The sequence below is a fragment of the Helicobacter apodemus genome, assembly GCF_000765745.2.
Lineage (GTDB): Bacteria > Campylobacterota > Campylobacteria > Campylobacterales > Helicobacteraceae > Helicobacter_D > Helicobacter_D apodemus.
Map to the genome: position 1 here is coordinate 1 of NZ_JRPC02000005.1, position 88716 is coordinate 88716.

Sequence of the window (88716 nt, forward strand, 5' to 3'; positions counted from 1 at the left end):
GATAGATTATGGGCATAGTCTCTATATAGGAGGAGATCTCTCTATTATCTTAAGCCCTAAAATCACTTTAGATTTAGGAGCAGAACAGAGATTCCAAACCAAACAAAAGATTAATGGGAATCAAACCTCTAATATTCGTTCCATCCCTACCTTTTCTGTTGGTTCTACTTATAGCCTAAATGCTACAACAGCCATTTCTGTTAATGCTAACTTTGGTGGAAGCTCTGCTGCTCCTGATGCAATATTTGGATTAACCTTATGGAAGAAATTTTAAAAATCACCACAAAAAACAATCATGCGACAAAGTTTAAGCATTAATATCTAATGCTCCCTCTAAAGTAGTATATCTCCTATCTACATTTTGTGCTATTTCTTGCACGATAGCAATAATATCATCTTCAAAGTTTGGATTATTAGCAAGATTATGGGATAGTGTTTGTTTATCTAATTTAGTAAGCTTTGCCATTGCTTCAAAAGCAGAGTCATTATCTTTTTGTTCTAAATTCTGTGTTGCATTCTCTAATGTATTAGAATTAAGACCACTCTCTTGTTTTTCTTTTTCTAATTGCTCCTTGATAATAGTGAGTGCTTCAACACCATTTTCTTGCTCCATAATCTTTTTAAGCACTTCTTGTAGGGGGGGGGCTGTGAGGTCGATAGAATCAGATTCCATAGTTTGTTTTAAATGTTTTTTAAGCTGCTCTTCTAGCATTTTTTTTAAGTCCTTCATTGTTTGTGTGAGAAAAGAGAAAAAACTAGCAATAGAAGGAGGGCTATATCCCCCCTTATTATCATCGCTATTATCGCTACCCATAATGTCCCTAAAATAACTAACAATATTAGCTGTTGAAGCTATATTACCAAAATAAATTTTTCCATCCATATCTCTATCGTCTTCTAAGGTTCTGTTTAATTCTTCTTCAATGGAGTTTAAAACAATCGAATTTGCTCCAGCTGCATCGTTTGAATTTGCAAAATCTGTTGCTTTAGCATAATTTTGATAGTTCGCAGCCAAGACATTATTTCCCACTTGTGATGCACCACTGCCAAAAAATGCTGTTGTGTTGTATTTCTCTTCAAGACTTAAGGTCCCATCATTATTTGAATCCGCCTTAACATAACCCCTTTTATAGGCAATATCATTAAACCAAGAGCTAACAAATTCCTCTGCTTTGCCTCTTAAGACTATATTACCATCGTTGTTTCTCTTGACAGCTTTATCCCCAAAGACTTCCCTTAATTTGTGCAAATTCTCATCACTTAAACCTACATTGACATACTCGCCCTTTAGACCTTCTCTAAAATAGACATTGTTTGCATAACTAGATTTTTCAGTATTTCTCACCTTAATATCACTAAGATTTTGAATATCCTCCACACCGACTATATTTGGTAAATCTGTCTTGTATGCGGAATATACGAGATTTTTAGCGATAGAATTTATATCATAATGTAAATTATTACTCAACATATTTCATCTTTTTCTAAAATATACAGGAAATCTTGGCGGCTTATAGGTTTGCATAAACGCATTAGACATATGGCTATTGCTTTGATTGTTTATGTTTGCATTATAGTTATTTGTAAGTGGCATTTGAATAAATGTATAAGAATACCAACTTGCACTAAAGGGTCTATACCCTCCTACAATTTCCTTTTTTTCATCAAGGGTTAGCACCTTAACTCCTGCAGAATTTTCATTCACTTTGCCTTTAGTAACAAGTGCTAATACATCAACCTCACTAGCATTAGTTACACCCATAAGCCCTAAAGCCAACACTGCAGTTAAAAACACCTTTTTCATTGAAAAACTCCTTTTTGATTTAATTTTGTATAGGATTTAATCTTAACAAATATTCTTTTAAAAACAAAATGTATTTTAGGATTTCTTCATAATTTTTTATTTTTGTTACAATTTGGAAAACAAAAAAGGAAGTTTATGCTAAGAGTTTTAGCTTTGTTAATGATGTTAGCTTTTCTTTTACAAGCTGAGTTTGTAGTGAAATCCTATCAAGAGATTAAAAACCAAAGAGTGGTAAGACAAAACTATGAAGAGAGCTGTGGAGCTGCCTCTCTTGCTACAATGATTAATCTTATTGACAACCAAAAGCTTAGTGAATTAGATGTATTAAAAGTAATGAGTGAAAAAGAACTTACTACTGATATGGTAAGTTTTTTAGATTTAGAAGAAGCTATTAAAAAACTAGATTTTAAAAGTGATTCTTTTCGTATTAATGAGCAAGTCTTAAATAAACTTATTAATATTCCCTTACTTGTTAAAATAGAAGATGACCCAAGATTTCCTCATTTTGTCATTATCATTAACCATAAAGGCGATTATTTACAAGTTCTTGATCCAAGCCATGGAGAATACATTAGCTCTAAAAGAGAATTTTATAGTATATGGGATAAAGAGAATAAAGGCGGATATGCTTTGGTAGTTCTTCCAAAGCAAGAGTTTAAAAGACTTGATTTTAATTTCCCTAATAAGCTTAATTTTGAAAAAAGGGTGTTTGGGAGGTTTTAGACTCATTAATCTACATAAGCAAGTATAAGTTAATGCTTAACAAGCAAGCTTCTACTAAGCAATCCTCTTGATACACCAAAGCTTTTTATTTACCAAGATATGCTACAATCTCGCCGACCCTTTCATCTAGTGGCCAAGGATAATGCCCTTTCACGGCAGTAACGGAAGTTCGAATCTTCCAAGGGTCGCCAATTTATAAGCAATCTGTTATCTCCTCATCTAAAAAGTAAATTTCTGAATATCCCTCCCGCACCAGCTCACTGCCTAACAAAGAAACCGTATGCCCAGAATAACAATTTAACAACACCTTTTTATGCTCTTGGAGTATCGCTTCTAATCCCTCTTTTGTTGTAATGTTTTTAGCACCTTTTAAATGACCTTTTTTAAAATCATCGGGCATTCTAATATCTATACACACCCACTCATCACTCTTTAAAATATCCTCTAAGTCTTCTTTAAAAATAGCCTTTGCCAAACTCTTATGTTTTCTACCATAATATTCCATAATCTTAACCTATCCTTATAAATATAAATTCTGATAATAGCTTAAAGCACTCTTGCCAAACTTCTTTGTTTTATGGAGTGTGAAATTCCCTATTTTCTGTGGAATTTCTAAACTTGAAATATGCTCTAAAATAACATTGCTAAAGATTTGATAATCCAAATCTTCAATCAAATCAAAGCATCGCTTATAAATCCCTTGCATATTTTCTCTAATATCAAAGGGGGGGTCTAAATACCCAATAGTCTCACTTTTAAGTGATTTTAAAGAATCTTTATAAGTTTTAAAAGTATCCCCAAAAATGGTTTTATAAGCACAATCTTGACAAATACTCCCTAAATTTTCCTCTAACACCTTATAAGATTCTTTATGGTTTTCAAAGAAAAATGCGTATTTAGCCCCTCTACTTAAAGCCTCTATACCAATACTCCCACTCCCTGCAAAAAACTCTATGAAATTTGTCCCTATAATGGTATTGCCTAAAGTGTTAAAAAAAGATTCTTTTAAAATATTCTTAGATGAGCGCGTAATCTCTAAAGGAGCCATTTTAAGCTTCCTGCCTTTAAAAGCTCCACCTATCACCCTTAAGCTATTATGCTTGAATGAGGTTTTAGGCATTTTTTCCCTTAAGGTATTCCATACTAAGGCTAACAATTTCTTGAGTATATCGCTCTAAAACCTCTTGTATTTTCTGTTGTAATTCAATATCACTTTCTTTAATGACTAATCTTTGTTCTTTAACATCATTGAATAAATAGTCGGCATTCTTAGTATTATCTAATGAGTTCTCTTGCTGCAAATCTTCTTGATGATTAATTCGCCAATAAAAAGATTCTAACTTTTCTAAGAGTATTTCCTTAGTAAAAGGCTTATTAAGATTAGTCTCCGAAAAATCCCCAATCAAAAATACTGGCTTATTTGCTTCCATAGGTTCGGTTGCTACAATAAAATCGCACATCTTATAGCTTGTCAAATAATCACGCAAATATATTTCTAAACTCTTAGTAAGCAATAAAGAATTACTAATTAATGCAATTTTCATAAGAAACTCCAAAAACTTTTAAACATTATACCTTGTTTCAATAGCCCCCACAACATAAGCAATAAAACTTTATTAAAATTGTCTTTTATAAATAGGTCAAATCCTATGCTTAAAATCCTTTTATCCTCTATCCCTAAGGCTCATTATAAAGATTTTAACTTTATTGACAAAGCCTCTTTGTGCTTAAACTTAGAATCAATGAAAAATAGATTTACACATATTAAAAGTATTCTATAGCACGCTTTTATTTTAATAATTCCTAGCTTCTATGCTTTGGGCGATAAATTGTTAATCTCCTTTAAAACTCCACCATTTCCCTTTGTCGCTGCGTGAAAGTTGCACATTTACTAAACCCAATCTCTTTAGCTAAATTTTCAAGAGCCTCCCTTTTAAATCCTATCTGCTCTATTGCGTGTGCATCACTACCGAAGGTAATAGGAATCTCTAATTCTAAACACATCTCTAAAATTTGCCTACTAGGGTATTGTTCTCCAACTTCTTTACGAAACCCTGCTGCATTAATCTCAACGACCATATTTGATTTTTTAATAGCCTTTAGGGCTGATTCTAAAGATTTTCTTAAATCTTTACTTGGATAAAATTTAAAAATCTTTAACAAATCCATATGCCCAACAATATCAAATAATCCACTCTTTGCCATCTCTTCAATGGCTGCATAATAATCTTCCCAAATTTTATTAATATCCCTTTTAGCATACTCTCCGATAAATTCTGGATTATCAAATCCCCAAGAGCCTAGAAAATGCACAGAACCTATACGATAATCTAAGGGTAAATCAAACAATCTATCCTCTAAGTATCGCGGAAGATAATCAATCTCTAAAGCACTTTTAATAAGAATCTTAGAATGATATTTTTCTTTTAACTCTTCAATCTTATCAAGATATAAAGATAATTCATCAAAACTCATACGATATTTTTCATCAAAACCCATAGGGTTATGACAAGAAAAACCAAAAATATCAATTTTCTCTTCAATAGCCTTTTGGATATACTCCTCCATACTCCCTGTTGCGTGATTACAAAAAGGTGTGTGATTATGTAAATCTACTTTCATCATTACTCCTACTTTAAGTAACCTATCCCTTTTTTTTATCCATTTCTTTTGCAATATGTAAGCTTAAAACATGTTTTTCAAAAACAGCTATATAAAACATCGCATCAAAGATTTTAATGTCTAAAACAAAACCTTCTACTTTTACTTCCCTTTTCTTTGTATCTTCTTGTAGAGTTTGAGCCTTAAAAATTACTTCATTTCCAACTTCAAGAGGAGCTAGAAACTTCACTTCTGCACCAATGACTATGGCATTAGGATTATTAACAGATAATAAAGCAGCATAAGCAGCACTTGAATAAAGATTTCCAGAGTGAATAAGCCCGCTTTTATCCAATGCCATTTTTCTGCTTGTTTCAAGAAAGACAATAGCACTACCTTGCTTTAGTTCTTTTATAGATCCATTATTAACATCTATTTCTTGACAAACCTTTTGAACAACAGTATCATAATCTAGCTTGTTTAAAAAATCTTCATCTTCCTTAGAAAATTCGTCTTCCATATCCTTAATCCCTTAAAATATGCTTAATGTTTAACATTATAGCATATTTTGTTTTACTCTACTTTTGTTACTTAATACGCTAACACCCCAAAAACTCTAAACCATACTCTATTTAGTAAAAACCTTAATTTTTAACCTTGTTATTTTTAAGCAATAATTAATGCCCATTTTCATAAAGCATGTATTGGAATCTATCAGCGATCATCCTTGCCCTATGCAAAATATTATTCGCCACATTATCCTCAAAAACCTGCCCTAAACTCTCCTCAAAAAGTCCCAACCAAGTGCTAAAAAGTTCTCTAGGAAAAGGTGGTAATTCTAAATGTGCTTTCATAGGTTGCCCAGAATAATCTCCACTGCCTAGCAACATTCCCTGCCAAAAATTTGCAATTTTAGCTTTATGCCCTCTCCACTCTTCCTCACCTTCTCCTATTTTATTATTGAAAATCTTCCCAAGCCCACTCTTATCTTTACGTATCTTGTCATAAAAAATATCCATTAACTTCATAATTCCTTCAACACAAATTTCTTGATATTTCATATTTTCTCCTTTACTAAAAATAAAATGCCATTTTTGCTAAAATCACAATCAACACACCAAGCACTAATGCAAGGGGTCATTAAATATATAATCAGAAAATGAGGATAAAAAACTTTCATAACAAGCCTCAGAAATTTTGAAAAATCATAGCATAAAGCTTTCAAAATAAAATTGATTTATGTTAATTTTTTTGATACTCTTAGAAAAATAGATAAGATTCAAATCATTAAGCAATGGAAGACTATATTAAGATACTTTACAATATTAGCTACAAACATTCTTATAATAAACAAGAAATTCTTTTTTATGAGGGGGAAACACCAAAAAAACTTTTTGTTTTGTTAGAAGGGATAGTTCGTCTTTATAAAAACACAGAAAATAATCAAGAAACAACTATTCACCAAATTTCTCATACAAGCTTCATTGCAGAAATGCCAACTTTTCTAAACATTCCCTATCCAGCAAGTGCAGTATGTGTAGAAAAATGTGAAGTGCTAGAAGTTAGCATTAATACCTTTAAAAAACTCTGCCAAGAAGATTCTAATTTTTGTCTCTCTTTTATAGCCTCGCTTTGCAATAAAATCAAAATCTTAGAAAACCATATTAGTCAAAACTCTAAAACTATCGAAGAAAAACTCAAAGACTTTTTTCTACAAAATCAAGAATTATTAATCACTCTTACACAAAAACAGATTGCCAAAAGCCTCAATATCAGCCCAGAATCACTATCAAGAGTTTTAAAAAACCTTAAAGAAAAAAATCTTATAAAAACACAAAGTGGAAAAATCATTTTTGTTGATACAAAATTTTATAAACAACCTACAATCTCAATGTAGAATCTTTTGCAATGCTTAATTTATTGGAATAAAATACTCAAAGCATCAAAAGCTTTCAAAAACTCCCTCTTAAAATGAATTATTACCGCAGGAATAATAACCACTAAAATACTAAAGGCAATACTAATCTTAACAGGAAACCCTATAGCTAAAAGGTTAAATTGTGGATGTGCTTTCATAATCATTCCAAAAATAATATCAGAGAGCAAAATAAGTGCGATAATAGGAAAAGACATTGTAAGTCCTATCAAAAATAGATGCGAAAAAGATTGAATAATGTATTGGATATAATTATGCGAATAAATAAAACTCCCTAAAGGAATTTCTTTAATGCTTTCACTTACAAAATACAAAAAAAGATGATGATAATCAAGCCCCAACATAATAAGCAATGCAAGTAATGTTAGGAGCTGCCCAACAATTGGTTTTTGAGCACCTGTTACAGGATCATAAGCATTTGCAATGGTTAATCCCATAGCAAAAGAAATAATCTCTCCACCAAAAGAAATCATACCAAAGACAATCTGTAACGCCATAGAAGCCAAGAATCCCAACATAATCTCGGATAATCCCGCCACAATAAATTCTACAATAGTCATATTAGCAGGAGGAATAATCCCAACTAATGGGATAAACAAGATGGTTAGCCAAAAGATGAAAACACCTTTAATAAAATTTGTAATTAGTTGATTTTCAAAAAAAGGAAAAAAGGCTATAATCCCCGCAAAACGCAAAAGTAATAATAAAAAATTAGCAACATTCCCCTCTGTAAGATAAGCTAAAAATTCCATTAATGTAAGGGTTTCAAGGTAGCATTCTCTAATTGATAAGAGCGGGTAGCCTTTTGTGCCAAAAGAGGGTCGTGGGTTACATAAATTAACAGAGTAGAAGTTTGATGAATATATTCAAAAAGCAGTCCCATAACTTTAAAAGCATTTTCTCTGTCTAAGTTCCCTGTGGGTTCATCCGCAAAGATAATATGAGGCTTTTTTGTTAAAATCCTGGCGATAGATAAACGTTGTTGCTGTCCTCCACTTAGGGCACTAACATTTTTAGGTAAATTTTCAAAAATCCCAAAAAACTCCAACAAGGAATCATCGATTCTTTCCTCTGAAAGCAAAGAAGCAACTTCTAAGTTTTCTCTTGCACTAAACCCCAAAAACAAATAATGCGATTGGAAGATAATCCCTATCTCTTTGCGTCTAAGAGCTAAAATCTCTGCATAGGGGATAGCGTAAATATCTTTGTTAAAAATATTCACACTTCCCTTTTGTGGCTTTAAAAATGAGGATAGAATATGTAAAAGCGTGCTTTTCCCACTCCCACTAACACCCATAATAGAAATGCTCTCTCCTCCATTTGCAGAAAAAGAAAGATTTTCTATAATCGGCTTCTCATAACTAAAAGAAATGCCTTTAACCTCTAATAAAGACATCGCTAATAACTATCCAAGCTGTGCGGCAACTTCATCAGCAAAACTACTTGTCTGCTTTTCAATCCCTTCACCAAGTTCAAAACGAATATATTCCACAACTTCAATACAATCATTACATTCTTGACTCTTTTGTTCTAAAACTTGAGCAATACTTTTCTTATCATCCATTACAAAAAACTGCCCTAGAAGCGTTAATCGCTGGTCTAAAAGTGTAGAATCTGCCTTAAATCTCTCTAATTGACCAGGCAAGATCTTATCCCAAATTTTCTCTGGCTTACCCTGGGCTTTAAGCTCCTCTTTAAAAATGGCTTCTTGTTTGCGTAAAATTTCATCGTTTAATTCCAATTGACTAATGTATTGGGGGATTTTATGCAAAGGTTTTCCCAATCTTTTAAGCTCTTCATTTTCTTTTTCTAATTCTGCGACAATCGCAACTTTCTCCCTTTCTACAAAGTCTTTATCAAAAGAATGATAACTAATTACTTGGGGTTTCATAGCTGCTGCGTGCATACAAAGATTCTTAGTAAAATCTGCTAGTTTAGCTGCATTTTCTTGCTTTTGGCATTTAAGGGCGATAATTACACCAACGCGTCCATTAGAATGCACATAGGCATTAACAACGCCACTACCCCCTGCTTGAACTTTTGCAATTCTCCTAACGACGATATTCTCACCAATCTTTGCAATTTGTGTTTTCAAATATTCTTCAAATTTGACCCCATCAAGACTTAGGGTGTTTAATTCCTCTGTATTTTGAATAGTGGAATCTTGCACCAACGCAATGGCTTTTGAACTCAACTCTTTAAAACCATCATTTTTTGCAACGAAATCTGTTTCTGAATTAATCTCTACCATACTAGCTTTCTTAAAATCTGATGAGACTTCAACACTAATCGCACCCTCTGCTGCTACTCTATCAGCTTTTTTAGCGGCTTTACTTAAGCCCTTTTCCCTCAAATATTCTACCGCTTTTTGTATATCGCCATTTGTCTCTACTAAAGCCTTTTTGCAATCCATCATTCCTGCATCAGTCATTTCTCGGAGCTGTTTTACAAGCTGTGCATTAATCTCTGCCATATTTTATCCTTACAAAATTATTCTTGGGTTTGCATAAAATCTTCTTCACGCATTGCTTCTTCTAAGACTTCTTGCTTTTCTTGCTCACTTGCAGCAGCAATCTCTTCATTCTCAATAGAGGCTTCACCTCCAGCAATAGCACGTCCTTCTGTAATAGCTTCTGTCATCTCTTTACAAAAAAGCTGGATAGAACGAATCGCATCATCGTTTCCAGGAATTGGATAATCCACTACATCAGGATCGCAATTAGTATCTAATGGTGCAACAATAGGTATCCCAAGCTTTCTAGCTTCAGCTACCGCTATTTTCTCTTTTGCCGCATCAATAACAAAAATCATATCCGGCACTTTCTTAAGATGCCTTACACCACCTAGATATTGTGTTAATTTATCTTTTTTTCTTTGAATCATTAATTTTTCTTTTTTGGTTAAAAGATCAATTTGACCGCTAGATTCCATTTCTTCGATGATTTCTAGCTTACGGATAGATTTTTTAATAGTAGAAAAGTTTGTTAGCATTCCCCCAAGCCAACGATAATTCACATAAGGAATATTAACACTTTGTGCGTATTGCTTCAAAGTTTCACTAGCTTGTTTTTTCGTCCCAACAAACATAATAACTTTTCCTTCGGCTGCTGCATCTCTGACAATATTATAAGTATAGCGGAAATATCGTAGAGTTTTTTGCAAATCTATAATATGAATATTTTTTCGCACACCAAAAATATATTTTTTCATTTTTGGATTCCAACGTCTTGTTTGATGCCCAAAATGAACACCACATTCTAAAAGGTCTTTCATTGTTACCATATTTTCTCCTTAATGTTTGGTTTTTCCTCCACGCTCTTAAACAGAATATAACCTGCAACCTAAACTAGGATTAGCGTGTGTGATATTTTCAAAAATAAAAAGGGTGTCATTCTATTAAAATTTTCTTTAATTCTAGCTTTTATTGAGGTTATCCTTGTATAGGCTTTTAAGTTTTAATATTTAGAAATGGATAAGCACAACTCTTATAAAAAGGTTATTAATTAAGATTTAGGATTGTTGCTTTATTTAAACCCTAAAACTTCTTCTTATTAACATCTTCTAATATCTCTAGCAATAGCATTAACATTTTGTGTAACACCCTCTAATTGATTAATAGCTTCATTAATTTGTGAAATACCCTCTGTTTGTTCTTTAATAGATTCACTCATATCATTAATACCTTGCACTAAGACATTAACATTAGCTTCAATCTCATTTAAAGACTTTCCTGTTCTCTCTGCTAATTTTCTAACTTCATCTGCAACAACTGCAAAGCCTCTTCCATGTTCTCCTGCTCTTGCTGCTTCAATAGCTGCATTTAATGCTAAGAGATTAGTTTGATCGGCAATATCTTTAATCACACTTACGATATTTTTAATATCTGATGAATACTATTTTTGACAAAATAAAACTAATAACACCTAAAAACAATAGTGAAGTGGTAAGCAAAATAATCGCACTTAAAGCAATCTTTATTTTTAAACTTTTTTTAAGCATTAGCCACTTCATCCAATTTAATGAAATCAAAAAATTTTTACATAAAATTCTAAATTTTTTAACTTTGCATTATACTAAAATATAAGCACCTATATTATCTAAAATTAAAACCATAGATTATCTAATAATCGAACCTCCTCTACTTTTGCAACGACTAAGATTAAAGTTGAATCTTTTTGGATAGTTAAAATAGACTCTAACTCTCTATTAACAATGGCAAAATATTCTACCTCTAACCCCTCTAACACCCTTAATGCCTCATTCTTTATTTTTAAACTCTCTCTCTCTCCTTGCATAATAACTTGCATAGCGACTTTTAAAGATTGAGAGATTTTTAGTGCTTTTCTCTTGCCCTCTAAGCTCAAATATACATTCCTTGAACTAAGCGCTAATCCTTCCTCGCTTCTAACTATCTCACAAGGGATAATTTCAATAGGAAAAAATAAATCCTCTACCATTTTTTGAACGATTAAAAGCTGTTGAGCATCCTTTTTACCAAAAAATGCTTTATGGGGCTGTATTAAATGAAATAATTTATTAATAATTTGTAAAACCCCATTAAAATGTCCGCTTCTTGCCTCCCCCTCTAATACACTTGCCATAGATAGGGGGGCATTAAAAGTAGTTTGCAAAGAGGATTTTAGAGGATACATTTCTTCTATTTCTGGCATAAAAACAATATCAACCTCTACACTTTGGCATATCTTTAAATCCGCCTCTATTTTGCGTGGGTATTTACTAAAATCCTCATTAACCCCAAACTGCGTAGGATTAACAAAAATAGAAACAATAGTTAAATCACAAGTTGTTTTAGAGGCTTTAATTAAGGATAAATGCCCCTTATGTAAAGCACCCATAGTAGGGACTAAACCTATTACTTCTTTAGGATTTTGTCTTTTATAGGTCTGAATAAAGATTTGCAACTCTTTAACACTCTTAATAACCTTCACACTTATCCCTCTAATTGCTTAAAATACATAGATGCAATTATGCGTTTATCAAACTTAAAAAAATAATAAATTCTCTAAAATATGTTAGAATCCAAACTCTAAATTAATTTTGGGAAATCTTATGGAAGAAAACAAATTCTTAAAAACACCCACACAAATTTCAGAAAACAATCTCTCAGAACTAATGGAAAACATTATCCTTAAAATCACAAAAGAAGATGGCAAAGCTTTAATTTATCATCTAAATAACCTTAATTTTGCCTTTGCTTTAGCAACTAATGAACGCAAAAGTTTTATCCTTGATAATAATCCGCTAACTAAAATTCAGATGCAATGCCAATTCTCCTACCCTAGTTCTACAGGATTAAAAAATCGATTAAAAGAAATCAAAACGAACTATTTTGAAATGCCTACTGATATGTCTAAATATTTCACTCCCAAAATCTATAATGAACTCCTTTCTTTTAAAGAATTTTTAAAACACTCCCCTAATGATTCTATTAATTTATGGATCAAATACCTTATCAATATTTTTTTAACGCCAACTAATACACAAATACCTCAAGATATGGAATTAAAAGAATTTATTCTCAATAAATACAAGCATATTTATCAAAATGTCAGCCCTGTAAAACTATTAATCTTAAACCCTTATATACCAAATTTTGTTAAAGATACTACAAACGCAGAATCTATCTTTTCACAAAAAACACACTTGATTTGCTACTCACCCCCATCTTTTGAAGGGGATAAATTTTGCAAACAAAACCTTTTAAGAATGTGGTTTTTTGATATTAAAGAGCAAGATATTTTAAATATTGGTCAAATCAACTTAGATCAGCAATTAAACCAAAATTTTATCTTTATTAACAAAATACTAGAAACAGGAGGCATACTCTACATAGAAACCCAAAATATCCAAAAAATGGAAAAGTTTTTCAAAATATCCTCATTTTATGGCTATAAAAATATTCAACATTACACAAATAGCAACGCTAAAAACATTTTATTATTGAGAAAATCCTTTTAAGAAAGAATTAAATATTTTACAATATAATTCTAGCTTTCTAAAAATTTGTTTAAATGGCTCGATAGCTCAGTCGGTAGAGCAGGAGACTGAAAATCTCCGTGTCGGTGGTTCGATTCCGCCTCGAGCCACCATTTAAAAGCATAAGCTAAAATAGAACCCTATAACGCTCCTTTCTTTCTTATCATCACGCAAAAGGACTTTTTTAAGCTATATTTTGATAGCATACAGGCTATTGCCCAATAATTCTAAAATATTCAAGGAAAAAATGGAAATTCTCTATGCACCAACTTTTCGAGAACAAAGAGATACGATACACGCCAATTGTCAATGTGGCTATGATATACAAATCCTAGAAACACTTTGCAATATCCAAAACAGCTTAAAAGCAACAAAAACCCATAAAATTCTCTACTTACCTCATCCAAAAACACCCAAAAACTATCACGCTATTATCTTAAATGCATTAAAATCCCCCCCGGGATAACCATATAAAACCATAAATTCCCTAGCACAAGCCAAAAACAGCACGCTTTTGGTTACAGATGCTGCCAACACTGCCTTATCTTTTAGCCTCTTTTACCAACAACCAAGCATTATCCATCTTCCAGCCTTTAGTAATATAGAACTAGGAGGAGATAAACTTTATTCACTATTTTCTTTTACCACATCTTTTAAAGAGCTACAAACAGAAATAACGCAAATTTTAGAAAATCCAACCCCCCCCCCAAAAAAAGAAAAAATTGCCAACTTTTTACAAGAGGATTTATTATGAATGCCAAAGAACAAATTAAAACCTTTATTAATATTACTACAAAAGATATTAAATCTCATCTTAGCACTACACAAAAAAACATCCTTTTTATTTCTTTTTATCCAACTTACCGCTCTCAATATGGGGATCTTATCCAGCAACTCTCTAAGCACTACAATGTAATTACTATTGTCGATAGAATCTTAAATGATGACTTTGAAAAAAGTGGGCATCATAATGTGCTTTTTCCTTGGAGAATTATAGAAAATAGCGAAGTTTTCTACCTTAACACACATATAGAGGGAATAGATATTATCATCACAGCTGATCAAATAGCCTACCAAGATGGAAAAATAGATAGAGAATTTCTAAGCAAAAGTGCAAAACGTATCTATCTCCCTCATAGACTAACCTATGCTTGTGGGGAGAGTTCAAGAAGTTTTGATTATATTATTGTTCCCTCTAAAAGTGCTATGAAAAGCTTTAAAAAAGCATTCAAAGATTCCAAAATTAAACTTCTACCTTGTGGCTATCCCCAGCTAGATAAAGCTATCAAAGAATACCAATACCAACCCGCCAACACAATAACTTATGGTCCTACATTAAGGGATATTGACCCTACTCGCAATGCCAACCAAAACCTTTATGCGGGATTTGATAGCAATATCATAGAATGGATAACCCAAAATACCTCCTATAATATCACTTACCGCGCCCACCCCTTTAACTCCTCTAGCAATCATTACTTTTATTAACTACTAAAAGCTAAATGGATGCAAAATCCACGAGTAATTTTTGATGAATTCCAAAATTATAACTATTTTAATACTTCAGATTTTCTGCTCACCGATTGGTCAAGCACTGCCTTTTTATTCTCCTACATAACGCTTCGTCCTTGTATTTTTTATATGCCTCACCCTTTAGATAGCACACAATATACCATTAAAAATAAAACCGCCAAAAACTTCGCACAACTCCAAGCAATCCTTGAAAATATAGATTTTAAACAAGAAAAAAATTTTTATAAACATTTAAGAGAAAGCAATATCTATCATCTTAAAAATCTAGTGAAGCTATTTTAGAATCTCTTGAAGATATTTTAAAAGGAAAATTATGAGAGCCATCATTCTAGCTGCAGGGGAGGGAAAGAGACTCCAACCCTTAACCCTCAACAAACCAAAACCTCTCCTAGAAATTCGTGGGCAAAGCATTTTAGAAAACTATGATTAACTATCTCAAAAAATCAGGTATAGAGGATATTATAGTAGTAACTGGATACAAATATCAGCTTTTTTATAAGCTCCAAAAAAAAATTAAATTTTCAACAAATTATCTTTAAGTATTATCAAGGGGCTAATAGTGCAGAGACCTTAAAATTTGTCGCTAAATACATCACAAAGGGAACTTTTATTTTAAATGGCGATTTATAATCACACAGCCCTTTATGCATTATATCAAAAAGGGGTATTCCCAAATTTTAGCACAGAAGATTCTACACACAACTCCATCTTGGGGTTATATCACCGATGAAAACCAAAAACTCCTCGATATTGATACCAATGCCATAGAAGGTTATGGTGATGGTATTACCTTTTTTGATAATGCTAAAGAAATAGAGTTATTAAAAAATGCTCTTTTAAAATGCCACAAAGAATATTATTGGGAAAAGTGCATTTTACACTCCCTTGCAAATATTGATTTTTATATCTTTTTGCAAATCCTATTATATAGAAATTGATTCTTTAAAAGATGCCCTAAAAGCCAATCTTATTACCCCTCAAGAAATAGCCCTACAATGTTCTGATGATGAAAAGTCAGAAAAGCTCTTTAGTATAACTAATACCAATTACAAAATCAATTTTCTTAAAGAATGCAAAGTTTTAAGAATCCCCTCCCAAGGGAGAGAAAAGATTATTAACACCAATGAAGAAGAAAAAATCCTTGCACTCTTACCTAAAAATATCACCCCAAAGAGTGAATTTTTTGCCAATGAATTTAAAATGACAACTTTTTTAGAGGGTTATAAACCCCTCTCTTTTGAAGATTTAAAAGATGATAAAATACTCCTTTTACTAATACAAACCCTTAAAAAACTTCATATTTATAAACACAAAGACTATCCAAATTTTCAAAAAATCCCTATGGTTGATGAAATCTACAAATACGAAAAAATAGCTAATATCAAGCTTACTACCCCCATAGAACACAAACTCCTCTTAGAGATAGCAAAAAGCTTAGATAAAGGAGTTTATTCTATGCCACAGAGATTTACAACTCCCCAATATCTTATACAATGGAAAAACCCTTAAACTTATAGATTTTGAATATGCTGGTTTTAGCTCTATTTTATGGGAATTAGGAAATCTTAGTGCAGAATTAGAACTCTCTAAAGAGCAAATTCATAAAATCGCTTCAATGTATGGGAATATATCATATAAGGATATTCTAAAAGGACAATTAATGGCTAATTATATCTGGTCACTTTGGAGCTGGTTTTATCACAAGATTGATTTAGGCAGGAGCTATCTCTTAAGATTTCATAAGAATTTACAAGAACTTTCTCATTTATGAAATATCACTTATTAGGGCATTTCTTAGCATTCCTAAGTGTCTTTTTATGGTCAGCCCTTTATGTATCTGTGAAAATCTTATTAGAATCTTTTGGTGCCTTAGAGCTTTTATTTTTACAATTTATTGTAGGGTATATATTTTTAATCCTCTTAAAGCCCAAATTCCTAAAAACAACCCTAAAACAAGAACTATCTTTAGCACTTGCAGGACTTTGTGGGATTAGTATTTATAACCTTTTTTTAAATTTAGCAATGCTGCACTCCTCAGCTTTAATGTCAGTGTTATCATCACTTTAACACCCCTTTTTGTTGCCCTCCTAACAAATCTTTTAAAAATTGAAAAACCCCAAAATATTTTTTACTAGGCTTTCTTTTAAGCCTGTGTGGAATTATGCTTTTAAACCTTAAAGATTTTAAATTAAACTTTGGCATAGGGGATATTTTTTCTCTGCTATCTACATTAGGATGGGCTTGTTATTGTATTATCATTACAAATATTTTTAAACCCCAACAAGAATCTCTAATCCTTACTAGAAAAATGGTATTTTATGGGATTATATTCATAACACCTACTCTGTTTTTTGAAAACATCTCTTTTAATCTTGCTCCCCTTTTAGAGCCTAAAATATTTTTAAATCTACTTTTTGTAGCATTTTTTGCTTCTGCTTTTTGCTTCATTCTTTGGAACAAAGCTATTATACTTATTGGGAGCATTAGGACAAATATCTATGTTTATTTAACACCTGTTATTACTCTATTTGCTTCTGTTATATTCTTAGATGAATCTATACAATCTCTTGCAATAGCAGGAATGATTCTAGTCTTAAGCGGGGTTTTTGTCGCTACAAGACAATAAAAAAATTACTCCACTTAAAAACTCTAAAATTTAAGCCATAAAAGGATAGAATAACAAAAAAAGTAAGGGTTGTATGATGAAACTTAGACTTCCACACGCACCTTATATTGCAAATAAAATAGCAATAGATTTAGCAAATTGTGATTTTGTGAATGTTTTATATGGATTGGATGGAGTTTGTAAAATTGCTCAAAACTTCTTAGAAAAAAATATTCAAGAAGAATTAAAGATTGAAGAACAAGCGAGGGATATTGTTGAAGAAAACATTGAAGAAATAGAGTTTATGCAAGCAGATGAACACCAATTATTTTGGAAAGTTAAAAAACATTTAGCCGAACAAATAGGATTTGAATTAGCTTGGGAAGATAGGTATAATAGCCTCTCACATAAGATTCTTAATGCCCTTTTGCAAGAGGATTTAATTGATTTTTCTGTATCAGAAACAAGGGTAAAAAACATTATTTTCAAGGCTATTGATAGCTACGCAAAAGCTTATGATGAAATTGAAGATATTATCACAGAAAAAATTAATCATTATAAAAGAAAAATTGTCTTTGGTAGTGAAGAATATGATTTAATTTTTGATAAGCTCTACCAAGAAGAGCTAAGAAAAAGAGGGTTTTTATAATGTCAGACTTCAAGAAAGCTTGGGTTTATTTAGAAAATGGAATGTTTTTTGAAGCTAGAAGCTTTGGAGCGAACAAAACCGCTATTGGAGAGATTGTTTTTAACACTTCCCTAACAGGCTATCAAGAAATACTAACCGATCCTAGCTATGCTGGACAATTTATCTGTTTTAGTATGCCTGAAATTGGGATTGTAGGGACAAATCCTCAAGATATAGAAAGCTCTAGCATATTTGCCAAAGGCATTCTTGTCCGACATTATAATGAAAAATATTCTAATTTTCGCTCAAATAAAAGCCTACAAGAATTCTTAATCTCCCACGACACTATGGGGATTTTTGGGCTTGATACACGACTTTTAACCAAAACTTTACGCACACAAGGGGCTATGATGATGATAGCTTCCACAGAATACTCCACCAAAGAAAAGCTTAAAGAACTCCTAAGCCAATCTCCAAGAATCGAAGAAATTGATTATGTTAAAGTAGTTAGCACCAAAGAAACTTACTCCCACAAAGAAGGAAGATTTAGCTTTAAAACTATGGACTATACCCTACCTCAAACAAAGAAAAAGATTCTAGCTATTGACTTTGGTATTAAAAAAAGCATATTAAGGGAATTAGTCAATGCCGGTTTTAGTGTCGAGGTTATACCTCACAACTTTAACGCACAAGCCATTATTACAGCTTATCAAGCAAAAGCATTTGATGGGATTTTTTTATCTAATGGTCCAGGCGACCCCAAAGTTTTAAAAACGCAAATCATAGAATTGCAAAAACTTATCTCCCATAATATCCCCATCTTTGCGATTTGCTTAGGGCATCAGCTCCTAGCTTTAGCACAAGGCTATGAAACCTATAAACTCAAATTTGGGCATCACGGAGGCAATCATCCTATCCAAAATCTCCACACCAAAAAGATAGAAATAACCGCACAAAACCATATTTATTCTGTCCCAGAAGATATTGCAAAAATAGCAACTATCACACATAGGAATCTCTTTGATGGAACGATTGAAGGGCTGCTTTATAAAAATACTCCTATCTGCTCTTTCCAACACCATCCAGAAGCAGGTCCAGGTCCCTTAGAATCTTCTGCACTCTTTAATGAGTTTTCAAAACTCCTCCAAAAAACTAAATAAGAGTCAATGCAGCAAATTCTCAATCTTTTGACTTCTCTCAACAATCAAGCCAATTATCGCACACTTACCCCACAACAACATAAGAATCTAGAAATTTCCTACAACCAAAAATGGCTTTTAAATCTTGCGAGCAATGATTACTTAAATCTTGCGAGCAATGAAAATCTTAAGGAATCATTTTTAGATTCAGAAATTTTTAGAAAAAACTGCTTTTTTAGTGCCTCCTCTTCACGAAGCTTGAGTGGAAACTTTGAAATTTATGCTATTTTTGAAGAGTTCTTAGAAAGCCTTTTTGACAAGAAAGCCCTTTTATTTAATAGTGGGTATCACGCTAATATAGGAATTATTTCCAGTCTTAATCATTTAAAGAATGTTTTATTCTTAGTCGATAAGTCTATCCACGCTAGCCATATTGATGGTTTAAAGTCCTTTAAAAAACTAAATTTTAAACGATTTTTACATAATGATATGCAATCTCTAACGAATCTCTTAGAAAAATATCATAATCACTATGAAGCAATTTTCATCCTTAGCGAGGGCATTTTTAGCATAGAGGGGGATTTTGCAAAACTCCAGAATCTAATTGGTTTAAAACATCGTTTTAAGAATGTTTATTTATACCTTGATGAAGCTCATAGTATAGGAAGTTTTGGGGATAATGGATTAGGATTAGCCCACAGCCTTGACTACTTAAAAGATATTGATTTTTTAATCCTTACTTTTGGGAAAGCTATTGGGAGTGTAGGAGCTTGTGTATTATGCAATCAAACCTTTAAAGAATATTTTATTAATACCGCTAGAAGCTTAATTTACTCTACAGCCCTACCGCCTCTTAATGTAGCGATGAGTTATTTCATATTTTCTAGGCTTCATAGTTTTAAAAAGCAACGCAAAGCACTCAAAACTTTAAGTCTAAATTTCAAATCCTCTTTAGAAAGCCTAGAACTCTTTGAAGTCTTAGGGGATTATAATATTTTAAGCATTGTTTTAAAAGAAAACCAAAAAACTATTTTCTTTCAACAAAAGCTCCAAGAATGCGGATTCTTCCTCCCAGCAATCAAACCTCCTACTACTGCAAAAAATAGAGCCTGTTTGCGTATTTCACTTTGTGCAAATATCCCACAAGAAAGACTAGAAATACTTATAAAAAGTCTGCTTAAAATTAATAATGAATATTTATCAAGATATAAAAAATAATAATAAAATATATTTAATATTTGGAGGTTTTGGCTCACAGCCTCATCATTTTACGCCTTTTTTTCCCGATAATCTTATTATTATCTATCATTACCAACATCTAAATTTCACTCCTTTAGAAAACCTCTTAACATCGCTAACATCAGAACAGACAGAGGTAGAGATTTATGCTTTTTCAATGGGAGTTTGGGTAGCAAATTTATTTTTGCAAAACTATAACCCACTAATCTTCACCAAAAAGACCGCTATAAATGGCACAGAATTTGGTATTGATAATACCTATGGGATTCCCCTCAAGGCTTTTAAGCTCACACAAAAAATATTTAATTTAGAGCATTTTAAAACTAATCTTTTGGGACAACACTCCTACAAAGCACAACACTTAAGCTTTCTTGATGAAGAATCCCTTAAAAAAGAATTAGGATTCTTTATTTCTAATCACAAAGCCTTTCAACAAGGTTCTACTTGGGATAAAGTGATTATTTCTAAAGCAGATTTGATTTTCTCCACAAGTGCTCAAAAATCCTTTTGGATAGACTTCAAAGGCTACCAAAAGCAAATTTTATGGCTAGATTCTCCACATTTTGTGTTTTTTGATTGGAAGTTTTTATGAAAGAAAGACTCCTAAAAACCTTTAAAAATTCTCACAAAACCTACGCTCAAAATGCCTTTATCCAACAAAAAATGCAAGATACACTCCTTGAAAAGCTCAAATATTACACTAATATTTCCTATTTTCCAGAGATTTTAGAACTTGGTTGTGGCATAGGATTATTTTCGCACAAAATTACCCAGCATTTTAGTTTCAAGCATTTTATAGCCTTAGACATTGTAGATTTTAGTGAATATTTTAACCAAACTCTTTTAGAGTTTCATTTGGTAGATATAGAAGATTTTACAAAGATAAAAAATTTTTATCAAGATACTAAAAATGATTTAATAATCTCTAATGCGACTTTACAATGGATTAATCAAGAATCTTTTTTGCAACAACTCCCGAGCATAGCTAATAAAAATTGTTATCTACTCATCGGGGTTTTTGGGGAAAAAAATTTTTTAGAATTTCAAGAGCTTTTTGGTATAGGCTTAAATTATCTTAATCCTCAAAAATACCAAAAAATCCTAGAAAAAGATTGGAATATCTTAGAAATAAGCCAATCCTTAGAAACTTTGACTTTCAAGAATCCTCTTGATGTTTTTAGGCATATAAAAAACACAGGAACAAATGCCCTTAATTCTATTCAAATCACCAAACAATGCCTAAGAGATTATACGCTTAAATTTGACAATAAACTTACCTATGCTCCGCTCTACATTTTAGCACAAAAAAAGTAGATTCTTATTAAAACAATGCTAATATTTTAAATCTAGCAAGGTTTAATGAAGGCTTAAGTAATGTTTGAAACCCCCACAAAAAATCCTATAGCAATAAAAAGCATTTTCTTACAATCAAAAAATGATTTTTTTAGTGCTTATATTTTACGATTAATCTTTTTACCCCTTGTTTTGGTATTAGTGTTTTGGGGCATTATTTTTTATTTTTTTATTGGGGATACTTTTAGCTCTCTTTACTCCCTTATACGCCCAGATTTATCTATTTCTAGTAATTGGTTCTCTTGGATTCAAAACCTTTTAGATTCTCTACTTAAGATAACACTTTTTTTGTTTTTAAGTATTATGTTTTTAGCTTTAACCTTACTTAGCAATCTTATCCTATGCTCCTTTTTAACCCCCTTTATTATAGGCTTTATCCACAATAAGCACTATCCAACTAAAACTATTAATAGCAACTCTTCACTCTTACAAACCTCTTTAACATTACTAAAAATATATTTCCTCTATCTCTTAATGCTATGCCTGCTTATCCCTTTGTATTTTGTTCCTTTTATAGGCTCTTTAGTGATTTTAATCCCTAATTATTGGCTTTTCTCAAAAACATTAGTCTTAGATGCAGGGGAGAGCATTTTGGATAAAAATACTCTTAAAGAGATTCAAAAAACCCATAAACAAGAAATTAGGAGTATTGTTATTCCGCTTTTTACTTTAAGCCTACTACCTTTGTTAAACTTCTTTACACCTTTTTTTGCACTTATTGCACTAGCACATTTATTATTTATACTTAAATCATAAGGAAATTTTATGCAAATACAAATCCAAAGAGCTGTTTTATCCTCTATCCTTTTTGACCCTGCTCAATTAGATGATATTCAAGCACAATTAATCCCTGAAGATTTTTCTTACAAACCCCATCAAGATATTTTTGGTGCAATGTTAGAGTTAAAAAGGCTTGATCTACCCATTGATGAAGAATTTATTTTAAAAAAATCCACCCCCTCCCACCCTATCCCTCAAGAGGAAATCCTTAATATACTAAGCACAAGCCCTATTGGGGATATTCAAGCTTATGTTGATGAAATTAAAGATTCCGCTACTAAACGCAAATTACACACTCTAGCGATGAAGATTAATGAAGCTAGCAACCAAACTGATAATGCAGCAAAAGAAATTATTGACTACCTCCAAAGTGAGCTTTATAAAATTACCAACATACAAGATAATAAGAGCTTTAGGGATTCTAAAGAAATTACAACCTCAACTTTAAAATATATCGAAGAAATGAAGCAAAAAGGCAATTCTATTCTTATTGGCATTGACACAGGTTTTCATTCCTTAAATGAGAAAACAACTGGTTTTGGCAAAGGGGATTTAATCATCGTAGCCGCACGTCCCTCTATGGGAAAAACCACGCTTGTCTTAAATATGGCACAAAAAGCCTTAGATACAGGGAGAGGTGTGGCATTTTTTAGTCTTGAAATGCCTGCTGAACAACTAATGTTAAGAATGCTATCGGCTAAAACCTCTATTGCTTTGCAACACCTAAGGGTTGGAAATTTACAAGATGAAGAGTGGGAACAATTAAGTAATGCTAGTGAAATTATGGCAAATGCTCCTTTATTTATTGATGATAGCAGCCTCCTAACCATTCACCAATTAAGGAGTAAGCTTAGAAAACTCAAATCCCAACATCCCGAAATTGGACTAGCCATTATTGATTATTTACAGCTTATGAGTAGTGCAAACAATAAAGATAGGCACCAAGAAGTGAGTGAGATAAGTAGAGGGTTAAAAATGATAGCAAGGGAATTAGAAATTCCTATTATTGCCCTCTCACAACTTAATCGTGGGCTTGAATCTAGAAGTGATAGACGCCCTATGCTCTCTGATTTAAGGGAATCTGGATCCATAGAGCAAGATGCAGATATTATTCTCTTTGTCTATCGTGATGCAGTTTATAAACAAAAAGATGAGAAAGAAAAAGAAGAAGCTGCCAAAAAAGAAGGGAGAGAATATAAAACCGCCTTTATCCCCAAAAATGAAGAGGAAGCAGAGATTATAATAGGTAAGCAAAGGAATGGTCCAACAGGCACTATTAAGCTTGTTTTTCATAAGCATTGCACCCGCTTTGTAGATATTGCCAATAATGCTTTAGAAATTATCTATGAAGATACTGCAAACACTACACAAACAGAGTTTATACCACCTAATACACATATTGAAATGCCAACAAATATTTAAGGTAATGCTTTAGCAACTGCAACATTATTTCACGACTTACAAAAAGTAAAAGGATTCTTATCTAAAAATTATTTTAAACTATGCAATTCTTTGTTATACTCCAATAAATTATATTACGAAAAGGAAATACTATGAATATTACTTACACTCTAACTGATGAATCCCCAGCATTAGCTACTTATTCTTTTCTACCCATTGCAAAAGCTTTTCTAAAAACAGCGGGTATTACCATTACCACCTCTGATATTTCACTCTCTGCAAGAGTTATCGCACAATTTAAAGAAAATCTACAACCAAACCAACACATAGAAGACGAATTAGCCCTATTAGGGGAGTTAGTGAATAAACCTGATGCAAATCTTATCAAAACTCCTAACATTTCAGCTTCTATCCCTCAACTTAAAGCGACTATTAAAGAGCTACAAGCTAAGGGCTATGCTATCCCAAACTTCCCCGATGAACCCAAAAACGCAGAAGAAAAGGCTATTAAAGAAAAATACCAAAAAGTCTTAGGCTCTGCCGTCAATCCCGTGCTGCGTCAAGGAAATTCGGATAGGAGATGCACAAAAGCTGTGAAAGAATATGCGAAAAAAAATCCCTACAAAGTAACCCCTTTTAGCAAAGATTCTAAAACAAGGGTTTCTTATATGCAAGATGGCGACTTTTTTTCTAATGAAAAAGCCATCCTAATCCCTAATCCCACAACTGCTAAAATAGAATTTATCGGTAGCAATGGTGTAGAACTTCTAAAAGAAAATATCAAATTAGAATCTAATGAAATTTTAGACGCTACTTTCATAAGCGCAAGAGCTTTGGAGGAATTTTATGCTGAACAAATCGCTATTTCTAAGAAAGAAGGCTTACTTCTATCTCTGCATTTAAAAGCTACGATGATGAAAGTAAGCGATCCTGTGATTTTTGGTTATGCGGTGAAAGTCTATTTCAAAGAACTCTTTGAAAACTTCAAAGACGAATTTGAAAAGTTAGGGATTAACCCAAACAATGGAATATCAGAACTCTTAAGCAAAGCAGAATCCTCTCCCTTAAAAGATAAAATTCTACAAAAATACCAAGAGATTCTTAGCAAAAGTGCTTCACTTTCTATGGTAAATTCTAATAAGGGCATTACCAATTTACATATTCCTAGTGATGTTATCGTTGATGCTTCAATGCCTGCGATGTTAAAAAATGGAGCGAAACTTTGGAATAAAGAGGGCAAAGAACAAGACACTAATGCACTCATACCCGATAAAACCTATGCAACCATTTATGAAGCGGTATTAGAGGATTTACACCAAAATGGCACCTTAAACCCTAGAACACTAGGTAGTGTTTCCAATGTGGGCTTAATGGCTAAAAAAGCACAAGAATATGGCTCTCATGATAAAACCTTTATCGCAAAAGAATCGGGCATTTTTAGAATCTCCGATGAAAAAGGCAATACCTTATTAGAACATAAAGTCGAAAAAGGGGATATTTATAGGGCTAATCAAGCTAAATATGAAGCAGTGCTAAATTGGATTGATTTAGGGATACAAAGGGCTGATATTACAGGCAATAAAGCAATATTTTGGTTAGATTCTAAACGTCCTAGCAATAAAATTATGAGTGATTTAGTGCAATCTCGTCTCAAAGAAAAGGGCAAAAATATTGATATTTTAGCCCCTAAAGAAGCTTGTTTAAAATCCTTAGAGCTTATTAGAGCGGGTAAAGATTGTATTTCTATTACAGGAAATGTTTTACGCGATTATTTAACCGATTTATTCCCTATTTTAGAGCTTGGGACAAGTGCAAAGATGCTCTCAATCGTGCCTATGCTAAAGGGTGGAGCTATGTTTGAAACAGGAGCTGGAGGAAGTGCGCCCAAACAAGTTGAACAGCTAGTAGAGGAAAACCATTTGCGTTGGGATAGTCTAGGAGAGTTTTTAGCACTTCAAGCAAGTTTAGAGTTTTACGCACAAAAGAATAATAATAACCAAGCAAAGGTATTAGCACAATCTCTTGATTGTGCCATTGGTGAATGGCTTAATAATAACAAAGCCCCTTCAAGAAAAGCTAGGGAGGATGATAACCGCACAAGCCATTTCTACCTTGCAATGTATTTTGCCAAAGCCCTCTCACTCCAAAATGAAGATTCTACACTCAAAACACATTTTACAAATATTGCTCAAGAATTTAAGGAAAATGAAGAAAAAATCCATCAAGAATACCTCAAAACACAGGGTGTTAAAGTAGATTTAGGCGGATATTATAAGTTTGATGATGAAAAATGCCATAAGATTATGTGTCCTAGTGCCACCTTTAATGCCATTATCGATAAAATCTCAAGGGGATAACCCTCTCCTTACCCTATACCCCCATTATAAGGGTTTTTAAGAGCATATTTTCTCTCTTATCTCAATGTATCTTTTTTGCATTATGAAATAAATGCTTTTAACCTAAAAAGCTTCTCTCAAGGCTCTGTCTTGTTCTTTAATGAATACCTTTAAAACAAGAGATATGTAAATTTTATTTTAGGTAAATTAGTATATAGTTTAATCTCATTTAAACTACTAAAAAGGATAAATAATGCAATTGCGACACACAGACATCAAACAAAAGTCCCTACTTGCTACTAATATTAAAGTAGAGCAGCTTTTAGCGGATAATTTACCCCCCCCCCCGCAGAATATAGATAATAACTTCCAAATACTAGATTTAGGTGCTGGCAAAGGATTCTTTACCAAAATAATTTATACCATTCTTGAGCAAAAGGGTTTTACACCTCAAAAACATCTTAAAGCTTGTGATTGCAATTTGAAAGAATATGCTTTCAATGAATTCATTCCGTGCGAATTTGGAGATTTTAATCAGGGTTTAAAATACGAAGATGATAGCTTTTATTGCGTTATTTCTATGGAAGTTATTGAACATCTAGAAGATCCCTTTAAATACCTTAGAGAAACTGCGAGAATAATTAGCAAAGGAGGCTTCCTGCTCCTTACAACACCCAATATCTTGAATCTTGCCTCAAGAGTTCGTTATTTTTTTAATGGCACCTATCAACTTTTTGGATTTTTACCCCAAGATCCTTTGTTATTTAGAGGTTGTTATCAACATATTAACCCACTCTCCCTTGTGTATCTAAGCTTTATCTTAAAAAAGAATAATTTTAGATTAGAGGTTACGACAGATAGATTCAAAAAATCCTCATTATTCCTCTATTACATTACAAAGCCCTTTTTCTTATTGGCTAAATTCCAAACCATCAAAAGACTTCAAAATAAAGAAAAACAACTTTATGAAGAAAATAAAGATATTATCCCATTAATGTATTCTAAAACTATTCTTTGTGGCAGAACGCTCATTATTAAAGCCATAAAGCACTAATAACTATATCCCAATAAGGCTATTATTTGCCTAGAATCTACTAGAGATTATTTAAAAGCCTAATTAAGGATTTATTGTATAGCCAAGATGTATTTAAAGATTTAAAAACAAAAAACCGCAGAGATTATCTTTTACAAACCCTAAACAATCTACCCAACAAAATAAAATAGATTTTTAGGATGTTAAATGAAGTTTTATTAAAGTTTTATTAGAGTTTTTAAAGCTTTAAGAGATTTTATCAGGGTTTAAAGCAAATAACTTATTGCTACTTTTTGCAGAGATATTTCTTGGTTTATTTTCAAGAAAATCACTCTTAAGTCGCAAATTATGTTGATACAATACTATTCATTAAAGGTGTTATTGTTATGTATGCAGATTCTGCCTTAAGTTTAATTGTGCCTCTTTGCGTGATTGCACTTGTTTTTATCACAAAAAGAGTAGTCTTGTCTTTATTTATTAGTATAGTCTTAGCTGGGGTTATGATAAGCTATCATAAGACTATCACAAATGGAACTACTTTTGATATTGGTAGCCTAGTAGAAGTAATTTCATCACTTACTCCTTACAACAACGACGCAACATTTATCATTATCCAAAACCGCAAGAATTTATGGAAATTGATAGATTTGCTCTATTTGCGTTATTTTCTAAGCTAACTCCAGATAATTTAAAGGTTAAGATTTTATACAAAAAGGGTGAGCTTTTAGCCCCACAGAGAAATAAACTTCATCGCCTACTGCGTCAAGACTTAGGTATTGCAAATGAGATTATAAACAAAAAAATCTTTTTTAAATCAAGGCATTTATTCAATCTAAGCTATGAATGGGAGATGTTTAAACCCTCATCAGATTATTTAAGGCACGAATTAACAGAATTAGCACACGAATTTTACCCAGCACCAAAAGAAATGATAATCGCAATTAATAATGTATGCAACCTACAATGTGTGATGTGCGACCTTCATAATCCAAAATTACAAAAAACCATAAAAATGATTTTTTTAAAAAACGCAAATATTTGGAGACAGAAAAAGTCTATGAAGCCCTTGATTATGCAGGTCACAATGGTGTGCATATGGTTAATCTAAGTGCATATGGCTAGGCATTGCTTGATGAGAGATTGCCAGATTTCATAAAACGAGCAAAAGAGGCTAAAATCCCCTATGTGTTTTTGACAACCAATGGCACACTGCTTGACAAACTAGGCTGCGAACTACTTGAATGCAGCTTAGATTCTATGAATATTAGCACTGATGGCCACTCATCAGAAATGTATGAAAAAATCCGCGGCTTCCCCCTTGAGAAAGTAGAGGAGGGTGTAATAAAATGTGCTAAATACGCACGAGAGTTAAACACAAAAGAACACAACATAAGCTTTAATATAAACTGCGTCTTAGTATATAATGAAATGCGAAATGATGAATTTAAAGCTACTTTTGCACATAAGTGGCGTAAATGGCGAGATATTATCACGCATATAAATTTTATTAGTTGTATCAACAAAAACAACAAAGGAGAATCCATTCTACCCTTAATAAATCCCACCAATAGTGTATGTAGATTGCCCTTTACACGAATGATGATAAACTCATATGGTGCGGTTGAATTTTGCTGCACGATGCTAGGGACACAACATTATTATCCCGTGAAACTACCTAACATCCACGATGATAGTTTAGAAAATATTTGGACAAAAGAGTTTGCCACACACTTACGCAATGAAGTGCTAAGTGATAATTATACGCGTTTTAATATATGCAAAACTTGCTTTGAACGTGAAAGTAGTGTGCTAGAACTCAATGGAGAGTCAAAACAAAATAATGTAGATATTTACTAAGACTTCTCTGCTCTCTTTACTAAAATCCTTAGTAAAGAGAAATTTAATAAGTTATAGCATACTAGAAGTTTTAAAGCTTCAATGTTAAGCAAAATTAAATGTAGCAATAATCCCAAAACCCCTTATAAGTTAGGGAATAACATAACCTACACACAAAATTAAGCAAAGACTCTTATATAAGAGTAGCTTTGTATAACCCCTATAAATTTAGATTGAAATACTAACAACGATTCTTTTAAGATAATTTATACAACTCTTTTAAAAAGGTTTCACACCCAAAAACATTTCAATATATTTATTCCCTACCAATTTGGTTTTAACCCAAGCTAAATATAGCCTTTATTGTATTATTTCTAGGAGACTATTAAGCCTCTTTATCTTAAAAAGTTTATTGAAAAATTCTTTTTGTTTATAACTAATTTCTAACATCAATTACAATGAAAATCTTGAATGATTTTTTTTGCTCCCTCTAGCATAAAAATTGCATCGGAGCCTAGTGTTAAAAAATTAAAACCTAATTTTTCCATTTTTTTAGCGTATGCTGCACTTCCATTATGGATTCCACAAAATTTTTGATATTTTTTGGTTTTTTGTAAAATTAATTTGATAGCTTGAAAAACAACTTCATCTTCTTGATCAAATTTTGGGGTAACACCTAAAGAACAAGATAAATCAGCAGGTCCAATATAGACTCCATCAATACCCTCAACACTTAAAATTTCCTCTAAATTTTCAAATGCTTCTTTAGTTTCAATCATAGCAAACACAAAAGTCTCTTCTTTAGCCACTTCAAAATAATTTTGCTTATATAAAAACTTTGCCCTAATAGGACCAAAGCTCCTCTCACCATAGGGGGGATAATAACAAGACTTCACTAATCTTTGCGCATCTTTTTTAGAGTTAATCATAGGACAAATAATTCCATTTACCCCGGCATCAAGACTCTTCATAATACTTGATTCTTCAAGCCAAGGAACCCTTACAAAAGTTGGTATAGGCTTTATAGCCTGCAACATAGGGATAAGGCTAGAATAATCACTTACTCCGTGTTGCATATCAATAGTTAAGGTATCAAATCCCGCATAAGCCATAACTTCAGCCCCAAAGGCATTATTAAGACTTATCCAACCATTAAGTGTGGATTGTTGATCCTTCCATAAATCAAGGATTCTTTTCATATTCATAACTTATATTGTTGGGTAATGATTTTAGAATTTAGATACTCAAACATCCCCTCTTCCCCACTCTCTCTGCCAAAGCCGCTTGCCTTAATGCCACCAAATGGAATTTCAGCCGCCGCTAGAGCAAAACTATTAATACCCACCATTCCCGCACTAATTTTTTGCGAACTTAAATTTGCTTTTTCTAGCGAATTGGTAAATACATAAGAAGCTAAACCATATTCTGTATTATTTGCTTTGCTAAAAACCCCATCAATATCAGAAAAGCTTTGAATAAGCGCAATAGGACCAAAGATTTCATTGCAAAGCAAATAAGAATCATCGGGTAAATCACGAATAACTGTTGGTTCAAAGAAATAACCTTTTTTAAAAGATTCTGCTCTTTTTCCTCCACAAAGGATTTTACCCCCTGTTTGCCTCACTCTTTGTATAAAACCCTCTATTTCATTAAGCCTTTTTTGTGTAACTAAAGGACCCATATCCACACCCTCTTCTAATCCATTCCCAAGCTTAAGTTTTTTAGTTTCCTCCACAAAAGCTAAACAAAAATCCTCCATAATGTTTTTATGCACATAAAATCGAGTAGGGGATACACAGACTTGTCCAGCATTAGCAAACTTGACTTTAACGCTTAATTGGGCTATTGCTTTGGGATTAGCATCTTCATAAACAATAACGGGTGCATGTCCGCCAAGCTCCATAGTAACTTTTTTAAGCGTTTGGCTAGAATCACGAATAAGTTGTTGCCCTACTGCTGTTGAACCTGTTAGAGACACTTTCCTTACACGAGGATCTTGCATAAGAATTTCTGAAATCTTTAGAGCCTTGCCACATAAAAGAGAAACCATTCCTTTAGGAAAATTTGCTTTATGGATGGCATCTAGGAGTTTCATACTCACTAAAGGAGCAATATCGGTGCTACGAATGATAATCGGACAACCAGCGGCTAACGCAGGAGCTATCTTTCTTGCCGTTAATAACATAGGAAAATTCCATGATGAAAAAGCAGCCACTATCCCTATAGGCTCATATTTAACATACACTTCTGTAGAAGGGTTTCTGCTTTGAAGAACCTGCCCTTTGATTCTTTTAGTTTGCTCTCCAAACCAAATAAATTGATCAATAGCTAAATTCATCTCTCGCATACTTTGTGCTAGAGGTTTTCCTGTTTCTAAAGAAATGATTTTTGCTATCTCATCAAGATCACTTTTTAAAAGATCTGCAATTTTTTGTAACTTTTCCGCCCTCTCCCAAGCATTGAGTTTTTTGTATTCTTCTAATGCAATACTTGCGGCATCAATAGCATTCCTTACTTGATTACTTGAAGCTGAAGCAACAGTTCCTAAAACCTCTTCATTAAAAGGATTAATAACCTCAAAACTATCCTCCTCACCTTTTACAAACTCTCCATTAATATATAAACCATAATCATTGTAACTTTTCACATTTTTCCTTTATAATGCATATTTTGCTTTAATGCTAGCAATTTCAATCATTTGTTTTTGTTGATGAGATTGCAAAGCCGCTAAGGCTAGAATAGTCGCTTCAATACTCTCATCTATTCCTACACTTGGGGGATTATTATTTTGAACATTAAAAATAAAATCCTCTAGTTCATTTTTATAAGAATCCCTATAACGTTCCAAAAAGAAATCAAGAGGATTTTCTCTGCTCTCATTTTCTTTATTACAAAGAATTACAGAATTGTCATATTTATTATCACAAAAAATGCGTCCATCTTTTCCTAAAACTTCAATTCTTTGATCATACCCATAAACAGCACTTCTGCAGTTTTCAATACTGGCTAAAGATCCATCCATTAAAGTAAAAAGCAAAAATGCTGTATCAACATCAATATCGCCATAATCAGTTACTAAATTCGTAGCATTGACAAATATACTTTGAACTTCCTTTTTGGTGATAAACCTTAACATATCAAAATCATGGATACTCATATCCAAAAACATACCTCCTGAAGCTTCCACATAATTTCTTGGTGGAGGAGAAAAATCCCTAGAAGTAATGCGGGTTTGCACTAATTTCCCAACCGCACCTTCTTGAATTTCTTTGGCAATTTTCCTAAAATTCGAATCAAATCGGCGATTAAAGCCTACTTGTAAAAAAACATTCTCTTTTTCAACCAATTGCTTAATTTCAAGAATCCTCTTTAAGTCTAAATCAATGGGTTTTTCACAAAAAATTATTTTATGAGCAAGAATGGACTTTTTAATTAAATCATAATGTGTATCACTTGGCGTGCAAATAAAAACTGTATCAATTTGGGGATTTTCAAAAATATCTTTTTCATCTTTACTAAAAGAGACGCCAAGTGCTTTTATAAAATCCTCATCAATAAAAGGATCAACCACCATTTTTAAATCCACTTTTGGATGATTAATTAAATTTTTAATATGAATTTTTCCAATTCTTCCTGTGCCAAAAATACCAACTTTTATCATTTACATACCCTTTATATTTAAAATATTCGAGGTTCTCCCTCTCTTGGACTATCTTTTACTAAAAAATCAAAATCACAACCCTCATGAGCCTGTGTTACATGGTCTGTATAGAGCTTTACATATCCACTTGTATAATCTCTCCTTGGGGGTTGAAATTCCTTACGTCTTTGTTCTAATTCTTCCTCAGAGAGACAAACTTCTAAAAGACGTTTTTCAACATCTAAAGAAATCCAATCTCCCGTTTTTACTAAGGCTAAATTACCCCCTATATAGGACTCTGGACTCACATGTAAAACACAAGCCCCATAGCTTGTTCCACTCATTCTTGCATCAGAAATACGCAAAATATCTTTTACGCCTCGTTTTAAAAGCTTTTTAGGAATAGGAAGTTGTCCCCATTCAGGCATTCCAGGAGCTCCTAATGGTCCTGCATTTTTAAGGATTAAAACGGTATTCTCATCAACATCTAAATCCTCTTTATCAATCTCCTCTTTTAGGGTTTGAATATCGTCATAAACTAAAGCTCTGCCTTTATGTTTTAAGAGTCTTTTTTCACAAGCTGATTGCTTTAAAATTGCTCCATTTAAACAGAGGTTGCCTCTCAAAACCGCCAAAGAAGGATTGCTATTAAAAGGCTTTTGCAAAGTAGCGATTACTTCTTGATTAAATACTTTTGCCTCTTCGATATTTTCATACAAAGAAGCAAGATTAACCGTTTTAATATTATGTAATTTTGGTTGTAATACCTTTTGTAACGCTAAGATTCCTCCAGCATAATAAAAATCTTCCATAACATATTTTCCAGAGGGTTTTAGATTTAAGAGCAAGGGGACATCTCTACCTATCTTTTCAAAATCATCAAGCTCTAAGGGGATCTTTGCTCTTTTTGCTAATGCGACTAAATGGATAATAGCATTAGTAGAACCCCCTATGGCGTTTAAAGTAACAATAGCGTTTTCAAAAGATTCTCTGCTTAGAATATCACTAGGTTTAATATCTTTATGAACTAGCTCAACAATTTTAACGCCACATTCTCTAGCCATTCTTTTATGGTTTGAATCTACCGCAGGAATAGAAGAAGCTCCAGGCAAAGACATTCCTAAGGCTTCTGCCATAGTCATCATAGTTGCAGCCGTCCCCATAGTCATACAAGTCCCTGCACTTCTAGCAATACCCATCTCAAGCTTTCTCCACTCACAATCACCAAAACAACCTGCTTGCCTTAAGTCCCAATACTTCCAAACATCTGTCCCACTTCCTAAAGATTCCCCTTCAAAATTACCTTTTAACATTGCTCCTGCTGGCATATAAATAGTGGGAATATTAAAAGAAAAAGCCCCCATTAATACTCCTGGGGTAGTTTTATCACATCCTCCCATAACTACCGCTCCATCTACAGGGAATGCCCTAAGAATTTCTTCAACCTCCATAGCCAAAAAATTCCTAAACATCATTGAAGTGGGTTTAATAAGCTGCTCTCCTACGCTCATAACAGGTATCTCCATAGGAAATCCACCCGCTTGAAAAACCCCTCTTTTAATATCTTCTACTCTTTCTTTAAAATGAGTATGGCAAGTATTAAAGTCATTCCAAGTATTAATAATGCCAATAATAGGTTTTCCAATATATTCTTGTGGGGAATATCCCATTTGATTGACTCTAGAGCGATGTCCAAAGCTTCTTAAATCATCTTTTTCAAACCATCTTAAACTTCTTAATTTTTTCATTAACACCCCCTAAACCTTTTCTTCTTTTTTGCTTTCAGAAGAGGCAATGATGGCATTAATAACTTTAGCAACCTTTGCAGCAGCCTCAAAATTTGCAAAATTTGCAAAATTTGGGTTATGAATTTTCTCTAAAAAATTGGCTATTTCTATAACTTTTAATTCATCATATCCAATACTAGAGCCATTAGAGGGATTGAAATAATGATGGTAGGGGTGTATTGGAGAAGAATAGATTTTTCTATACCCCATAGCAGATTCATCTTCCTCTCTTAAAAACAAATGCAAAGTATTCATTTCTTCAAAATTCCATTTAATACTTCCTTTAGAGCCATAAATTTCAAAGGAATGCTCAGATGTAGGACCAAAAAAGATTCTTGAAGCATCAATAAATCCCTCGCAACCATTTTGAAAACTAATCCTTGCTGCAACATAGTCATCATTAGTTACTTCCTTAAGGACTGCATTTTTATCTGCCTTTGCATAATGACTAGCTCCCCCCTTAGCAACAGGTCTTTGAGATATGAATGTCTTTAAAGTGCCATTAACACTTTTTATATCTCCAACCAAATAAAGTGCCATATCTATGGCGTGAGTCATAATATCTGTTATTGCTCCTAAGCCATTTTCTTTTTCAAAACGCCAAGAATAACAACTTCTTTCATCCGCTGCATAACACGAAAAAAATCTACCCCGATAGCTGTAGATTTTCCCGATTTTTCCCTCATCAATAAGTTTTTTTGTGTATTGCACTAAGGGTGCCCAACGATAATTAAAGCCTACGCAAGTCTGCTTAGAATAATTTTTAGTTAGCTCATAGGCTTCTAGAGTTTCTTTTGGGAATGCACCAATTGGCTTCTCACAATTAATATGCTTACCCTTTTGGATACAATATTTAATGATTTCTAAATGTAGAGCATTGGGAGTTGTAATATCTACAACTTCCACTTTAGGGTGATCAACAACAGCTTGCCAAGAGGTGGTATATTCTTCAAAACCAAATTTATCTTTAGCCGTTTTTGCTCTCTCTTTGAGAATTTCACTACAAATAATAAGTTTAGGGGAAATATTTTTATTGGCAAATTTGAGTTTATAATTAATATAAGCACTACTATGCACTTCTCCCATCCACCCCATTCCAATCACTCCAACACCTATTTCTTTCATGGCTTATCCTGTTATTTTTTTAATAAATCACTAATTGTATTAAACGCCATTTTTGAGTAAGTATAAGGATCTGCTCTTTTGGGATCTTGTTCTGCTTCTATAACAATCCATCCTTCATATTGTGTTGCTTTTAAAAAATTAATGATTTCTGTAAAATTAATCACTCCATCACCAGGAACGGTATAAACACCTGCTAAAACAGCTTCTAAAAAACTTTTGTCTTGTTTTATCATCTCTTTTTTAACTGCATCTCTCACATCCTTTAAATGGATATGGTAAATTCTATCTCTATGCTTTTTAAGCTCCCTAAAAGGCTCTTCACCTGCAAAGTAATAATGCCCTGTATCAAAAGTGATTCCAATATCTTTAGAACCATATTGTAAAAATAAATCCACTTCCTTGGCGGTTTGAAAAATAGTTCCTATATGATGATGATAAGCAAGGATTACACCCTTATTTTTAGCAAATTCGTGCAAGAGAGAATATTTTTCAGCGTATTGCTTGATTTCATCTTCTTTTAAAATGGGTTTATGGCTAAGCCCTAAAGGCTTCCCTTGAATAGTATTAGAGCATTCAGCATAGACAATATTATGGCTATTGCAATAAACCCTCCTTTCTATTTCTTGCAGTAATACCCTTTTTTCCTCCGCAAGAGAGTTTGTAAGCAAATTCCCGCTAAACCAACCCCCCACTAACTCAAGCTCATAATCATTCAGGATTTTCTTTAATGCCTTTTTATCTTTTGGGAATTTATTACCCAGCTCTACTCCATCAAATCCAATCTCTTTAGCGTCCCTAAGAAAAGTCGTTAATGGTGTTTCTCCCCCAAGTTCTGGCAAATCATCATTACTCCACGCAATAGGTGCAATGCCTAATTTTACATTAATAGCATATTCCATAGCATTAAACCCCTTTACGTTGTCTTTGGAAATTTTCTTCAAATTTGATTCTTGCTTTTTGTATGGATTCTTTATGGCTTACTTCTGGCACTCCAACTTGCCACCATACATTAGAATACTCTGACCAATCATATTTAGAAACTTTAATATGAATAAGAAAGCTCACTTTGCTCTCCCTTGCTTGCTTAAAAGCTTCCTTAAATGCCTCAATAGAATCCACAAATACACCCTCTGCCCCCATACTTTTAGCATTCATAACAAAATCTGTCATAAAGGGCTTATTAGCCATTTTACAATCTTCTATAAGGTTATTAAAAGGCTCTCCTCCTTGATTAATCTGTAAGCGATTAATAACGGCATATCCTTGATTATCACACACAATAATAATCATCTTATCCCCACTTAGCACCGAAGAGTAAATTTCAGCATTTAACATCATATAAGAACCATCCCCTACAAGCACAATCGTATCACCCTCTTTATGGGCAATAGCAGAACCATATCCTCCTGATATTTCATAGCCCATACAAGAAAAACCATATTCGTGATCAATAGAATTAAAACCGAGATTTCTCCATAATGTATTAAACTCCCCGGGTAACCCACCCGCTGCCAAAATAATTCTATCTTTTGGAGTAGCTAAAGCATTGATTGCCCCTATTACATTTGCATAAGTGGTTATTTCTTTTTTCTCTTGAGTTTTTTCTTCAATATATTGATTATATTTATTTTTATTTTCAAAAGCTGTTTTTAAGAAAATCTCTTCAATTTTTATTAAGGCACAAAGTTCTTTAAGGTCAATTAGTGCTTCTTTAGCGTCAGCACAAATTGCAATAAAAGAATGTTTAACACAATCTGCGGCATTGGCATTAATAGAGATAATTTTAGCACTCTCTTTAAAATTACTCCAAGAAGCGGTTGTAAAATCTTGCAACCTTGTTCCAATGGCAAGAATCAAAGTAGCACTTTTAACAAGCTCATTAGCAGAACAAGAACCCAAAACTCCAATGGGTCCAATATTATAGGATTCATTATGGGGTACTAAAGATTTCGCACTAACTGTTGTTACATAGGGTATTCCTAAAGAATGCACAAAATCCAAAAATTCTTTTTGGGCTTCAGAATAAATCAATCCAGCCCCCGCAATAATGGCTATTTTGTTATGTTTTTGCATTTCTATCACAGCTTGTCTTAAAATCTCTTTATCAGCTCTTTGTCTAGGAATAATATGCAATCTCTTATAAAAAAAAGCCTCAGGAAAATCATAAGCTTGTGCTTGAATATCTTGGCATAAGCCTATAAAAACTGGACCACAAGTGGCGGGATTAAGCATAGTTTCAATAGCCATTGGCAGACTTTGCATAATCTGCTCTGCTTGGGTGATTCTATCCCAATACTTTACAATCGGCTTAAAGCAATCATTAGCAGAAAGAGTTGGGTCATAGCTTTGTTCGATTTGTTGCAAAACAGGAGAGGGCAGGCGGCTATTAAAATAATCTCCTGCTAGAATCAATAAAGGTAGAGAATTCGTATAAGCAACCCCACAAGCGGTAATCATATTTGTAGCCCCTGGTCCAACAGAGGAAGTGGCAAACATAATCCTTTTGCGATTTTTTGCTTTGGTATATCCAATAGCTGCTAATGCCATCGATTGTTCATTTTGTCCCCTATATGTAGGAAACTCACCTTTGACATCATATAAAGCCTCCGCAAAGCAAGTAACATTCCCATGCCCAAAGATTCCAAACCCTCCATAAAAAAGCCTTTCTTCTTTGTTATTAATTTCAATGTATTGATTCATAAGATACTTAACGATAGCCTGCCCTACTGTCAATTTAATTGTTTTCATAAATTTTCTCCATTATAGGTTTTTTGTCGCTTCGCCAAGTTCAGCCGTTAGATCTTGTATAGTTTTATCTCCAGCCATTTTGTTTTGCAATTCCTCCGTTGTAATTTCATCTTTTTTAAAAGTGCCTAAAGTTTTTCCACGATTAAGAATAGTAAATCTATCCCCTACCGCATAGGCGTGAAAAACATTATGCGTAATAAAAATAACACCTAGATTCCTTTTTCTAGCTTGTAAAATATATTTTAAAACCATTGAAGATTGTGCGACCCCTAAAGCAGAAGTAGGCTCATCAAGTATTAAAACTTTTGCCCCAAAATGCACCGCTTTTGCAATAGCTAAACATTGTCTCTCCCCTCCACTTAATGTGCCAATAGGTTGAGAGGGTTCTCGCACATTTATACCTATCTCCTGCATAGCTTCAATAGTGATTTTATTCGCCTTTTTAAAATCCAAAATGTTTAAAAAGGGAATCTTTTTTAAAATCTCATCTTCTCTACCTAAAAAGAAATTTCTTGTAAGTGACATTAGAGGAATCGTAGATAAATCTTGATAAACTGTCGCTACACCTTCATCTAAAATCTTTTGGGGAGTAGGATGAATAACATCTTTACCATTGATTTTATAAATACCTGAAGTTTTTTCATGCACACCTGCTAAAGTTTTTATAAGGGTAGATTTTCCTGCTCCATTATCCCCCAATAAACACATTACTTCACCCGGATATAAATCCATACTAATTCCATTTAAAGCAATAATATTCCCAAAATGTTTCGTAATATTTTCAATATGAATAATTGGCGCACTCATTGTCTCATCACCTTTTTCCTCACAGAATTGCTAAAAATCACCGCTACTAAAAGCATACAACCTAAAAAAACCCTAAAGTAATCATTATCAATTCCTGTATAGCTAATACCAATATTGACAATACCAAAAATCAAAGCCCCCAAAGAAGCACCAATCACTGTTCCATAACCTCCAGTAAGCAATGCTCCGCCCATAACAACAGCAATAATGGCTTCAAATTCTTTTAAAATACCCCTTTGGGCATCTGCTGAACCATAATCAAAAACTTGGCAAGTAGCAAAAATGGTTGCAGATACTGCAGTAAAGATAAAAAGGCAAATTTTAACTTTATCGGTAGAAACTCCCATATTTTTAGAGGCTTGTTCATCTCCTCCTATAGCGTAGATCCAATTTCCATATTTGGTTAAACGCAACAAAATAACACCAAAAATTGTTAAACCAATCCACCATATTACAACCATTTTAATACCTGTAACAACAGGAGTCCCATCATCATAAGTAGCGATAATACCACTTTGGGCAAGAAATGTAAAAAGGCTTGTAAAAGTTTCGCCACCAAAAAAGGCAGCCAAAATACTATCTGCTGTGTATTGATTAACCCCAGAAACAAGAGTTTGGTTAGTAAAAAGCCTTGATAAAGCAACAGTTAGCCCCCTTAAAATAAATAAAGTTCCCAATGTTACGATAAAAGAGGGCAATCTTGTTTTAACAACCAAATAACCATTCAAAAAACCAATAAAGATTGAAAAAATAAAGGTTAGCACAATAGCTACTGCTGGATTTATTTTAAATTCAACAACAAAAATAGCTATCATCATTCCAGCAAACCCTATCATAGAACCAACTGATAAATCAAACTCACCAGCAATCATCAATAAACAAACGCTTACCGCTAAAATCCCAATTAAAGCAGCCTGTTCTGTCCATGACAGGACGCCCTCAAGAGAAAACATATCCCCACTTGCCAAAAAAGAAAAAATTACAAAAATTAGAACTACACCTAAAACAGGCGGGAATTCGGGTCTTTTTAAGACTTTTAAAAAAACACTTTCTTCTTTCAGACGCTCATCTGCCATAAAAACTCCTTTTATATTGATTTTTATCTATATTTACCCGCATATTCTTCAACAAATTTGACATTATCTTTTGTTATAAATGCTGGTCCAGTAAGAATCTCATCTTGACTAGGCAACATTCCATAACGGACATATTTATTTAAGAAAATAACAGGCAAGTAACCCTGTAAATAAGGTTGTTGGTCAATGGTAAAAGCAATCATATCGTTTTTAATAGCATTGACAGTTTCCTTACTTAAATCAAAAGCTACAAAATAAGGTTTATTATTTAACTTTTTATTTTTAAATAAATTAATCACAGGTTCAGTGCTTTGAGGTCCTGTTGTAAGAACTGCATCCACTTTTGTTAAAAAAGGTTCTATTCTTTTTTGAATCTCTGTAGGATCTTGTCCCACATCAACCATATCATTTTTAATACCTAAACCATCAGCAAAACCTTGACATCTTTGCTCTTGCAAAAAGTTTGTAATATCGTGATTTGCACACACAAAGCTTTTGATGGAATCTCCTCTCTCCTCTTTAGCTTTTTGTCCTGCTAACAAACCCGCACGGTATTCATTCATCCCAATAAACATTAAGATTCCTAATTCTTTTGTATATTCTTGTCCAGAATTAACATTAATTACAGGGATTTTTAAATCAATAGCTCTTTTTATCTCTTTACTCAAAGAATTTCTATCCCTAATAGTAACGACAATTCCATCGGGTCTTTTTGAAATTGCTGATTGCATTAATCTTGCTAACTCCGTTAAATCTCCTGTTGGGGAATTGCGATAATCTGTTTTGATATTTAGTTCTTTACCCGCATCTTGAAAACCATTTTTCACAACATTCCAAAAAGGATCAGTATCCTTCCCACCACTAATAAATACAATATTGACATCCTTTGCTAAAGCCATACTAAAAAGTATGCTAACCATTAAAAACTTTTTTAACATTATTACACTCCTTTCACATATTTTAAAATGATAATGTATTGTTATTATGAATTAGAATTTCATAAAAAGAAAAGTATTTTGAAAATTTGTAACAAACTTAATTTGTAGTGGTGTATTTTTGTAACATATATTTTTGATAATATTTAAGATTTCTTTTATATATATTGTCAATTTTTTAGCATTTAAGCATGGATTTAAAACACAAATACTTAAAAAGGCTGCTATAAATGCGATATATTCTTTATTGAAATTTGCCAAATAAAAATAGTTTGACATACTTTATTTGGTATTCATTGAAATGCTTTATGTATCACCAAAAATGGATATTCCTAAAATTAAAAATATATTCGGTAATAAAAAACACAATGAATAATTTTTATAGGAAGTTAAGTGAAGTTTTATTAAAGTTTTCTAAAATTTAAAAAATTTTGTAAGTTTATAACTGAAATTTTATTTTAAGACAATTTCAATATAGAAGCGTTTTTACAATGCTTTGATTTAAGGATATGATTTATGGAAACTATTAAAGCGTTAATCAATGGAAATTTTATTGAGAGCCAAACAAAGCAATTTGTTGAAGTGCTATCTCCACTCACTCAAGAATGCATAGCCAAAGTTCCTTGTATGCTAGAAGAGGAGATTAATGAAGCGGTTAAGTCCGCTAATGAGGCTTATTTACAATGGAAAAATACGCCTATTATGGCACGAACAAGAGTTATGTTAAAATACCAAGCATTAATAAAAGACAATTTAGAAGAGCTTGCTACAATTCTTTCAATGGAACAGGGCAAGACTTTTGATGATGCTAAAGGCGATTTGACACGTGGCTATGAAGTTGTAGAATTTGCTTGTTCTGCACCCACTTTAATGATGGGAGAAACCGTTGAAAATGTCGCAAAAGAAATGAATACCTTTTCTTATAAACAACCTTTAGGCGTATGTGCAGGAATTACACCTTTTAATTTTCCGGGTATGATTCCTTTATGGATGTTTCCTTTAGCGATTGTTGCCGGTAATGCTTTTATATTAAAACCCTCTGAAATGGTCCCAAAAACTGCTATGAGATTAGCTGAATTATTTTTAGAAAGTGGAGTACCCAAAGGACTATTACAAGTTGTTCATGGGCAAAAAGAACAAGTCGATATACTTTTAGAACATCCTCTAATAAAAGCTTACTCCTTTGTGGGATCTCCAAAAGTCGGAGCCTATATTTATTCAAAAGCTACTCATAATCTTAAAAGAGCTCAAGCTTTAGTTGGGGCGAAAAATCATATGGTAATTATGCCTGATATTAATGAAACACAAGTAATTAACGCTCTAATTGGTGCTTCAATGGGTGCAGCTGGACAAAGATGTATGGCTATATCCGTTGCCATTTTTGTTGGTGATTCTAAAAAATATATTCCACGCCTAATAGAAAAACTAAAAGCTATTAAACCTGGTGCTTGGAATGATCCTAATGCAGCTTATGGTCCGCTTATTACTAGAGCATCTCTTAAGCGTGTAAAAGACCTAATTGAAACAGGCATTAAAGAAGGAGCAAACCTAATATTAGATGGTCGAAATATTCAAGTTGAAGGTTATCCAGATGGAAACTGGCTAGGTCCTTGTGTTTTCACTCAAGTAAAAACACATATGGAGATTTACAAAAGAGAGATTTTTGCTCCTGTCTTATGTATCATAGAAGTCAATAATATCTATGAAGCTTTAGAAATTATTAATCAAAATGAGTTTGGTAATGGCACTTCCATCTTTACTAATTCACTCTCCTGTGCAAATTACTTTATAAAAGAAGTAACTGTAGGGCAAGTCGGGGTTAATGTGCCTATTCCTGTTCCACTGCCTTTCTTTTCATTTACAGGCTGGAAAGGTTCATTTTATGGAGATTTACACGCTTATGGAAAACAAGCGATTAATTTTTACACTGAAACAAAAACTGTTACACAAAAGTATTTCTTGGAAGCAAACAAGGAAGGTATTGTTTTCAATTTTCAGGAAAATCACTCTAAGTAACAAATTATATTTTAAATGTATTTATTAAAGGTTTAAGGTTATTTTTATGTATGCGGATTCTGCTTTAAGTTTGATTGTTCCTCTTTGTGTGATTGCACTTGTATTTATCACCAAAAGAGTAGTTTTGTCTTTATTTATTGGTATAGCTATAGCCGGTGTTATGGTAACTTATCATAACGCTACCGCAAATGGGAATTCTTTTAATATTGGTAGTCTATGGGATGTGCTTGTTTATATTTATAAAAGCATTTCTAGTGTTTTTTATAGTTTTAATGAAACTGGTAATATTCAATGGGAAAGTTCTAATCTCTATGTATTTGGCTTCTTAATCATCCTAGGAATCATCACACAAATGATAGCCTACTCTGGAGGAATAGCCGCTTTTGTGCAATGGGCAAAAAATAAAGTCAATACCGCAAAGGGTTCAGAATTTTTAGCTTTTATTGCTGGCATTGTAATTTTCATTGATGATTATTTTAATGCTTTAACTGTCGGACAGCTTACGAAATCCTTAAATGATGCTAATCACTCTACACGTGAGAGACTTGCTTATATTATTGATTCAACCTCAGCCCCTGTATGTATTTTAATGCCTATTTCAAGCTGGGGAGCCTATATCTTAGGAATAATGGCAACATTAGGTGAAGGGCAAGATTTTTTTGTTTTGCTCTCAAGTATTTGGGGAAATTATTATGCTTGGTTTGCTCTTTTTGCAGTTTTTTTGACCATTTATTGGCAAATAAATCTCCCTGCTATGAAAAAATACAAAAATAGAGGAGTTCGTGACTTTCTCTCTACCACCCAAAAAGAAGGTAGTCATATAGGATTATTAATTATCCCCATTTTTGCTTTAATTGGTTTTATTACACTTTTGATTTTATGGACAGGCTATAAAGAAAGTGGTAAGCTTGATTTATTGGAAATGTTAGCAAATACTCAAACAGGATTCTCTCTCTTTTGGGGCGGACTTGCAGCTTTAGTCCTTAATCTTTTAATTTCGTGGAAATATTTAGAAAAAAGAGCCTTCTTCCCTATTTTTAAAATAGGCACTTATTCGATGATTCCGGCAAGCTTTATTTTGGTGCTTGCTTGGAGTATTGGTCCAGTTATCAAAGAAGATATGCAAACAGGAATCTACTTAGCCAATCTTACAAAAGTTTGGCTAGAGGGCGGGGTAGGCTATTCTTCTGTAGCTATTCCTTTAGCAACTTTTATTATCTCTGCATTTATTGCATTTTGCACGGGCACAAGCTGGGGAACTTTTGCGATTATGCTACCTATTGGTTTAAATTTAGCAACCACTAATAATGTAGAATTTGCATTTGTAATGTCTGCTGTGCTTTCTGGTGCTGTTTATGGAGACCACGCTTCACCTATTTCAGATACTACAATATTATCAGCAACAGGTGCAGGTTGTTCGGTAGAAAGCCATTTTATTACACAACTACCTTATGTAAGCACAACCGCTTTAGTAGCTTTTGTTAGCTTTGCTATAGCAAGTTATTTTAATTCCATTCTATTAGGCTATGGAGTGGGTGTTTTACTATTATTGGGAATTTTTGGATTGTATAAGAAAGCCTACGCTTAATTAAACAAGCAAATTGGTTGTGCCTTTCAACCAATAGCGTAAATTTATAATAACAAAAAATTTTTCACGCTAAAGCTATAAGGTGTATCCTCTAATGTGCTTTTAAGATTCTCTAACACAAAATCCTTGAAACTCTCGCTTGTGAGCATTGGTAGTCCTTTAGGTATTTAGGTTTCTTTTGCAAATAAAAGTTGTTGATTGTATGTAAGCATAAAATTTTATTTTTGTTAGACCACTAACTTGGTAATATATATTCTTAAGCATTTATTCCAAGTAAATTTTGATTATACCTTATTAATCTCTGCTGTAATTCTACCTTGTATTTAATGTTGTCTGTATATTTCAACAAGATTTCATCGCCTATTAAATTATCAAGCACAGCGTCCAAGTCTCTAAAATTTAATCTTATCGCCTTTTTAGCACTTTTATCAAGGCTGAAAATCTTGTGAGAATTTGCGTCAATATAAATTAAATTTTGCCAATTATCAATGGCTTTTAGTGCATCAATATCTTTTGCATAATAAAAAGGCACGATATGGTGAAGCTCAAAGCGGACATCTTTTTGCACCTCGTGTTGCTTAAAATATTCTGCCTTAATTAAACTGCTGCGTTTGAATGTGATTTTTTCACCATTGATATTAGCTTTAAGCAATAGTCTTTGCCTTTCTGTATCGTATTCAAACAAAGACATCAAGTCAAAGCTATTAAACATACTTTGCGTTTCGTTTCTCCAATTATGGAAGTCTCGCTTGTCTGTTTTATTGCCTTCAAAATTTGAAGGACTGCAAAATTCACTTACGACATCTTCTACAACTTTGGCTCTTGCCTTTAAACTTCTAAATTCGTTGATAAATTCTACAATTTTATCTTTTGTTAATATGTTACCCTGATACTCCTTGCCAAGATAGGTTATAAAAAACATCATTTCACTAACGCTTATATATTGCGGTTTAAGTGCGTTTAAAATATCTAAAACATCTTGCACCACACCATCAAAAACAAAAATCCAAAGCAATACCTAAATGTCTTTGTTCATCAAAAATATCTCTTGAATGGATAAAATCCAAGCCTCTTTGTGTGATTTTTACATATCTATATTGATATTTTCTGTTTATATCACATAATTCTTTCTTTTTGCTAAATCTATCAATAAACCCCATTCTTTGCAAATTCACAAAAATAATCTTACGCATACCCATATCTGTAATACTTGCATTAAGACTTAACAAATCCTTATTAACCTTATTATTCGTTTTAGCCGCTTATTAAATTCTTTTATGGTAAAATGTATTTGTTATCGTCTTTCCTGTTATTCTAGTTTTAGCCGCTTATTAAATTCTTTTATGGTAAAATATATCCACTTATAACCCAATATAAAATCCCGTTTTAGCCGCTTATTAAATTCTTTTATGGTAAAATGGAATGTTCTCTAAGCTCTTATGCCCGATAGTTTTAGCCGCTTATTAAATTCTTTTATGGTAAAATTTAGATTTTAAAGATTTTAACTTTATCTTAGTTTTAGCCGCTTATTAAATTCTTTTATGGTAAAATGATATTAGGTTCAATATTTATCAGTGGTCTGTTTTAGCCGCTTATTAAATTCTTTTATGGTAAAATTGAGTGCTAGAGAGGGAATGTTTGTTTTAAGTTTTAGCCGCTTATTAAATTCTTTTATGGTAAAATCCTCACTTAATTTTTAGAATCTGTGAGGATGTTTTAGCCGCTTATTAAATTCTTTTATGGTAAAATGGAGGATTTACTCTCTAAATGGGCTTATGAGTTTTAGCCGCTTATTAAATTCTTTTATGGTAAAATTCTTTTAAAGCAGTATAATCACTGCTTTTGGTTTTAGCCGCTTATTAAATTCTTTTATGGTAAAATTTAGCCTATAATATTTTGCACAATTATGATGTTTTAGCCGCTTATTAAATTCTTTTATGGTAAAATACACTTTCTCAATTATCGTATTTTGCGGTATTTGAAAGGCTTTAAGGGTGTAAAATATCCTAAATGAGTGATTTTTAAGAAAATCTAAGATATAATCCCACTAAAGAATTTAACAAGCGGCTAAAATAAGGAGTTTTCGGTCTCCGCAGGGTTACAATCCCTTAAAACCGAATCTACTTTAAATCTTTTTACCAATAAGTATTTTCAAACATTTTAGCGATTAAATCTTTAGAAACTTTGTCCTTATAACTTGACAATAGACTAAAAAAGCGTAAGCTGTCTTGGCGCATTAGCTTTTTCATTCTCACTTCTACTGCCTAGCAATAATCGCATATTGTCAAATTGCTTTTCAGTAAGGATTAATGCCCTAATATGCCCTTTGGGAGGCACAATCAAACCCACCTTGTCCAAATAATTATTGGCACTTGCCACGCCTTTGCAGATTCTCATATATACGCTGTATTGCAACATCATAAAGCCATCTTTGATAAGATACTTACGAAATCTCGCATAATCTTTACGCTCTTTTTTACTGCAAGTTGGCATATCAAACATCACTAACACTCTCATAAATTTCTCTTCCATTACTCTTTTCCTCGCAAAATAGCGGCAGTTTAAGCTTAAGATTTTCTCTCTCTAAACATTTCACTACACTTTGCGCACTCACAACGCCTGCACGAGTAAGTGGATAAAGCTTATTTTCTACGATAACCGCACTCTGCAAAATACTTACCAGCTTCACGCGATTTTGCAAACTTAAGCTCTCCTCTAATTCCCCAACTTCAACCATCTGCACGACAACAGAATCTGCAAAGATTCTATAAGGTTCCATCAAATCATCTGCCAAATTAAAGGCATTAAACTGATTTTTATGATTTATCCCAAGTGCAGGATTTAGTCCGCTCACACAAAGACTTCTTGTAATCACTCCTCGTATAATTGCATAAGCATAATTGAGTGCAGCATTTATCGTTCCCATTTTACTCTCTTCAAAAATTTGCACTTTGCGGGAGAAGTTTTTACCAAAAAGAGCTTTGAAATAAATTGCTGCGGCTTTAGCTTCGTTATTGCTTGAATCTCCTAAATTCACACTTTTAGCTAAAGTTTCTAATTCCTCACTTTCTTTTTTATGCAGCATTTTTAGTAAAAGGGCTTGGTTGTGAATTTTTGCCTTGATGATTTGCTGCCACAGAATCGCCTTTCTTTGTTTGCTTAAGTTAATTTGGCATTGCAACACGCTAAAACTTCTAAAATGCCCTAAAAATGGCATAAATAGCCCACTTGGTAGGTGGGATTCATCGCAGGTAAAAACAACAATTTTATGCAGAGCAAACGCATTTAAGAGTGCATTTGTAAGCATGATTTGATGAGATTCTAACATCACGCACAAAATATCTACAAGTGGAATCTTTACACTTTCTTTGTCTTTTTGTGCTATACAAAGATGCTTATCTTCTAAGTTTAATCTCGCGGGTGTGCTTAAAAATAAGGTGCGAAAGGCTGAATCAAACATTCCTTGCCCTCCTTATAGAATCCTAGTCTTTTCCTTTAGGGCTACTTTTGAGCTTAATCTCTTGGCGATCTTCAAACTCTGCCTTTTGCACTTCGCCCAAAGGTGAGACTTGGTGTTTTTCAAAGGTTTCAAGATTTTGGATTCCTGTTCTGCCGCCTATTATTTTATATTCTGTTTCTATGCGTTCTTGATTGTCTTCTTCATCATTTAAGGTTTTCTGCTTTTTCTTTTTTTCCTTAAGTGTAAATAGCTTACATTCATTTTCTGTCATTGTTTGGTAATCATTGTTGTGTTTTGCAACAATAATACGAGAACCATCTGTATCAAAACCTACAAAATAGCACAACTCCGCCTCTTTCATTTTCTTTTTCCGCACCTTAATTAAATCGTCTTTAAAAAGACTAAAGCAAAATTCATATTTAGTCTTATCCATTTCTATCCAATCCTTAATCACTCCGTCTTCATCTTCACCTGTGGCTACCGCTTTATTTGGCAGGATTCCAAGTGCAAAATCCATTGTATAAATGGGCACAGCATAGAATTTGCCTTTTTTGTCTTTAAAAATATCCACACGCACCATTGTTTCGTTTTTTACAATTTTATCACCAATAGCAATATCTTTTTGAGTATTATTAATCCTACGAATCTTGCCTAACTTTAGAGCCTTTCTAATGTTTTCCTCTCCCTTAAATTCATCTTTGTATTTTGCCTTTGTGGCTTTTTCTTTGGTGATGTCCTCTTGTTCTTTTTTGGATTTTATTTTAAATCTTGCCACCCAATTATTGTTACCATCTAAACAAATAGAACCAAATGTCTCCTTGTGCAAAGCTCCTCTCGCTCTTTTTCTAGGAGGCTTAGAGACAAATATTTTATTAATTTTTTCTTCAACTCTTTGCCTAAAATTCGCACAAGGCTCAAAAGGATTCCTTTGCCTTTTATATTCTTGCTCTGAAATTTGCTTAGCATAGAATTTTGCCCTATTTTGCTCTTGATTCTTTTTAAAATCTGCAAATGCCTTAATTGTCTTTGCATTAGTATAAGCAATAATCACTGCATCTACTGCGTGGTGGAGGTGATTGTTTCTATCTTTATCACCCAAGCCCCAATAATGCCTAAGCATTGATGTGAGCTGTCCGCTTATCACCTCTAGATGATTCTTGCTGCCCTTTTCTCCTGCAATCGTTACTTCATTTTCACGCAAATCTTCAAACTTTAGGCAATTATTCGTCCATTGACTTGCTAACCTTGCAATATAGCCTGTATCATTGATGTTGCGTGCAATAAAGCCAAGTTCTTTATCTTTAAAGTCCTTATTGCTGATTCTACGTTGCTTTTGTTTAGGGAGTTTTGCACTAAGGCTAAGAATCCTATCCCATTTCTCTTTATCGCTCCCAAAGGCTTCAAAAGGCGTTTTATTAAGCTTATTTTGATTTTCTTTAGCAAACACAAGCACCTTATTCATATAGCTATCATCAAAACTGCGTGAGTAGGGGTAAATATGATCCACTTGCAAGGCATTAGAATCAAAAAAATGCTTACTTGTGATTTTCTCTCCACTATAAACGCAACATTCCCCTTGCTCTATCCAAAGCTTCATCTTAAGAATATTTGCGCCATTAATGGGTAATCCTAGAATCTCACGTTGTTTTATCGCTTTTTGGTTTGCCTCAAAATGCTCTCTTTGCTCTTTTTCAATTTTCTTGCGTTCATCATAGTTTTTGCCTGCCTCACGCGTAAATTCTAAATGAATCTTATGCACATTTCCATATTTTCTTAAAAGTGCGTTGAGCACCTTGCGATACTCGCTTAATGCTCTTGCAACGACTGGATTTGCCAAATAGGGTTCATACTCTTTTAGCGGGATTAAAAACTCGCCCTTTTGCTTATACTTTCTATGCTCTTGCAATCCTACCTTTTTCACCACCTCATCATAGCTCAACCCCTCACGCATAAAGGGTAGAATCTTATCAAGTGCTTTAAGGCTTAAATCAATATGCTTTGCAAAATTCAAATTGCTTAAGGCTTCTACTTGCTCCTTGCTTAATGCGGAATAGTTTTGCAATTTTTTAGCTAAATTTTCTTTGCTTTTAATGAGGACAATATCGGTAGCGATTTTATCTAGCTCCTCACGAGGAAACTTGCTAAAGTCTCCACCCATTGCTTTTTTGAAAGCTTTAAGATTTTTTAGCTCAATAAACTTTGCCTTTTCAGCTTCTTGCATTCCTTTGGTATAATCAAGCTTAGAATCTTTAGCAAATAAAATTGACTCATTAAGTTTAAGGATTTTTCGCAATTCTTTATAACTCATCTCGCCTTTATCAAGCACAATTTTTAGAATCTCTTGAATCTTATCTTTTCCATAGGTTTCACCAATGCCAAGATTCTTACTTTTTTTCTCAAGGTTTTTTAGGGTGTTGATAATGCGTGTGAGAGCAACAAACTCCATAGCACTTAAGGAATCTTTGGGTGCGCGATTTTCATTTTCATAAAACACACATTTGCCGACTTTATCTTCAAAACTTTTTAAATCCCTTTGGTAAAAGGCTGTTTCCAAAATTTGGGATTCAAAATTTTCGCTAAAAGTTGCCCCAAAGTCTTTTTGCTTTTTAAAAATAAACTCTAGCTCATCTTTTAACCATTCTTGTCGCATTGTGTGCTGATAATTGTTGGTTGTATTACGGATTCTTTGCCCTTTGTCCTGAAACTCTTTATAGAGGTATTTACCAACCAAAAAGATAGTTTTATTATTAGTTTCATCATTGGTTTTATTATTGGTTTGATAATTGGTTTGATATTTTTTAAGTAATGTTTCATTTTGATACAACGCCTTTAGCACTTTCTCTTGCTCTTTTTTAGAATCTCCATTTGTTGTAGTAGATTCTTTTTCTTGTGGGGCTTTTTCTGCTGCCTTTTTTGCTTTCTCCTCTGCTTCTAAATCGCGTTTTGCGTGTTTGTTCCCATAGCCACGATGCTTGGCAATGTGTAAAATCACTCTTGCTAACTCTTTAGGCTCTAACTTTTGCTCCAAAGCAAGAGAGCGCAATTCATAGGGGCTTTTGGTATCTTTGGTTGTCTCATATGCCTTTGGTAATTCCCCATCATTTGCAAAATAATCGCTTAAATTTAGCCCAAACTCTTTACAAAGCAATCTTTTAATCACATTAAGCCTAACTTTTCTCCGTGCTAATCTCCGTCTAACCCCTCGTGCTTCTCTGCGTGGTGCGGCAAGCGAATCACCATTTTGTGGATTCTCCGCTTTGGTAAAGATTCTCACCCCACAATCTTTTAGCTCCTCTCCCTCTACATAAGCCCAACCAATGCTCGTAATGCCTATATCAAAACCAAGAATCCTCATCTACAAACCTCCTTTTAAACTAAATTCATCAATAATACAATAAATACCATTAATAATAACTCTTCATTTTCCTATTAAACCTACTCTAACCCTAAATATCAACAACCCTTACAAAAATCAATAAAAGTGAATTTATTCCCTTGCTTTGCCCGCTATTATAAACCGCAAAGCATTAAGCTTTATAAACCCTGCCGCATCCTTTTGGTTATAGACAGAATCCTCTTCAAAAGTGCTATAAGCCGTATTAAAAAGTGATTGCTTAGATTTCCTGCCAAGAATAGTTACATTCCCCTTATAAAGCTCTAATCGCACTTCCCCCTCTACCTTTTGTTGTGTTTTATCAATCAAGGCTTGCAGAGCTTCCCTCTCGGGACTAAACCAATATCCATTATAAATCAGACTCGCATATTTTGGCATTATTTCATCTTTCAAATGCGCTTCTTCTCTATCAAGACAAAGGGATTCCATAGCACGATGTGCTTTAAGGTAAATAGTCCCCCCCGGCGTCTCATAACAACCTCTAGACTTCATACCTACATAGCGATTTTCGACTAAATCTAACCTCCCTATACCATTATTGCCTCCTAATTCATTAAGTTTAGCCCAAAAATTTGCTGGACTTAAAGCCTCTCCATCAATAGCCACTCCATCTCCATTTTTAAAGCTAATAGTAATAATAGTTGGGGTATCGGGTGCATCTTTTGGTGAAACACTCCAACGCCACATATCTTCATTAGGTGCGACATTAGGATCTTCTAAGATTTGCCCCTCATAACTAATATGCAATAAATTTGCGTCCATTGAATATGGGGATTGATTTTGTTTCTTTTCTATAGGAATCCCTGCAGATTCCGCATAAGCAAGTAATTTCTCACGACTATTTAAATCCCATTCTCTCCAAGGAGCGATAATCTTAATATCTGGCTTCAAAGCATAAGCCCCAACCTCAAAACGCACTTGATCATTTCCCTTGCCTGTCGCTCCGTGTGCAATAGCATCCGCTCCTACTTTTGTAGCGATTTCTACCAATCTCTTAGCTATCAATGGACGCGCAATGCTTGTCCCTAAGAGATATTCACCCTCATAAATAGTATTTGCTCGAAACATAGGGAATACAAAATCCCTAATAAACTCTTCTCTCAAATCCTCAATAAAGATATTTTCGCTCTTGATTCCTAGCTTCTCTGCCTTTGCTCTTGCGGGTTCTACTTCTTCACCTTGTCCAATATCAGCAGTAAAGGTTACCACCTCACAATGATAATTATCCCCAAGCCATTTTAAAATCACACTCGTATCAAGTCCGCCACTATAAGCAAGAACTACTTTATTAACCGATTGCTTCATTTTCACTCCTTAAAAGTTTTCATAATTATATCACGAACGATAAATTAATATTCTTTTGGCTACAATTATACAAAAACAAGGAGATAGATGCGGATTGACAAATTCCTCAATGCGGTAAATATAACAAAACGACGCACCATTGCTCAAGATATGATAGACAATAAAGTTATAAAAATAGCTGGAATCCCTGTTAAAGCAAGTCGCAATGTGAAAGTTGGAGATATTATTGAAATTGCCTATCTAGAAAAATCAAGATTTTTTGAAGTGTTGCAAATCCCCTCCCAAAAAACTATTAAAAAAGAAGAATCTTCTCTTTATTATAAAGAGATTCAAAAACCAAATTAAGGAAAAATTATGTTTTATTGTGCGGGAGATATAGAGACTTTCTCATTTGCAAAACCCATTGGCATAGGATTAATACAAAGTAGCATTCAGCTAACTTATTCTATTTATAAGGATAAACCTAATGAAATTATTTTTATTGGAACTTGTGGTTGTTATGATGATTCTAAAAGCCTTTTAGAGGTTTTTGAATCTAAAAGTGCTAGTAACATCGAACTATCCTTTTTGCAACAACAATCTTATACGCCTTTAGACAACTGCATTACCCTAGAAAGTGTTTCACATGAAACACTATCACAATCAACCCCCCATAAAATCATCAACTCTAGCAACTACATTAGCACAGATAATCAGCTAACAAAAAATCTACTAAAATTTGGAATTGCTTATGAAAATATGGAGTTTTTTAGTATCTTACAGGTAGCAAAGTATTTTAATTTACCCGCTCTTGGAATATTTTGCTCTACTAATCACATTCATAAAGAATCGCATCAAGAATTTCTGGCTAATCATAAAATAGCCGTGAAAAAAATAGAATCCTATGTTAAAGACAGACAAAATGGATAAACTCTATATTTTTAACTACACTTTAGAAGAACTTGCAAAATCCCTCAAAGAGCATTTTCCCGCATTTAGAGCCAAACAAATTTACCACTGGCTCTATGTGCATTATGAAAGCCACTTTGAAAATATGGTTAATCTACCCAAAGACTTAAGAGAGTTTCTAGCACAAAACTATACAAGCACATCTACAGCCTTATTAAAAAAGGAAGAAAGTAAAGATGGGAGCATCAAATACCTCTTTAAAACCTATGATAATCATAGCTATGAATCGGTGCTAATAAGAATGAAAGAGGATAAATTTACGCTTTGTCTTTCCTCACAAATTGGTTGCAAAGTGGGCTGTAGCTTTTGTCTCACTGCTAAAGGAGGATTTGTCCGTAACCTAGAAGCAGGAGAAATGGTTTATCAAGTTTTTGCTATCAAAAAAGACCAAAACATTCCACCCAACAAGGCTATTAATATTGTTTATATGGGTATGGGGGAACCTTTAGATAATTTAGAAAATACTGCAAAATGTATCCGAATATTATCCGAGCTTGATGGCTTAAATATCTCACCGCGTCGTCAAACTCTCTCTACTAGCGGAATCGCACCAAAAATCAAAAAATTAGGGACTCTCAATCTAGGAATCCAACTTGCAATTTCTTTACACGCTGTTGATGATGATTTACGCACAGAGCTTATGCCTATCAATAAAGCCTATAATATCCAATCTATCATTCAAGAAATCTCAAACTTCCCTCTTGATAGCAGAAAACGCATAATGTTTGAATACCTCATAATTGATAGTCTCAATGATGATTTAAAAAGTGCGAAAAAACTCGTAGCCTTGCTTAATAAAATCAAGGCTAAGGTCAATCTCATTTATTTCAATCCTCATCAAGGAAGCCCCTATAAAAGACCCAGCAAAGAAAAAGTAGAAGCCTTTAGAGAATATCTCCTCCAAAAGGGACTTTTATGCACCATTAGAGAATCCAAAGGCTTAGATATAAGTGCTGCTTGTGGGCAACTTAGAGAAAAAGTGCAAGAGCAAATAGAAGTCAAGGTATAGACAAAATGAGTAGCTTAGATATTATTTTGGTGATTTTTCTAACTTTTGTCTTTATCGTAGGAATGGGAACCTTTTTGTATTATGCTTATAAAAAATAAGCCCTTATAATTATTAAAGAAGCCAATGCATAAACAATAAGCTATCTAACACTTCATACCGCTTAAATACTAATCTAATTAAATACTAATCTAATCCTAATTTTTGGGCTTCCACCTATGTTAAAAAAGGCACAAGACGAATTTAGGCTACTTAAAATAATTGCATTGCTCAATTTATAGAATATATTTAGCATCAAGCCTATTACTTTTTATCTATTTCTACGCTATGACAAACAATTGCTTAGATTCCCTGCACAATATTATTTTCATATTACAACAAGCCTTATGATAAACCCTTATAAATTCTAAAAATCCCCATACAAATAAGAAAAAACTATAAAGAGCATAAAAGCTATCACCACTAATACAAACAAACACAAATAATCTTTATTTTTGCATAGCATAAAGGATTCTATAAGGCTACCAATAAGGCTTTCTAACATTACCAACGCCAACCGTGTATTCCAACTCCACTATTAATTGGATGTCTTTCATTAAAAGCACCCAATAGTATATCTAATCCCCCACATTACACCTTACTTTATCCCCCAAGCTACAATAGGTGCGATTCTATCTTGTTGCATTCTTTCCACAGCTTCATTAACATTGGCTACACCAATAAATCCTAAAGCAAAAACTGCAGTTAAAAACACTTTTTTCATTGAATCTTCTTTAAAAATATTTTGTTAGGCTTCAAACTCTAATATGCACTAACTTAAAAAGTATTAAAATAAAAATTTTTCTTAAAAGCCTTAAGATTCTTCTTATAGGCTTGTTTATTTTTTGTTACAAGAAAATAAATGGAACACCCTTTGCTTATAATTTCTACAATACTTCAAAGGGGCGATAATGAAAAAGATCTTTCTTATACTTTTAGCAATATCTAGCTATCTTTTGGCAAGTGATGAATTAAACATTGATAATCTTTTCAAAAAACAATTAGGATTAAGGAGCATTACAAACTTTTCTTTGCTTAGCACAGGCAATGCAAATTCCTATGCCCTCTATCCCACCCTTTCAATCCAAGGAGATACAACGATATGGAAAGATACTAAGCAAATCTCCCTCAATCAAACCTTTATTTACACCTTGACACCAAAATTTGATGTTTTAATATCTGGTGGAGGAAGTTACGCAAGGAAAGAATACACAAATGCTTTCAATAGCAATTTTTCAAACGAAAATAATTTAAGCTTTGATTCCCTATGGCTTGGATTAATTTATACTTTTGATAGTGTTGCAGATTTTGTGCCACAAGTTAAATTTCAAAGTGCAGTAATACAGAGAGAAACAGCCATAGAACACACAAAAAATTTCTATTTAAAATCCCAAAATTTAGAGATGGCTCTAAGAGGATATAGCGACCCTGTAGTGTATTCTGCCTATGCAGGAGTTGGATACAATCAAGGTAGAAAGTTTAAAATGGGCAAGATTGATTATGGGAATAGCATTTATATCGGTGGGAATCTCTCTATTATCTTAAGCCCAAAAATCACTTTAGATTTAGGAGTAGAACAAAGATTCCAAACAGAGAGGAAGATTAATGAAAATCAAAGTTCGGAATTGCGTTCTATCCCTACCCTTTCTTTAGGTTCCACCTATAGCCTAAATGCTACAACAGCGATTTCTGTTAGTGGTAGCTTTGGGGGAAGTTCTGCTGCACCTGATGCGATTTTTGGCTTCAGCCTATGGAAAAAATTTTAAAAATAACCCTTAACAAAAGGTAACGACATAAAGACTTTTAACATAATAAACTCAAAGAAAAGAGCTTTTTAGATTGGTTCCATTATAGTGAGATTCAATCTTAATAATTTCAAAGGAGATTCAAAATGAAAAAACTTTTCAATGTAATGGCTATTCTAAGCTTCCTTTCTATAGTTGCTTTTGCAGAGGATTTTTTAGCAAAAGTTACTAAGGGAGCGTTAAGTGATTCTGATAAAGGGGTGAGACTTTTAAGTATAGAAGAGGAAGGAAAAGTTGTTGGAGGGTATAGATTTATTAGGTATTCAAAATATGATCATTATGGATATGGTAGATCGTATGCATTTGTTGTAACAAGTGGTTCAAATACTTATGAAAGTGCATACGATGTATCTAGAGAATTTGGATTCAATGGCTTTATTGTCGCCAAATATAGATATATGAGTGGGCAAAAACAATATTATTTAACTTATGCTACTCCTGATGGTAAAACACATGAGTTTTGGCAACATTATGGTAATGCACAAGAAGTGTTAAGACAATTTAAAGCTATATATTAATCATTTAAGGATAAAGGAGGAAAAAATGAAAGTTTCAAATTCTAATTTCAATTCTAATGCTATATATAAGATTCCTAATACAGAATCTAAGACTCCTAAACAAAATATTAATACCCAAGAAGTTTTAGATTCTTCATATCCCATAGATACCAAGAATCTTGCTATAAAGCATTCCATATCCGACTTTATCCAATATATACCTAACAATCTAACTACTATAGAACATAAAAAGACAGATATAGTAGCAGAGTTATTAAAAGATGAATTACTCATAAGAAATGCTAAGACAAACAAATCCCAAATACAAGAGGTAAGGATACAAAATGAGTTTTATGGTTATAGTGTAGATAAGCAAGGTTATCTAGGAGAGGATTTTAATGCTGCCGCTGGACTTCCAAGTGGATTTAAATTGCATAAAAGCACCTTAGAAGAAATTATAAAAATTGGGCAATGGAATTATGGAAAATGGCATAATATATTCAATGAAGCACCCATATCCAATGAAGAAGTATTCAAACACATAGATATAGCTAACACCCTTAACCAATACTATAATGTCTTTACACAAATTATGCCAGAAATCAAAGAATCTTATTCTGCAGGGGAAATTGAAAAACTACCCAAGGGTTTTAGTGATAAAAGATATATGGCAAATGAATCTATGTTAGAAGATACTGAAATGATGAAAGCATTTAGCATTATGGAAAGTTTAGAGGACTTTAAAGTTACTAATCTTTATAATAAAGAGACTTTTAGGGAAGCTAAAGTTTTAAGCTCACAATTACAAAGCATTGATCTTAATCTAAGAGTATATGAACTTAATTTCTCTGTAGAAGAGATGAAAAATTTAAACTTCTATCCACAAAAAGATACAAATTTCTCTCAAGAAGCCTTGTTTGTAAGCTTTTTAAACTCACAAGACGCTAGGGTTTTAGGTGGAGGTAAAACACAACTTAGGGAGAAGATAGAAAATCGCTTAAATGAGATACTTAGTGAAGAAGTTAGCAACAGGAGCAAAAAATTATCTTTAGAAGAGATTAACTTAAGAAAACAAGCCTTACAAAGCCCAGAGAAACTAAAAGAACTCATCAAGTTTAAATTACAAGATTCTATGGAACTTTTGGGAAAATCTAAGATTTTTGCACCTAATGAGATTGCTGCAAACTTTGGAGGTGTTACAATGGATATTTATGCCTTTACACAGCTTGGGCATTATCGCTCTAGCTTAGATTCTATGGCAACAGGCATTGATTTAACGATGAAATTTACAAAAGCGGTGCATAATAATTGGACTATTAGCCAACAAGATATTCATAACTATACCCAAGATTTATACAAAAGGGCACAAAATTTCTTGCATCAAACCAATGCATAGTGGAAATAAAATTCAACCCCAATAACAGAGATTAACGATGAAAAAACTTTTACAGGGAATCACTATCGTGGCTTTTCTTTTTACTGCAACCTTTACAAATGCAGAATTTATCGTGCAATCCTATCAAACAATAAAAAACAAAAGGGTAGTTAGGCAAAACTATGAAGAATCTTGTGGTGCTTCCTCTCTTGCTACATTGCTAAATATCTTAGACAATAGAAACTTAACCGAGGTAGAAGTTTTAAGGGTAATGAACGAAAAAATAAATACCGATATGGTAAGCTTCACAGAGCTAAAAATAGCCCTCCAAAAGCTAGGCTTTGTAGCTAATTCCTATGCTTTAAATAGAGAGACTTTAGATAAGCTTACCAATATTCCTCTGCTTGTCAAAATTGAGGATGATCCAAGATTCCCTCATTTTGTCGTTATTATTAATCACAAAGGTAATTATCTACAAATCCTTGATCCAAGCTATGGGGAATATATCAGCTCTAAGAAAGAATTTTATAGTATATGGGATAGAGATAAAAAGAGTGGATATGCTTTAATCGTAGCACCCAAGAAGTTTTTAAATGCTTTTGATTTAAAATTTCCCCATTCACTCAATTTTACTTTTTCGCCTTTTAGTTTGCATTAAATTCAATCTCAATCTTTTCTATTGCCTTAAACACTTCTTTAAAGCTTCCGCTAAAGAGTAAAGCCAAAAATCGCATCAGGTGCGGCAGAACTACCGCCTAAAGAAGCACTAAGGGATATGGCTGTATAGGAATTAATGCTATAAGTAGAACCTTAGTGTAGGAATAGAACGCAATTGTGAATTTTGCTATCCATTAATCTTTTGTTTAGAGTCTCTGTCCTACCCCTAAGTCTAATGTGATTTTTGGAGACGATAGAAAATACACCACAGGGTCGCTATATCCCCTTAAGTTTTGAGATGTTAAGTAAAAGCTTTTATACTCATTGACTGCGATTTCTCTTTGCACTACTGCACTTTGAAATTTAATGTTAGCATTCCCTGTGCTTAGTAGCTGTAAGCTTGTAATGCTTCTTAAGTCCAATTTGTTTTTTGAAAAGATTATCAATATTAATTCATCTGACGCTAAAAGCGGCAACAACTAGACAAAAACTCCCAATGATATTTTTTAAACATTGAATCCTCCAAATCAAAATTACATATAGTAACTTTTATTCCAGTTTCAAAACAAATATTTGATAAGAATCTTTGGTTTTGCTTAGAATAAACGATATTTAATTAAGAATATAACAATGTTTAAAAAGCTTTTTAGTGTTGCAATAATAAGGGGATAAGGACAATCTAATCAGGGAGCAAAAAAGGGCTAAAAAGAAGATTTTAAAATCCTTTTAAGACTTTACCCTAAAGAATGCTTGTATTTTATTTTCCCTTTAAACTTAAGCTTGTAAAAAGTTCCCTTTTAGGATTTAATGCTTATAATACCAACAAAAAAGGCTTATAAATGTCAAAAATTCCTTATGATTTTAGCCAACAAAGCACGACTTTAGTCCATATTTGTTGCAGCGTAGATAGTCATCACTTCCTTACCCAACTTAAAGAAAAATACCCCCAAAAAGCATTTTGCGGATATTTCTATAACCCCAATATCCACCCTTATGAAGAATACCTTATGCGTTTAAAAGATGTGCAAAGAAGCTGTGAAATGCTAGGAATCCCACTTATTGAGGGAGAATATGATTTACAAGAGTGGTTAAAGGGTGCTAGAGGATTAGAAGATGAGCCAGAAAAGGGGGAACGATGTAGTTATTGCTTTGATTATCGTTTAGAAAAAAGTGCGAAAATAGCCCAACAAACCCATTGCATAGAATTCACCACAACCTTACTCGCAAGCCCTATGAAATCCCAAAATGAGCTATTCTCACAAGGTGAAGCCATAGCACAAAAATACCAATTAGGATTCCTCCCCATTGATGTTAGGAGCAATGGAGGCACACAAATACAAAACCAACTTGCTAAAGAAGCAAACCTCTATCGCCAAAACTATTGTGGTTGTATCTTTGCTCTCCAAAAGCAAAGAGAAGCAGCAAATAAAATATCCCTAGAGCTACTCTCTAGTCTTAATACCCCAAAGTCTTCAAGCAATCTCCCCGCATTGCGTTTAAAAATATTCCAAACTCGAGAGGAGTTAGAAAAATCCAATAAACCCTACCAAAGCATTAAAAGAAAAATCTTGCATTACCAACTTATTCAAGGCTTATTAACGCAAGAGGGCAAAGCTATCCCTAGCTTTATCTGTAATTATTCCATACTCCCTAAAAAAACAAAAGCAAAAATAGAATTTTGGGATAATGGGATTGGTTATGCTAATAAAGAGGGGATTATGTTTTTAGAATTTGAACCTTTAAGGGAATACCTCGTCAAAGATAGCTTTGAGCAACTTCTAAAAGAAGGATTAGCTACACACAAACAAAGTGATTTGCGGCATAAACTCTATCCTTATGGATTCTTCACCTCCCCCATTATTATCCTACAAGAAGCTTTCATAGGAAATTTTACGCTAGAGATACAATCTCATCTGCAAGAAGAGTTTTTAGAAGACTTCATCCCCTCTAACGCCAAGAATCCTCTTATCTTTAAATAATATTTACAAAAAATATATTACAATTTCTCATTTTATGAAAGGATTAACATTGAAAAAAACCATTACCCTATTAACCCTCATTCTAACACTAGCAAATGCTGATTTTGAGACTAATTTTAAAAAGAGCATTAAAGAGCTAACCGATATTGATGTGCAAGTTCAATTTAAAAAAGAACTAGTCAGCTTCCCCTCATCGTTTTTTGTAATTGGCAAAACAAAAGGAGGTGATATTTTCCCTGTGATTGTCAATAAAGAAGGAAATTACTTCATTGGCTTAAGCAATGTCTTAAATCTAAGCCAAGCTGATTCTACTATGATTAAAGAAGAAATTACTAAGGCTACTTTAGTTAAAGAAGAGCAAGATACTCTAGCCCTAAACAAACTCTTTAAAAGCTTCAAAAAGACAGATTTTGTTTATCTCGCAGGGAATGGCGAAAACTTGCCAACGAAATTTGTTATAACAGACCCTGATTGTCCCTATTGTAGAGAACATTTAAAAAATATAGAAAAAGACCTAGAAGAGTCTAATCTGAAACTAATTTTTGCTCCAGTACATGACAAAAAAGCTTTTATCAAAGCTCAACTCATAATGCAAGAAATTGCAAAACTTCCTAAGGCTAATACCCAAACAAAAATTAATATTTTAAGAAAATATTATCAAGACTTTGAGCTAAATAACCAACAATTGAAAACGGATTATTCACAAATTACCGCCAATACAAAAAAAATCTTTGATAGTGGAATAGTTCGTGGAGTTCCTTTTATCTTTGAAGAAAGATAAATGCCTATCTTAGCTTCTTTAGATGTCCTTATAGAAGAGAATATCACCCTAACATTAGGGGGAAACTGGAATTATAAAATCCCCAAATCTCTCCTCTGCAAACTTAATAAAATCCCAACCAATAAGCCCATAATAATCCTTTTGCAAAAGGATTTTGATTTAGATTTTTGTGGAGGAGAGATTCTAAATATTTGGCTACAAAACCCTCAATTAAAAATTATTAAAAATGAGCTTTTAGACAGCCCAAAAAGCAAAAAAATCCTTACCATCTTACAAAATAATCAACTCACAAACAACACTTCACCTAAAAAATCCTCTAACAAGATTACGATACTGCAAAGTCTATTGCACAATACGCTCTTTATTGTAGGTTTCATAGGAGAAATTCTTTATACGCTAGGCTTCATAAGCTTTAAAAATATCCGCCTAAAAGCGATTTTATACCATATACAAGAATCTTTAATTAAAGCTATTGGCATTGTGAGTTTAGCTTGTTTTTTAATTGGCATTGTTATAGCCTATCAAGGCTCTATCCAATTAGAACAATTTGGTGCTAATATTTTAATCGTAGAGATGAGCTCCATACTTACCTTACGTGAAATGGCACCTATTATTACCGCAATTATCATTGCTGGACGCAGTGCTTCTGCCTTTAGTGCAGAACTTGGCATGATGCGCGCTACTCAAGAAATTGATGCGATGAAAACGATGGGCTTTAATCCCATAACCTTTTTAGTTTTACCCCGAATCCTAGCACTTTGTATAGCTTTTCCTTTAGTTGTTTTTATTGCTGATATATTTGGGCTTTTGGGGGCTATGTTTATTAGTCAATTACAGCTTAATATCGGCTATGGACAATTTATAGAAAGATTCTTAGAAAGTGTTAATATCAAACATTTTTGGGTTGGAATTTTAAAAGCACCTTTTTTTGGCTTCATCATATCATTAATTGGTTGTTATCACGGATTTATTGTAGCTAAAGACACAAGAAGCATTGGAGTGCATACAACCAAAAGCGTAGTAGAAGCGATTTTTTGTGTGATTGCTTTTGATGCCATCTGTGCAATGATTCTAACAGGGATTTTCTAAATGGAAGCGATTATAGAAGTAAAAAATCTCACGACAAAATTTGGAGAGAGAATTATTCACGATAACATTAGCTTTAAGATTTTTAAAAAAGATATTTTCGCACTTTTAGGAGGGAGTGGAAGTGGCAAAAGCACCCTTTTAAACACAATGATTGCTTTAAATCGACCCGTTAGTGGCGTAGTAAAAATTTTAGGCAAAAATATCTTAGAGCTAGACCCTCAAGAAATGCTAAGTATGCAGCTAAATTTTGGAGTATTGTTTCAATTTGGTGCACTCTTTAGCTCACTAAATATCCTAGATAACCTCACATTGTCTTTAAGAGAATATACAATACTCCCACCAAAAGCCATAAAAGATATAGCAATGATGTGGCTTAACAAAGTAGGCTTAAAGCAAGAAGTTGCAAACCTCTATCCCAATGAATTAAGTGGGGGAATGATAAAAAGAGTAGGACTTGCTAGAGCCTTAAGCTTGAGCCCTAAAATTTTATTTTTAGATGAACCAACAAGTGGATTAGATCCAAAAGGTGCTAGAGAATTTGATAATCTCATTAAAGAATTAAGAGACTTACTAGAATTAAATATTATAATGATAACACACGATATGGATAGCGTGAAAGGAATAGTGGATAGAATGATTATCCTAAAAGATAAAAAAATATTTTTTGAAGGCTCTTTAAAAGAATTAAGCCAACAAAGCGATTCTATAGATTTGTTTTTATACCAAATTTAGGAGGAATAATGGAATCACGATTAAACTATGTTTTAATAGGCATATTTTTCTTCTTCTCACTCATAGCGTTAGCGGGTTTTATTTTTTGGTTTGGTAAATATGATAGAAGCATTGATGAATACAACCCCTATTATTTGTATGCTAAAGAACTCCCAAAAAATATAAGAATAGAAACCCCCGTTAGGTATCTAGGGATACCTGTAGGATTTGTAAAGTCGTATAGGATTATGGATAATAGCGTAGAAATTATTTTATGGATTAAAAAAGACATCATAGTCCATAAAGACTCGAAAGTAATGGTAGAAACACAAGGATTAACCGGCGGGAACTTCTTTGCACTCTCTCAAGGAGATGGTGCTCCCTTTAGGGCTAATGAAAAAGCAGTTTTAAACCTTGAAGCAAATTGGATAGAAAAAATCAGCGATAAAACCCAAATTGCTATGGAGCAATTAGGCATTAGTCTGTATAAATTTAATAATCTCTTAAATGATGAAAATATAGAGAATTTTCATACAATCCTTAAAAATCTTGCCATTGCTTCAAACAACCTCAACACAACCCTAAGCACGATAGAATATGAACTCAAAGATTTTGGCAAAACAAGAGAGCGATTTGAACAAACCCTGCTTAGAGGGGATTACAATTTTAGAGCTTTACTCACCCCCTTGCTAGTTAGCATTGAGCAAAACTCTAAAACACTCCAACAATTACTTTTAGAGAGCAAGGAAACTTTGCAGTCTTTAGAAAAATCTCCCACTGATTTTTTATTAGGTATTAGAAAAGAGAAATTAGGACCAAAGGAATAGGTAGTTTAAATACAGCATTAAAACAAAATAAACACAAAAATATAAAAATGTTACAATCTAGCCTTAAATAAATCCTAATATATGAGAGAATTATGCATACTTTAACAACCTATCTTACACAACTTCAAAACATTAATCCACAAGACAAAGAACACACGCACCGCACATATTTACATAACTTTTTAGAATCTTTCATAGCAGACTTAGCAACTCACGATAAAACTTTACAATCCCTCCATATCAAACACGAGCCAAACAACGACAAAGAGGGCAGAGGCGCACCTGATTTTTTGATACAAAATCAAGGCTTGATAATTGGCTATATTGAAAACAAACGCGTGAATGCAGATTTAGATTCTGTGGCACAAAGCCCACAGATTGAAAAATATCTGCGACTTAGCGATAATCTAATGCTTACTGATTATTTGCGATTCTGTCTTGTGCGTAAAAATGACAAAGGCAAGGCACAAATCGTGCAAGAATGTAGAATCTGCGAATTAAGCCAACTTAAAGCCACGCTCAAAAACAAGACACTTTTAGAATCTAAGCAAAAAGAACTAACCGAGCTTTTCAAACTCTTTTTCACTCACAGCCCAAAGCCTATTGTTGCTGCTAAAGAGTTTGCTAACGCTCTTGCTCAACGCACACAGATTCTAAAAAATTCTTTAATAGAGGCGCAAGAAAACACGCATATTACAAGCCTTTATGAAACTTTTAAAGAGCAGCTTTACAAAGAGTTAAATTTCACAGAGTTTGCCGATAGCCTCGCACAAACGCTCACTTATAGCCTTTTTCTTGCGAGGCTAAATAATACGAGTGGCAAGGAGATTGATTTGTATAATGCCAAAGCCTTTATCCCTAAGTCTTTTCCGCTTATTCGTGCGATGAGTGGATTTTTAGACAATTTAGAGGATTTAAATTCTATCAAATGGCTTATAGAGGAGATTTTGTATATTATCAATCATATTGATATTATAAGCATTATAAAAGAGCTAAACAAAGTAAGCGAAAAAGACTTGTTAGAGCATTACACCACGCAATTTACACATAAAGACCCTTATTTGCACTTTTATGAGACTTTTCTTTCTCAATATGACCCGAGATTGCGTGAGATTCGCGGTGTGTATTACACTCCTGCAAGTGTTGTGAGCTTTATTGTTAATGCCATAGATTCTACACTTAAAAAAGATTTTGACTTAAAAAATGGCTTAGGTGCGAGTTTGGAGAATGATAATATCACGCTTTTAGATTTTGCCACAGGGACAGGGACATTTTTGCTTGAAGCTTTCCGCAAAACCTTAGAATCCACACCTAAAGATAGCGCAAGATATGAGCCTAAAAAGCTATTAAAGCAATTCTTTGGCTTTGAGTTTCTCATTGCTCCTTATACAATTGCACATTTAAAGCTTTCCCAAAGTTTCAAAGAGGAGTTTAACGCACCTTTGAAAGAAAATGAATCACTCAATATCCGCCTAACAAACACACTTTATTCCAACAAAGAAAAAGATGAGGCAAATAAGCAAAGCAATCTTTTCGCAGGAATGATAGAGTTAGCACAAGAGTTTAAAGAAGCGCAAAAGATTAAAGAAAATGCGATTTTGATTATCACAGGCAACCCGCCTTATAGTGGGGCAAGTGCCAACAAAGGCTTATTTGAAGATAATGTGCGTATCACTTATGGTTTAGAGCCAAGCGAGGCGCATTTAACCGAAAAAGAGAGTGAAGCAATCAACTTTTATCTGCAAAATCCCAAAAAAGATGCAAATCAAAAATCTACCTTTAAAACCATTCTGCAAAAGAAAAAACTCAAAAACGAGAAAAATCCCAAATGGCTACTTGATGATTATGTAAAGTTTATCTGCTTTGCAGAATCCAAGATTAAAGAACAGCCAAGCGGTATCTTTGCCTTTATCTCCAACAACAGCTTTTTAGATAATCCCACCTTTCGCGGTATGCGCTATCACTTGCTAAAAACCTTTGATACAATCTATATTTTAGATTTGCACGGCAATGCGAGAAAAAAGGAAGCCACACCCGATGGAAGCAAAGATGAAAATGTCTTTGATATTATGCAAGGCGTAAGCATTAATATCTTTGTGAAAAATAGAAATTCGTCTCTTACGCAATCTTTAAATGATTGCGGCGGCTCGACTCGGTCATTTATGCCTGATAAACTCCCATCGCCTCACCTTGCAAAACATTCAAATCTTACGCAAGATACTAGAATTTCTCGTTCTCAACACAGCGAAGATTCCAATGAAAAACCTCAAAAACTCGCTCAAATTCACCACTATGATTTATATGGCAAAAGAAGCGATAAAACAAACTTTTTGTATGAAAATACCTTAGATTCTATTGCTTGGGCTACATTAGAGCCCAAAGAGCCTTTTTATCTTTTTATCCCACAAAATGAGGATTTAAGGGCAGAGTATGATAAGGGCTGGAGCGTCAAGGATATTTTTAAGGTTTCAAGCGTGGGGGTAGTAACAGGTAAAGATTCTGTATTGATTGCCTCTAATGAAAAACAATTAGAACAACAAGTAAAAGACTTTTATAATGAATTTGATTTAAAATTTGTCAAAAATATAGCTTATCGCCCTTTTGATTTAATGAAAGTTTATTATGATACTTCCAAAGTTACACGCCCTAGATTTGAAATAATGCAGCATTTTTTGCAAAATGATAATGTAGGGCTTATTTATAAAAGAGGTTTTCCAAACACACAAAGCGGACAAGGTTTTGCAACAGATTCAATAATTGATTTTAGAAGTTGGTCTTGTTCGGGTATGCAAGGAGGAGATTACATCTCACCTCTTTACCTTAAAAATACAGAATCTAGTAAAGATAAAAGCCCCAAAAAGAACAAAAAAGATTCACAAGAAAATGCAGATTCTAAGCAAGGACAATGGGTAGAAAATTTCACTCCTGAATTTAGAAACTTCATTGATACCAAATACAACGAACATTTCGCGCCAGAGCAGATTTTAGGCTATATCTATGCGGTGCTATTCCATAAAGATTATAGAGAAAAATATATTGATTTTCTTAAAATTGACTTCCCAAAGATTCCCTTTGTGGAATCTAAAGAAAAATTTTTAACCTTAAGTGCGTTAGGACAAGAGCTTATGCTTACGCATTTAATGCAAGATTCGCAACAAGAGAGAGAGAGAGAGAGAGCAGAAAATGATGAGAATGACTTGCAATATTGGGCTAAATGTGGCAAGACAATACAAGATGAGCGGTTCTTGGCAATGTGTGATAGTAACGAATACTCTAGTAGATTTATCGCTAATGGGTGGTGGCAACACAGGTGCAGGAACAATCTTTCCTCTCTATCTCTACCAAAAGGCTTAAATATGAATATAGGCTTAGTCTGTGATAGAGGGTGCAAGTTGCAAGAGATTAATAATATTTTCATCACACAAAACATTATTGATTTGCATTTGGTGGGTAGTGGGAGCTATGTTTTTCCGCTTTATATAAATGAAAGGGTAAGAAATGAGTGAGCAAATCGGCGAAGCCAAATACAAAGACTCAAAAAATAAAAATCTCAAAATTGAAAAAATCATTTATGAGCCAAAGGAGCAAAAGCTTTTTGTGAATGATTCTTTGCACTTTTGCGGAGTGAGCGAGGCGGTTTGGGAATATAAAATCGGTGGCTACCAAGTCTTAGATAAATATCTCAAATCCCACAAAGGCGAAGAGATAGACTATAAATATTTTGAAAAAGTCATTCAAAGCTTACATAAAAGCTTGAAAATACAAGCACAAATCGCTAAAATCACATTATTAAAGGAATAAAAATGCTAAAACAAATTTTTACCGCCTTACTAATACTCCTTTTTAGTGGTTGCTTAAATCGAGAATTACCCCCCATAAACCATTATGAACTATTCGTTAAAGAATCCTCTAACACTTGTAAAAGCTACCGAAATTATCAATGGCTAGGGATTGAAGTAGCTAATAAAATTAATAGCAAAAATATAGCCTATAAAGAAAGTCCTAATAAAATAGAATATTTTTCTAAAAATCAATGGATTACTAATCTCTCCGATATGCTAAATACCCTCATTCCCCAAATAGCAAAGAATCATTGTATTGCTCTTTTGCAAGCCCCAAATATTCCCAAATCCTTAAAAATTTCAGTTTTTGATTTACATTTTGAAGACTCTCAGGTTTTCTTTAACGCACAAGGCATCACACTTAAAAATAATGCAACCTATTCTTTACCCATAAGGACAACTATTAATGTCAAAGAAGGAGGATTTGAAACCATTATTGAAGCGATGAATAAAGCTATTGTAAATGGCCTTAATGATTTTTTTAAAAGCATTCAATGATGTATTATGAAATCTCCTTAGAAAACCTGTGCTTTGAAACCATTATAGGAATTTTACCCTATGAGAGAACAAATAAACAAAAAATCCAAATAGATTCTCACTTCACTTATGGCACAAATTCAAAAAATGACTTTTTAGATTATTGTCTATTAAAAAACTTCTTACAAGATTCTTTTAAACAAAATTTCAATCTACTAGAAGATGCTTTAAGGTATTTTGTGGAAGAAATTCCCAAAAGATTCCCACAAATTACCTATTTTTGCATTAAAATTACAAAATTAGAAATTTTTAATAATTGTAAAGTTTCTATGCAAATCCAATACCCAAAGGAACAAAATGGAATTAAGAATCAATCAAGAAGCTCCACTTTTCACACTACCCAATCAAGATAATGCAGAAATTTCCCTTAAAGACTTTAGAGGTTCTTATGTTATTGTCTATTTCTACCCCAAAGACAAAACACCCGGTTGCACCACAGAAGCTTGTGATTTTAGGGATAATTTAAAAGACTTTCAAAACCTCAACGCCATTGTGCTTGGTATCAGTCCTGATAGCGTCAAATCCCATCAAGGATTCATAGAAAAAGAGGATTTAAACTTCACACTCCTAAGCGATACACATAAAGAAACCTTAAAGCTCTATAACGCGTGGGGGGCTAAAAAGCTCTATGGCAAGGAATATGAGGGAGTGATACGTTCAACATTCATCATCAACCCAGAGGGAAAAATAGTTGCGATATGGAAAAATGTCAAAGTTAAAGGACATATTAATGAAGTTAAAGAGAAACTAGAAGCCTTACAAAAATCACCAAGTTAAGACTTCTTTTTTAATTTTATTTAGGCTATCAATTGCCTCCTTAAGCTTTGAAACTTCATTATCAATTTGTTGAAGATTCCAAGCACCTAAGCCCTCTGGTACATCTTGTGAGCCTCTTTTTATCATCACATAATCCACAAAAGAAATCTTTGCTAACCCTAAAAGCAAAGTAATCTCCGCTTGTGCCTCTTCAATTTCTCGCAAAATGCCATCAATGCGTTCAAACATCTATATTCCTTTGTTATTAACTCTCACAACCTACCAAAAGTATTAAAATATAAATCTCACAAGAATCTGTTGCTTAAACATATTGCACGATTTTCTCTAAGCTTTGTCTAGTCTTTGGACGATTAGCGTTTTTATCATCATCCCTATAACCAAAGCCAACCATAACACAGACACCAAAATGTGTAGTATCTATAACATCATTTAAAACCTTATTAGCACCCTCTTCATTAAAGCCCTCAATGGCACAAGAATCAATGCCTAAAGCCGCTGCAGTTGTTAGCATATTAGCCAATGCTATATAACACTGCTTTCCAGCCCAATCAAAAATCTTTCTATCATCCTTTAATAATGCAAATTCCTCTGCTAAAAACCGATGAAAAAACTCTTTTTTAATCTTTTGAATCTCACTAGGAAGCTTCTGCACCTCTTCTACCATATACTGAATATAGCACTATCTGCGACTAAATCTACCTTTTTTCTAGCAAGAATAACAACAAACTCACTAGCATTGTCTAAAGCATTTTCTCCACCCCAACATACAGATTTTAAAGTATTTTTTAATGCCTTATCCTTAAGGACAAGAAATTTCCAAGGTTCAAACCCAAAAGAAGAGGGGCTAAGTCTAGCAGATTCTAAAATAACACCAAAATCTTCTTGTGGAATTTCTTTAGTAGGGTTAAAGCTTTTACACGCATAACGAAAATTAAAAATTTCTAACATTTTATCCTTTTGTATCATCTTATATATCCTTTCAATTAATATAAAGAGCAATCATATCTAAAGCTTTCTTAATATCAACAAAGCCGCCCCCGCCCCTAGATTATCCCAACTACCCACAAAATGCTTCTTCAATTAAATCACAAATAATATGTGCCATAAGCAAATGCATCTCTTGAATCCTTGCAGTATCATCACTAGGGGAGATAAGCAAAATATCGCATAGCTCTTTCATTACTCCACCATCTCTACCGCTAAACCCTAAAGTTTTGCACCCCATTTCTTTAGCAAGTTTTAAAGCATTGACTACATTAGCACTCTTCCCACTAGTAGAAATACCCCATAACAAATCTCCCTCCTTTGCTAAGGCTTCCAATTGTCGAGAAAATACGAACTCATAACCATAATCGTTGCCAATGGCACTTAATGCACTTGTATCTGTTGTTAGGGCAATAGCGGCTAAACCTTTTCGCTCCCTTTTATATCTGCCTGTAAGCTCTGCTGCAATATGTTGAGAATCCGCGGCACTACCACCATTTCCACAGATGAGAATCTTCCCACCATTTTTTAAGGTTTGTATAGCACTATTAGCAGCTATCTCTATAGAGGGGACTAAATTTGTCATAGCATTTGCTACCTTAATATGAGCGTTTATTTCATCTAAAATATGGCTTGTCATAATATTTCCTTTATCAACTAAATGCCTTTATTGGTTGGTATCATAGCGAAATTTATGAAAATTTGGGTAATTTTTATACAGCAAAAAGAGACAATCTTAAAAAGATTGTCCCCCATAATAAAAACTTAAGAAGCCTGTTTAATTTCTTATTTAAGTTTGTAGTATTTGTTATTGTAATTTCTTATTGATGTTATCTCTTAAAACTTATATTTAAGTCCTGTATTTATGCTTAAATAAGTTTCATTAACGGAATTAGATTTACTAGCTTAAATTTACCCGTAAGGATTTGCATTATACCTAATAGAAACTATGGTTAATACCTTTGTTTATGGGCTAACGCTTATGCAAGTTAGTCCCTATAAAATCTCTATTTAGAGATTTACAACATTCAAATACACTAAAGCTCCCACTTGCAGGGTCTAGCACTAAATCTCCCTCCTTAGTGCAAGATTCTATCAACGCCTTTTGTAAGCCTTTTGGTTTGCTATGCGGGTGTAGCTTTAGCTCCTCACTTGGTATCTTTTCGCTCCATATATCGCGTATGCTATGATTTTTCCAAGTGTCTTTAGCTTTAATCGGGGCTTTTTGTAAGATAAGCAAATATTCACATTGTTTGCGTGTGCGATACCCCATACCCATTTTTCCCTTATCCCAAGTGATTAAATCTACAATGTGTAAGTTTGTCCCTTTAAGCCAACCCTTAATGCCCTCGCATAAGTGAAACTTATCAATCCAAAGCATTAAATAGCAACTATTCTTTAACACTCGATCAATCTCTGTGATAAATTCTATAATTGTCTCATTACTCATTTGGTGGAGTGTTGCTCTGCCTTTTTGTCTCTCTCCCTCATTGCCATACTTCATTTTATCTAGCACACCTCTATACTGCGGGTCAAAAAAGCATAAACCCACGCTTTGAGATTCTAGGCTTTGCATAAGGGTTAGTCCATCGATTGTGAGTTTAGTATTTTTTTTGATACGCATAGCATCGTCCTTATCTAATGAGTAAGCTTTTGATGTATTTTGCGAGATACGACCGATATATGCAATAACTCATCAATTACAAAATCAATATTTTTTTCGCAGGCTAAACTCCTTTGTTTATCAATATCCGCCTTATTAATACTCAAAAGACGACAAAATTCTTCTCCACTCATTGCCTCTGTTTCTGTAATACAAGATTTGAATCCACTCACAATTTTTGTTTTATCATTTTGATTAAACATACAAACTTTAATTTGTATTTTCCAAGGGTAAGGAACTTTATTTGCAAGTGCCTTAGAATAGGTTTTAAGATTTTGCACCTCACCTTTAGATTTTTTCGTATCAAAATTATCACCATCTTTAAGTTCTATAACATACAAAAAGTGTTGAATGCAATCTACGATAATATAATCTGGCTCTATAACACTTTCCATATTTAAATAAATAGTAATGTATTGCTTAATAATTTTTTTATTGATAAGAAAAATACCTTCCTTAAGGGAATTATCAAATATTTTCGGTATATCATTTGGTGGCAAACTAGGTGCAACAGAAACTATATAGTTTTCTAAAAATGTGCCAGCACTAATAGAAGTAGCATGTATTCTACTTATTAATGCTCCAAGCTCTTCATCACCAAGTAATCTTGAATATGCTCCGTCTTTTCGTCCCTCTCTAGTTTTTTCTACAAGAATCTTGTCGATTAGTTGCTTCATCTCCCCTCCCCAAAAACCCGCTTAAAAATTGCATCAACATTTTTTGTATAATAACCATACCCAAAGCATTCCTTGATAACTTCCTCGCCAATAATCTCCACTAATTCAGAATCTGCAAGCAAATACTGTAAATATAATGATTCTCCTCTTTCATTCACCGCTGCCTTGCCTTCTTGTAAATCCTGCCACACTTTCATCGCGTTGCGTTGCACGATTTTATACGCATCTTCACGCGATACGCCCTTTTTAGGCAATTCTAATAGAATCCTTTGTGAAAACACAAGCCCACCGGTTAAATTAAGGTTTTTCATCATATTTTTAGGATAAACAACAAGCTTTTCAATAAGCCCCTTAAGACGCATAAGCATAAAATCCGTAGTGATAAAGCTATCAGGCAAGATAAATCGCTCTACGCTACTATGGCTAATATCACGCTCGTGCCAAAGGGCGACATTCTCCATAGCAGGAAGCACAAAAGAGCGTATCATTCGACAAAGTCCGGTGATATTCTCACTTAACACAGGATTGCGTTTGTGGGGCATTGCACTACTGCCTTTTTGCCCTTTTTCAAAATATTCCTCGGCTTCATAGACTTCTGTGCGTTGCAAATGCCGCACCTCAACAGCAATTTTTTCACAACTACTAGCCAAAAGGGCTAAATCACTCATTAATCTTGCGTATCTATCCCGCTGAATAACTTGGTTACTAGCAGGTGCAGCTTTCAATCCTAAATCTTCACAAACAATCTCCTCTAGTTCCATAGGTGTATGGGCAAGATTCCCCATCGCTCCGCTTAACTGCCCAACAGAAATGACTTCTAAAGTAGATTCTAAAGCCTTTAAATGTCGCCCTAGCTCATCATACCAAATCGCTAAAACGAGTCCAAAGGTAATTGGCTCGCCGTGAATTCCGTGAGAGCGACCTACCATAAGTGTTTGCTTATGCTCTATTGCGCGTTTTTTAATCACCTCTCTTAACTCCTCTACATCACACAAGATAATCTTTAATGAATCTCGCATTTGCAATGCCACAGCAGTATCAATGCAATCACTTGAAGTTATCCCATAATGCACCCAACGCGACTCCTCACCCAAACTCTCCGCTACACTCGTGGTAAAGGCGATTAAATCGTGCTTTGTAACCTTTTCTATCTCATCAATTCTTGCAATATCAAACTTCGCATTCTTGCATATTTTTTCACAATCGCTATCTGGAACAAGTCCTAGCTTATTCCACCCACGAACAAGTGCCTTTTCCACTTCTAGCCAAGCGGAATATTTCGCATTTAAATCCCAAAGCTTTTTCATCTCCTCTCGCGCATATCGTTCTACCATAGAATCTCCTTTATCTTGATTTTACTTTTATAATTTAACCTCATCTCTTGCAATATTTGCACTTTGCTTTTTAGATTCCATTCTTGCGTAGTTTCATCAAAAGTTGCTAGTTTTGGAAGTGTTTTGGTTATGCTATTGCCCTCGCCTATATCTACGAGATTCCTTAGTAAAAACTCTACAATTTCTTTTTCACTAGTCAAACAAGCTCCCTTGTGTGCCTTTTTGTCTTTTAATCGCCATTCGCCTATTTCATAATTTGGAGTGGCAATATCCTCCAAAACCTCTTTAATAAGTTCATCGCTAGGGCTTACGCCATTTTTAAGCAAAGGGATAATCTCTAAGCAAGTATCATCAAAATAAGCCTTTTTGCCTTGTCTTTCCACACCGCACAAATAAGAAACTAAGAAATATCTTGCTCTTTTCTCAAGTGGGATTTTATGACTTTTAAATTTTTCACCCTTTTTGATATGATACTTGCCACTTGTTTTATCAAGATCAAAATGCTGATTAAGCAAAACAGCTAAATCTGTGCATTCATCGCCTAACTCGTGCAAAAATCCAAGCTCCATCCCCTTAATAGTAATTTCTGCGTGATTTAACACAAAGGCTATAACATCATCGCTAAAATCCTCTTTTATTCTAGCCTTTGGATTATCCACCTTTTTAAAATACATTATAAGTTGTCCGCTAAGGACTGAAAATTTATCTTGTATTTTCTTAAAAGTTGTTTGTCCATTGTTTTGCCTTACGCTACCAACATATTCAAAACCGATATTTTGTGCCTCATCTATTAGTGTTTGGAATAATGGATAATCTTGGTGCTGAAACACAAAGGCTAACCAACGATTCCACTTCAACACACGATACATTTCTTTAAGGCTTACTATCATTAGTACGTGGTATTCCTCTCTACTCTTTTCTAAACTCCCCTTTTCTATGCACTCTTTTTCTTTTAAGGCGTTATCCACAGGCAAATCTAGCCAGACATTCCACATCGTGCTTAAATCCAAATAAGGAATCTTTGCCCCATAAGGCGAGTCGGTGTAAATGAAATCTATACTTTGGGATTTTACCTCTTTTAAGTCTGTGGCGTCTGCTTGAAAGATTTTTTCTCCATTGGTTCTATCAAGGATAGAATCTTGTTTTTCTATATTTTTCCTTTGGTTTATCATCGCACCGCTAAAGTCCTTAATTATGCCCTTTAATGGATAAAAATAGCTTTGGTAAAACATATATTCTAATTCTCTTTTTCCTTTAATGACACGCTTAATTTTCTGTCTATAAATTACTACAGTATCTAAAAAATGAGGAATTTTTGCAAGTCTATAACGACCATAAAATGCAAAATAGTTACCTGCGCTCCCTTTGCGTGATTTAGTTTCGTGATAAGTCAAATTTATTAAGCTCAATGTATTATAAAACGCCAACATCAAAGCATAGCGCAGATTCCTTTTGTGGATTCTATTTTCTTTACTCCCACTTGGTGTCGTGTGCTTGAAAATAAGCTTTCTTAAAAGTGCAAGCTCGGCAAGTTGAGTTTTGCTAAAAAGCCCTAATACAGAATTTACATCGCTTCCCTTTGGCAAAATCTCATCTTGGGGAATCCAAAGTATGCTATCTTGCTCTTTTAGAGTAACTGTTTCCCCAAGCTCGCTATCTAGTGCATTAGGATAATATTTCGCATCTTTTAGAATCTGCCTTGCCTCTTTTTCATTTTTAGGCTTAAGATTCTCAAACTCTTTTAAAATCTCTTCACTTAAGTCTAGCAACACACTTAAATCCACTTTCACACTTAATGCCTTTATCATAAAAATGCTTAGAGGGTTTAAATCGGTGTGAATTCCGATTCTGCCTTGCATCATCGCTTCAATCGCAGTTACGCCACTTCCCCCAAAAGAATCTAGCACGACATCACCCTCATCGGTGAAGTTTTTGATATTTTGGGTTACAATATCCCAACTTTGACGCGTGAAATAGGCGGTGGAGCCAAAATAATGCGCCTTTGCCTGTTTTTTGGGATTTGTAATTGCCCTTGGTAGTTCCCTGCTTAAATACCAACTATCAGGCTTTTTGGGCGTTTTAGAATCTCGGGCTAGAGTTTGCTTGAGCGATTCTGTGGGAGCAGTAAGGTATTGCTTCAAAAATGCAAAACTATTGTTATATTGAGGCAAAGCCGAAATATCTTTTTTAGATTCTTCGGCTAACCCCTCAGAATGACAATTCAAAGAATTAAACAACTCCTCGCAAGAAAATTCTTTTAAGAGATTCTGCCCATTAGTCTCAAAAAGCGTGAAGCTTCTGCCATTACAAAGTGCGTAAAATGGAGCTTTCAACTCGGGGTTGATTGCATAATAAAACGCTTGTCTCTCTGCCTTACTTTGAGAATCAATCTTTACTTTTGGGACTTTTGCATCTAGCACACAATGGGGTTTAGAATCCACATATAGCGCATAATCAGGGAAGAGCGTAAAAGTGATTTTTTCATTACTGCCTGTTATTGTGGGGCTTGTAAGCTTTAGCGATAAAGCCATTTCTAGCTTAGAGTTTTTTTGCGATTGCTTAGAATCTTTTAGCACAAAGCCTAATTCTTGCAAAAATGGTGCGATAATAAACTCCCGCACAGAATCCTCTTTAAAGTCCTCATTCTCTAAAGTGGTAAAATCAAAAGTATTCATTTGCTATCTCCATTCAAATCTACACAAAGATAACAAATCAAAGCATTTTCTACTTCTTGCTCTATCATAGAATCTCCTCTTCCATACATGAAGTAAATTCTAACAAAACTTATCTAAAGGGATTTGTAAATCCTAAGGGCTTTTTATAAATATTAAATGACTTTTAAGCATCTTAAAGAATTTGCTTTTTAGAGCTTTTTGCTTATAATACTCTCTTTATAACCCCGCTAAAAAGTTGCCAAATGCCCTTTATAAGACAAAGATTCTCTATCCAAACACCTATAAAAGCCTATCAATTTTTAATCCACAATCTAGGGCTTAGTATGGCTAAAGCCCAATCACACATTAATAAAGGAAAGGTTATTTATAAAGGTAAGCCCCTTAATAACAATGAAAAAAATAAAATTCTTGAAGATTATGTAGAGATTATTCTTTTCAAACCTCTATCCCAAGGTTTAAAACCATTTTTTGAAAATGAAGATTTTGCACTCTTTAACAAACCCGCCCAAATGCTAATCCACCCAAAAGGGAATTTTCATCATTACAGTCTTATTGATGAGATAAAGTTCCATTGCGGCAAAGAAGCTACACTTATTCATAGAATCGACAAAGAAACTAGCGGATTAGTTCTTGTTGGAAAACACCAAAATGCTATTAAAGCCTTAGGAGAATTGTTTGCTAAAAGAAAAATTGTAAAAGAATATTTAGCCCTGACAAAAGGACAAATTCCCTATGAAGCCTTTTGTATAAACTGCCCCATAAGCACACAAAAAAGGGGCGAGGATTTAAGTATCCGCTCCCTTTATCTAGGACAGATTCCACACAAAGAAAACTTATCTTTTAAAACAGCGAAGACTACCTTTGAAACCCTAGGGCATTATGGAGATTCTACCTTACTTAAAGCTATCCCTATTACAGGACGAACACACCAAATAAGAATCCATCTCTTAAGTGCGGGATACCCTGTATTAGGAGACCCTCTTTATGGTTGTGAAGATAAATATGCAAGAGAATATTTAACCCGTGAATTTATTAGCAAGATTGAATCAATCCCTTTAAGCCCAAAAAAAAGATTACAATATTTTCATAGCACACGATTAATGCTCCACGCTTATAGCTTAAGCTTTACTTATAAAAGCCAATCTTACCATTTCAAAAGTCTCCAAAACTTTGAAATAAAAAGCGAATATTCTTAGAATATTCCTACAATTTGTGTAGCAATCTTATCCTCTAAGACTTGCACGACTTCATCAAATTTCAAATTTAGCTTTGTAGCCTCTGCTAACATTGAAGTCCGTTTTTGGGAAAAATCCGATTTAAAAACTTGCTTATCATAGTTTATTTGGTCATCATTAAGCTTACCACCACCTTGCGTAGGAGCTACATCTCCAGCAAAACTATTAAAAAACCCGTGTCTTCTACCATCTTTAACTTCTGCTTGTTGATTAGCAGTTGCGTTAATGCGAGTCGTTCCACCTTCAATCTTTTGTTGGATATTAATATCCACCTGCATTTGAATGATTGTATCCTCCATAAGCTTTCCTGCTAATGCTCCAACAGCAGCTCCTAATAACCCGCCAACAACAGTTCCTGTAGCAGAGCCATGGTTATATGCTCCAACTCCAGCACCCGCAACTCCTCCAACTGCTCCAGCAGGTGCTGCATTATTTTCTTTTTTCACATCAACATAAAGCACATTGACTTGCAAAATATAAGTAGCCTTTTGGGGATCATCAGAGATGCTATAACCCTTCGCTAATAATTCCTTAATAATCTTATTCTCTAAATCTACTTTCTGTCCGCTCGTATTATGGGTAGAAACAAAAATATTCTTTTTATCCTTAGAAACTGGGTCGATAAAAACACTTTGACTCATTGTTACTTTGCTTTGTGTTTGCGTTGTTAAACAACCACTTAATAATACAAGAGCCACTAAACCTAAAATTATTCTAATCATAAAATTCTCCTTAATAAATTTGCAATTTCTTTAGCGTGATAAGTAATAACAATATCCGCCCCCGCCCTCTTAAAACTTACCATTGTTTCAAGCAAAACGCGTTCATAATCAATAATGCCTGCTTTTTGTGCGAATTTTAGCATGGCATATTCACCACTAACATTATAAACCGCTAGAGGCAATAAAGTTCGCTCTCTAATATCCCGCACAATGTCTAAATACGCTAAAGCAGGCTTTACCATTAAAATATCCGCCCCTTGCTTCTCATCCTCTAAACTCTCCAAAATAGCCTCTCGCCTATTGGCTGGATTTTGCTGATAGCTTCTCCTATCTCCAAAAGCTGGTGTGCTTTGGGCAATATCCCTAAAAGGTCCATAATACCCACTTGCAAACTTCGTAGAATAACTCATAAGCGGTATATGACTAAAACCCTTAGAATCTAAAACCTCTCGCAAACTCTCAATCATTCCATCCATCATTCCACTAGGTGCAATCAAATCTGCCCCGCTTTGGGCTAAGATTAAAGCCTGCTGATTAAGTATCTCTAGGGTTAAATCATTATCCACACTTTGCAATTTAGGGTTTAAAATCCCACAATGCCCGTGATCTGTATATTCACAAAAACATAAATCAACACATATGAGTAAATGAGGAAATTTTGACTTTATACTACGCACAGCTTGAGGAATAATACCCTCTTCACTCAAAGCTTCACTCCCTATACTATCTTTAATCCTTGGAATCCCAAATAACATAATAGCGTTTATCCCTAAAGCTTCTAAGGTTTCGCATTCCCTTAAGATATTATCAAGACTTAGTTGAAAAACATCAGGCATACTCTCAATAGTATTTTTAATATTTTCTCCATAGGTAACAAATAAGGGATAAATCAAATCTTGCGTATGGATATTATTCTCACTTACAAGAGTGCGTATATTAGGATTAAACCTTACTCTCCTTAATCGCCTAAACATAGAACTTCATTTCCTTTTTGAAACTATCTCCTGCAAGATTACATTTTTTATAATAAAATTATTCTTATTATTCCAATGAAAATACTCTAAAACTAATCCTTGTGTATCTAAGATACTTTGAATGATATAAATCCCAAGCCCTAAACCACCCCTTTGGTCAGATTTTTTATTTTTAAAAAATGGTTTAGAAAGATCTTGCAAACTATAAGGCAGTGGGGGAGCATAGTTTTTAATGATTAAGTCCTTCTCTTTAACTTTTACTTCCACTTTACCTTTACTTTTATATTTCAAAGCATTATCCATAAGATTTTTTATCGCTAAAGCAATCATTTCTAAATCCACATGCAAAATAAAATCCTCTTTAGGTAAAACAAATAATTCTTCGACCTGCTCTTTATCTAACAAAAGCATAGTAAAAACTTGATTTAAAATATTACTTAATTGATAATCTTGCTTATCTAAAGAATAATTATGGGAGCTTAATTCTTCAATTTTAGCAAACTCATTAATAAGTAAATTTAAACGTTCAAACACAGAACAAAGTCGCTCTTTATGCATTGGATTATCAATCATCTCTGCAGTAATTCTACCCTTAGTAATAGGAGTTTTTAGCTCGTGCATAATAGTACGCAAAAAAAGATGCCTAGATTGGTTAAGGGCATTAATCTTTTGCACCGCATTATCAAATTCCCTAGCTAATTCCCCTATTTCATCATTTTGATAAACTTTACACGAAATACCCATCTCCCCATTAGCAAACTTTTTAATTTCTTTGCGTAAAGTCTTTAACGGAAGAATACTTTTAATAACCAATACAAACAAAAAAATTACAATAAAGAAAGCAACAATAATAATGATATAGTAATTAAAAAGCCTATTCATATGAAAATCTCCATAGAGTTTCCACTCTCTAGGAGTTTGCAAAAGCAAATAAACATTATTTTTCTTTTTAATAATCTTAGCAAGCACTTCATGATTCAAATAAGGCATCAAATACATTTGAAAACCCTCCAAGACTTTAGGGTCTTCAATAAGCTCTAAATCAAGATCATTAAGATATTTTTCAATCAACTCTATATCTCCTCTAAAACGGACAAGTTGATGAATAGTGGCTAAAAATTGTGTATATTTTAATTGATTCATTTGCATTTCTTTTTCAATTTCTTTATTTACAAAATAATAAGAAAATGCACCAAGTCCAAGAATAGCAATGACAAATAGGATAATAATTTTTACAAAAATGGAATTAATCATTATCTTTTAATTGCAACTTATAACCAATTCCACGCACAGATACAATATACTTCTTTTCATTTTTTTCTATTTTAGAACGCAATCTCCCAACAATAACATCAATACTCTTATTACCAGAATCAGGACTAATAGAATCAGAATGAGAGGCTATAGATTCTCTTGTTAGAGCTTGATTTTTATTTTCTAACATAAAACTCAAAATTTCATATTCTGCTTTGGTTAAATCTAATAATTCATCATAAAAATAGATTTCTCTACTTCCCTTATTCAAAACAAAAGGATAAGTAGAAAGCCCTAATTCATCGCTTTTTTTAACTAGATTATAACGACGAAGCACACTATGGATTCTAGCTACCATTTCTTTGGGATCATAAGGTTTTGAGAGATAATCATCAGCACCATATTCTAATCCTAAAACTTTATCATTAATATCATACCGTGCAGAAGTTATTATTATGGGGATATTCTTTTCTTTTGCGACCCTCTTGCAAACTTCAAGACCATCTAAATTTGGGAGTGTTAAATCTAAAAGGAGGATGTCAAAATGTTGAGTATTAATTGCACTCATACCCGTATATGGTTCATCATAATTGGTAACATTAATATTATGAGCCTTTAAATATTCGCTAAGAATGGTCGCTAATTCTAAATCATCTTCTATCATCAGTACTTCTAGCATAACGTTTTCCCTACAAAAAGGAGGATTGGGTATTTAGGGGGGTTCATTAAAAATTTAGGAAAACGCCCGCTAGAACTGATAATACTTTCAAAGAACTTACTCACACTAAGTGTCCTTAAACAAAGGAGGAGTGGATGAAAAAATCTTATTTCTAAGAAAAAAACAAACTTTCGTTTGTATCTCAATTCATCCAATTGAGATGGTGAAATTATAAACAAAGAAAGTAAATCAAGAGTAAATAAAAAAAATTTTTTCATTTTGCATTCTTTTTTTCATCAATAATAGCTAAAGTAAATTCTAAAAAATTCAAAATCATATCCACTTTGTTTTCAATATTTCTATTATTTGGAGACTGCAGCCCCTCAAATAAAACTAAAATTCTCTCTTGAAGTGCATTAAGAAATTTTTCCTCATCTAAATAATGTTTTTTAAGAATCTCCTTTAAAGCTTCAACATCTTTAAAATTAAGCTTTTCTATTTTTCTTTGATAAGGTTTCAATACTTCTACCTCCTTTAAAGGTTCCTCTTGTGTTGGCAAAACATCAAGTAATTCATCTCTTTCTAACTTCATTTCTTTTAAAGGCTTCTTTAAATTTGTATCCATCTCTGCTAAAGTTTGTAAAATTGCTTCTTTTAACTCCATACTTGTAATAACCACCTTTCAAACTCATTAAACTCTACTTCACTATCCATTTGCACAAATAAATTTAACATTGCTACATCCGCCTTTCCATAACTTTTACGATCACTCATTAATCGCCTTAAAGCAATTTTTGCTTCTACATTATTAGGATCTCCTTGTAAAATGGTTTTATAAATTTCTGTGGCTTCGTGCTTATATCCTTGAATCTCATAAATACTTGCAAGTGTTAATGTTTTCATAATCTTTTGTCCCTTTATGCAGAAATTGTAGCAAATTTAAACGATAATTTCCATCTAAATTTTTCTTAATTTTGCTATTTCATCACGCAACCTAGCGGCCTCTTCAAACTCTAAAGCTTTTGCGGCTTGTTGCATCTTTTTAGTCAGCTCTTTAACCATTTTCTCCCTTTCAGCCTTTGGCATTTTCTCTTTATTTTTAGTTCTTTCATAAAGCATTCCTAAATCCTGCATTTTCAAATCCTCATCAAGTTTTCTTGAAACACTTTGAGGCACAATATTATGCTCTTTGTTAAAAGCCTCTTGCTTACTCCTCCTATAATCTGTTACCTCCATTGCTTTTTTCATAGAATCAGTGATTTTGTTAGCAAAGAGCAAAACTCTCCCATTGACATTCCTAGCAGCTCTCCCCATTGTTTGGATAAGGCTTGTCTCACTCCTTAAAAACCCCTCTTTATCAGCGTCTAAAATAGCAACTAAAGAAACCTCTGGCAAATCTAACCCCTCACGCAAAAGATTAATACCCACTAAAATATCAAACTCTCCAAGCCTTAAAGCCCTAATAATTTGGTTACGCTCAATAGCATCAATATCAGAATGCATATAACGCACTTTTAATCCTAAATCCACATAATATTTAGTTAGTTCCTCTGCCATTTTCTTTGTCAAAGCCGTTACAAGCACGCGTTCCCCCTTTGCAACAACCTTTTTAGCTTCATCATAAAGAATCTCCACTTGATTATCACATTCTAAAACCTCATAAAGAGGATCTAACAATCCTGTTGGGCGAATAAGCTGCTCGGCAATATGATTTTTACTTAATTCTAGCTCCCTTGAAGCGGGAGTAGCAGAGACGAAAAGAAAATGCGGGGCTTTTTGTATAAACTCTTCATACTTAAGCGGACGATTATCCAAAGCACTAGGCAGTCTAAAGCCATATTCTACAAGTACTTCTTTACGACTCCTATCTCCAGCATACATACCCCCAAACTGCGGTAAGCTTACATGGGATTCATCGACAATGAGTAAATAAGGTTTATTTTTTTGCTCGAAATAATCCAAAAGAGAATAAGGAGTTTCACCGGGCTTTTTACCCGTTAGATGCCTAGCATAATTTTCTATTCCTTTACAAATCCCTGTGGCTTGTATCATCTCTAAATCAAACTCTGTGCGACTTTTTAGCCTCTCATATTCAACCATCCTACCCTCTTTTTTAAAAAAGCTCAAACGTTTATGTAATTCCTCCTCAATCCCCTTTAGAGCAATACTCAATCTATCCGCACCCACAATAAAAGGATTTGCCGCATAAAGCACAAAAGATTCTACTTTTTTTAAGGGCTTTTTATCGATACTATCCAAAAAAGTAATAGATTCTAATTCATCGCCAAAAAACTCTAAACGCACAACCTCATCTTCACTATAAGCAGGATAAATATCAATAACCTCCCCATTGACACGAAAATCTCCCCTATCAAAAAAATTATCATTGCGTTTATACCCCATATCCACAAGCCGCAAAAGTAAAGATTTTTGAATATAGCTACTCCCAACCTCAAATTTTTCTATCATTTCTAAATATTCTTTAGGATTCCCCAAACCATAATTTGCCGAAACAGAGGCTACAACGATGCTATCATCATACGCCAAAAGCGAAGTGGTAGCAGAAAGCCTTAATCGCTCTAATTCCTCATTGATACTTGAATCCTTTTCAATAAATAAATCTTGACGCGGTATATAAGCCTCTGGTTGGTAATAATCAAAATGAGAGATAAAATACTCCACATGATTTTTAGGAAAAAACCCTTTAAACTCGCTAAAAAGCTGTGCTGCTAGGGTTTTATTATGTGTCATAATAAGCGTTGGCATTTGAATCTTTTGAATAATCTGTGCCATAGTAAAAGTCTTGCCACTTCCTGTAACGCCAATAAGCGTTTGATACATACTTCCGGATTTTATAAAACCACTTAAAGTTTCTATAGCTTGGGGTTGGTCTCCTGCTGGGGAATAAGAAGAATTAAGAATAAATTTTTGCATCCCATACTTTTCTAAAAATAATTTCATCAAATTATAGATTTTAATGCTTATTTCTCACTTACAAAACCACCAAAGATAAATTTTTAATACCCTAAATGATAATCTAAACTATTCTTAACCAAATAATGCTAAAATGCAATATTTATTTTGAAGGGTGCAAAATGGAAGAGACACAAAACATTTCTAACAAATTACTACAAAGTATTGATGATTTACTCAATGAGCTAAAAAAAGTCCGCGAGGAAAATCAACAATTACGCAAACAAATCGTGCTACTAAAAGCAGAAAATGAAGCAAAAAATTCAGAAATTAGTTCGCTTTATGATGAAATTAGCGCTAAAGAAAGAGAGCTAGAATCGGTATTAAGCAAAATCCAAAATGTCCTTGGTCAATAATGGATAATACCTTTCGTGTTTGCATTACGGGTCGCTATTATGAGATACCCACTAGTGATATTTCAGCCACTACCCTAGAAGCACTCCATAAACTAACAGACGAAAATGGTTCTATCAATCCTCGCGATTTACTAAAGGCTTTTTTAGAGGCTTCTGAAATTTCTAATACCCTACAAAATGCAATAACACAAGCCCACACAAAAATACAAACCATAAAAAACACGGATAATATTTCTTAACATTGTTTTATTATCTCATTGCACTGCTTAAACAAAAATCTCCACTTTTAGCTTATGAGAGCATGACCCCTTTAAACATTGGTGAGGTCGTAGAAGCTCCCTTGCTTAAAAGAAGCCTTAGAGGCGTTATCCTAAAAGAGATTCCAAAGCCTAACTTTGAATGTAAGCCCCTAAAACCCCTAAAAGAATATTTTTCACCCTCACAATTCCAACTTGCAGAATTTATCGCAAATTATTATTGTAGCAGTTATGCTTCAAGCTTTGGGGTTTTCATACCCTTTAGGCAAGACTTCATACAAGACTTCCCCTTCCTTAGTTTTGAAGTCAAACCCCTAAATGAAAACCAAAGTAAAGCACTAAACTTTATTAACTCCAACCAAAGCACCCTTTTATTTGGTGATACAGGAAGTGGCAAAACAGAAATTTATATCCACTTACTCAACCAAACCCTACAAAAGGGTAAAAATGCTATTTTTCTTATGCCCGAAATTGCTTTAACCCCACAAATGGAAAAACGTCTTAAAGCCATCTTTGGCGAATACATAGCCTTTTGGCATTCTAAAGTTAGCACGAAAAAAAAGCAAGGAATTCTCCAAAGGCTCAAAGAGGGCGAACTTAGAATCCTAGCTGGCTCTCGCTCAAGCTTCTTTTTACCCCTTAGCAAACTTGGGCTAATCATCGTAGATGAAGAACACGATGACGCCTATAAATCTGCCTCCTCCCCGCGTTTAAATGTGCGTGATACCGCCCTATTCCTCGCACAACAAAACCATATAAAAATCCTTTTAGGAAGTGCCACCCCCTCACTAAATACCTATTACAAAGCCCTACAAAAGCAAAACATCTTCCGCCTCAAAGGCTCTTTTTATAACTCCCAAAAGGAATTTATCTTTTGTGAAAGCCACGATTATTTTCACCCCCTCATTATAGAAAATCTCACAAAAAATCTAGAATCCAACAAACAAGCTATCGTTTTCTTACCCACAAGGGCGAACTTCAAGCATTTGCTTTGTAGCCATTGTGGAGAAACGATACAATGCCCATATTGCAGTGTTTCTATGAGTTTGCACAAAAAAGATTCTAGCCTTAAATGCCATTACTGCCATTATGTTAGCCCACTCATATCCATTTGCCCTTCTTGTGGTTACGAACTAAAAAGCCTAAGGATTGGCACACAAGAGTTTGCTAAAGAGCTCTCTACCTACTTACCCAATGCTAAAATCGCTTGTTTTGATAGGGATTCCATTACGACCCAAAAACAACTTACCCAAACTCTAGAATCCTTTAATCGGCACGAAATTGATATTTTAGTAGGCACACAAATGCTCTCCAAAGGGCATGATTACCATAAGGTTGCTTTAAGCGTTGCTTTAGGCTTAGACTATCTCCTAAAGGGGGGTGATTATAGGGCAAGAGAAAAAACCCTCGCTTTAATGTATCAATTAGCAGGGAGAAGCGGCAGGAAAGAAGACGGCAAAGTCATCATCCAAACTTTACAAAAGGACTTTTTTCAACGATACCTACAAGATTATGAAAACTTTCTACAAGAAGAACTACAAATGCGGCAAAATCTCTATCCCCCCTTTGTGCGTCTAGCCCTTATTAAAATATCCCATAAAAACAAAGAAAAAGCCCATTTACTTATGCAAAAAGCACTATCCACCCTCCCTCCGCACAAAAAAGTAGAAATTGTAGGCTATGGTGATGCCCCCATTGAAAAGATTGCGAACAAATGGAGATGCGTTATCTTATTGCGAAGTATAGAATCTAAAGCCTTGCATAGTATCTTAAGAAGCTTAAGCGATTTCCCTTGTGAAATAGACATTGACCCCCTAGATTTCACTTAAGCACATAGGCTTTAAACCGCTCACCCCTTTGTTTATAGGAACTAAATTGGTCTAAACTAGCAGCAGCAGGAGAAAGCATAGCAACGCTTTGTAAATTATGATTTTGTTTAATAGCATTAACCGCATTTTCTAAAGTATGGCAAAGAACACAAGGTTTTTGATACCTTTTTGCTAAAGAAGCGATTTTCTCCGCATTAGAGCCAATAGCATAAAGGCTAACCTCCAAATCCTCCATAGCCACAAAAAGTGGGGTTAAATCCGCACCTTTATCATCTCCCCCTAAGATAAGATAAAGAGGCTTATCCTCATAACATTTAATCGCCTCTAAAGTCGCTTCCACATTCGTCCCCTTGCTATCATCCACCCATAAACGATGCGAACTATCATAAAACTCTTCGATTTTATGTGCCCCGATTTTAAAGGTATTTAACAAATCATAATCCAAAATATCAAAGAGTATCTTAGTAGCACTTAAGGCAAGCAGACTATCTAGCAAAAAAGGCTCTTTAAAAACGATGCGTTGCGTATCTATCCCAAAAGTCTCCGCAAGACTTTGAGAATCTTCATAAAAAATAAGTGTAGCAAGAGAGTTTTTAGCATAAGAGTGGTTTTCAAACATTTTAGGCAAAATAGCAATCTCCTTATCCCTTAAACACAAAAGAGGCTTAAGCTTATCCTTAATATAATCCTCATAGCTACTATGCCAACTAATATGATCCTCTGAAATAGGCAAAAGCAAATACAAATTAGGTTTAGCCCTATGGGTGTAATGCAAGGTAAAAGAACTAGTCTCTAAAACCCAAATGGACGCATTAAGGGGCAAATCCGCTAGAGGTTTGCCTATATTACCACCACTAATAGCCCCTTTATAGGCTAAAAGAAAGGTTAGCATTTCTGTAGTCGTGCTTTTTCCATTGGTTCCACTAATCCACACACTAAAGGGCATACAATGGCTAAAAAAATCATATTCACTCATAGGATGACTAGCAGTAATAAGGGGATTATTAGGCGGGATACCCGGACTTGTAACAACTTTAACATTGGGGTATTTTTCTAATACTTCTAAAAGCCTACAAGGAGGGAGCAAAGTATTACCAAAGCAATCTTGACTTTCTTCTTTAAAATTATCATCAAAGATAAAACAAGGGCTAAACTTCCTAGCAATAGCTTGATTAGTTAATCCAAATCCTAGCAAAATCAACATAAGCACTCTTTAAAAATAAAGTATTATACCCTAATTAACTCACCCCACCCTGCTCCTTTAAAGCTAAATTTAAGAATTAAACTAAAAATTAAAAGTTAATTAAAAAATAATCCTCTTTACTTAAATCAAAGTTTAAATTTTATGCTATACTAGGAATGTTAAAAATAGTTTATGACAAATACATAATAAAAATGCCTAAATCTCCTAATATAATAATATATTAGGG

At 33.7% G+C, this 88716-nt stretch carries 93 protein-coding genes, 2 tRNA genes, 4 pseudogenes and 1 CRISPR repeat array; of the genes and pseudogenes, 51 read left to right on the forward strand and 48 right to left on the reverse strand.

What is annotated here, in order from left to right; genetic code table 11:
• Positions 1 to 274, forward strand: a pseudogene (locus tag LS72_RS02455) (hypothetical protein); the annotation flags it as partial.
• Between the two features lie 33 nt (positions 275 to 307).
• Here LS72_RS02455 and LS72_RS02460 read toward each other — a convergent pair.
• On the reverse strand, positions 308 to 1471 hold the full coding sequence (locus LS72_RS02460; protein WP_034555302.1) for a hypothetical protein: 1164 nt from the start codon (positions 1469 to 1471) through the stop codon (positions 308 to 310).
• A gap of 3 nt (positions 1472 to 1474) precedes the next feature.
• Positions 1475 to 1804, reverse strand: a complete 330-nt coding sequence (locus LS72_RS02465) for a hypothetical protein (RefSeq protein WP_052087384.1) — start codon at positions 1802 to 1804, stop codon at positions 1475 to 1477.
• A 135-nt stretch (positions 1805 to 1939) separates the two neighbouring features.
• Between LS72_RS02465 and LS72_RS02470 the strand changes: the two genes are divergently transcribed.
• Positions 1940 to 2527 carry a C39 family peptidase gene (locus LS72_RS02470; RefSeq protein WP_138154961.1) on the forward strand — a complete coding sequence of 196 codons (588 nt, stop codon included), beginning with the start codon at positions 1940 to 1942 and terminating at the stop codon, positions 2525 to 2527.
• A 115-nt stretch (positions 2528 to 2642) separates the two neighbouring features.
• Positions 2643 to 2718: transfer RNA gene (locus LS72_RS02475), tRNA-Glu, on the forward strand.
• A 2-nt stretch (positions 2719 to 2720) separates the two neighbouring features.
• Here the strand turns inward: LS72_RS02475 and LS72_RS02480 are convergent.
• The 6 genes from LS72_RS02480 to LS72_RS02505 form a co-directional block, all read right to left on the reverse strand.
• Positions 2721 to 3032: a rhodanese-like domain-containing protein gene (locus tag LS72_RS02480; RefSeq protein WP_034554564.1), complete on the reverse strand. Its 312-nt coding sequence runs from the start codon at positions 3030 to 3032 to the stop codon at positions 2721 to 2723.
• 15 nt (positions 3033 to 3047) lie between these two features.
• Complete coding sequence (rsmD, locus tag LS72_RS02485; protein WP_034554565.1) at positions 3048 to 3647, reverse strand: 16S rRNA (guanine(966)-N(2))-methyltransferase RsmD; 600 nt, start codon at positions 3645 to 3647, stop codon at positions 3048 to 3050.
• Positions 3640 to 4071, reverse strand: a complete 432-nt coding sequence (locus tag LS72_RS02490; protein WP_034554566.1) for a hypothetical protein — start codon at positions 4069 to 4071, stop codon at positions 3640 to 3642. The genes rsmD and LS72_RS02490 overlap by 8 nt, the downstream gene beginning before the upstream one ends.
• A gap of 298 nt (positions 4072 to 4369) precedes the next feature.
• Positions 4370 to 5149, reverse strand: coding sequence for a histidinol-phosphatase HisJ (locus LS72_RS02495; protein WP_034554567.1), 780 nt, complete (start codon positions 5147 to 5149; stop codon positions 4370 to 4372).
• A gap of 22 nt (positions 5150 to 5171) precedes the next feature.
• Positions 5172 to 5648: a hypothetical protein gene (locus tag LS72_RS02500; protein WP_034554568.1), complete on the reverse strand. Its 477-nt coding sequence runs from the start codon at positions 5646 to 5648 to the stop codon at positions 5172 to 5174.
• Positions 5649 to 5805: 157 nt separating this feature from the next.
• Entirely contained in the window at positions 5806 to 6189 is a 384-nt protein-coding gene (locus LS72_RS02505; protein WP_034554569.1) for a group III truncated hemoglobin, read from the reverse strand.
• 233 nt (positions 6190 to 6422) lie between these two features.
• On the opposite strand from LS72_RS02505, the gene LS72_RS02510 reads away from it, so the two are divergent.
• On the forward strand, positions 6423 to 7025 hold the full coding sequence (locus tag LS72_RS02510) for a Crp/Fnr family transcriptional regulator (protein ID WP_034554571.1): 603 nt from the start codon (positions 6423 to 6425) through the stop codon (positions 7023 to 7025).
• A gap of 20 nt (positions 7026 to 7045) precedes the next feature.
• On the opposite strand, the gene fliR is transcribed toward LS72_RS02510, so the two are convergent.
• The 6 genes and pseudogenes from fliR to panC all read right to left on the reverse strand — a co-directional run bounded on the left by fliR (position 7046) and on the right by panC (position 12013).
• Positions 7046 to 7816: a flagellar biosynthetic protein FliR gene (fliR, locus tag LS72_RS02515; RefSeq protein ID WP_034554572.1), complete on the reverse strand. Its 771-nt coding sequence runs from the start codon at positions 7814 to 7816 to the stop codon at positions 7046 to 7048.
• Positions 7816 to 8460, reverse strand: a complete 645-nt coding sequence (locus LS72_RS02520) for an ATP-binding cassette domain-containing protein (RefSeq protein WP_034554573.1) — start codon at positions 8458 to 8460, stop codon at positions 7816 to 7818. Before LS72_RS02520 ends, fliR begins: the two co-directional genes overlap by 1 nt.
• 9 nt (positions 8461 to 8469) lie before the next feature.
• Complete coding sequence (tsf, locus tag LS72_RS02525; protein ID WP_034554575.1) at positions 8470 to 9537, reverse strand: translation elongation factor Ts; 1068 nt, start codon at positions 9535 to 9537, stop codon at positions 8470 to 8472.
• Positions 9538 to 9554: 17 nt separating this feature from the next.
• Positions 9555 to 10346 (reverse strand): 30S ribosomal protein S2, encoded by a 792-nt coding sequence (gene rpsB, locus LS72_RS02530; protein ID WP_034554576.1) that lies wholly within the window; start codon positions 10344 to 10346, stop codon positions 9555 to 9557.
• 308 nt (positions 10347 to 10654) lie between these two features.
• Positions 10655 to 10930: pseudogene (locus LS72_RS02535) on the reverse strand (methyl-accepting chemotaxis protein); the annotation flags it as partial.
• 237 nt (positions 10931 to 11167) lie between these two features.
• Positions 11168 to 12013, reverse strand: coding sequence for a pantoate--beta-alanine ligase (panC, locus tag LS72_RS02540; RefSeq protein ID WP_034554013.1), 846 nt, complete (start codon positions 12011 to 12013; stop codon positions 11168 to 11170).
• A 121-nt stretch (positions 12014 to 12134) separates the two neighbouring features.
• Between panC and LS72_RS02545 the strand changes: the two genes are divergently transcribed.
• The 24 genes and pseudogenes from LS72_RS02545 to LS72_RS02645 all read left to right on the forward strand — a co-directional run bounded on the left by LS72_RS02545 (position 12135) and on the right by LS72_RS02645 (position 28965).
• The gene (locus LS72_RS02545) at positions 12135 to 13043 is read left to right on the forward strand and encodes a hypothetical protein (protein WP_034554014.1); all 909 of its coding nucleotides are present in this window, start codon (positions 12135 to 12137) and stop codon (positions 13041 to 13043) included.
• A 55-nt stretch (positions 13044 to 13098) separates the two neighbouring features.
• Positions 13099 to 13174, forward strand: a tRNA-Phe gene (locus LS72_RS02550).
• A 134-nt stretch (positions 13175 to 13308) separates the two neighbouring features.
• Entirely contained in the window at positions 13309 to 13527 is a 219-nt protein-coding gene (locus LS72_RS02555; RefSeq protein WP_034554015.1) for a hypothetical protein, read from the forward strand.
• 48 nt (positions 13528 to 13575) lie between these two features.
• Positions 13576 to 13815 carry a hypothetical protein gene (locus LS72_RS02560; RefSeq protein ID WP_034554025.1) on the forward strand — a complete coding sequence of 80 codons (240 nt, stop codon included), beginning with the start codon at positions 13576 to 13578 and terminating at the stop codon, positions 13813 to 13815.
• The gene (locus tag LS72_RS02565; protein ID WP_238700673.1) at positions 13812 to 14549 is read left to right on the forward strand and encodes a CDP-glycerol glycerophosphotransferase family protein; all 738 of its coding nucleotides are present in this window, start codon (positions 13812 to 13814) and stop codon (positions 14547 to 14549) included. The genes LS72_RS02560 and LS72_RS02565 overlap by 4 nt, the downstream gene beginning before the upstream one ends.
• Before the next feature lie 18 nt (positions 14550 to 14567).
• The gene (locus tag LS72_RS11315; protein WP_238700674.1) at positions 14568 to 14876 is read left to right on the forward strand and encodes a hypothetical protein; all 309 of its coding nucleotides are present in this window, start codon (positions 14568 to 14570) and stop codon (positions 14874 to 14876) included.
• Between the two features lie 31 nt (positions 14877 to 14907).
• Positions 14908 to 15024, forward strand: coding sequence for a sugar phosphate nucleotidyltransferase (locus LS72_RS11320; protein ID WP_238700675.1), 117 nt, complete (start codon positions 14908 to 14910; stop codon positions 15022 to 15024).
• Positions 15025 to 15238: 214 nt separating this feature from the next.
• Positions 15239 to 15532, forward strand: coding sequence for a hypothetical protein (locus LS72_RS11325; RefSeq protein ID WP_052087295.1), 294 nt, complete (start codon positions 15239 to 15241; stop codon positions 15530 to 15532).
• Entirely contained in the window at positions 15489 to 16103 is a 615-nt protein-coding gene (locus LS72_RS11330; RefSeq protein WP_052087296.1) for a protein kinase family protein, read from the forward strand. Before LS72_RS11325 ends, LS72_RS11330 begins: the two co-directional genes overlap by 44 nt.
• A pseudogene (locus LS72_RS11515) lies at positions 16078 to 16146 on the forward strand (hypothetical protein); the annotation flags it as partial. The gene LS72_RS11330 and the pseudogene LS72_RS11515, both read left to right, overlap by 26 nt.
• Positions 16147 to 16361: 215 nt before the next feature.
• Complete coding sequence (locus tag LS72_RS02580; protein WP_052087298.1) at positions 16362 to 16661, forward strand: EamA family transporter; 300 nt, start codon at positions 16362 to 16364, stop codon at positions 16659 to 16661.
• Between the two features lie 94 nt (positions 16662 to 16755).
• On the forward strand, positions 16756 to 17220 hold the full coding sequence (locus LS72_RS02585) for a DMT family transporter (RefSeq protein ID WP_052087299.1): 465 nt from the start codon (positions 16756 to 16758) through the stop codon (positions 17218 to 17220).
• 76 nt (positions 17221 to 17296) lie between these two features.
• Positions 17297 to 17848: a DUF507 family protein gene (locus LS72_RS02590; protein ID WP_034554028.1), complete on the forward strand. Its 552-nt coding sequence runs from the start codon at positions 17297 to 17299 to the stop codon at positions 17846 to 17848.
• A complete protein-coding gene (carA, locus tag LS72_RS02595; protein WP_034554030.1) occupies positions 17848 to 18987 on the forward strand; it encodes a glutamine-hydrolyzing carbamoyl-phosphate synthase small subunit in 1140 nt (379 codons plus the stop codon). The genes LS72_RS02590 and carA overlap by 1 nt, the downstream gene beginning before the upstream one ends.
• A 6-nt stretch (positions 18988 to 18993) precedes the next feature.
• Complete coding sequence (locus LS72_RS02600) at positions 18994 to 20184, forward strand: aminotransferase class I/II-fold pyridoxal phosphate-dependent enzyme (protein ID WP_034554032.1); 1191 nt, start codon at positions 18994 to 18996, stop codon at positions 20182 to 20184.
• Positions 20156 to 20797, forward strand: coding sequence for a pimeloyl-ACP methyl esterase BioG family protein (locus LS72_RS02605; RefSeq protein WP_034554035.1), 642 nt, complete (start codon positions 20156 to 20158; stop codon positions 20795 to 20797). Before LS72_RS02600 ends, LS72_RS02605 begins: the two co-directional genes overlap by 29 nt.
• Positions 20794 to 21519: a methyltransferase domain-containing protein gene (locus LS72_RS02610; RefSeq protein WP_034554037.1), complete on the forward strand. Its 726-nt coding sequence runs from the start codon at positions 20794 to 20796 to the stop codon at positions 21517 to 21519. The genes LS72_RS02605 and LS72_RS02610 overlap by 4 nt, the downstream gene beginning before the upstream one ends.
• A 60-nt stretch (positions 21520 to 21579) precedes the next feature.
• Positions 21580 to 22314, forward strand: coding sequence for an EI24 domain-containing protein (locus tag LS72_RS02615; protein WP_034554039.1), 735 nt, complete (start codon positions 21580 to 21582; stop codon positions 22312 to 22314).
• A 9-nt stretch (positions 22315 to 22323) separates the two neighbouring features.
• Positions 22324 to 23760 (forward strand): replicative DNA helicase, encoded by a 1437-nt coding sequence (locus LS72_RS02620; protein WP_034554041.1) that lies wholly within the window; start codon positions 22324 to 22326, stop codon positions 23758 to 23760.
• Positions 23761 to 23891: 131 nt separating this feature from the next.
• A complete protein-coding gene (locus LS72_RS02625) occupies positions 23892 to 26096 on the forward strand; it encodes an NADP-dependent isocitrate dehydrogenase (RefSeq protein WP_138154964.1) in 2205 nt (734 codons plus the stop codon).
• A gap of 232 nt (positions 26097 to 26328) precedes the next feature.
• The gene (locus LS72_RS02630; RefSeq protein ID WP_138154966.1) at positions 26329 to 27129 is read left to right on the forward strand and encodes a class I SAM-dependent methyltransferase; all 801 of its coding nucleotides are present in this window, start codon (positions 26329 to 26331) and stop codon (positions 27127 to 27129) included.
• 365 nt (positions 27130 to 27494) lie between these two features.
• Complete coding sequence (locus LS72_RS02635) at positions 27495 to 27785, forward strand: hypothetical protein (protein ID WP_034554075.1); 291 nt, start codon at positions 27495 to 27497, stop codon at positions 27783 to 27785.
• Positions 27740 to 28216, forward strand: a complete 477-nt coding sequence (locus tag LS72_RS02640; RefSeq protein WP_052087301.1) for a hypothetical protein — start codon at positions 27740 to 27742, stop codon at positions 28214 to 28216. Before LS72_RS02635 ends, LS72_RS02640 begins: the two co-directional genes overlap by 46 nt.
• Before the next feature lie 17 nt (positions 28217 to 28233).
• A complete protein-coding gene (locus LS72_RS02645) occupies positions 28234 to 28965 on the forward strand; it encodes a radical SAM/SPASM domain-containing protein (RefSeq protein WP_052087302.1) in 732 nt (243 codons plus the stop codon).
• A 428-nt stretch (positions 28966 to 29393) separates the two neighbouring features.
• On the opposite strand, the gene LS72_RS02650 is transcribed toward LS72_RS02645, so the two are convergent.
• The 10 genes from LS72_RS02650 to LS72_RS02695 are packed head-to-tail and all read right to left on the reverse strand — an operon-like array spanning position 29394 to position 41065.
• Positions 29394 to 30143, reverse strand: coding sequence for an HpcH/HpaI aldolase family protein (locus tag LS72_RS02650; RefSeq protein ID WP_202978613.1), 750 nt, complete (start codon positions 30141 to 30143; stop codon positions 29394 to 29396).
• 2 nt (positions 30144 to 30145) lie between these two features.
• Entirely contained in the window at positions 30146 to 31591 is a 1446-nt protein-coding gene (locus LS72_RS02655; protein ID WP_034554079.1) for an NAD-dependent succinate-semialdehyde dehydrogenase, read from the reverse strand.
• 9 nt (positions 31592 to 31600) lie between these two features.
• A complete protein-coding gene (iolG, locus tag LS72_RS02660; RefSeq protein WP_034554081.1) occupies positions 31601 to 32605 on the reverse strand; it encodes an inositol 2-dehydrogenase in 1005 nt (334 codons plus the stop codon).
• Positions 32606 to 32622: 17 nt separating this feature from the next.
• Complete coding sequence (araD, locus tag LS72_RS02665) at positions 32623 to 34332, reverse strand: L-arabinonate dehydratase (RefSeq protein ID WP_034554084.1); 1710 nt, start codon at positions 34330 to 34332, stop codon at positions 32623 to 32625.
• Between the two features lie 9 nt (positions 34333 to 34341).
• Positions 34342 to 35496 (reverse strand): Gfo/Idh/MocA family protein, encoded by a 1155-nt coding sequence (locus tag LS72_RS02670; protein WP_034554087.1) that lies wholly within the window; start codon positions 35494 to 35496, stop codon positions 34342 to 34344.
• 11 nt (positions 35497 to 35507) lie between these two features.
• Positions 35508 to 36395 carry a myo-inosose-2 dehydratase gene (gene iolE / locus LS72_RS02675; RefSeq protein WP_034554090.1) on the reverse strand — a complete coding sequence of 296 codons (888 nt, stop codon included), beginning with the start codon at positions 36393 to 36395 and terminating at the stop codon, positions 35508 to 35510.
• A 4-nt stretch (positions 36396 to 36399) separates the two neighbouring features.
• On the reverse strand, positions 36400 to 38244 hold the full coding sequence (gene iolD / locus LS72_RS02680; RefSeq protein WP_034554092.1) for a 3D-(3,5/4)-trihydroxycyclohexane-1,2-dione acylhydrolase (decyclizing): 1845 nt from the start codon (positions 38242 to 38244) through the stop codon (positions 36400 to 36402).
• Positions 38245 to 38256: 12 nt separating this feature from the next.
• A complete protein-coding gene (locus LS72_RS02685) occupies positions 38257 to 39051 on the reverse strand; it encodes an ATP-binding cassette domain-containing protein (RefSeq protein WP_034554094.1) in 795 nt (264 codons plus the stop codon).
• Positions 39048 to 40127, reverse strand: a complete 1080-nt coding sequence (locus tag LS72_RS02690; protein WP_138154969.1) for an ABC transporter permease — start codon at positions 40125 to 40127, stop codon at positions 39048 to 39050. The genes LS72_RS02685 and LS72_RS02690 overlap by 4 nt, the downstream gene beginning before the upstream one ends.
• Before the next feature lie 23 nt (positions 40128 to 40150).
• A complete protein-coding gene (locus tag LS72_RS02695; RefSeq protein ID WP_034553789.1) occupies positions 40151 to 41065 on the reverse strand; it encodes a sugar ABC transporter substrate-binding protein in 915 nt (304 codons plus the stop codon).
• Between the two features lie 513 nt (positions 41066 to 41578).
• Here LS72_RS02695 and LS72_RS02700 point away from each other — a divergent pair.
• A complete protein-coding gene (locus LS72_RS02700) occupies positions 41579 to 43078 on the forward strand; it encodes a CoA-acylating methylmalonate-semialdehyde dehydrogenase (RefSeq protein ID WP_052087283.1) in 1500 nt (499 codons plus the stop codon).
• Positions 43079 to 43124: 46 nt separating this feature from the next.
• Positions 43125 to 44666: a Na+/H+ antiporter NhaC family protein gene (locus tag LS72_RS02705; RefSeq protein ID WP_034553791.1), complete on the forward strand. Its 1542-nt coding sequence runs from the start codon at positions 43125 to 43127 to the stop codon at positions 44664 to 44666.
• Between the two features lie 256 nt (positions 44667 to 44922).
• Here LS72_RS02705 and LS72_RS02715 read toward each other — a convergent pair whose 3' ends face one another.
• The 6 genes from LS72_RS02715 to LS72_RS02740 all read right to left on the reverse strand — a co-directional run bounded on the left by LS72_RS02715 (position 44923) and on the right by LS72_RS02740 (position 52825).
• Positions 44923 to 45681, reverse strand: coding sequence for a hypothetical protein (locus LS72_RS02715; protein WP_034553792.1), 759 nt, complete (start codon positions 45679 to 45681; stop codon positions 44923 to 44925).
• The gene (locus tag LS72_RS02720) at positions 45659 to 45895 is read right to left on the reverse strand and encodes a hypothetical protein (RefSeq protein WP_138154972.1); all 237 of its coding nucleotides are present in this window, start codon (positions 45893 to 45895) and stop codon (positions 45659 to 45661) included. Before LS72_RS02720 ends, LS72_RS02715 begins: the two co-directional genes overlap by 23 nt.
• 22 nt (positions 45896 to 45917) lie before the next feature.
• A CRISPR array of direct repeats spans positions 45918 to 46613; the repeat unit is 36 nt; unit sequence GTTTTAGCCGCTTATTAAATTCTTTTATGGTAAAAT.
• Positions 46614 to 46874: 261 nt separating this feature from the next.
• The gene (gene cas2, locus LS72_RS02725; RefSeq protein WP_034553795.1) at positions 46875 to 47198 is read right to left on the reverse strand and encodes a CRISPR-associated endonuclease Cas2; all 324 of its coding nucleotides are present in this window, start codon (positions 47196 to 47198) and stop codon (positions 46875 to 46877) included.
• Positions 47161 to 48126, reverse strand: coding sequence for a type II CRISPR-associated endonuclease Cas1 (cas1, locus tag LS72_RS02730; protein ID WP_052087284.1), 966 nt, complete (start codon positions 48124 to 48126; stop codon positions 47161 to 47163). Before cas1 ends, cas2 begins: the two co-directional genes overlap by 38 nt.
• A gap of 22 nt (positions 48127 to 48148) precedes the next feature.
• Positions 48149 to 51481, reverse strand: a complete 3333-nt coding sequence (gene cas9, locus LS72_RS02735) for a type II CRISPR RNA-guided endonuclease Cas9 (RefSeq protein ID WP_034553796.1) — start codon at positions 51479 to 51481, stop codon at positions 48149 to 48151.
• Between the two features lie 132 nt (positions 51482 to 51613).
• Positions 51614 to 52825: an argininosuccinate synthase gene (locus LS72_RS02740; RefSeq protein ID WP_034553798.1), complete on the reverse strand. Its 1212-nt coding sequence runs from the start codon at positions 52823 to 52825 to the stop codon at positions 51614 to 51616.
• Between the two features lie 87 nt (positions 52826 to 52912).
• Here LS72_RS02740 and LS72_RS02745 point away from each other — a divergent pair, with 87 nt between their 5' ends.
• From LS72_RS02745 to rlmN, 3 genes are read left to right on the forward strand one after another with little or no spacing between them, the layout of a single operon-like run.
• Positions 52913 to 53170: an RNA-binding S4 domain-containing protein gene (locus LS72_RS02745; RefSeq protein WP_034553800.1), complete on the forward strand. Its 258-nt coding sequence runs from the start codon at positions 52913 to 52915 to the stop codon at positions 53168 to 53170.
• A 9-nt stretch (positions 53171 to 53179) separates the two neighbouring features.
• Positions 53180 to 53734, forward strand: a complete 555-nt coding sequence (locus LS72_RS02750) for a phosphorylase family protein (RefSeq protein ID WP_034553802.1) — start codon at positions 53180 to 53182, stop codon at positions 53732 to 53734.
• Positions 53709 to 54782: a dual-specificity RNA methyltransferase RlmN gene (gene rlmN, locus LS72_RS02755; RefSeq protein ID WP_238700676.1), complete on the forward strand. Its 1074-nt coding sequence runs from the start codon at positions 53709 to 53711 to the stop codon at positions 54780 to 54782. Before LS72_RS02750 ends, rlmN begins: the two co-directional genes overlap by 26 nt.
• Positions 54783 to 55416: 634 nt before the next feature.
• Here the strand turns inward: rlmN and LS72_RS11520 are convergent.
• A complete protein-coding gene (locus LS72_RS11520; RefSeq protein WP_269149271.1) occupies positions 55417 to 55542 on the reverse strand; it encodes a hypothetical protein in 126 nt (41 codons plus the stop codon).
• A gap of 187 nt (positions 55543 to 55729) precedes the next feature.
• Here LS72_RS11520 and LS72_RS02760 point away from each other — a divergent pair, with 187 nt between their 5' ends.
• The 4 genes from LS72_RS02760 to LS72_RS02775 all read left to right on the forward strand — a co-directional run bounded on the left by LS72_RS02760 (position 55730) and on the right by LS72_RS02775 (position 59153).
• Positions 55730 to 56584, forward strand: a complete 855-nt coding sequence (locus tag LS72_RS02760; protein WP_034555144.1) for a hypothetical protein — start codon at positions 55730 to 55732, stop codon at positions 56582 to 56584.
• A 125-nt stretch (positions 56585 to 56709) separates the two neighbouring features.
• Complete coding sequence (locus LS72_RS02765) at positions 56710 to 57141, forward strand: hypothetical protein (protein WP_034555143.1); 432 nt, start codon at positions 56710 to 56712, stop codon at positions 57139 to 57141.
• Positions 57142 to 57166: 25 nt separating this feature from the next.
• Positions 57167 to 58516: a Cj0814 family flagellar-dependent secreted protein gene (locus tag LS72_RS02770; protein WP_138154975.1), complete on the forward strand. Its 1350-nt coding sequence runs from the start codon at positions 57167 to 57169 to the stop codon at positions 58514 to 58516.
• A gap of 37 nt (positions 58517 to 58553) precedes the next feature.
• Positions 58554 to 59153 carry a C39 family peptidase gene (locus LS72_RS02775; RefSeq protein ID WP_034552891.1) on the forward strand — a complete coding sequence of 200 codons (600 nt, stop codon included), beginning with the start codon at positions 58554 to 58556 and terminating at the stop codon, positions 59151 to 59153.
• A 50-nt stretch (positions 59154 to 59203) separates the two neighbouring features.
• Here LS72_RS02775 and LS72_RS02780 read toward each other — a convergent pair.
• Positions 59204 to 59520 (reverse strand): annotated as a pseudogene (locus LS72_RS02780) (hypothetical protein); the annotation flags it as partial.
• A 471-nt stretch (positions 59521 to 59991) separates the two neighbouring features.
• Between LS72_RS02780 and LS72_RS02785 the strand changes: the two are divergent.
• The 10 genes from LS72_RS02785 to bcp all read left to right on the forward strand — a co-directional run bounded on the left by LS72_RS02785 (position 59992) and on the right by bcp (position 69695).
• Positions 59992 to 61131, forward strand: a complete 1140-nt coding sequence (locus LS72_RS02785) for an epoxyqueuosine reductase QueH (RefSeq protein WP_034552895.1) — start codon at positions 59992 to 59994, stop codon at positions 61129 to 61131.
• 49 nt (positions 61132 to 61180) lie between these two features.
• A complete protein-coding gene (locus LS72_RS02790; RefSeq protein ID WP_034552896.1) occupies positions 61181 to 61912 on the forward strand; it encodes a DsbA family protein in 732 nt (243 codons plus the stop codon).
• Positions 61913 to 63001 (forward strand): MlaE family ABC transporter permease, encoded by a 1089-nt coding sequence (locus tag LS72_RS02795; RefSeq protein WP_034552899.1) that lies wholly within the window; start codon positions 61913 to 61915, stop codon positions 62999 to 63001. It abuts the gene before it with no gap.
• The gene (locus LS72_RS02800) at positions 63002 to 63733 is read left to right on the forward strand and encodes an ABC transporter ATP-binding protein (RefSeq protein WP_034552902.1); all 732 of its coding nucleotides are present in this window, start codon (positions 63002 to 63004) and stop codon (positions 63731 to 63733) included.
• Between the two features lie 8 nt (positions 63734 to 63741).
• Positions 63742 to 64539 carry an MlaD family protein gene (locus LS72_RS02805; protein WP_034552904.1) on the forward strand — a complete coding sequence of 266 codons (798 nt, stop codon included), beginning with the start codon at positions 63742 to 63744 and terminating at the stop codon, positions 64537 to 64539.
• Positions 64540 to 64631: 92 nt separating this feature from the next.
• Positions 64632 to 68045 carry a type ISP restriction/modification enzyme gene (locus tag LS72_RS10745; protein ID WP_034552907.1) on the forward strand — a complete coding sequence of 1138 codons (3414 nt, stop codon included), beginning with the start codon at positions 64632 to 64634 and terminating at the stop codon, positions 68043 to 68045.
• Positions 68038 to 68340 (forward strand): type ISP restriction/modification enzyme, encoded by a 303-nt coding sequence (locus LS72_RS02815; RefSeq protein WP_034552911.1) that lies wholly within the window; start codon positions 68038 to 68040, stop codon positions 68338 to 68340. Before LS72_RS10745 ends, LS72_RS02815 begins: the two co-directional genes overlap by 8 nt.
• Before the next feature lie 2 nt (positions 68341 to 68342).
• The gene (locus LS72_RS02820) at positions 68343 to 68879 is read left to right on the forward strand and encodes a hypothetical protein (RefSeq protein ID WP_034552914.1); all 537 of its coding nucleotides are present in this window, start codon (positions 68343 to 68345) and stop codon (positions 68877 to 68879) included.
• The gene (locus LS72_RS02825) at positions 68876 to 69271 is read left to right on the forward strand and encodes a dihydroneopterin aldolase (protein ID WP_238700677.1); all 396 of its coding nucleotides are present in this window, start codon (positions 68876 to 68878) and stop codon (positions 69269 to 69271) included. The genes LS72_RS02820 and LS72_RS02825 overlap by 4 nt, the downstream gene beginning before the upstream one ends.
• Positions 69216 to 69695, forward strand: a complete 480-nt coding sequence (gene bcp / locus LS72_RS02830) for a thioredoxin-dependent thiol peroxidase (RefSeq protein WP_034552916.1) — start codon at positions 69216 to 69218, stop codon at positions 69693 to 69695. Before LS72_RS02825 ends, bcp begins: the two co-directional genes overlap by 56 nt.
• Here the strand turns inward: bcp and LS72_RS02835 are convergent.
• The 8 genes from LS72_RS02835 to LS72_RS02865 all read right to left on the reverse strand — a co-directional run bounded on the left by LS72_RS02835 (position 69684) and on the right by LS72_RS02865 (position 77028).
• Positions 69684 to 69923 (reverse strand): DUF2443 domain-containing protein, encoded by a 240-nt coding sequence (locus LS72_RS02835; RefSeq protein ID WP_034552919.1) that lies wholly within the window; start codon positions 69921 to 69923, stop codon positions 69684 to 69686. The genes bcp and LS72_RS02835 overlap by 12 nt on opposite strands.
• 73 nt (positions 69924 to 69996) lie before the next feature.
• Positions 69997 to 70359, reverse strand: coding sequence for a nitroreductase family protein (locus LS72_RS11525; protein WP_202978614.1), 363 nt, complete (start codon positions 70357 to 70359; stop codon positions 69997 to 69999).
• Positions 70353 to 70643, reverse strand: a complete 291-nt coding sequence (locus tag LS72_RS11530) for a nitroreductase family protein (RefSeq protein ID WP_202978615.1) — start codon at positions 70641 to 70643, stop codon at positions 70353 to 70355. The genes LS72_RS11525 and LS72_RS11530 overlap by 7 nt, the downstream gene beginning before the upstream one ends.
• A gap of 109 nt (positions 70644 to 70752) precedes the next feature.
• The gene (gmhA, locus tag LS72_RS02845) at positions 70753 to 71319 is read right to left on the reverse strand and encodes a D-sedoheptulose 7-phosphate isomerase (protein ID WP_034552922.1); all 567 of its coding nucleotides are present in this window, start codon (positions 71317 to 71319) and stop codon (positions 70753 to 70755) included.
• 333 nt (positions 71320 to 71652) lie between these two features.
• Positions 71653 to 72303, reverse strand: a complete 651-nt coding sequence (locus tag LS72_RS02850) for a DNA-methyltransferase (protein ID WP_034552923.1) — start codon at positions 72301 to 72303, stop codon at positions 71653 to 71655.
• A 14-nt stretch (positions 72304 to 72317) separates the two neighbouring features.
• Positions 72318 to 73019 carry a hypothetical protein gene (locus tag LS72_RS02855; RefSeq protein ID WP_034552924.1) on the reverse strand — a complete coding sequence of 234 codons (702 nt, stop codon included), beginning with the start codon at positions 73017 to 73019 and terminating at the stop codon, positions 72318 to 72320.
• The gene (gene purB / locus LS72_RS02860; RefSeq protein ID WP_034552926.1) at positions 73016 to 74353 is read right to left on the reverse strand and encodes an adenylosuccinate lyase; all 1338 of its coding nucleotides are present in this window, start codon (positions 74351 to 74353) and stop codon (positions 73016 to 73018) included. Before purB ends, LS72_RS02855 begins: the two co-directional genes overlap by 4 nt.
• Positions 74347 to 77028: a DNA methyltransferase gene (locus tag LS72_RS02865; protein ID WP_052087229.1), complete on the reverse strand. Its 2682-nt coding sequence runs from the start codon at positions 77026 to 77028 to the stop codon at positions 74347 to 74349. Before LS72_RS02865 ends, purB begins: the two co-directional genes overlap by 7 nt.
• A 242-nt stretch (positions 77029 to 77270) precedes the next feature.
• Between LS72_RS02865 and LS72_RS02870 the strand changes: the two genes are divergently transcribed.
• Positions 77271 to 78224: an RluA family pseudouridine synthase gene (locus tag LS72_RS02870; RefSeq protein ID WP_034552928.1), complete on the forward strand. Its 954-nt coding sequence runs from the start codon at positions 77271 to 77273 to the stop codon at positions 78222 to 78224.
• Here LS72_RS02870 and LS72_RS02875 read toward each other — a convergent pair.
• From LS72_RS02875 to uvrB, 7 genes are all read right to left on the reverse strand, one after another.
• Positions 78221 to 78985, reverse strand: a complete 765-nt coding sequence (locus tag LS72_RS02875) for a complement resistance protein TraT (protein WP_034552929.1) — start codon at positions 78983 to 78985, stop codon at positions 78221 to 78223. The two genes, LS72_RS02870 and LS72_RS02875, sit on opposite strands and share 4 nt — an antisense overlap.
• Entirely contained in the window at positions 78982 to 79959 is a 978-nt protein-coding gene (gene hemB, locus LS72_RS02880; RefSeq protein ID WP_034552930.1) for a porphobilinogen synthase, read from the reverse strand. Before hemB ends, LS72_RS02875 begins: the two co-directional genes overlap by 4 nt.
• A 6-nt stretch (positions 79960 to 79965) precedes the next feature.
• Entirely contained in the window at positions 79966 to 81213 is a 1248-nt protein-coding gene (locus LS72_RS02885) for an ArsS family sensor histidine kinase (RefSeq protein ID WP_034552931.1), read from the reverse strand.
• Positions 81206 to 81892 carry a response regulator transcription factor gene (locus tag LS72_RS02890; RefSeq protein ID WP_034552932.1) on the reverse strand — a complete coding sequence of 229 codons (687 nt, stop codon included), beginning with the start codon at positions 81890 to 81892 and terminating at the stop codon, positions 81206 to 81208. The genes LS72_RS02885 and LS72_RS02890 overlap by 8 nt, the downstream gene beginning before the upstream one ends.
• Before the next feature lie 253 nt (positions 81893 to 82145).
• A complete protein-coding gene (locus tag LS72_RS02895; protein ID WP_138154979.1) occupies positions 82146 to 82535 on the reverse strand; it encodes a CiaD-like domain-containing protein in 390 nt (129 codons plus the stop codon).
• On the reverse strand, positions 82526 to 82774 hold the full coding sequence (locus LS72_RS02900) for a tetratricopeptide repeat protein (protein ID WP_194145538.1): 249 nt from the start codon (positions 82772 to 82774) through the stop codon (positions 82526 to 82528). The genes LS72_RS02895 and LS72_RS02900 overlap by 10 nt, the downstream gene beginning before the upstream one ends.
• Positions 82775 to 82828: 54 nt before the next feature.
• Positions 82829 to 84805, reverse strand: a complete 1977-nt coding sequence (gene uvrB / locus LS72_RS02905) for an excinuclease ABC subunit UvrB (protein ID WP_034554815.1) — start codon at positions 84803 to 84805, stop codon at positions 82829 to 82831.
• A 161-nt stretch (positions 84806 to 84966) separates the two neighbouring features.
• Here uvrB and LS72_RS02910 point away from each other — a divergent pair, with 161 nt between their 5' ends.
• From LS72_RS02910 to LS72_RS02920, 3 genes are read left to right on the forward strand one after another with little or no spacing between them, the layout of a single operon-like run.
• Positions 84967 to 85200 carry a hypothetical protein gene (locus LS72_RS02910; protein ID WP_034554813.1) on the forward strand — a complete coding sequence of 78 codons (234 nt, stop codon included), beginning with the start codon at positions 84967 to 84969 and terminating at the stop codon, positions 85198 to 85200.
• Complete coding sequence (locus LS72_RS02915) at positions 85200 to 85439, forward strand: hypothetical protein (protein WP_034554812.1); 240 nt, start codon at positions 85200 to 85202, stop codon at positions 85437 to 85439. The genes LS72_RS02910 and LS72_RS02915 overlap by 1 nt, the downstream gene beginning before the upstream one ends.
• Before the next feature lie 2 nt (positions 85440 to 85441).
• Positions 85442 to 87286 (forward strand): primosomal protein N', encoded by a 1845-nt coding sequence (locus LS72_RS02920; RefSeq protein WP_034554811.1) that lies wholly within the window; start codon positions 85442 to 85444, stop codon positions 87284 to 87286.
• On the opposite strand, the gene murD is transcribed toward LS72_RS02920, so the two are convergent.
• On the reverse strand, positions 87279 to 88490 hold the full coding sequence (gene murD, locus LS72_RS02925; RefSeq protein ID WP_034554810.1) for a UDP-N-acetylmuramoyl-L-alanine--D-glutamate ligase: 1212 nt from the start codon (positions 88488 to 88490) through the stop codon (positions 87279 to 87281). The genes LS72_RS02920 and murD overlap by 8 nt on opposite strands.
• Positions 88491 to 88716: the final 226 nt, after the last annotated feature.

Coding starts and splice junctions, on each gene's coding strand:
- LS72_RS02460 (WP_034555302.1), bottom strand. CDS start 1,471: ATGTTGAGTAATAATTTACATTATGATATAAATTCTATCGCTAAAAAT.
- LS72_RS02465 (WP_052087384.1), bottom strand. CDS start 1,804: ATGAAAAAGGTGTTTTTAACTGCAGTGTTGGCTTTAGGGCTTATGGGT.
- LS72_RS02470 (WP_138154961.1), top strand. CDS start 1,940: ATGCTAAGAGTTTTAGCTTTGTTAATGATGTTAGCTTTTCTTTTACAA.
- LS72_RS02480 (WP_034554564.1), bottom strand. CDS start 3,032: ATGGAATATTATGGTAGAAAACATAAGAGTTTGGCAAAGGCTATTTTT.
- rsmD (WP_034554565.1), bottom strand. CDS start 3,647: ATGCCTAAAACCTCATTCAAGCATAATAGCTTAAGGGTGATAGGTGGA.
- LS72_RS02490 (WP_034554566.1), bottom strand. CDS start 4,071: ATGAAAATTGCATTAATTAGTAATTCTTTATTGCTTACTAAGAGTTTA.
- LS72_RS02495 (WP_034554567.1), bottom strand. CDS start 5,149: ATGAAAGTAGATTTACATAATCACACACCTTTTTGTAATCACGCAACA.
- LS72_RS02500 (WP_034554568.1), bottom strand. CDS start 5,648: ATGGAAGACGAATTTTCTAAGGAAGATGAAGATTTTTTAAACAAGCTA.
- LS72_RS02505 (WP_034554569.1), bottom strand. CDS start 6,189: ATGAAATATCAAGAAATTTGTGTTGAAGGAATTATGAAGTTAATGGAT.
- LS72_RS02510 (WP_034554571.1), top strand. CDS start 6,423: ATGGAAGACTATATTAAGATACTTTACAATATTAGCTACAAACATTCT.
- fliR (WP_034554572.1), bottom strand. CDS start 7,816: ATGGAATTTTTAGCTTATCTTACAGAGGGGAATGTTGCTAATTTTTTA.
- LS72_RS02520 (WP_034554573.1), bottom strand. CDS start 8,460: ATGTCTTTATTAGAGGTTAAAGGCATTTCTTTTAGTTATGAGAAGCCG.
- tsf (WP_034554575.1), bottom strand. CDS start 9,537: ATGGCAGAGATTAATGCACAGCTTGTAAAACAGCTCCGAGAAATGACT.
- rpsB (WP_034554576.1), bottom strand. CDS start 10,346: ATGGTAACAATGAAAGACCTTTTAGAATGTGGTGTTCATTTTGGGCAT.
- LS72_RS02545 (WP_034554014.1), top strand. CDS start 12,135: ATGGAAGAAAACAAATTCTTAAAAACACCCACACAAATTTCAGAAAAC.
- LS72_RS02555 (WP_034554015.1), top strand. CDS start 13,309: ATGGAAATTCTCTATGCACCAACTTTTCGAGAACAAAGAGATACGATA.
- LS72_RS02565 (WP_238700673.1), top strand. CDS start 13,812: ATGAATGCCAAAGAACAAATTAAAACCTTTATTAATATTACTACAAAA.
- LS72_RS11315 (WP_238700674.1), top strand. CDS start 14,568: ATGCAAAATCCACGAGTAATTTTTGATGAATTCCAAAATTATAACTAT.
- LS72_RS11320 (WP_238700675.1), top strand. CDS start 14,908: ATGAGAGCCATCATTCTAGCTGCAGGGGAGGGAAAGAGACTCCAACCC.
- LS72_RS11325 (WP_052087295.1), top strand. CDS start 15,239: ATGCATTATATCAAAAAGGGGTATTCCCAAATTTTAGCACAGAAGATT.
- LS72_RS02580 (WP_052087298.1), top strand. CDS start 16,362: ATGAAATATCACTTATTAGGGCATTTCTTAGCATTCCTAAGTGTCTTT.
- LS72_RS02585 (WP_052087299.1), top strand. CDS start 16,756: ATGCTTTTAAACCTTAAAGATTTTAAATTAAACTTTGGCATAGGGGAT.
- LS72_RS02590 (WP_034554028.1), top strand. CDS start 17,297: ATGAAACTTAGACTTCCACACGCACCTTATATTGCAAATAAAATAGCA.
- carA (WP_034554030.1), top strand. CDS start 17,848: ATGTCAGACTTCAAGAAAGCTTGGGTTTATTTAGAAAATGGAATGTTT.
- LS72_RS02600 (WP_034554032.1), top strand. CDS start 18,994: ATGCAGCAAATTCTCAATCTTTTGACTTCTCTCAACAATCAAGCCAAT.
- LS72_RS02605 (WP_034554035.1), top strand. CDS start 20,156: ATGAATATTTATCAAGATATAAAAAATAATAATAAAATATATTTAATA.
- LS72_RS02610 (WP_034554037.1), top strand. CDS start 20,794: ATGAAAGAAAGACTCCTAAAAACCTTTAAAAATTCTCACAAAACCTAC.
- LS72_RS02615 (WP_034554039.1), top strand. CDS start 21,580: ATGTTTGAAACCCCCACAAAAAATCCTATAGCAATAAAAAGCATTTTC.
- LS72_RS02620 (WP_034554041.1), top strand. CDS start 22,324: ATGCAAATACAAATCCAAAGAGCTGTTTTATCCTCTATCCTTTTTGAC.
- LS72_RS02625 (WP_138154964.1), top strand. CDS start 23,892: ATGAATATTACTTACACTCTAACTGATGAATCCCCAGCATTAGCTACT.
- LS72_RS02630 (WP_138154966.1), top strand. CDS start 26,329: ATGCAATTGCGACACACAGACATCAAACAAAAGTCCCTACTTGCTACT.
- LS72_RS02635 (WP_034554075.1), top strand. CDS start 27,495: ATGTATGCAGATTCTGCCTTAAGTTTAATTGTGCCTCTTTGCGTGATT.
- LS72_RS02640 (WP_052087301.1), top strand. CDS start 27,740: ATGGAAATTGATAGATTTGCTCTATTTGCGTTATTTTCTAAGCTAACT.
- LS72_RS02650 (WP_202978613.1), bottom strand. CDS start 30,143: ATGAAAAGAATCCTTGATTTATGGAAGGATCAACAATCCACACTTAAT.
- iolG (WP_034554081.1), bottom strand. CDS start 32,605: ATGATAAAAGTTGGTATTTTTGGCACAGGAAGAATTGGAAAAATTCAT.
- araD (WP_034554084.1), bottom strand. CDS start 34,332: ATGAAAAAATTAAGAAGTTTAAGATGGTTTGAAAAAGATGATTTAAGA.
- LS72_RS02670 (WP_034554087.1), bottom strand. CDS start 35,496: ATGAAAGAAATAGGTGTTGGAGTGATTGGAATGGGGTGGATGGGAGAA.
- iolE (WP_034554090.1), bottom strand. CDS start 36,395: ATGGAATATGCTATTAATGTAAAATTAGGCATTGCACCTATTGCGTGG.
- iolD (WP_034554092.1), bottom strand. CDS start 38,244: ATGAAAACAATTAAATTGACAGTAGGGCAGGCTATCGTTAAGTATCTT.
- LS72_RS02685 (WP_034554094.1), bottom strand. CDS start 39,051: ATGAGTGCGCCAATTATTCATATTGAAAATATTACGAAACATTTTGGG.
- LS72_RS02690 (WP_138154969.1), bottom strand. CDS start 40,127: ATGGCAGATGAGCGTCTGAAAGAAGAAAGTGTTTTTTTAAAAGTCTTA.
- LS72_RS02695 (WP_034553789.1), bottom strand. CDS start 41,065: ATGTTAAAAAAGTTTTTAATGGTTAGCATACTTTTTAGTATGGCTTTA.
- LS72_RS02700 (WP_052087283.1), top strand. CDS start 41,579: ATGGAAACTATTAAAGCGTTAATCAATGGAAATTTTATTGAGAGCCAA.
- LS72_RS02705 (WP_034553791.1), top strand. CDS start 43,125: ATGTATGCGGATTCTGCTTTAAGTTTGATTGTTCCTCTTTGTGTGATT.
- cas2 (WP_034553795.1), bottom strand. CDS start 47,198: ATGGAAGAGAAATTTATGAGAGTGTTAGTGATGTTTGATATGCCAACT.
- cas1 (WP_052087284.1), bottom strand. CDS start 48,126: ATGTTTGATTCAGCCTTTCGCACCTTATTTTTAAGCACACCCGCGAGA.
- cas9 (WP_034553796.1), bottom strand. CDS start 51,481: ATGAGGATTCTTGGTTTTGATATAGGCATTACGAGCATTGGTTGGGCT.
- LS72_RS02740 (WP_034553798.1), bottom strand. CDS start 52,825: ATGAAGCAATCGGTTAATAAAGTAGTTCTTGCTTATAGTGGCGGACTT.
- LS72_RS02745 (WP_034553800.1), top strand. CDS start 52,913: ATGCGGATTGACAAATTCCTCAATGCGGTAAATATAACAAAACGACGC.
- LS72_RS02750 (WP_034553802.1), top strand. CDS start 53,180: ATGTTTTATTGTGCGGGAGATATAGAGACTTTCTCATTTGCAAAACCC.
- rlmN (WP_238700676.1), top strand. CDS start 53,709: ATGTTAAAGACAGACAAAATGGATAAACTCTATATTTTTAACTACACT.
- LS72_RS11520 (WP_269149271.1), bottom strand. CDS start 55,542: ATGAAAAAAGTGTTTTTAACTGCAGTTTTTGCTTTAGGATTTATTGGT.
- LS72_RS02760 (WP_034555144.1), top strand. CDS start 55,730: ATGAAAAAGATCTTTCTTATACTTTTAGCAATATCTAGCTATCTTTTG.
- LS72_RS02765 (WP_034555143.1), top strand. CDS start 56,710: ATGAAAAAACTTTTCAATGTAATGGCTATTCTAAGCTTCCTTTCTATA.
- LS72_RS02770 (WP_138154975.1), top strand. CDS start 57,167: ATGAAAGTTTCAAATTCTAATTTCAATTCTAATGCTATATATAAGATT.
- LS72_RS02775 (WP_034552891.1), top strand. CDS start 58,554: ATGAAAAAACTTTTACAGGGAATCACTATCGTGGCTTTTCTTTTTACT.
- LS72_RS02785 (WP_034552895.1), top strand. CDS start 59,992: ATGTCAAAAATTCCTTATGATTTTAGCCAACAAAGCACGACTTTAGTC.
- LS72_RS02795 (WP_034552899.1), top strand. CDS start 61,913: ATGCCTATCTTAGCTTCTTTAGATGTCCTTATAGAAGAGAATATCACC.
- LS72_RS02800 (WP_034552902.1), top strand. CDS start 63,002: ATGGAAGCGATTATAGAAGTAAAAAATCTCACGACAAAATTTGGAGAG.
- LS72_RS02805 (WP_034552904.1), top strand. CDS start 63,742: ATGGAATCACGATTAAACTATGTTTTAATAGGCATATTTTTCTTCTTC.
- LS72_RS10745 (WP_034552907.1), top strand. CDS start 64,632: ATGCATACTTTAACAACCTATCTTACACAACTTCAAAACATTAATCCA.
- LS72_RS02815 (WP_034552911.1), top strand. CDS start 68,038: ATGAGTGAGCAAATCGGCGAAGCCAAATACAAAGACTCAAAAAATAAA.
- LS72_RS02820 (WP_034552914.1), top strand. CDS start 68,343: ATGCTAAAACAAATTTTTACCGCCTTACTAATACTCCTTTTTAGTGGT.
- LS72_RS02825 (WP_238700677.1), top strand. CDS start 68,876: ATGATGTATTATGAAATCTCCTTAGAAAACCTGTGCTTTGAAACCATT.
- bcp (WP_034552916.1), top strand. CDS start 69,216: ATGGAATTAAGAATCAATCAAGAAGCTCCACTTTTCACACTACCCAAT.
- LS72_RS02835 (WP_034552919.1), bottom strand. CDS start 69,923: ATGTTTGAACGCATTGATGGCATTTTGCGAGAAATTGAAGAGGCACAA.
- LS72_RS11525 (WP_202978614.1), bottom strand. CDS start 70,359: ATGGTAGAAGAGGTGCAGAAGCTTCCTAGTGAGATTCAAAAGATTAAA.
- LS72_RS11530 (WP_202978615.1), bottom strand. CDS start 70,643: ATGTTAGAAATTTTTAATTTTCGTTATGCGTGTAAAAGCTTTAACCCT.
- gmhA (WP_034552922.1), bottom strand. CDS start 71,319: ATGACAAGCCATATTTTAGATGAAATAAACGCTCATATTAAGGTAGCA.
- LS72_RS02850 (WP_034552923.1), bottom strand. CDS start 72,303: ATGCGTATCAAAAAAAATACTAAACTCACAATCGATGGACTAACCCTT.
- LS72_RS02855 (WP_034552924.1), bottom strand. CDS start 73,019: ATGAAGCAACTAATCGACAAGATTCTTGTAGAAAAAACTAGAGAGGGA.
- purB (WP_034552926.1), bottom strand. CDS start 74,353: ATGGTAGAACGATATGCGCGAGAGGAGATGAAAAAGCTTTGGGATTTA.
- LS72_RS02865 (WP_052087229.1), bottom strand. CDS start 77,028: ATGAATACTTTTGATTTTACCACTTTAGAGAATGAGGACTTTAAAGAG.
- LS72_RS02870 (WP_034552928.1), top strand. CDS start 77,271: ATGCCCTTTATAAGACAAAGATTCTCTATCCAAACACCTATAAAAGCC.
- LS72_RS02875 (WP_034552929.1), bottom strand. CDS start 78,985: ATGATTAGAATAATTTTAGGTTTAGTGGCTCTTGTATTATTAAGTGGT.
- hemB (WP_034552930.1), bottom strand. CDS start 79,959: ATGTTTAGGCGATTAAGGAGAGTAAGGTTTAATCCTAATATACGCACT.
- LS72_RS02885 (WP_034552931.1), bottom strand. CDS start 81,213: ATGATTAATTCCATTTTTGTAAAAATTATTATCCTATTTGTCATTGCT.
- LS72_RS02890 (WP_034552932.1), bottom strand. CDS start 81,892: ATGCTAGAAGTACTGATGATAGAAGATGATTTAGAATTAGCGACCATT.
- LS72_RS02895 (WP_138154979.1), bottom strand. CDS start 82,535: ATGGAGTTAAAAGAAGCAATTTTACAAACTTTAGCAGAGATGGATACA.
- LS72_RS02900 (WP_194145538.1), bottom strand. CDS start 82,774: ATGAAAACATTAACACTTGCAAGTATTTATGAGATTCAAGGATATAAG.
- uvrB (WP_034554815.1), bottom strand. CDS start 84,805: ATGCAAAAATTTATTCTTAATTCTTCTTATTCCCCAGCAGGAGACCAA.
- LS72_RS02910 (WP_034554813.1), top strand. CDS start 84,967: ATGGAAGAGACACAAAACATTTCTAACAAATTACTACAAAGTATTGAT.
- LS72_RS02915 (WP_034554812.1), top strand. CDS start 85,200: ATGGATAATACCTTTCGTGTTTGCATTACGGGTCGCTATTATGAGATA.
- murD (WP_034554810.1), bottom strand. CDS start 88,490: ATGTTGATTTTGCTAGGATTTGGATTAACTAATCAAGCTATTGCTAGG.